The following is a 115095-nucleotide window of genomic DNA, read 5'->3' as shown; positions in this document are numbered from 1 at the left end:
ACTGATACCGATGCTGTGCCCAGCATCGCGGCCCGGGCTAAGAAGGTGTCGCTGGCATCTGCGCAGGTGGAGCCTCAGCCCCCGGCAGAAGAGGACGAGCAGAAGCAGGACGACCGCAGCCTGCGTTCAGCCCTGCGCAAGTTCTTTATCGGAGACTAGGCCACTAAGAGCTTGCTGATAAGGCGCAACAGGCGGCGCACCCCGGTTACGGGTGCACCGCCTGACCTTTTCTGCGAGCCCCAGCGGGCGTAGGCTTGGTAGAGCACACGAATCAACGAACGGAGTAGTAGTGGCACGCTCATCTCGCGATACCCTGGGGAGCACCCCTCTGGAAGTTTTTATCCCCGCTATCGGCGAAAACCCGGACGATCCCGGTGATACCCAGCGCGAGGCCTTCCTTGCTGAAGCCCAGGAGCTGCTTGATGAGGGTCTTGATATTGCCGTCTACTCCACCGACTCCTACCCGTCTGCCTTTACCGACTGTGAGCCGGTGGCTGATCAGCTGGCTATGGCGGGGCAGGAGGTCCTGCCTATCTTGCTGGTAGAGGGCCTGGTCAAGGTGTCCTACATGTACCCCACTGCTGAGCAGCTGCGCCGTTTCTCCCGCTTTGGTGAGGTCAAACAGCCCAAGGTTAACGCAGCTGCAGCCGCCTGCGGTACCGGTGGTGCGGACGACCCCGCCACGGTTCCTGCCGCTGAGCCAGCTGGGTTTGCGGCCGTCCTGGCAGGGGTAACTCCCAAGCCTGCCGGAGGGCCCGACATCGGCAACCGGGTCAACCTGATGGGTGGCCACAATTCTGCACCGGCGTCGCAGAGGGCCTCTACCGAATCAGGGCAATCTGCGAAGCAGGCCTCGTGTGGCTGCGGTTGCGGGTGTGGCAACTAAAATAGAGCCGATACACATTTTTCTAAGGAGTAGTCGATGATTGGTGCGCGCGTAGAGCACAAGGATGAGTTCTTTATTGCGGGCTTCCGCGAGACCGTGAAGCAGGGCGCCGGCATTGGCGAGCTTTGGAAAAAGCTCACCGCCCATGCTGAGGCGCGGGGGGTGACCATGCCTGAGGTCCACTCGATGGGTGTGATTGTGGGGATGAACGCTGCCGGCGAGTTCGACTATATGGCGGGGATTCTGGTGGAGAACCTGGAAACCGCGCAGGCTCTGGGCCTCAATGCCCTTAAGGTGGACGGCGGTGAGTTCGCGGTGACGACCGTTGAGGGCCCGGTGCCCATGAGCACCATGGCCGGGGTGGACCACCTGATGGGTACCTTCCTGCCCGCGTCAGGTTTTAAGCCCAATGGCCCGGTCTTTGAGGCCTATGGGCCGGGCGACCCGTCCGCTGACGATTTTCAGATGCAGGTCTGGGTGCCGGTTAAAGCGGCCTAGACGTACTTTTCTTTTAGTGACTAGAACTGCCCCTCACACATGGTGAGGGGCAATGTGTGTACGTGGTAAGGGAAGGGCGACCTGCTGGCAGGTTAGTGTGCAAAATGTAGTTTCTGCCGCTGACGGTTTTCCCAGGCCTTACCTGCTATCAAACAGATGAACCCTACAAGCAACCAGCCGAAGAGAACTGCGAGGGAGTGGGTGTTTGGAAGCTGAGGAAAATAGGTCAGGTTGCGCATCGTCTCAACAAACCCAGCACCAATCCAGAATTCGTGGAGGAAGCCAAAAAAGGCAGGTTGCACCTCAGGTGAGAAAACACCGCCCGAGCTGGTGAAGTTCATTCCGACAAAGAGGGTGGCCATCAGCAAGGTGCTGTAGTGGGTCACAATGGGACGCAGCCCTATGCCAATCATAAGAACTGCCGCGGAATAAACCAGGGAAAGGCCCCATGCCGCTCCTAAATGCCCCTCAAAGACACCGAAGCCCCAATTTGATGCCAGCACGAAAAGGGTGGGGATTGCTAGGGCAGCGATGAACGCCATCAACAGGCGCTCTTTGAGAGAACTGTGCATGCCAACGGCAGCAATAGCAAGAGAAGTAGCATAGGACCCAACGGATAGGGCTACTAGGTAGAAAAAGGAGTTCTGGCCAATGGGGTCAGCTTCCTCAAGGGGTACCAGGTCTTCGACGGTGAGGGCTACTCCCTGTTTCTGGGCTGCACTCTGGAATATCTTGTTGACGATTTCTGCAGTAGTCCCCGATGCGCCCGAAGCAATAAGGACTATAGCCCTTCCTTCTTCGGGGATGTAAGCCCCCTGGAGCTCCCGGTTCTGTAGCTGAATCCTTGCCTCTTCGGCAGATGCCAGAGGGTAAATATGGGCACCCTCCCCCAGAGCTTCTTGCAGCCCGGCTTGATAGGCAGCTGCTATCTGGGGATTATCGGTCACAATAGCAAGGTTAAGATCTTGAGGTGCCGGTCGGTGGAAGCCACCTAGGTAGAGTAAGAGCATAAGAAAGGCCATCAGTGTACTCAGCAGAGCATGGCCTGCCAGGGCAGGCATCCCGGGGATGGGCGAGTGGGCGTGTTTGTGCTTGGTTGCAGAAGCAGGCATTGCCGGCACAGCCCCGGCAGATGACTTGATGACTGACATAAGATTCCCAAAGATAGTTGTATTATACAACTATTGATACTAAGGAGACCCGATGGAAAAATCAATGGCCGCAGATGAGACGCTTGACCCACTCTTACACCAGCTGCGCGTACTCATTAAGGACTATCGAAACTCCCGGGTAAGGCATGACCCAGGGTTTAGCTATGTTGAATCCCTGCTCATGGGTTTTGTAAGAGAGCATGCAGGGGCAAGCTCAGCTGCTTTAGCTGAGGCTCTTCACTCCGACAAATCAACAATTAGCCGCCAGGTAGCCGCACTTGAAGCTAAAGGATATTTGCAACGCGAAACCGACCCCACTAATCGCAGGGCGCACCGCATCACCCTCACCGATGAGGGGCAGCGGGTCCTTGCCACTTCTGATGAACTCTGGACAAAGCTCATCAGAAAACGCTTGGTAGGCTGGTCAGCGGCTGACCAGAACCTATTCTTAGAACTACTGACTCGATACAACACCGGTGAGCTAGCAGGCCACCCAGCTCCCACCAGCCAGCCCCCGCAATAGGTAAGCGCCGATTCCCCACTTCCTCAGTTCTAACAAAGGGAGCTGAGAGGCTGAGGTAATTATCTAAAACCCACTGATGCGGGGCAAAGACATGCCCCCCGCTTCTCTAGTATCAGTCTGGAATATCTCAGACAGAGAAGCGGGGGCATCAGATTCCCTGGGCTAGCCCTTCTAGCTCACGGCGCCGCGCAGGGTTCGCAGGGCTACCTGCAGGACGGCCAGGCGGGGGCGGCCATCGGCGCCGGGGGCGGCGTCCTGAATCTCAGCCAGCATGGAGTCCACACGGCCCATACGGACGGGGTGGTTCTCTACCCAACGGGCTACCGCGGTGTCGCCGCTCTCGGTTCCGGCGGCCACGCCCTCACCAACTTCCTGGACGACGTTGAGCGCCAGGGAGGCAGCAATCTCGTACAGGTCATCACGCAGGGACGAACGAGCCAGGGTCTCCCAGCGGTCGTTACGAGGCAGCTTAGAGATGGTGGTCAGTAGCAGGTCAACCTGGAAGCGGTCGTAGACCGAGTAGTAGACGCGGGCGACCTGCTCGGTGGAGAGGCCGTTAGCTTCTGCGATGCGCACAACATCCATGAGGGCGAAGGCTTCGAACTCACGAATCCAGTTGACGATGAGTTCCTCGGGTAGGCCCCATTCTTCAGCCTGGTCACGCATGGCTCGAACTCGGGCACGAGTATCTTCTGAGAAGTAATCCTTGAGTGAAGGAATGAGCTCTGCAACGGGCTTGAAGCGCTCAACCATCTCGGCGATGGGCGTGCCCACAACCACCGAACGTTCGGCCGCAAACCAGCGGGCCAGGCGGTCGAGCACACGCTGCCAGTCCTTGATAACAGCCTGCCAGCCTTCCAGAGGAACGGAAGCAGGGAGCCCGCGATGCAACCGTGCAGAGTTGCCAATGCCAAATGTTTCACGTGAAACGTAGAAGGCTCGGGCAAGGGCGTCTACCCCCACACCGGTTTCTTCCACTGCGCGGAAGACGTGGGTGATGCCGCCCAGGTTGACCATCTCATTGGCAACGCGGGTGCAGATAATCTGCTTGCGCAGGGGGTGAGATTCTAGGTGCTCGCCGAAGCGTTCAACCAGGGCGGGCGGGAAGTACTCGGTAAGCACACGGGCCAGGTAGGGGTCGTCTGCCAGGTCAGTCTTCTCGAGCTCTGCGGTGAGGTGAATCTTCACATAGGCTGCGAGAACGGCCAGCTCAGGCCCGTTAAGGGTTTCACCGGTGGCTTCGTAGCGTTCGCGGATTTCCTCGTCGGTGGGCAGGAATTCCACCTCGCGGTTGAGGCCGGCGTTCTCTTCCAAGTCGTGAATCAGGCGGATGTAGGCCTCAACACCGGGCACCACACCGTGGCGCTCAGCCTGCAGCAGCACGTTCTGCTCAACGTTGGTGCGCAGCACCTGGGCGCCGACGTCCTCGCGCTGGGCTTCGATGAAGCCTGCGCGTTCTTCGGCAGAGAGTTCACCGGCGGTGACCAGGCGGTCTACCAGGATCTTGATGTTGACCTCGCGGTCTGAGGTCTCTACACCGGCGGAGTTATCGATGGCGTCGGTATTGATGAGGATGCCGGCGCGGGCAGCTTCGATACGACCCAGCTGGGTGAAGCCCAGGTTGCCGCCCTCACCCACGATGCGAGCGCGCAGGTCGCGGCCGTTGACGCGGATGGCGTCGTTGGCCTTGTCACCTACGGCGGCGTGGGTCTCGGTGAAGCCCTTGACGTAGGTACCGATACCACCGTTGTAGAGCAGGTCGACGGGGGCCTTGAGGATGGCGGAGAGCAGTTCGGGCGGAGCCATCTCAGTTACGTCTTCGTCTAGGCCCAGCACTTCGCGTACCTGGTCAGAGATCGGGATTGACTTAGCGCCGCGCGAGTAGACACCACCACCGGCTGAGATGAGCTCGGGGTTGTAGTCCTGCCAGGAGGAGCGGGGCAGGTTGTAGAGGCGTACGCGCTCGTCGAAGGCGACCTCGGCGTTGGGGTTGGGGTCCAGGAAGATGTCACGGTGGTCGAATGCTGCGACCAGGCGGGTGGCGCGAGAGCGCATGAGGCCGTTACCGAAGACGTCGCCGCTCATATCGCCGATGCCGACGGCGGTGAATTCTTCGGTCTGGCAGTCGATGCCCAGCTCAGCGAAGTGGCGCTTGACTGACTCCCAGGCGCCGCGGGCGGTAATGCCCATGGCCTTGTGGTCGTAGCCGACGGAGCCGCCGGAGGCGAAGGCGTCGCCCAGCCAGAAGCCGTAGTCTGCGCTGATGGCGTTAGCGGTGTCTGAGAAGGATGCAGTGCCCTTGTCAGCGGCTACGACCAGGTAGTAGTCGTCGCCGTCGCGGGCGATAACGCGGGGGTTGTGTACGACGGTTTCGCTGCCGTCAGCCTCGATAGCCAGGTTGTCGGTGACGTCGAGCAGGGAGGCGATGAAGACCTTGTAGGACTCGCGACCTTCGGTAATCCAGGCGTCTCGGTCGAGGGCCGGGTTGGGGAGCTGCTTGGGGTAGAAGCCGCCCTTGGCGCCGGTGGGGATAATGACGGCGTTCTTGACCATCTGTGCCTTGACCAGGCCGAGCACCTCGGTGCGGAAGTCTTCGCGGCGGTCAGACCAGCGTAGGCCACCGCGGGCAACGGAGCCGAAGCGCAGGTGCACACCCTCAACGCGGGGTGAATAAACGAAGATTTCGAAGGTGGGGCGGGGCAGAGGCGCGAAATCGATCTGGCCGGGTGCCACCTTGAGGGCAAGAGCCGGACGGTCCAGGTAGGCGTTGGTGCGCAGGGTCGCCTTCATGACGGTGGCCAGGGAGCGCATGAAGCGGTCCACGTCGAGGGTGGGGATGGCGTCAAGGACGCCGCCCAGCTCACGCCAGACCTGCTCACGGGCGTCCTCGCGCTGCTCGTCGCTTTCGAACTGAGCGTCGGGGTCGAAGCTGGTAGCGAAGTAGTCGGCGAGTAGGCGGGTAGCGGCAGGGTAGGCAAGCAGGGTATCAGACATGAACTCTGCGGTGTAGACCTGCCCCAGCTGCACCAGGTAGTGGGTGTAGGCGCGCAGCACGCGGACCTGCTCCCAGGTCAGCCCCTCTGCCAGAATCAGGCGGTCCAGGCTGTCGGACTCGCGCTTGCCCAACAGGTAGGCGTTCAGGGCGTCCTCGTAGAGGGTGGCGACCTTATCTGCCTCCACGCCCTCGGGCAGTTCAACACCGAAGTCATAGAGGGAGAAGCTGCGGCCGTCTGCCGGGGTGATGTCGTAGGGCTTCTGATCGATAACGACCAGACCCATATTCTGCATCACGGGTAGCAGCTCGGTGAGGGTGTGGGCGCTGGCCAGGTAGGTCTTTACGCGGGTGCGATCCTGGCGCTCCCCCATGCGGATAGCAGCCGGCTGAGCCTCACTCAGGGATTCGAAAATGCTGATATCTTCAACGGCGTTTTCAACCTCGTAATCTGCGCGGTAGGTCATGGGCACAGCCTCAGACCAGGCTGAGGCGGCTGCACGGCCGTCCTCGGCGCTCAAACCTTCGCCGGCAGCTGCTGTCTCAACGGCAGCCGCGGTTGCCTCGCCCCAGGATCGGGTAGCTTCCTGCAGACGGCGCTCAATCGCCTTGGCATCCAGGGCAGGAATGGTGTTAGGGGTGGTCAGGCGTAGACGGAAGAAAATACGAGCCAGGGACGAGGTAGAGAGGTAGACCTCGAAGTCTAGGCTTTCGATGTCGATGAACTCGTGGAAGACAGCTTCCAGGCGCTGACGCACGTGGGTGTTGTAGCGGTCGCGGGGCAGGAAGACTGTGGCGGAGACAAAGCGGCCAAAGGCGTCCGGACGCAGGAAGAGGCGGGTGGTGCGACGCTCTTCCAGGCCCATGATGCCACGGAAGGTATCGGTAAGTTCCTGTAGGTCGGCGTGGAGAAGCTCGAGGCGGGGGTAGTCCTCAATGATGCCGGCCAGGGTCTTATCGGAGTGGGAGCCCGGCTGGTAGCCCAGGTGACGGCGCATAATGGCAACGCGCTCACGCACCAGAGGGGTTTCGACGGCGGGCAGGGAGTAGGCCTGGCGGGAGAAGAGACCCAGAATGACGTATTCGCCCACGATCTTGCCGGTGCGGTCAAAGTCGCGCACACCGATGTAGTCCAGGTACTCGTGGCGGTGCACGGTGGAGCGAGAGTTGGCCTTGGTGATGTAGAGGGGCTTGGGATCACGAGCGTTTTCGAGGCCCAGGCCGGTGAGGACGATGGGGTCACCTTCTCCGGTGTCGGCAAGAATACCCAGGCCAGAGCCGTCACGGTCGGTCAGCAGCAGGTCGCCTGAGCGACCTGAAAGGTCGCGTTCCTTGATGCCCATGAAGAGGAAGTTGCCGCGGGTAAGCCAGCGCAGGAATTCCTGGACCGATTCGATGCGGGTCATGGGGTCGGCATCGGAGTTGATGGAACCGGTGTAGTGGGCAGCGCCGCCCAGGGTTACATCTGCCAGTTCACCCAGTTTTTCTGCGATGTCGAGGGTGCGGGCGGCCATGGCGTCGTTGTCACGGGCGGCGCGGCGCACGTCGATCAGGATGGAGCGAATTTCGTTTTCAAGGCGGGCGATGCTATCGCCCTCAACGCGAGAGGTAAGGCGAACGGCAATCCATGACTCGATGGTGGCGCCGGCTCCAATATTGCCGGTGGCTGCATCGCGCAGAATAGGCATAGAAACGGTGTCACCGCTTGCTACAGGCTGCTTAAAACCGGTGCCGGTGACGCTGGTCAGGTGGCCGTTTGAGTCGCGCTCTACAACGAAGGTGGGGTGGATCAGACCCGAGATACCGCCCCAGTTAGCGGCAATTTGGGCGGTGATAGAAGAGACGAGGAAGCTGGTGTCGTCTACAACGATATAGAGAGTGCTGCCCGCGTCGTCGTTGCTCACCGAAATCAGGGCTTCACCGGCTTCCCGCTGCTCTGCCAGGGCTCGGTGCGCCTGGGCAAGGTTGGTAAGCTGCTGGTCGCTCAAACCTTCAAGCTCATCAGCTGAGCTGTGACGGTAGTATTCGTTAATCCAGTCTTCGTTGCCGGACCAGTGGGCTGAACGATCGTTCGTGAGCAAGGGTTTGCCTTTCGCTGGGGCGGATGTCACTCCGTTGTGATATCTGGGAACGCAGGTGTGTGTTCCACTTACATAGTAGTCGGGAAGCCCGTGGGAGTGAACCTCAACACCCTGGAAGGAGCAAGCGTCCGCTAGCTCTTCACATTCGAGACATACAGTCTCACATTGCAAAAACGGTATCGCCACCTTTCTTCACCCCTCTTATGCTGGAATTTCCACCAGGGCACTAAGGTGCCCTCCCCGACTAGAAGGGCAGATGATGTCAGCCACTACTACTTCAGCTCTCTCATCAAAGGTTCTGCACGCTTATTCCCGCCACCTCCTGCAGCTCGGAGCCAACTTCAGCGAAGACTTCATGGCCCAGGCTCTTGCCGACAACCCCGGCCTCGCCGCAGGTATTGCCGATATCTTCAGCACCGGCTTCGACCCAGCCCTCGAAAAGGACGCGGACGCCCGCCGCGCCTCCCAGCGCGCAGCGGCTGAAGACGTGCGCGCCGATATCGAAAAGCTGGACGACGAAACCCAGGATTTCTTCACCAAGCTGCTTGAGGTCGTCCTCGCGACTGTTCGCACCAACGCCTATCAGGGTAAAGAAACCATCGCCCTAAAAATTTCAACCCGCGACGTTTCTTTTGCCCCCCTTCCCAAGCCGCTCTTTGAAATTTTTGTCGAAGGTGACGCCCTCGAAGGTGTGCACCTGCGCTTTGGCAAGGTTGCTCGCGGTGGTCTGCGCTGGTCTGATCGCCCCGAAGACTTCCGCACCGAGGTGCTCGGCCTGGTGAAGGCTCAGGTCACCAAGAACGCCGTCATTATCCCCACCGGTTCCAAGGGCGGTTTTGTGCCCAAGAACCTGCCCGACCGCGACTCCGAGCAGGAGAAGTACAACGAGATGGGTGTAGCTGCCTACAAGCTCTTCATCTCTTCCCTGCTCGATGTCACCGACAACCTGGTGACCGACAACGGCCAGCAGACCATCGTCCGCCCCGAGGGCGTTGTAGCCCTCGATGAGGACGACCATTACCTGGTAGTCGCTGCCGACAAGGGAACCGCAACCTTCTCAGACATCGCTAACGGCATCTCCCTAGACCGCGGCTTCTGGCTGGGCGATGCTTTTGCCTCCGGCGGCTCGGTAGGCTTCGACCATAAGGAAATGGGTATTACCGCCCGCGGCGCATGGGAGTCGGTCAAGCGCCACTTCGCTGCCCTGGGGCACGATTCTCAGGCTGAAGACTTCACCATGGTGGGCATCGGCGGCATGGCCGGCGATGTGTTCGGCAACGGTGCCCTGCTCTCAGAGCACATCCGCCTGATTGGCGCCTTCGACTCCCGCCACATCTTCGTCGACCCCAACCCCGATGCAGCCGTATCGTTCAAGGAACGTCAGCGTCTCTTCGAGCTACCCCGCGCCTACTGGACCGACTACAACCCCGAGCTCATCTCGGCAGGTGGCGGCGTCTACTCCCGTAAAGACAAGGCAATCGAGCTCTCCCCCGAAGCGAAGGAAGCACTAGGCATCGAGGAATCCGCAGAGACTCTCTCTGCTGACCAGCTCATCACCGCTATACTCAAGGCGCCGGTAGACCTGCTCTACACCGGTGGCACCGGCACCTACGTGCGCTCCACCGAAGAAAGCAACAGCCAGGTAGGGGACTCCACCAACGACAAGCTCCGCATCACCGCACCCGAGCTGCGCGTGCGCGTCATTTCCGAGGGCGGCAACCTGGGCCTGACCCAGCGAGCCCGCATTGAGGCAGCCGCAGGTGGCATCCTCGTTAACACCGACGCGATCGACAACTCCGCCGGCGTTGAAACCTCAGACCGCGAAGTCAACCTCAAGATTCTCATGGGTCGTGCTATCGAAGCAGGCGAGTTTGACGAAAACGAGCGCGCAGCCTTTATCGCTGAGCAGGTGGAAGAAGTAGGCCGCCGGGTACTACGCTCCAACCTCGAGCAGAACGTGTTGCTTCAGGCCGAACGCACCGAAGCCTTCAACACCAATGCCATCGCCGGTGAGTTCATGGACCACCTCACCGAAACCGTCCACCTGGACCGCGAGGTTGAGCTGCTCCCCTCAGATGCCGACCTGGCAGACCGGGCAGAGGCACACGTCCCCCTCACCAGCCCCGAACTCTCGGTACTCACCGCCTACGCAAAGATCGACCTCACCGCAGCCCTTGTTAACAGCGGCTACGCCGATGAGCCCGACCTTGACCTCAGCGACGTCCTGGCTGACTACTTCCCTGCTCCTGCTACCGAGAAGTTTGGCCCATATTTCGACGAGCACCCTCTGCGTAGCGAAATCATCGCAACCCGCGCAGCTAACCGTATGATCAACCACGCGGGTATCACCTTCGTGTACGAGATGAAGAAGAAGCACGGGGCTTCGGTCAACGATATCGCCCGCGCCTTCCGCGCAGCCCGTCTCGAAGCTGGCACCCTGCCCGACATTGAGGGTAACGGCGACTTCGACGCCTGGGTCGAAGGAGCACAGGCCCTCCGTGAAGCCATCGAGGCCAAACTCGCAAGCAAGTAGGGTTACCTCAAACTCCCTTAACAAGGACGTGCCCGCCCCGGCTCACAGAAGCCGGGGCGGGCACGTCCTTACCCTCAGAAAAGCTAACTAAACCTCTCCTAGCGCTACACCAAAACTTGATATACCATAAATTATAAAATTTGTCATATACGCTATATTTATTTTAGTTAGTATCATGTATATGCCCTCGTAAAGGCGGTAATAATGCCGAAATACACTATCCACGGCTTCTTACAAGAGATTGGCAGTGTTCTCCTCGAAGCTTCTGCTTTCCCTCAACAGCCGCTCAACCACACACACCAATACTGGATGCTAGAGCTCCCCAACAGCAAAACTGTCGCCTTCTCCACACATATTTTCGAAACAGTAGGAGCCGCACAGGTACACCAGCTAGCTCCCTACGAGTCCCACAGTCACCGCAGCGTCGGTGGAGATGAAACTTCAGCAATTCTTGTTATCGCATCAACCATTACCCCCAGAGCCTGCGAACACCTCATACAAACGGGCAGCAGTTATATTGCTCTCGACCAGGGCTCTGCTTATCTCGATGGCACTTTCTACGGGAAGAAAAGCATAGCCCAAAATTCCCAGAAGGGGCACCGTCCTAGGTCTTGGAATCTCTACGCACTGGCTCGAATACATATCCTCTCTCCGCAAACTCCAAGCCAACAAGAACTAGCCGATATACTCAACATCTCCCAGCCCACCGTCTCACGCACCTATAACCTGCTTCGTCACACTCTCAAACAATATGACGATTCCGCGTCTACCACTCACAAATCAGACCTATTGCGTTGGCTCGAATTCGCCTACCCGAGCAGACATGACCTCGTCACATCCTGGTTCTCTCCAGCACCCCTTGTTCAACAAATTAAAACTATTCGTCAGGTTCTATCGTCTGCAGATATCTCATCAGCAGTAGCTGGGGTGGTAGCTGGTGACATGTACTCACCGTGGAAGCACCCCCAGACATGTCTAGTGCTCGCTTCAAAAGTCACTGATTTGGAAGAAGAAGGCTTTTTCGAGAGCTCACCAGAAAAAGCAACTATGCAGATATCGATACCAGCTGATCCCACACGTTTTGCCACCGCACGATGGTGGAGCCAGGAGTCTGAGCTCCCTGGAATCTACACTGACCCCGTTGACACATACTTAACTCTGGCCTGTAGCAAGGAATCAGATATCCGCGAAGCTACTCAGATACTTAAAACCAAAATATTAGAAGGGGCAATGAGCTAATGTCTGAGCCCATATTCTCAGTTACGCTAACCCCGTCAAGTAGAGCTGAGTTCCTCGCGCATGAAACTCTACTGCTCGTTGCCCAAGCATACAGCGGAAGAACAGATTATCGAATTGTTGGAGGGCAAATGGTTATGCTTCTCCAAAAGGTTTACCCCTTAGCAGGTCACGCTGAACCCAGATTCACGCTCGATACAGATGCCGCTCTAGGTAATACTGACACACCTCTTGTAAAGAACAGGTCAGTTCTTGAGTTACTGGCAAAGGCTGATCAGCAGCTCGTGCAAGCAGGTTTCACTAGAGCAGGCGGCTCTGCATATACACGAGGGTGGCATGGTACGCGGGAGTACCAGGAAGTAAATTTTCTACAGCCCTTCAACGCCAGCCGAAAAGCGGGGGAGATTCGAGCTGCACCAATTCCTCTTGCTCGTGAAGGTGACTTACGACAGCTTGATTCTCTGTTCGAGCTGGAGCATGTTCTCACTGTTCCTCCTATCTTGCTTGAGGTGTATTTTTCAGCGTTTAGCACTACGGTTACCGTATGCGTTCCTCCCGTTGAACAGGCTGTCATCCTAAAGACTTTTGCTGCCCTAAGCAGAGGCTATCTTGACAGAGACCTCAAGGATCTCAAATCACTCCTGCTGATACGTGATCAATTCCCTACCATTCCTTGGAGCCTTCAACGGGAAAATCTTATTGGTCTGCGCAGGGATACAGCACACCAGTTACATACGATGAGAGCCCATCTGAGACGAAGGAATATTGATGGTTTGAGTGTCCATGATCGTAATAAATTACGACAGCTTATCGGCCAGTATATCGCTGACCCTATGGTCTGAGATTGCCTCAAACTCCCTTAACAAGGACGTGCCCTCAGAAAAACTAGCGCTCCTGCACCCGATCAACCTCGGCCAAGGAGAGCTTCCCGGTCTCTCGAGCAGTTAAAGCGGCCGTAGCTGCCAGGGCAGCCATGCCCAGAGTAAAGGCGGCGGGGCCTACCCAGTTGCCAAAATCGTCCCCGGCAAGAGCCGTTGCGGCTGCAGGAGCAATACCGCCAGAGAGAGCAAAACCGACCTGGGTGCCGAGTGCCAGGCCGGTTACGCGCACCTGTGTGGGGAACATTTCGGCGTAGAAGGACGGCCAGATACCGTTGGCCATGGAGTAGAAAGCCCCGTGCATGAGCACACCGAAGACAAAGACCAGCACCACGTTGCCACTGGTAATAGCGTTCAGGTAGGGGAACATCAGACCGCCAGCAACCAGGGCACCGGTAGCAAAGATGGGTTTGCGGCCGACCCGGTCGGCGACCGTAGCCCAGAGCGGGATAGCGAGCAGGCTCAGGCCGTTAGAGGCGATGGGTACCCAGAGCATCACGCCTGAGTCTAGGCCGTGACCCTTGGTGGCAAAAGAGATTGAGAAGGTTGTGAAGACCATGTTCACGGTATTGACCATGGCACACAGGGCAACCACCGCGACCGCCCGTTTGTGGCGGGTGAAAACAACAGCTAGAGGTGCCTTACGACGGGCCGGATCAATCACCTGCTGCGCCTGGGTTTCAACAAAGGAGGGAGCTTCTTCAAGGCGACGGCGAATCAGCCAGGCAGCCACCAGTACGAAAGCTGAGAGCCAGAAGGGCACGCGCCAGCCCCAGCTGAGCAGGTCTTCTTCGGGTAAGGCGGCAAAGGGCAGGAAGACCGCTGTTGCGAGCAGGGAGCCGAACTGGGTGCCGTGGAGAGTCCAGGAGGTGGTGAAGGCCCGCTGGTGGTCGTGGGCATGTTCCAGCGACATTGAGATAGCGGACGCCTGCTCACCCGACGCCGATAACCCCTGGAAGACCCGGCACAGTACCAGCAGGGCGGGGGCAAGCAGCCCCACCTGGTCGTAGGTGGGCAGGCAGCCGATGGCAAAGGTCGCCCCGCCCATCATGAAGAGAGTCAGCATGAGCACGAAGCGGCGTCCGAACCTATCCCCCAGGGGGCCCATCAGCATAGCGCCAAAGGGGCGGACCACATAGGCGACGCCCAGCACCATCATGGATTTGAGGATTCCAGCGGCATCCGAGTCTTCGGGGAAGAAGATGCGGTTGAGCACCAGGGCCGCGGCTGTACCGAAGACCGCGAAGTCGTAGTATTCCAGCGCTGAACCGATCCAGGAGGCCAGGGCGGCCTTGCGCGGGCGTTTGTGCGGGGTGGCGGGTGCGGTCATAGTTTTCCTGCGGGGTGCGGACGCCCGGCTCGGCTACACCTGCCCGGCGTGTGTGCGTACGTTAGTACCCTGAGCGTATGCGCGGGTGCCCCGGCTGGTCAAAGCCGGGGCACCCGTATTCCGTATGGTGGTTGCTAGCCTGTGGGGTTGACGGCTGAGGGGTCCCAGCCCTGGGTAAGGAGCTGGCTTTCCATCTCTACCGCCATGGTGGAACCATACGCCTTTGAGATGTGGTTGTCGTCAATATAAATGAAGACGTTGCCTTCCAATGGCCGGCAAATACCGTTGGGGCAGATTTGCTCGGTTAGGTCTACGGTGTAGACGCGGGGGTTAAATTCTGCCAGGGCCAGTGACGGGTTAACAGGTGCTAGCTTCTCGCTCACAGGCACAGAGCAGTTGGAAAGATTGCGCAGGTTAACCTGGCCGCACACGTACATGTTGTAGTCGTAACGGGGGTTATCTCGTAAGACGATGACGTTGATGCCGGCATCCGTAAATTTCTCAACAGTATTTTCTAACCCGTTAATAATCGTTTCATTGGTGTCGGTGGCGCTAGCTGCGGTGCCCATGAGGACGACATTGGCGGGCTTAAGGTTAAGAATCTCTTGGGTAACATCGCGGTTGAAGTCTGCGCACTCCACCCAACCTTCGGGCTGAGTGGGGAATTTGCAACCGCCCATGAGGAAGGCCATCATATTTTGTCCGTTGGCCTCAGCGATGGGCCGGTACATCGAAATAGCCTGTTCAGCGTGGGAGTCTCCCACCACGATGGTGAGGGGTGCATCAGAGCTGCCCCAGTGGTCGATTGCGCAGTGCTCTGCCATGGCGGGGTTGATGTTGGCGTTGTAGGTAGCGCATCTTTCGCTTAGGTTATCGAACTGGGTAAGCACGTCTCCCTGGGGAATAGGGAGGTTGCGGTATAGCTGACTGCTGCCCGCAGCAAGCGCGCCCGGGTAGGCGTCGGTTCCAGCCAGCAGGGCAAGTTCTTCTGCTTGTTCCTGTTGCTGGTTTACCCACACCTGGCCTGCAGATATGCCGCCACCGATGAGGGCCAGGCAGGCAGTGATAATAGCTACCGGGCGTTTCCAGCTGCCCCGAGCGTCCTGCTTTTTACGGCTCCACGGAGTCTCGCTACGCTTTGCGTGGCGCAGGGCGTGGCGGCTGGGTTTCTTTTCCCAGGCTCGTAGAGGCTTTTCAACAAGGTTGTGCAGGAGCCACGCTACCGCGATAGAGGAGAGAATAACCAGGGTTCCGTCAAGCCAACCCGCTTTAGGCTCCCCAATAGCGGTGGTGTACAGGATGAGAATGGGCCAGTGCACCAGGTAGAGGCAGTAGGAGATTGCCCCCATCTTCTGTAGAGGTTTAGCTGAGAGAAGGCGGTCTACGCCCAGGCGGGAGCCAGTTTGACCCGCTGCGATGACGAAAGCACCCGATAGCAGGGGCCAGAGGGCCAAGTAACCGGGGAAGGCACGCTCAACAGGCAGGAGCCAACCGCAGGTGACAAGGCCGATAACGCCCACCCAACCCATGGGTACCTTCAACCAGGACGGCACTCGCCAGGCTAGTACGAGCATGGCGAGCAGGGTGCCGGCTGCGAACTCCCAGAGGCGGGTGCGGGTGTCGAAGTAGGCAAAGGACTGGTTGGTAGAGGTCTCGATAATGGAGAAGGTAAGAGAGGTAACGAAGACCGTACCAAAAACAAATAGGGCGGTGGGGAGAACCTTCAGACGCAGATAACCCACAAGAAAGGCCACGAAAGCAAACAGCAGGGGCCAGAGAATAAAGATTTGGCCCTGCATGGAGAGAGACCAGAAATGCTGGAAGGGGGTTTTGAGAGTGGCGTCTTGGGCGTAGTAGTCCACCGAGTTGAAGGCTAGCCGCCAGTTGAGGAAGTAGAAGAGCGCTGCTTTGGCGTCAGCTAAAAGGGATGCCCAGCGTGAGGGAGCAATGACGAAATAGGCGGCGACCAGGGTAGCCAGGATGACGGTTGCAGCCGCCGGCAGTAGGCGCTGGAAGACGTGGAGCCAGTAGCTGACGACCTTGAGGGGCTTGCCGTCCTGAATCTTACGTAAGGACGACAGCGAGAGCAGGAAGGCTGAGATGAAGAGGAAGACATCGACACCGCCAGACACTTTACCGAACCAGACGTGGTACATAACCACGAGAAGGACTGCCAGGGACCGGAGGCCTTGCACTTCTGGCCTGAATTTGGGTTGCTCAATGAAGCTGCCCAAGGGCTTGTGTCTGTGGCGAGTTCGGTTCATCTATGCTGCTTCTCTGTGGTGCGGTTGCTACCCGATGGCTGGGCAACTTGGGCAGTCTACCACAGGCACCGGTTAGGTCTCCGAGAGCTTACAAGGCGGGGCAGGTAAGGTCTGCTTTCACAAGATGACTAGCGGGAAGGCAGTAATCGGCAGGCTCGGGAATAACTACTACCCGGCTAACATCGTCGACTCCGTACCAGGTACTGATTGCATTGATGACCCACTCGATTTGAGGGGCCCCTGCAGGCTGAAGATCTACAGCCTCACTAACGAGTGCAATACGCACGGGGACAAACTCGATAGGTTCATTGGCGCCCTTCTCAGCACGCTGTTGGGCAATAGATTCGCCACGAAGTTCCAGGTGCTCTGCGCGCAGATTGAGGGCCGCAGCGGTGGTGGCAGTGTAGGAAGTAGCAGGCAAGAGCGTAAGAAGCGCGAGGACGCCAGCCCCCAGCAGGGCAGGAACTTTAGCTTTGTGAGGGCTTACGAGGCGCACTAGGGCAAGAAGACCTAGCAGGCTAGTGATAGCCATAGCGAACGCAGGGTTGGTGAAGGTGCGCAGGGCGATGGTGGGGCTACCTGTTTTTGCAATAACGGTGTGGGCAAGGAAGTAGATAGTAAAGATTGCTAAAGCCAGCCCCATGAGCCGTAGGGGGTGCAGGGACGCCCTCCAGGTAGGAGCGCTCAGGGCGTAGAGGGAAAGTGCCGAGATAGCAATGAGCAGATATCCCCAGTCAGAGGAGTGCCCGAAGAAGAGGGAGAGGTCGGAGGGTAGATTTTTGAGGATTCCAGTGAGAGATATTTCTGTCCCATAATATTCCCTGCGAGCCATAGTTCCAGGTGAGAAATAGATGAGGGCAAAGCCCAGAAGGGACCCCAGCCAGAGAGCCCCTCCTACGAGACGTAAAGTTACTTCGCGCCTAAGAAGGCCGGCGACCAGCAGAAGGAAACCAGCGATGCCGGTGCAGATAGTCAGCGGCTCCGTGAACATACCTGCCCAGGTTGCAGCTAGGGCCAGGGCAAGAGCCCCTCGGACTGTGATTTTTCGTTCTGCAAGAAAGAAAGCTAGGCAAAAGGTCAGAGCGGTAAAGGTAAGCCCGCCCAGGTAGACAGTACTCGATGTTAGCCACAGGTAGGAGTCAAACATACTGGGTGAAAGCACAAGTCCACCGGCAACAATAAGGGTAGCTAAGCTGTGCGAAACAACTATGGGCGACTGCTCAAAACTTACCAAACGCCTCATTATGTATGCCACTGCAGCTACGAGGGTAAGGAACATGAGAGCAGGGACGAGTTGTATAGCGCTTTGACCTAGAAGAGCGTAGGTGAAGGCGAAGAGGGAGGCCTGCCCGATACGCCCATTATGGGTGAGGTAGTGGTCTACGACGTAGGTAAAAGGGTTCCCCTGGTGAGCGTAGACGTTGAAGTAGCTAAAATCGTCCGCAATGATACTGGCACGGGCCGCGAAATAAAGGAAAGTACCGGCAACCAGGGCAGCGAGAACGGCAAGAGTCACAATGGGCAGAAAGTTTCGGCGCATAGGCTCGGTCTGCTGAGAAATGAGAGTTTTACGCATTGCCAGTCTTCCTAAAGATAATGAACTTGTAGGCAAAGAAGTTCCACCCGGTGGTAATGACAAGAGCCACCATGCGCGCTAGGTAGACACCCAAGAAGGCCGCCGTGAAGTGTACGAAGACAAGAGTGAAAATGTAATTGACTGCGAGAAGTACACCAAAGGAGACCGTCTGATACCCCACAGACTTGACCCGGACGTCCTTATTTTCAAAAGCAAAGAACTTTTGAAGCAGGAAAGAGAAAGCTACACCTAGCCAGTAGCTGGCAGTAACGGCAGCGGCGTCGCTGGCAGAAAAAACCTTAACTGCCACAAAGATTACGGCAAGTTCAAACAGCACACCGGTTCCGCCCACAAGAATATAGCGGACCAGGGTTTTATTGCGTTGTAGGAAATCTAGCATGGACTAGCCAATAAGGTTTCGTGATGAGGTGCGGTCAATAACGTAAAGGGGGCGCCCCTGGGCTTGGACATAAATGTGAGACAGGTAGATAGCCAATATTCCTTGCGCTACCAAAAGCACACCAACGAGGAAGGCTACGAGTATTCCGACCATGGCGGAACCGGTGATGTCCCAGCCAAGGGGATCCCCCATCAGGAACTGTTGCACAATAATCGTCAGCCCCGCGACAAAAGCTAGCAGGGTTATAAAGAGCCCCAGATAGCCGAAAGCAAAAAGAGGCTTAATACTCATCGTGGTGAAACTGTTGAGGGCAAGCCCCACTAGCTTACGCATGCTGTAGGTAGCTTCACCTGCCAGACGGTCGGGAGCTTCAAACTCTATGTAATCGCGTTTAAAGCCCAGCCAGTCTATGAGGCCTCGAGTTATGCGATTTCGTTCGCTAAAGCGAAGAAACTCGTCTACAACAACTCGATCTAGCAGTCTGAAGTCTGTAGACCGGGGTACCGTCTGACTCTCCGAAATTGAGTTGAGGATTCGGTAAAAGAACCTTGACCCTTGGGTCTTGAAGAAGCCACCAGCATCGTTCGAGCGCACACCCACCACAACCTGGGCGCCAGCTTCCCAACGGGATAGAAAATCACTGATATAGGCAGGTGGGTGTTGGCCGTCCGCGTCCATAATAAGGACGGCCTGCCCGAGGGCAACTTCGATACCTGCCGTTGTAGCGATTTCTTTACCAAAGTTCCGCGACAGATTAACTACTCTTGTCGTAGTGCTCCCCTGGGCAAGCTCCTGAAGCTTTTCAAGGGTATTATCTGTGCTTCCATCGTTCACATAGATAATCTCGTAGGGGTCAGCCCCCATGGAGCGCTCAGCAAGACGCTCCGTAACAGCAGCTAGTGCTGGGAGTAGAAGTGTCTCGTGAAACGTTTGAATTCCCGCGCTTTCGTTATACGCGGGCACGACGATTGAGAGCACAGGGGCAGCGGGTGAATGATGTGAGGAGTGTGGCACAAAACCATCATACGGCATACCCTAGAACGCTTTCTGAAGTGGCAAGACGGATAAGCTAGAGATACTTTCCTTATCGGCATAGAAGATAGAGATTCCGTGAGCGAAGAACATACCGAAGCTGTGATTAGTCGCGGCCAGTCGCTTTTTATTACGGCTTCATCCATTATTAGCGCGGGTACTACTTTCTTGGTGACCTGGCTAGCTGCCCGATCTTTAACGGTCGAAGACAACAAAGATTTTTTGGTTTTTTGGTCTCTTACTTCTTTGGTGTTCGCAACTTTGTTGGGGGTTCAACAAGAGTCAGCGCGCCTCATCGGCTCTCATCATTTAAGCAAGGGCAATTCTGCTTCTGTCCCCCGTCAGAGAACCTACAACCCGCTCGTGGTAGCGACCTGGGTGGGTCTCACCTGTGCTCTCATTTTTGCAGCTCTTACACCGGTGTGGATCGGCACCGTTCTACCAGCAGGGGACTGGAGAACAGTACTTCTGATTACCCTGGTGACGGCTGTATATGCCTGCCACGTCTACTGCATTGGGGCGATGGCTGGCACCCGTTCCTGGACAGAATATGCCCTGTTGATTTCAACCGGCGGTATTTTCTGTTTCCTATGCACCCTGCTTGTATCTGTGGTTGGGGGCGGCCTGCTTGCCTTTCAGCTCTCTTTCTTGGCAACGGCCTTCCTCTGGCTCATTTTTGTGGCTTTCTCACCCCGGGTACGCTCAGCGACTCGTTTGCGTCTGGTAGGACGCCCAGGCGCGGCATACCGGAGCATGCTTTTAGCTGTGGGGACCGCGGTAGCTATGGCTGCTATGTCTACGGGCTTTCCTATCTTCTTGGAAGCAACAAGTTCGAAGGCAGAAACAGAGTCCGATGCACTTCTGGCCGCGATTATTTTGGGCATCTCCATCACTCGCGCGCCCATCATGATGCCCCTGCAAGCTTTTCAGGGTGTCGCGGTGTCTTATTTCCTGGCCCATGCCCAGCGCCCTACCGCTGCCCTGCTTAAACCTGTAGGGGCTTTGCTAGCTCTGGGGGCGGTAGGAGCCGGAGCAGCTTATCTGCTGGGTCCCTGGCTTTTCGATGAAATCTACGAGAAGTATGCCGGGCAGCTCGACGGTGCTTTCCTTGCGGCTCTCACTTTTGCTGCGGCCCTTCTAGCGGTGACAACGCTGTCAGGCACGGCGGCCCTGGCGATGGGCGCCCACCGCATCTACCTTGCAGGCTGGGTAGTTACCGTTGTGGTTGCTTTTGGCTGTCTGCTACTACCGTTAGATCTTGAAACTAAAACCATTGTGGCCTTGATGGCTAGCCCGGTCATCGGTGCGGCAGCGCACCTTGCCGGCATGGAGGTACTGAGCCGAACACAGACGTCCGCACCAGCCATCTAACAGTGCATACAACGTGAGGGGCAGCTGAGCTGCCCCTCGATGTTTTAAGAACGTTTGAAGTAGGTGAAGTACTCGTGCAGGGGGCGGATAAGCCCGGACGCCCGCACAAACTGGACGCTGCGCCACAGCAAGTGCGGGGGTAATGCCAGGACGGCGGGAACGCCAAGAGTCTTCGCGAGCTGGCGGCGGCCACGAGTTACACAATCCACATGAGGCCCTCGAGGTGAAGCACCCTTGCTTAAATTGGAGGTATGGACTCTGTACAACACCAAGAATTCAGGCAACACAGCAACTTTTCCCAAGGTACCGATTCTTAGGGTTAAATCATAGTCTTCACACTGGTCTAGCCCGGGAGTATGCCCCCCAATCTTGTCATATGCGGACTTACGGAACATGACGGATGAATGAGGGATTGGGTTAAACAAGAAGAGGCTCTTACGCACGTCATCCGATACCACAGACTTCAAATCACCGATTTGCTGATCGTTCTCGTCAATCATATGAGCACGCGCTCCCACTAGAACACAATCTGGATGAGACTGGAGGTACTCTAGCTGTTCTGCAAAACGATGGGGCAGAGCAATATCATCACCATCGAGATTAGCGATGTATTCAGTATTGACATATTTAATACCTTCAATGATTGAACCGCTCATCCCCAGATAATGATTAAAGCGCAACACCAAAACTCTGCTATCAGTAAGCCACGGGTACTGTTCTTCCTCAGACTGTATTTGAGTAGCATCAAGGCTGATGTTAGGTCCGTTCAGAACTAGAACAACCTTTAAATCAATACCGTCACTCTGGAGGGCAGACTTCATAGCTTCATCTACCCACCGATTAAGTTCCCCGCTACGAACAATAACGGCAAGGGTTCCCTCTATCTTCTCCACTACAACTCCTCGTGAATCTTATGCCTAAAAGTCTGAATGATTCGCTCATAGGTCTTACCCTGGCTAGCCCAGCCCCACTGCTGGAGGTCTTCTACAGGGTACACCTGGGGGCCCTGCGCGAGCTCAGCACGTACAGCTGCCGCCAACTGAGGTACACCCTGCTGGCCGACAATGTGAACCCGAACCCCGGCGTCCTTAAGCACCCGGGCGCTCGATACATCGTAGGTAACGATTGCTGCCTGTGAAACGTAAGCATCGATGATGGTGGTTTGGAACCCTTCGGCTGCCACAGTGGGGTTAACCAAGGTCGCCCCGCGAAGCTCACGAGCTACAGTTGCGTGATCGACAAAGCCCTTGAAATCTACTGCGTCAGAAATACCCAGCTCAGCGGCATACGCTTTAGCCTTCTCTAAATCAGCTCCAGCACCCAGCACTACACCGGTAATCTCAGCATCTTCTGCATGGAGTTGCTGGACAGTTTCGAGAAAGGCCCGCCAACCCTTCACCTCAACTACACGGGCTAAAAAGACAAGCTTTTTCCGCTGGAAGACAACATCTTCAGGGGCAGCCATAGGCAGGGGAGAAACGTTATAAAAAACCTCAGCATCTACACCTGAAAGCTTTTTAACAAAATCGCAGGAGGGCTGAGAAACACCCAAAACCTTAGAAGCTGCACGGAGTGTCAGCACACCCAATGTACGGTCTACCAGCTGACTTGCTAGGCGAATAACAGCCTTCTCCGAGACCACAAAGCCCGAACCGTGCTCGGTATGGACTACGGGAATCTTCATCATTCGGCCTAAAGCAACCCCAAACCAGCTCATGCTAAAGAAGCGGGTATGAATCGAGATGACATCGATATTCTCGCGCTTCAGCACCTTAGCGAGGCGGGTAAGGCCCACTAGAGATGGGAAACCAAGGATGCCGTCGACGGTGAGGTATTCCTTGAGCCGATAAACCTTGATACCGTTTTCAACGCTCACACCGGGTGTATCTGAGAGGGTTACGATAGTGACCTTATGCCCTAGCCTGTGCAGCTCGGCTGACAGGGCAGAAACATGCTGCTCAAGGCCGCCCACCTTAGGGGGGTAGTTATTGATAACGAAGGCGATATTCATAGTCTCTATTTGCCCTCTTCTTCCGGGCGGCTTTCAGTAGGTACGGGGTGGCGGGGGTGCTCAGCGTTTCCCTGCTCTAGCTGGGCTCTGAGCATCGCCACTTCTTCAGCCAAGGTTCTGGCATCTTCCCCCAGTCGTGAGAGATCTAGAGTCAGGTGCAGGCAAATACCGATAAGCATAATAATTGCCAGCATGAAAAGCAGGTTGACTGGCACAATGACGCCTGTCAGGTCAGCAAGTGTGCTCAGCAGGTGGGGGAAGAGAGCCAGCACAATAATAGCTGCAGACACTAGCAACCACAGGGCAGCGTACTTTTCCTTCATCTTCTGGTTGCGCACCTGGGCGAAGACCATAACGAAGATGAGAACCGACAGGATCAGAAAAAAGACATTTGACGGCATGTTTAGCCCTCCCCGGCTGTTTTCTTACGCGTCATGGAGATACCGAAGGCGAAAAAGGATCGCACCAGGTAGATAGCTGATTTTAGAGGCCCTGATGAGGGAGTGCCGCCCTGCCGTTCCCGCATTTCTACCGGTACCTGAATGACCTTGCAGCCAGAACGAATAGCCATCACGGTTGAGTCGATGGTATCCCCTAGATACTCAGCAGGGAAAAATTCACAGTACTGCTGAATGCCCCGGCGGTTTACCGCACGGAAGCCGCTAGTGACATCGGTAAATTTCTCACCCGAGATACGGGTGAAGAGGAAGGAGAGCAGGCCCATTGCCCATTTACGGGGGCCTCGTACCTTGTAGGTATCAGAGGCTGCAAAGCGGGAGCCGATAACGATATCGGCCCGGTTCAGGCCTTCAATGAGGGTGTCGATAAACTCAGGTGGGTGCTGGCCGTCCGAATCCATTTGCATAGCAATGTCGTAGTCCATACGGCGGGCATACCGGTACCCGGTTCGCATGGCAGCACCAACCCCCATGTTGTAGGGCAGGTCAATGACGAAAGCACCGGCCTTGCGGGCCACTTGGGCCGTACTATCTGTAGAGCCGTCATTAATGACGACCAGGTCAACCCAGGGAGCCTTGGCCCGAAGGTCAGCAATCGTCGCTCCGATAGCCTCTTCCTCATTCCAGGCGGGCATAATCACCAGAACGCGCGGACGCTCCTGCGGTGCAGATTCACTGTTCATCTGTGGGCTGGCTTTCCTGTCTCGTGCATCTATCGGCCGATAGGTAACATGCGTATGGCCCAGTCTATCAGTTTGGGATAGCCCGCCTTAGGGCGCTGAGCAGGCTGTGATCTTGTATAGAACAGCATCACCTTCGCGGTGAACCTCGGTCAGCACTCCAGATTCAGCTAGCCCCTCAAAGCCTGCGTACCAGCTACTGTGGTCATGCCCGCTGACTTCTGCACGACCGAAGTCAAGATAGTAGTCAGCATTGAGGTTATCCAGAGCACGGCAGACCTGAGGGTCTGTGAGAGCCTGATTCAGATGATCCTGGACGTACTTCACATCATCATCTGCGGAATAGATAGTGTGGTAGGCGGTCACGGGACGGTCTGCTATTGCATAGGCCAGAGCAGCGCCAGTGAAAGGCTGCACTACAACGGTCTCACCTTCGGGCACATACTCATCGAGCACCTCAAGCATGTCGAACTCATCGGTGTTCAAGAGGTCAGATTCAGGGTCAGGAGCATACTCGTAGTAGTTCGCCTCAACCTGGTTCTGCAAAGCGGTGCTAGTTTGGCCAAACCCAGCTACAGCAAACAGGGCTACAGCACCGACTACTAGCATGCGTCGGGCGCTCTCCCACTGGGTTCGCTGCCACCACTGGCTAGCAACCAGTTTTTCCGCTACCCAGTGCACAGCCAGGGCCAGCATAGGAACGCTCATAACGGGCAAGAGGGCGGCCAGACGGAAAGAATCGTGGTACCAGAGGCCTACGACTTCATAGCGTCCGTCCTCCCATGCCAAGGAGCGGGCAGCTACATAGAAGTAAACAACCACAGCCCAAGCACCAAGCACCCAGAGGGAGTAAACATTGGCACGGCGGGTGAACGTATACAGGCCAATGACAAAAACAATGGCCAGGAACCACTGGGGCTTAAAGCCCATCGCGGCAAAGGCAAAGGGTTCCCCAAGAGCCTGCCCCTGGGTGAGGACGGGGCCCCACACTTCGCCTGCGGCCTGGGGCGGACGGACCACACCCCACAGAATGTTCATCACGATGAAAATCAGCGCAACGCCCAGGGCTGTGGCTCCCGCCGCACCCCAGTAGGCACGGTGCTTAAAGCTAGTAACGAAGTTAAGAATGACGCGGCCAAGCAGCAGAGGAATAATCATTACCAGGAGCGACATGATTGCGTTGGGGTGGGCAATCGCAATAGCCAAAGCTACCCAGACCCCTAAGACCACCGACTGCAGGGTTGAGATACGGCGAACCGCTACCATGCGGAAGAGCTGCGCTACCAGACCGATACCGGCAGGCATCAGGGCAATACCTAGAAGGTTCGGGTACAGCACACCGAAATCAAGCAACAGAATAGGGTAGGCAGTAAAGGCAGCTGCGAAAGCTCCCACCACCACGACGCCTGCGGTGTTCAGCTTAAAAATTTGGCGCACCATAAAAACTGTGCTGAGAGGCCAGATAATAGCCGAAACCACTACAGCCATAGTGTTAGTTGCCACCGGTATGTCAGCGCCTGAGCCCATCGTAATGAGCGAAACGATAGCGTGCCAAGCTCCGGGGTAAAAGGTAGGTTCCCCTTCAACCGTTGTCATTGCACCCAGGGTGAGGGGCGAGGCGCTACCTGTATCTTCAATGAAACGCACTGCGTTGAGATGGAAGCTGTTATCCCAGGTCTGAGAAATCCATTCAGGCTGGCCAATAGCATTCGTAACGTTGCGCCACAGCAGGAGGGCACCCACAAGGAAGCTGCCCCAGTACACCATCTGATCTTTCGACCACCAGGCACTAGCCACTACAGAACGTTGAGGAGGAAGCCACCTCCCCTGATGTGAACGAGCTGGAGCAGAGCCCAGCCCAGCCCAGCGTCCTACTAGAACCACAAGCAGAATAACGGCAGCCAGCACTACAGCCGAGGCAAACGGAACCCATAAAGCCCAGCGAATACCGAGCATAGGAGTCACGGTTGCACCCAGCATAATAGCTGCCACAGAAAGCGCCGGGGCTAGACCAAAAGCCTCAAACCCGCGTAGCCGGGCAGCCGCCGAAATCAGCAGGCCCGGAACAAAAAGATAGATAAGCCCAACCAGTAGAGGCATTGCAATCTCGAACCAGCTCATCGTTCTCCTTGTTTGTGGCCACAGCGGGGGGGTAAAGCGTCCTCCCCAAGTCTAGTAGTAAAGCCCGGTAAGGAGGTGCTGAAACCTTTAAACAAAGGTCACAGGTGCTAGATACAGTGATTCTGCACGCCAGGCTAAGACTCAGGCGCTCGGCGCCCAATGGTGGGGCGGGCGAAACCCACTACACTGGAAGGTAAATGGCGCAGGTCACACGGCCTGTTTTACCTAGTACAAGGAGTCAATGATGACCTATACCGTGGGTAACTACATTCTCGATCGTCTGGCTGAGCTGGGCGTAGATAAGGTCTTCGGTGTGCCCGGGGACTTTAACCTCTTCTTCCTCGACGATGTGCTGGCGCACGAGAAGCTGGATTGGGTGGGCAACGCGAATGAGCTCAACGCCGGATATGCGGCGGACGGCTACGCCCGCGTCAAGGGCCTGGGCGCCCTGGTGACCACCTACGGTGTGGGTGAGCTGTCAGCTATCAACGCAACTGCCGGCTCCTACGCTGAGAATGTGCCCGTGATTCACATTGTGGGTGCACCCAGCCTGTCGGCCCAGAATTCTCACCTGCGCATGCACCACACCCTGGGCGATGGGGATTTCAAGCATTTTATGCGTATGGCGTCCGAGGTATCTGCCGCCGTTGCGGCCCTGCACCCGGCGACCGCTGCGACCGATATCGACCGCGTCATCCGCACCGCCGTCATCCACCGTAAGCCCGGCTACCTGATGCTGCCGGTTGATGTATCGACCATGCCGGCCACTCCCCCGTCGCGTCCGCTCGATGTGGATAGCCACGTTTCCTCGCCCGATATTGAGGCCCTCTTCAAGGACGCCGTCGCCGACTTCATGCGCGGCAAGAGCGTGACGGTGCTGGCAGATATCATGGCTGAGCGTCTGGGGGCGGTGCAGGACGTCCGCGCCCTGGTGACCGAGACCAAGTTCCCCTTCGCGTCCCTCATGTGGGGCAAGGCCGTACTGAACGAAACCAAGCCTAACTTTGCGGGCATCTACGTGGGTGGACTGTCGGCTGAACATACCCGTGCGGTAGTGGAAGATGCCGAGGTTTTGGTCTGCGCTGGCGTGGAATTTACAGATACCACAACCGGCATATACTCACATCAGATAGACTTTGGGCGGGTTATTAACATCGGTGCTGAAAGCACCAGCATCGCCGGTCGCCACTATGCCCCGCTCACCATGGCCAGCGCCCTGAACATCGTTAAAGAAGTGTCCCTAGAGCTCGGCCTGAAGGGCACCCCCTTTGAGGCACCCACCACCGACGAGCCCCTACCTGAGATCACCGACGAAGCCCTGACCCAGGACGTCCTGTGGCGGGTTCTCTCATCAAACCTGGACGAGAAGAACACCGTTGTGGTCGATATGGGTACCTCTTTCTTCGGCATGGCAACCCGCAAGTTCCCACGCAACTCCCGCTTTATCGGCATGCCCCTGTGGGGTTCTATCGGCTACTCTATTCCGGCCCTGCTGGGTGCGGCCATGGCCGATACCGATTCCCGTGGCGTGCTGATGGTGGGTGACGGCTCAGCCCAGCTGACGATTCAGGAGATTGGCACCATTATCCGCGAGGGTGTGAACCCGGTGGTCTTCTTGATTAATAATGACGGCTACACCATCGAGCGGTCGATTCACGGCGTCGAGGCCCAGTACAACGACATCACCGCCTACGACTGGTCGAAGATTCCGGCAGCCTTTAGCGGTACGGACGCCAACACGCTAACTCTGCGGGCAGCTACAGTTCGCGAGTTTGACGAGGCCTGCCACCTTGCCAAGGAAAACCGTGACAAGCTGGTCTTCATTGAGGTGGTCACCGCCCCCATGGATATGCCCGAACTGCTTGAAAAGTTCGGCGCCCAGGCAGCCCAGCTGAACAAGAAGAAGTAGCACAAGAACCCCCAAGGACGCGCCCGCCCCGCCTTCATCGACGAAGGCGGGGCGGGTGCGTCCGGCTGTACCGGGAGCAGGTAGCGAGCACCTGCCTGCTTAACCTGCTACGGCTTCTACTCTTTGTTACAGCCCGCGCACGTAACAGTGTCACAGTTCTACTCATAGGGGCAATATGTGAGAAAGGCTAGGGTTTGGCGCACCCGAAGTCCTAGGCTGAAGACCAAGCGCTCCCAGCGCTGTAGTCCCCAAGCAGCCGCACAAAGGAAACCGATCATGACCACCCAGGTAAATATCAGCGAAAAGACCGCCACTGAACTGTTCTGCGAGGCTTTCGGCGCGCAGGCGGCGGGCGTTGCCATCATTACCGCTGAAGGTTCCGACGGCCTGCCGGGTGGCCTGACTATTTCATCTCTGTCATCGGTTTCTGCTGAGCCCCCCATTGTCTCTTTCTCTTTCAAGGACCGCACCGGCTCCGCTGCCCGCATCATCAACGCTGATTCCTTCCTGATTCACCTGATCGGTGCCGACAACATCGAGATTGCCAAGCTCTTCTCCATCAGCAAGGCCGATAAGTTCGGTGATACCTCCACCTGGGATCGTCTACCCACCGGCGAACCCCTACTGCACGGGGTAAGCCGGGTGCTGCGCGTCCGCCCCCTGGGTACCCTCGATGCTGGCCCCGCCGTGGTCTTTACCGCCGAGGTCACCGACTTCATCCGCCACGACGCCAACGCCGCCCCCACCGTTTACCACGCCCGCCGCTTCCACGGCCTGGGCGACCACTCCGCCCTGTAATCTAGCGCCCCGGCGGGCCCAGGGTTTTAGACTGGTGCTATGACACTCCCTGCATCTCTTCCCTGGATTGAAAAGCTCATCGCAGCCCAGTCCATCAGCCAGACCAGCAACCGCCCCGTGCTCGACCTGCTGGCGGCTGAGTTTGAGGCTCACGGCCTGACCCCGCACTACACCTACAGCGAGGATGGCGAGCGCGCCAACCTGTTTGTGACCGTGCCCGCCGCTGACGGTGGTACGGACGGCGGCGTGGTGCTGTCGGGGCATACGGACGTGGTGCCGGTTAAGGGCCAGGCTTGGACGGTCACCGACCCTTTCACTCCCCTGGTGAAGGACGGCAAGCTTTACGGGCGCGGGGCCTCCGATATGAAGTCTTTTATTGGGTCAGCTATGTGGCTGCTGCCCCAGTTGCGTGAAGCAGAGCTGGTGAAGCCCGTTCATTTCGCTTTTTCCTACGATGAGGAAATTGGCTGTGTGGGTGCGCCTGCCATGGTCAGAGATTTTAAGGCCCGCGGTATTAACCCTGATTTTGCGGTGATTGGTGAACCGTCCATGATGCAGGTAATTTCTGCCCATAAGGGTGCCCACCGCGGCCGGGTGACTTTCAAGGGTATTGCCAAGCATGCATCCTTGGGCCCGCACGGGGTTAACGCCCTGGCGCAGGCGGCGGAGTTTATTACTTTCTTTGAGCAGCTGGCCGGTACCTGGCGGGCTGAGGGTCCCTTTGATGAGGGGTTTGTGGTGCCCTATTCCACCGGCGGGGTGAACTTTGCCCGCGGTGGTATTCAGTACAACATTGTGGGTGAGCACGTGGTGCTGGAGTATGACTTCCGCACGGTTCCCCAGATGACGACCAGCGAGGTGATTGCCCTGGTTGAGGCGAAGATTGCCGACGACCTGCTGCCTGCCCTCAAGGCGCGGGCGGCGGACGCTGAGGCCCTAGCTGGCGCTGCACCCGGCGAGTTTGTTGACGCCGTGGGTATTACCCATGAGCTGCTGGCTGCCGTCCCTGCCCTGGGAACCGCTGACGGTGCTGAGATTATTGCCCTGGCTAACGAGTGGGCGGGGCGCCCCGGTTCTGTGGAGGCCCAGAAGGTTACCTACGGTACTGAGGCTGGCCAGTTCGCCCTCTACGGCGGGGTGCAGGCGGTGGTGTGCGGCCCCGGCGATATCGCCCAGGCCCACACCCCCAATGAGTGGATTGAGCTGAGCCAGATTGAGACCTGCGACCGCTTCATGCTCAAGGTGCTGGAGTGGGCTAGCCAGGAACAGGAGAATACGATGACACCCCAGGACGCAGGTGCGCGACCCCGTCGGCGTATTCGGGTTTTTCCGGAATGGGGAATTGATTTCCCCCTGTGGGGTGCTCCCAGTGAGCTAGAGCAAGCCGGAGAGTACCCCTACCCTTATGACCCGGAAGATTTACCCCAGGTTCCGTCTGACCTGGTGGAAGAGCTTGCGGCTTGGTCACAGGCGTGGGTGACCCGGGCAGCTGAAGAGATGGGTGAGATTCCTCCCCGTCCCCTCACCCAGCAGGAGCGCCACCAGGAAGAACTGGAGTGGAAGAACCAAGGTAAGGCCCTGGTAGAGAACCTGCGGGCAGTTTTAGGGGATGACTTCGAGATTATCTATAAGGGCTAGCCAGAAATAGGGCCGGGTATCTAAACTGGGCCCTATGAGTGCTTCACATCACTTTATCCCCTACCCGTCGGCGCCGGGCCTACACCCGGCCCTGGCCGGTATTCTGACGGTTCCCGTCAGCCTTGAGCGGGCGGGTGAACCCTCCCTTCTGGTCTATCTTCAGGGAGAGGTGGAACAGCACCTGCCCCAGCCTCCCGGGAGGGGAAAGATTACCGTCACCTACCGCCCCGACACCGCGGCGGGGGTGCAGGTCAGCGCCCTCTATTACGCTGGGCACGGAGAGTGCGCGGACGCCGGCACCTGGCAGATTACCGCCTCGTCGGCTCCCCTACTCGGTGGGGAGGGGCTACCCGTTCTGACCGAAACCAGCCCGGACACCTTTCAACCTGCCGTTACGGGTGATGAACTCACCGAGGAGCTGGAGCTTCTCGCTGGCTTTTGCCGGGGCGTCCGAGCCCTGATTGACCGAGAACTGGGCAACCAGCCCTACCCGGCGACCTGGCCCCGGCTCACGCCCGGGGTAGTGACCCGCTGTAGCAACCTGCCCTATCTCACCTCTGCCACCCAGGCGGTATCCGAGGTCGATCTAACCCTAGCCCTGCCCGCCTCTCCGCTGCGCTGGTGGGGGTTCGTGCCCGTCCGCCCCTCCTGTGACAATGTGCGGGGTCTGGCAGCAACCGCCAGCGGGGCACGGCCTGAGAGCCTGTGGCCCAAAGGGTTCTACAGGGACTACTCCCAGGCACAACAGGGCTACCGGCCCGCCACCTTGCGTCGTGCGGCCAGCACCGATACCGATTGCTGGGTGCTGAAGCTGAGTTGGCTCAACAGCATGACCCTTTATGTTCAGCGCAGCGGCAACTGGGATATTGTCTACGGCTCCCCGCTGGTAGGGGCCCAGGAAAACCTCCCCTTTACCGGGGGCAAGTACGAGGTAGCGGACGTCCGCGCCGCCTCTTCCCTAGAACCTCTGGTGCGGGCGATTCACAGGGATCTCTACGAAGAGCCCGGCCTACCCCCGGTGACCCAGTGGCGTATCGGGCCGCATTCAGAGACCGTGCACCTGGCCCTTGCCAATGACTGGGGAGAGTTCTTCCCCCTCTGGTACGCCGATGGTAAAGGTCTGGCCGAGGATCTTGAGCTGGCCCCGTCCACCCGGCAGTTACTGGGCAATTGGGCGAGCCTCTGGGAAGACCTGGAAATGGGCCCGGAAGACCCCACCAACCCCACAACCCGGGCCTGGCGGCAGCTGGGTGAGAGACTGCGCGAGACCCTCACCAGCGAACTGGGTGCGGGCTACACCGTCAAACTCCATCTGGTGAGCCGCACCCAGCCCTGGAGTGAGCTGCAAGACCGCGCCTAGATAGGGTCGGTGCAGACTTTTTGGGCTGTGTGCAGAGAAAACCCTGCACACAGCCCAAGAAGTCTGCACAGCACCGAGTGGGTTACTCCCAGAAGGCCCTCTTCTGCACGACCGGGATTTTGCCGGTGGGCACGTAGGTGGCGGCGGCGGACGCGGCGGTAGCCTCGGTGTCCTCACTCTGGGGCAGCACCTCAGCCGACTTAGACCGGTACATGTGCTTATTAGCCCACAGGCCAAACCCGAGCACAGCCAGGGCCAGCACGACGCCGACCACCTGGAAGATAGAGAACTGGCCGTCGTAGTAGAGCTTGAAGAAGGACCCACCCATCATGCCGCCTGCGATGGGGGCGCACACCGGCACCCAGGCGTAGTACCAGCGGGAGCTACCCTTACCGTGAATAGGTAGCAGGGCGTGCATGAGGCGGGGGCCGAAGTCGCGGGCCGGGTTGAGGGCAAAGCCGGTCTGACCACCCAAACCAATCACCAGCACAGTGACCAGGAAGCCAAAAGCCAGGGGCTTGAGCACGTGGTTCAGGTTGAGGGCCAGGGCTGAACCTTCGAGTACGGGGGTGAAGTTAACTCCCACGTAGAGGGCTGAGAAGACCAGCAGGAAGGTACCGATAATCTCAGACAGGGCGTTGGTGAAGTAGTTGTGAATGGCCGGCACAGTGGCAAAAACACCGAGCTTGATCTTGCGGTCGGCGGTTGCCTTCCAGTGGGGCAGGTAGTTGAGGAAGACGAAGCCCGCGCCCACCATGGCACCGGCGACCTGGGCGATGATGTAGCCGGGCACCATGGCCCAGTCGAACTCCCCGTAGGCGGCTAGGCCGATGGAAACAGCAGGGTTGAGGTGCCCACCTGAGTAGGCGTGGGAGGCGTAGACACCGAAGGCAACGGCAAAGCCCCAGCCGAAGGCGATGGTGAAGAAGTTGTCGCCGTGGCCCTTGGAGCGGCGCAGTTCGACGGTGGCGATGACCCCGCAGCCGATGGTCACCATAATCATGGTGCCCAGGAATTCAGCGAGGTAGGGGCTGATGGTGTTCACGTGTTTCTCCGCAAGTGTCGGGGGCTAGTACGCCCAGGCAGGTGCCGGATCCTTCAGCCCATAGTTTGCTTCACTTGGCTTTAAGTGTGAATGATTGGGTTTTACCCGGCAAGGCTTAGGGGTAAAAGTGCCCTAACACTTAAGCGGTTTATCGCCCTCTTTCCCGAATGCTGTGACCAAGCACCCACCAGCCCCGCCCACCAGCTAAGACGGCTATGGGCGGGGCGGGCGTCCGCGCGGGGCAAAGAGGCGGACGCACCCGCCCCACTAGCGCCCGAAGAGGCGGCGCAGCTGCCCCGGCAGGGTATGGCGGTGCTGCCAGGAGGCGAGGGCACCCCAGCCCAGTACGGCCCCCAGGGTGTTGTTGAAGATGTCTTCGGCGTCAAAGGTTCGGATAGCGCAGTCGTAGTAACCCCAGATACCGGTCAGCTGGGTCAGCTCAATCGCGAGCGAGGTTCCAAAGGCAGCAAAGAGCACGGTGCGAAAGCTAGCCCCCCAGCGCCAGCGGGCCAGCAGGCCAAAGGGCACGAAGAGCAGTACGTTCAGCAGCATCTGTAGCACGTAGATCGAAAAAAGGGCGCCGAGCAAGCTGTCGTTGGCGACAATGGCAAACTCTATGCTCCAGCCCAAAGAAAAGCGGGGGTAGGTGCTGCCCCAGCCGTCGGGGCAGACAAAGACGTCGTTATCGGGCAGGGGTAGGAAGGTGTAGGCGATGACCCCGGTAGCGTAGAGCACCAGGACGCCCGTGGCAGCTATGCGGCGCAGGAGCCTGCGGGTGGGCAGGTGGCGGCCAAACCACCAGAGGGCGGGCACGATAAACACCATGAGCAGGGCCCAGAGGGAAAGCGCCTGCTGGAGCACGGGAATCGAGAAGTAGAAGTAGTACCGCATAGCCTTATATATCAACAAGAATCTGAGTGATTGAGTGTACCGGGTTTAGCTGGGTCATAACAGAGAAGAATAACGAGAGACTAGATGAGGGCGGTCAGGGCCAGCCCGGCCGCGGCGGCAGCGGTTGCGGCAAATAGTTGGCCGAGGGCAAGGACGACGGTGGCCAGCTTACCGGGGGCTCGTAGGGTTTCGAGCAGGGCGGTGGAGAAGGTGGTGTAGCCACCTAAGAAGCCCACCCCCAGAATGAGGGTGAGGTTTTCTGTAATTACAAAAGTTTCCGCACCGGGAATAGGCTCAATATGGGCAGCAAGAAGGCCGGTGAGGCAGCCCAAAAGAAAAGACCCCGTGACATTAATAAAGAATGTACCTAACGGCATAGATACTTGCCAGAGCTTTGATGCAAGCGCCTTAACCCAGGCATCAACCCACAGGCGCAGGGCGGCGCCTGCGCCACCGGCAATAAAGACCAAAAGATAGACCATGCCCTACTCCCCCGCTCCACGAGCTGACCGACCAGCGTGGGGCGGGCGTCCGCGCCTCCCCCATCTGCCCCCGAGCTGCCAACCGGCCCAGGCCAGCAGGTAACCACCGACCAGCGAGAGCAGGGCATACCCAGCAGCCGTCCACCAGTACCCCACCAAGGTGAGCTGGGCTAGCGCCAGGGCAAAGGTGGAATAGGTGGTAAAACCACCCAAAAAGCCGGTACCCACCAGCACACGGAGCTGCTCAGAACCAGCCGAAAGAACCCCACCGGGGGCGGTAGCAAGCAGGTGCCCAGTCAAGAAAGCCAGCAGAAAAGCACCAGCCCAGTTCACCAGTAGCACCGTCACAGGCACGGGTAATCCAGAGACGGGAAAGGCAGCTAGGAGCAGAGCCCGCACGAGAGCACCGGCCCCTCCACCCACAAAGACAAGCCAGGTAGTACGAAAGGTAGGAGTCACTCTCCCAGCCTACGCCGACGCTAAAGGTAGACGCACCGTGAACTCGGTACGGCCGGGGCGAGAGACCACATCGATCGACCCGCCATGAGCCTCCACTATGGCTTTAGCGATGGGCAACCCCAGACCCGTTGTGCCGTCGGAGCCGGAACGGGCAACGTCCGCCCGCGTGAAGCGGTCAAAAATCTTGCCCTTGAACTCTGGGTCAATGCCGGGGCCGTTATCACTCACGCTCATAATAGCCTCACGTCCGCTGGCAGAAATCGACAGGGAGGCAGTCACTGTGGTGCCCTCATCCGTGTGCTTGCGGGCATTAGACAGCAGGTTCAGCAGCACCTGCTGTAGCTGGGAACGATCACCGCGCACCTCCACCACATCCTCAGGCAGATTGAGCTGCCAGATATGGGAGGGAGCTGCCACCTGCAGGTCCATGACGTTTTCTACCAGCAGTTCGGTCAGATCCACCTGGGTCATCTCGGGTTCACGCCCCCTCATCCAGGCGGGCCAGCAGAAGCAGGTCTTCCACCAGGCGCGACATGCGCTCAGTTTGCGAGTTCACGCGCTCTAGCGAGGTCTTGCCCTGGTCGGTGAGGGTTTCTGTCCAGCGAATCATATCGGCGTACCCCCTGATAGCCGCCAGAGGGGTGCGTAACTCGTGGGAGGCGTCCGCAACGAACACCCGCATCTGCTCCTCGGTGCGCGAGCGCGCCTCAAGAGCCGACTGCACGTTGTCTAGGAGCTGGTTGAGGGCATACCCAACCGCTCCTACCTCGTCGCCGGGGTGGGCGTCCGCGGGTTGCACGCGGGTTGCCTCGGGCAGGGTTTCGAGGGCCAGGTCCATGTGGGCGACGCCCGCTGCGACCTGCGAGACCCGCTCAAGGGGTTGCATGGTGCGGCGGATAATCCAGGAGCCCAGCACACCGGCACCGATCATCACGGCAACCGAGCCTGCAGCGATCACAGCTACCAGCACAGCCAGGGTGCGGTGGGTTTCTGCCAGGGGTACGCCGGTGACGATGACGCCCTCGCTGACCGGGTTATCCTGCATGACAACCAGGTATTCGCCCACCTCAAGGTCTACTTCAACGGTTCCGTCAGAGGTGGAGAGCGCCAGCAGGGTCTGCTGGTCGGTGTCACTGAGGGTCTGGGTGGAGCCAACCGAGTCAAGTAGACCAGCCACCACGGTCTGGCCGTTGGCGGTGCACAGGCTCAGAGTACCGGGCCCTTGGCCGGGGGCGTCGAGGGTGGTGCGGCCGTTGAACTGCTGGCAGCCGTCTACCTCAGCACTACCACCCTGCCCGGCGGGACCGCCGGGTTTGAAAGAAACCGCTCGGTGGGCAGCTTCGTCGAGCTGCCCGTAGGCCCGGTCCATGAGGGAGCTAGAGAGGGCGATGTAGCTTGAAACGCCAATAATCAGGCAGGCGATACCCAGCATGGTCACCAGAATGGCGATGAGCTTGGTGCGCAGGTGGGGGGCGGTGCGCAGCCCGGTGGGGACTGCGTCCTGGGCCTGCTCCTGCCCCGAAGCGGGCGCAGGACTGCCCGCAGACTGTGAAGGTGCTGCCATGGGCCCTACTGGTTGGCGGGTTTAATGACGTAGCCTGCGCCGCGCACGGTATGAATCATGGGCTCACGGCCCGCATCAATCTTTTTGCGCAGGTAGGAGATGTAGAGTTCCACAATGTTGGCCTGGCCGCCGAAGTCGTAGTTCCAGACATTATCGAGAATCTGGGCCTTAGAGACCACGCGCTTAGCGTTTTCCATGAGGTAGCGCAGCAGATCGAATTGGGTTGCGGTGAGCTGGATTTCTTCGCCGCCGCGGGTAACTTCGCGGGTGTCCTGGTTGAGCACCAGGTCGCCGACTACGAGTTCAGCGTCGTTAGCTGCTGCTACGCCGGAGCGCTGCACCAGGCGGTGCAGGCGGATGATGACCTCTTCCATGGAGAAGGGCTTGGTGACGTAGTCGTCGGCGCCGGCTGCCAGGCCGACGATGCGGTCGTCCACGGAGTCTTTGGCGGTGAGGAAGAGGCAGGGCACCTCGGGGTAGAGCTTGCGGATGCGGGAGAGCAGCTCAACACCGTCGAAGCCGGGCATCATGATGTCGAGCACGAGGACGTCGGGGCGCCAGTCGCGAGCGATAGCCAGGGCTGCGGGGCCCTCACCCGCTGGTTTAACCTCCCAGCCAATCATTTTGAGTGCCACACTGACCAGCTCTTCGAGCATGCGCTCATCGTCTACCACGAGGGCGCGAATCGGCGACCCGTCGGGGTGTTCAAGGGCCGGAAGGTTCTTGGCGATATCGGTTGCTGTGCTGCTCATACTTCTAAGGGTAGCCAACCGCGGAAGTTTAGGGGTACCTTAACCGCTATTTGGGGGCTTTGGGGCTGTTTTCACAGGCGATTCTTATGCGAGTGTGAGCGGGAGCAAACTGGAAGCGGGGGTCCTTATAGAAGCAAGTGGGAGGCTGTTTTGTGTCGCATGAATGACACAGAGATGTAATGTTTCACAAAGACCTGCCATTATGAGCACCGCGGGTTTATTTCCTGGACTTCATCGGGTAGAGTTTTGAGCAGGCTGTCAATTGTTTATTTTTGAAGAAACTTTATGACGGGTTGCCTAGAGGCTTTCTAAGTTTGAGTTGAATGAACCACATCGCAACTCGTTAGACGGGCTCGCGTTGATGGTTGTGGTTCCCCTCAGCGCGAGCCTCTCTACAGCAAAGGGTCTTGCCCCGCAGATGCGGGAGCAAGACCCTTTCTTTTTGCCCTCCTAAGGGGCCGGTTCGGCGCCCGGCTTAGCGGGCGGACGCGCGGCGGTGCTGCACCAGGTCGATAGCCGCACCCATCAGGGCGGCAATCAGGGTGGGAACGAACCAGCCCAGGTCGTAGGCGTGGGCGGGGGCCCAGCTGATAAGGGGCTCGATGACGTTTGAGCCAAGCCCCTGGGAGTTGAGGGTCATGAGCAGGGCCCAAATCACCGAGACCAGCAGGGCGAAGCGGTGGGTGAGGTTCATCCAGGGGGCGCGCAGGGCGGCCTCAAGGAGGGTGAGGACGACCAGAGTCAGGGCCGGCGGGTAGAGGGTGGTGATGATGGGGATAGCGAAACTCATCAGCCCTTCAAGGCCGAAGGACGCCAGCACGAAGGCAATCAGGGTGAAGATGATAGCCCAGGTGCGGTAGGAGACCGAGGGGACCAGCTTGTTGAAGAAGGAGCTGGTTGCGCCGATGAGACCCACCGAGGTGGTCAGGCAGGCTAGCAGCACAATGAGGCCGAATACGACGGCACCGGGGCCGCCCATGGTCTGGGCTGCGGCGTCGGTGAGCAGGGCTGCGCCGTCCTTGTATCCCTGGCCGTCCGCGATATGCTCGCCAATATAGCCCAGCCCCAGGTAGACCGCACCCAGCAACACGCCGGCAATACCGCCGGCCAAGGCGACGCTGCGGAGCATCTCGCTGCGTCCGGTCACCCCTTTTTCACGCAGGGAGGCAATCACGATGATGCCGAAGGCAAGAGCTGCCAGGGAATCCATGGTCATGTAGCCGTTGACGAAGCCGGTGGCAAAAGCACCCGTGGCGTAGTCTTCAGTCGGTGCAGCCGAGGGAGTGCGCAGGGTAATAAAGCTCATCACGACCAGCACACCCAGCAGGATCACCAGGGCGGGGGTCAGGTACTTGCCCAGGGTGTCGACGATACCGGTGGGGTTCATAGCCAGCAGGTAGGAGACACCAAAGAAGACGGCAGAGAAGATGAGGGTGGGCACCATGCCGTCCGCCGACATATAGGGGTCCACAGCCATGGCGTAGCTGACGGTGGCAGTACGTGGCAGGGCGTAGAGGGCACCGATGGAAAGGTAGACCAGGGGCGGGAAGATCAGAGCGAAGATTCTGCCGCCGCGAGAGGCCAGGTCTTGCAGGTCGCGGCCGGTGACGGCGAGCGCCACGACTGCCAGAATAGGCATTAGGACGCCGGTGACCAGGAAGCCGGTAATGGCGGGGGTGAAGTTCTCGCCGGCTTCTGCCCCGAGCATGGCGGGGAAGATGAGGTTGCCTGCACCGAAGAACATGGAGAACAGCATGAGAGCTGTGACCACGATACTGGTGAGAGGTCGTGCGGGGGCTGGTGCTGAGTTCATAAGTATGGAGGTAATTCTTTATATGTACGGAAGGGTTCAGTTTACTCCCCTTTGTTGGGAACGGCGCGGGCGCCTAGGGGCCGTAAAGGACCGCGGGTCGGTAGACTGGTAAGGATATTCGCACGTTTGCATGTCTGAGCTGAAAGGGGGTCACGTTGCGCATTTCACGTATTTATAACAACAATGTGGCCCTGGCCCAGGCCTACACGGGCGAGCAGATGGTGGTTATTGGCCGGGGCTTGGCTTTCGGTAAGCGCAAGGGCGATATGGTTGATCCCACCCTGATTGAGCAGACTTTTGTGCCGGAACATGGCACCCCTGATGAGACCCTGGCTGGGTCGCTGGCTAAGATTCCATCGGAGATTCTGGGCCTGGCAACCGAGCTTGAGTTCTTGGTCAAGGCCGAGGGCATTACGATTTCTCATTCCTTTATCGTGCCGGTGGCTGACCATATCAGCTATGCGGTGGTGCGGGCCAGGGAGGGGCTGGCGGTGGATTACCCCCTGGCTCTTGAGGTGTCTCAGCTGTACCCGCAGGAGGTGCGGTTTGGGCGCCGCGCCCTGGAGCTGGTCAAGGAGCGCTTGGGTGTTGAGCTGCCCGAGATTGAGGCAATTCCACTAGCTATGCACCTGGTTAATTCGCAGTTTGCCTCTGAGGATATGGGCGGCACCTACCGCATGACTGAGGTGCTCTCTCAAATTTTTGAGGTGATTGGGGCTGGCTTTGGCGGCCCGGTGGATCGCTCGCTCATGAGCGCTGCCCGTTTCGTGACGCACCTACGCTATCTCTTTGTGCGCGCGGGTGCCGCCCAGACTGCGGACGCGGGCACGAGCGTCCCCCTGCTCCTTGAAAGTTTGAAGGACGCCCACCCCCGCGCCTTTGCTGCGGCGGTGAAGGTGAAGCTGGTGCTTGAGATGCATCTGGAGCAGAACCTGACCGATGATGAGCTGACTTATCTGACGATCCATATCGCCCGCCTGGCCCGGGACCAGTACGGAACCTCCTAGCGGTGAGGGCTGCTTTAGATTTCGGTGGCAGTTTGACCGTCGCGGGCGTAGAGGGAAAGGCCGTCTAGAGGCAGGGATCCAGCACGGTAGCGGACGGCGTCCGCCCCGGATCCTGTTGCGCGGACGGCGGTGGCAGCAAACGCCTTGACCGAGCCGGCTGATTCAATGGCAGGTACATTATCGCCACTGGTGGAGATTTCGCCGCCAACCTCGATGGAGTCGAGCTCGCCCCCGTCCTTGATGGATAGGGCAATAGCCTGCAGGGTGACCTGCACACCCCGTACCAGGCTCAGTCCCTCACCTCCGACGGTGGTGAGGTCGCGCTTAACGGTCAGCGACGGAAGCGGCTTGGAGACCTGAATACCGATGGAGCCGTCACCGGTAGTGGCAATGGAGTCAAAGATAGCCTTCTTAAGGTAGCCGTCGTAGAGGTTGAAACCGCGAGCGCCCTTGCCAGTGGTGAGAATGGGCTGGCGGATGTCGAGGGTGTCGATACCGCCGAAGTTGACGAAGCCAATGCCAGAGGGTCCATGAGAGGTGACGCGGCCTTCAGAGATCCATTCGGTGGCCTTACCCCAGTTATCGAGCACCATATCGTTTTGCCCGTAGGTGGTGGTGGAGCCCAGGTTGATGACCTTGTCGGCGATACCGCCGTAGATGAGGAATACGCCGCCCGAGATGAGGTCAGGGGTACCCGGAGCAATACCACCGTCGGTGTAGATGTCGCCGGTAGTGAGCTTCGAGATAGTGAGGGTGCCACCTGCCGGTGTGCCATCTTCAGTGCCCTGACCGCCAACGAATACGCCGGAGCCGCGGACGGGGGTGTCTTCGGTTCCAGCAGAGATATTCAGTAGTTCTGCGGTGATGACTACGGAATCATCTTTCTGCAGGTTCCAGGCGGTGAAGCCACCTTGCAGGGCATCAACTCCGTAGCCGTGGGGGCGCAGGGTACGTCCGCGCACATCAGCGGCTAGTACATGAACACCGTCAGCTTCAAAGCGGCCTGCTCGGTTAGCACCAGCGGCGGTGAGGAAGACCTGCCCCACGGTGCGGACATCTTCGAGGCGCAGGGTGCCGAAGTCTTCAACATCGTCGGAGTTGAAGATAGCGAGTTCCTGAACTGAGGTTGAGATTTTGAGGTGGGAGACGGTGTTGTTGGCGGTGAGCTGTAGGCCCTTGGCGCCGAAGACCAGTTCGGCGTCGTCAGTGGTGCCGCGCAGGGTAACCCCTTCGGGGAGTTTGAGGGAGGGCATGCCTGTGATGCGGCCGGAGATTTCAAGGACGCTTGTGCCAGCTGAGAGGGCATCGGTAAGTTGCTGGGCGGTTGAGATGGTTGCCATGTCGAAAACCTTTCAGATAATTCATTAATGTATCTCTTACACCCTTCACACTACTCTCTTTTGCATTCAGCGCAAGTCAAAACGACTTAAACAGAAGATCTCCCCACTCCAACACGTGTACCAACATAAATACTTTACAAGGAAAGTTTTTAAGGGTAGATTAAAAACATCAAAACAACAACACCACCTCGAAAGGTCACCACCATGCAGTTCGGTATCTTCTCCGTCGGCGACGTCACCATGGACCCCACCACCGGCAAGACCCCCAGCGAATACGAGCGCCAAAAGGCCATCGTTGAAATTGCCAAGAAGGCAGACGAAGTGGGCCTCGACGTCTTTGCCGTCGGCCAGCACCACAACCCGCCCTTCATCGCGTCCTCACCGACCACCACCCTGGCCTACATCGCAGCCCAGACCAAGAACATCCTGCTGTCGACCTCCACCACCCTGATTACCACCACCGACCCCGTGCGCATCGCCGAAGACTACGGCACCCTGCAGCACCTGACCGACGGCCGCATGGACCTCATGCTGGGCCGCGGCAACACCGGCCCCGTCTACCCCTGGTTCGGCAAAGACATCCGCCAGGGAGTCAACCTGGCCATCGAAAACTACGCCCTGCTGCGTAAGCTCTGGAGCGAACAGGTGGTCAACTGGCAGGGCAACTTCCGCACCCCGCTCAACTCCTTCACCGCAACCCCGCAGCCCCTGGACGGCACCGCCCCCTTCGTCTGGCACGGCTCGATTCGCACCCCCGAGATCGCCGAGCAGGCAGCCTACTACGGTGACGGCTTCTTCCACAACAACATCTTCTGGAACAAGGAGCACACCCAGCAGATGATCAACCTCTACCGCGAGCGCTACGAACACTACGGCCACGGCAGCGCCGAGCAGGCCATTGTGGGCCTGGGCGGGCAGGTCTTCATGAGCAAAAACTCCCAGGACGCTGTCACCAAGTTCCGCCCCTACTTCGACAATGCTCCCGTCTATGGAGGCGGGCCCTCCCTAGAAGATTTTGCCGACCAGACCCCGCTGACTGTGGGCTCCCCCCAGCAGGTCATTGAGAAGACCCTCTCCTTCCGCGACTACGCTGGTGACTACCAGCGTCAGCTCTTCCTGGTAGACCACGCAGGCCTGCCCCTCAAGGAGGTTCTGAACCAGATCGACATGCTGGGTGAGCAGGTTGTGCCCGTCCTGCGCGAAGAGTTCGCCAAGCTGCGTCCCGCCGGCGTGCCCGAGGCCCCCGTCCACCCCCGCTACGCAGCCCACCTGGCTGAGCAGGGCAAGTAGAGAGGAAGAATCGTGAACACCCCGTCAATTGTTATTGTCACAGCGGGTTTGGGCGAGCCATCCACCACCGCCCTGCTGGGTGAGAACCTGAGCGAGGCAACCGGGCAAGCCCTGAGCCAAGCCGGAGTTGAGGCAAACTTCACTCACATCTCCCTGCGCTCTTTAGCCAAGGACATCACTAACCACTACCTCACCGGCTTCCCCCTGGGGGCACTGGCTACCGCCCTGGATCAGGTGCGCGATGCTGATGCGATTATCGCAGTCACCCCGGTCTTCAAGGCCAGCTACTCGGGGCTTTTCAAGAGCTTCTGGGACCTCGTCGAGGACGGCTCCCTGGCGGGTAAGCCCGTGCTGATTGCCGCCACCGGCGGCACCGCCCGCCACTCCCTCATGCTGGAGACGGCCATGCGTCCGCTCTTTAGCTACCTCAAAGCAACCGTAGCCCCCTCGGGCGTCTTTGCCGCAACCGACGACTTCGGCACCGACGCAAACCTGGCTCCGCGCGTCGCCAAGGCAGCTACCGAGTTTGCCCAGCTGGTGCTCTGGACGCTCGGGTCGGCAGCTCCTGCCGGGCAGGTAGCCCAGCAGGCGTCCCAGCAGACCCGCGAAAGCGGGGCAGACGAGGCCAAGCAGCAGGCAGTTCAGGACGCCAACGCCGGCTCCTTCTTCGGGATTCTTGAGGAAGAGCGGGGCGGGAAGGCGCCTGCGCCAGCCTACAAGGCACCGGGCTTAGAGGCTTTAACCGTGACCCCTTTCGAGGAATTACTTAAAAGGAATATGCCGGGATCCTAGGCCTCGTCATAAGCACACCGCATAGGCGGGAGGGTATATGCCCTCCCGCCTGTTCTTTAAGATGTCTAAATCATCACCCTCTTTGCCGCGCAATCAAAAGGGAGTCCTAGCTGGTGAAGGCCCACAGACCCGTTAACCCGTCTTAATATTTCCCACATATATTCCATACAGGTGACACTGCGCGTTAGGCTGGCACCAGATAGAGATTTTCTGAGAAAGTCTCCTGAACCACACCTGCCCACCCGGTAGAGAGGAGAGGAGGTTCTATGGGAACAGCCCCCACACCGGCTCGCTTCACCCAAGAACAGGAAAATCTATGGAAGATTTACACCAACACTTTAGAGACCCTCAACCTGCACCTCGATAGGTGCCTCAAAGAAGAGGTGAAAATCAAACTGGCAGACTACAGGATTCTGGCAGCAATCATAGATTCACCACAGACAGATTCCACCGATGCACACCCCGTGGTGCGTATGCGCGACCTTGCCCGCGCTACCAATGTCTCGGCATCACGCCTGACCTATCAGGTTGACGTATTAGAGAAAAACGGCTGGGTTACTAAGGTCTCTATTCCCAGCGATAAACGGGGTAAGGGAGTGCTCATCACCCAGCAGGGGCGGCAGGTCTTCAGAGAAGCCACCCCGGTCTACACCCGCGAAGTCCAGCGCACGGTCTTTGAGGGGCTAGACCCCGACGTAGCTCGGGCTCTAGCCCACTTTTCCCGCGGTGTACTTGGTAAGGTTGCCTACCCCGAGCGGCAGCGGGTAAGAGCCTAGAAGATACACAGAGGGGCGGACGCTTGTAAGCGTCCGCCCCTCATCTTGTTTCTGCCGCTAGGCAGAGAAAAAAATTTTTAGATTTTACTGCTGGTTGCCCGAGCCTGGCTTCTGGCCCTTCGGAATGACCCCGACCCGCTGTGCCTTATACAGCTGTTCACGGTTAGCCAGTACCACCAGGGCCAGGGCGTTGAGGGCCAGGCCAATAATGAAGATGATCCAGCCAATGACCATCAGGGCTGTGCCGCTGAGGATTGCACCAACAATTAGGGCAGCAACCGACACCAGATAGGCGGGGGAAAGAAGAAAACGGGTATCCATGGGGGCCTCTTCTGTGGTTCTAGCGGACGTGCGGGCGCGGGGTGCGGGAGCGGAAGATACGATCATCGCTAGCGACATCACCGGCACTAGCAGTGGGCGTTGCGGCAGCTACCAGGGGCTGGGACTCGGTAATGGCCTCGGGCTCATAGAGGTAGGTGTCGACGGACGCCTCTTCTTCCTCATACTCTACCTGGGCATCTGTGTCCGCACCGGTAATCATAGCGGGCAGGGGCCCACCCTTGAGGCGCTGCACCATCACCAGGGTGGCAAAGATGTTCAGGCCCAGACCCGCCAGCAGTACGACCCAGCCCAGCACCGAAACCCAGGTGGAACTCGCACCCACCATTAAAGCGCCTGCAAAAAGGGCTGCCAGGGAGGTGAAGTATGCCGGGGAGAGGTCTTTGGTGTCCATTGATCCTGATTCTGTAAGAAAAATTTATATTCTTTATTGAGAATATACTGCCGAGTGTTGCGCCCTTCTTTTTGCCCTCCATCACCAGGGCATTAAGCCAGAGGCCCTATAGGCCTACAGCGGAATAAGCACTTACCCATAGTAGGTGATGATTCTGCAAATTTCTTGAGTATCACCTAGCCGGTGCCCGGAATCACTCCCGCTCACGGGCGTCCGCACCCTCAACGACAGGCAGCTGACGGGTCGCCACCCGCAGGGCCTCATCATCTAGCTCCTTTTGGGCCGAGATAATGCGCATCTCAGTGGTCTTAAAGAGCTGCTCTGCCTTCTCGCGATCCAACTTGTGCTCGCCGTTGATGAAGGACTTAGGCAGTGACATGGTGAGTGCCCCGGAGCCCTGGTCCATGGCGTCCTGGGCCTGCACCTGCACGTCAATCTGGTAGAGCACGTTACTCACTACTTCATAGTCGTACTTGTTGCGCACATTGAGCACCGCAGCCTGGGCGGCCAGCACCGATTTCTGCCGCACCAGGTTCATGAACTCGCGCTGACGCTGGCGTTCAGCCCAGCGCTCCTGGAAGTCACCGGTCTTCTGACCCTCCTCGATACGGTCCATCATGCTGGTGACCACGTGCTTGAGCTGCTCGAAGGACTGCAAATCCCCGCTCTCAGCAACGGTTTGATACATAGATTTCCACATAGCCCTCTGGGCGATCTGCAAGAGCTCCTGTTCCTCGTGGTCGTCCTTTTCAGCCGTGGCGCTCACACCCAGCGCACGCACCAGCCAGGGCAGGGTCAGACCGGGGAAGACCATGGTGAAGAAGAGGACGGTCAGCACGATAAAGACAGCCTCGGTGCGCAGGCCGTCGGCCATCTCGGGTAGGCTCAGCGCCAGGGCGAGGGTGACCAGACCGCGCATACCGGCCCAAGTCATCACCAGCACCTCAGCAAAAGAGCGCGGGGTGGTGCGGCGGGAGCCCCGCCAGCGGCCCCACAGCCACATGCCGGTCAGCCAGGCCAGGCGGGTGCCAATCGCCACCGCGGAAATCAGCACGCCGTGCCACACCATGGTCAGCACATTGCGGTCTGCACTGTAGAGCAGTTCGCCCGCCTGCAGGCCGATGAGACCAAAGGCTAGGCCGGTCGCCAGCATTTCAAGCACGTTCCAGAAGGCGGTGTTAGCCAGGCGCTCTTCGGCGGTGAGATCGGCACTGTAGCTGGCCATCTGAATTGCCGCAATCACCACGGCTACCACACCCGAGGCATGCAGCTCCTCGGCGATAATGTAAACACCGAAGGGAATGACCAGGGTTATCGCACTTCGGGCCACGGTGTCGGAAAGGTTGCGGCGCAGCAGGCTACCGCCCCAGCCCAGGGCTAGCCCCAGAGCCACAGCAACGAGAGCGCTATAGGCGAAGCTGCCGAGGGCAGAGAGGGGCTGGGGGTCGGTACCAGCGGTCAGGGCAGCGAGGGCGATTTGAAAGAGCACCAGAGATACGGCGTCGTTGAAGATACCCTCGGTCTGCAGATTGGAGATGACGCGGCGGGGAATGCCTACCGGCTCAGCCACAGCTTCTACCGCCACGGGGTCTGGCGGGGCGACGGCCGCACCGATAGCCAGTGCCAGGGCGATGCTGATGCCGGGCACAATCATCCAGGTAGCCCACCCCACCACCAGGGCAGAGACAGCGGTCAGGGCAATGGAGTAAATCAGGACGCTGCGCCAGCTTCTGCGCAGCATACCCCACGAGACGCGCTGGCCAATAGCCCACAGCAGGGGCGGCAGGAAGATGGGCAGAATAATCTCGGGCTCAATGTGCAGGCTGGGCATCTGCGGAATCACAATGACCACGGCAGTTACCAGCGTCAGCAGCACGGGCCAGGGCAGGTTTAACCTGTCTCCCACGCTCACCAGCACCACCGTTGCCAGCAGCAGCACCACAATCACAATGAGGACTTCCACGCCCACTCCTTCGTCACCGACCTGATGTACCAGCCTTTAACTCTAGTACCTCAATCTAGGGGGACCCTGTGCCTCATATGTGGTTTTGAGATGCCCTTTCCTCGGGGCTAGAAATTGGGGGCGACGTCCGTCCCTACTCCGCGGCGGCGGATCTCGGGTACCAGGACCTCGGGAGCCCGCTGCCCACCAGCGGGGCGGACGCCGGCGTCCGCCTCCCCCGCGGATGGGTGGGTCCCGCAGGCCCCGGAGCTGCACCCACCGCAGCCACCGGACGCCCCGCAGGGCGCGGGCGCAACAGCAGTTTCCTGGGCGAGGTCTACGCCGTGGGCGCGCAGGTAGTCTTCGTGTTCGGCGACCAGGTCGCGGTCTTCGGCGCCGAGCACCACGAACCCGCCGTCCCGAATCATTTTCAGGTCGTCGAGGGCTGACTGGCCGGTTGAGGTGAGATAGTCGCCCAGGAAGAGGGAGTTGACCACGTGCAGGGCTAGGGGTTGCAGGGTGCGCAGGTGCATCTCGCGTCCGCCCGCCATGCGGAGCTCCTTATCAGGGGCTACCAGGCGCACGGTAGCGAGAATACGCAGGCAGCGCATGGGGGTAAGCTCCCAGGTGCCAGCCAGCGGAGTGCCCTCAAAGGGCATGAGGAAGTTGACGGGGATGGAGTCGCCGCCCAGGTCACGCAGGGCAAAAATCGCATCGACCAGCTGCTCATCGGTTTCCTTCATGCCCACGATCAAGCCGGAGCAGGCCGAGAGCCCGGCGCTCTGGGCCTTGTCGACGGTGGCGAGGCGGTCGGCGTAGGTGTGGGTGGTGCAGATATCGGCGTAGTGGTCTTCGCTGGTGTTGAGGTTGTGGTTGTAGGCGTCCACCCCGGCCTGCTTGAGGCGGTCGGCCTGGCCTTCCTTGAGAATGCCCAGGCAGGCGCAGACTTCCACCTGGGGGTGTTCTTCTTTGAGGTCTTCGACCATGGTGGCAACGCGCTCGACGTCGCGATCGGTAGGCCCTTTACCCGAAGCGACCATGCAGACACGGGAGGCTCCACCCGCGATGCCGTAGCCGGCCTGCTTGACGGCTTCGTCGGTTTTGATCCAGGAGTATTTGAGCACTTCAGCTTCGGAACCAAGGCGCTGGGAGCAGTAGGTGCAGTCTTCGGGGCAGAGGCCAGATTTGAGGTTGACCAGGTAGTTTACTTTGACGGCGTTTCCGAAGTAGTGGCGGCGCAGGCGGGAGGCAGCGTCGACGAGGGCGAAGGTTTCGGCGTCGCTGGCGGTCAGGGCGGCAAGCGCTTCATCGCGGTTTGCGGGCTGACCGGCCAGGGCGCGGTCGGCGATGGCAGAGAAGTCAATCATGGAACCAGTCAACACCGATTTTGAACAGTGTTCAAATTATTACTTTTCTCTACATAGCCCCCACCAACCAAGGGGACCGCAAAACTTAAAAGGGACCTCGTGTTTTGCGGTCCCTTTCAAGTTTTGCGGTCCCCTTGCGGAAAGCGCTAGGCGCCACAGCCTCCGGAGCCGCAGGCACAGTTGCCGCCGCAGCCGCCGCCGGACGCCGCGCCCTCCAGCGCGACCTGGGCGTAGGCGTCCGCGTCCTCTACCCCGGCAGCACGCAGGTGCTCTACATACTCAGCTACCAGGTCGCGGTCGCCCGCATCGGCAATGGTGAGGCCAGCACCCACGATGAGCTTGAGGTCCTCGAAAATCAGGCGGGGCTGGGCGGGGTCTACGGTCAGCACCAGCGAATCCAGGGCACCGACCGCCAAAGGTTGCAGGGAGCGCAGGGTCATTTCGCGACTCTCCCCCAGGTGCAGACTCTTGGCCGGTGCGGCCAGACGGGCAGCAGCTAGCACGCGCAGGGCCTCCATGGGGGCGAGCGCCGGGTTGCCCACATAGTCCACGTCAATGCGCTCAATAGCAGGGTCAGCCGCCAGGTCTGCCAGGTTGGCAGCCAGGGCGTCGGCATCGAGCGGGGCTGCAACCTCTACGAGGGAGGACGCCACCTGCCGCGCGGGTGCCCCCAGCAGGTTGGTGGCGGTAATGGTTGAACCGAAGTGGGTGGCGCGTAGTTCTGCAGCCAGGTCCATGAGAGCGAAGGTGGCGGCAGGGCTGGCGGTCAGTACGTCGTAAAGGTCGGCAGGTGAGGCAGTTTCGCCTGCGCGCAGGCGGGCGGCAAGATCTGAAAAGTTGAGGGTCATGGGTTCAAATCTACTCCTCTTCGAGGGAACAGCGCCCACTGCCAGCTGTTGTCGGGAGCGAAAGTAGGTCACAATGAGGGGGTGGCTTTATCCCGTGAGAAGATTCTTGACACCGCTTTTGATGTGCTGCGCCAGTTTGGCTTAGCCGACCTTTCGATGCGTCGGCTGGCTACCGAGCTGGGCGTGGCCCCCGGTGCGCTCTACTATCACGTCAAGAATAAGCAGGAGCTTCTAGCCTCACTGGCCTCCCGCATGCTGGCAACGGTAGAAAGGCCCAGCACTCCAGCAAGCCCCGATACCCTGCTCATCACCGGGGAAAACACCTACCGTCAACTTATTCCGGTTAAGGAATGTTCCGAAGTCATCCGCCTAGCCCTGGCCCTTCACCCCGCAACGCTAACCCCCGATAGGCTAACCCTGCTCGACACCCTTGAAACTGACTTTGAAGCCGCCACCGGCACCCCGCAACCAGCCCAGGCCGCCGAAATTTTCATGCACACCTGCCTGAGCCTCATCGAGCAGGAGCAGACCCGGGCCCTACTCACCGGCGGCACCCCGCCCACTGAACCACCGGCGTCCTACACCTCCGCCCTCACCGCCATCATCAAGGGCTTCACCGCCTAACCAACCCCACTCAGCCAAGCCCCGTAGAACGAAAAGATAAGACCGTGACCCTCCGTGTTGAGCCCGCCTGGGCTACCCTGCCAGACCACCGCGCCGAAGTTGAGGCAGCCCGCGCTGCTTTTGTTGAAAAGTACGGGGTGGAGCCCGACGGGGTGTGGTCAGCGCCCGGGCGTCTCAATCTGCTGGGTGAGTACATCGACTTCCTTGGCGGCTCCTGCATGCCCATGCCCCTGCCCTACCGCACCTATGTGGCGGGTAGGTTGCGCACCGACGGGGTGCTGCGGGCGGCGTCCTTGCAGATGCCGGGGGACGACCGAACGGTCGTGATTCGCGAAATCACCCCGGGTACCTTTAAGGGCTGGTTCACCTATGTAGCGGGCGTAGCCTGGGCCATGAACCGGGAGGGTGGCAAAGATATCGCCCTGCCCCATAATTTTGGGGCTGACCTGCTGATTACCTCCCAGGTGCCGGTGGGCGGGGGCCTGTCGTCCTCTGCCGCCCTGGAGTGCTCCACAGCACTGGCCCTGCTGGATCTTTCCTGCCCCCTACGCCAGGGGTGCGACTGCACTGAGGCTCTACCCTCTGACCTCTCCCCCACCAACGACGCCCTGCGTGCCCGCCTGGCCCAGGTCTGCATTCGCGCCGAGAACGAGGTGGCGGGGGCCCGCACCGGCGGCCTTGACCAGACCGCTTCGCTACGTTCGGCACAGGGCAAGGCCCTGGTGGTGGACTTCCGCGATTTCTCCATCAACCCGCTGACCGTTGATGTGGCGAGCGCCGACCTAGGCTGGCTGGTCATCAACACCAACACTCCCCACGAGCTGGCGGGGGGCGAGTTTGCTGCCCGACGCGAGGCGAACGAGGCGGTCACCGAAGCGATGGGGCTGGACTATCTGCGCAATGCCCTGCCTGAGGATCTTACCTGTGCCGGTATGAGTGAGCGCGAGGCTAAACAGTGCCGCCTGGATCTAGTGGACCAGACCGTCAACCGCGCCTTAAGCGCCCTGGAGGAAAGCGGTCAGCCTCGCACCTTTCCGCGTGGCTGGGTGCGCCATACCCTGCACGATATGACCCTGGTGGAGCGGGCTGCCTATCTTCTGGGCCGTAAGGACGCCGGTGGGCAGGTTGACTGGGATGAGCTGGGCAGGCTCTTTACCGAGAGCTTCGTGTCGATGCGCGATGAGCTGCGTGTTTCCCGCCCCGAAATTGATGTGGCGGTTGATACCTGCCTGGCAGCTGGCGCTTTGGGAGCCCGTATCGTGGGTGGCGGTTTTGGTGGGGCTGTGATGGCCCTGCTGCCGCTGCACCTGGTGGAGTCGGCGGCCGAGCAGGTGGCCCTGGCCTATGCCCAGCACGGTTATGCCGATCCCGAGTTCCTGCCGATGGTAGCGGGCTTCCCAGCAGATCGGGATATCTAGACTTATCTTTCCCTTCTGGCTAGTTCAGGGCTCGTCATCAGAATTTTCTCAGCTTACTGGGTTCCCTTTTCTAGGGCTAGTGCGTAAACTTATCAATAAGGGAAGCCTACGAACTATCCCTGTATTCCAGGCTCGCACAAGCGAGAGATGAAAGGAGCCACCATGGCTGCAGAAGACAAGATTGAAAACGGCCTCGACAACCTGGCTGGCAAGGCCAAGGAAGCCGGCGGCAAGCTGACCGGCGACGACCGCCTCGAATCTGAGGGCAAGGCCGACCAGGTTCAGGCCCAGGCTAAGGACAAGGTCGATGAAGCCAAGCAGACCATCTCAGACGGTGTCGATAAGGCTAAGGACGCCATCAGCGGCATCAAGGATTCCCTGAAGAAGGACTAGTCTCACCCCATTGAGGCACTACATCGCCGGGTTCTCACGATAATCGTGGGGCCCGGCGATACTTGTATCTAGGCCCGGGCGTGAGTGTTCCGCCCAAGTAGCCGCAGCGGGAATATCTGCCCTCGTAGTGCGTTATATCGGGCACTAGGCCATATTTTTCACAAAAGGAGCATTGCATGCCGAGCACATCTTCCACCCACGCTGCCGCCGAAACCGGCTCTGTTGCAAAGATTGGCGGCAGTCAGAGGTAGGCTGTCGCTCTGCGCCGATCAGGCGGCTGCTGCGAAATGGTGGTTGAGCATGCCCATGGCCTCCGTCAGCGCCGAGGGCCCAATGCCAAAAGCTCTCTCCACAAGGCGCACCTCGCCCCTGATGCCGGGCTGCAGGCACCAGGGGCGAGCCTGTCCTTTGCGCAGGGCTCGCATGACTTCGAATCCCTTGATCGTGGCATAGGCCGTGGGGATCGATTTGAAACCGCGCACCGGCTTGATCAGTATCTTGAGCTTTCCGTGATCGGCCTCGATCACGTTATTGAGATACTTCACCTGCCGGTGGGCCGTCTCCCGGTCCAGCTTTCCTTCGCGCTTCAATTCGGTGATCGCTGCACCATAGCTCGGCGCTTTGTCGGTATTGAGCGTGGCAGGCTTTTCCCAGTGCTTCAGGCCTCGCAGGGCCTTGCCCAGGAACCGCTTCGCTGCCTTGGCGCTGCGGGTCGGCGACAGGTAGAAATCGATCGTGTCGCCCCGCTTGTCGACTGCCCGGTACAGGTAGGTCCACTTGCCCCGCACCTTGACGTAGGTTTCATCCAGGCGCCAGCTCGGATCAAAGCCACGCCGCCAGAACCAGCGCAGCCGCTTCTCCATCTCCGGGGCGTAGCACTGGACCCAGCGATAGATCGTCGTATGGTCGACCGAAATGCCGCGTTCCGCCAGCATTTCCTCAAGGTCGCGATAGCTGATCGGATAGCGACAATACCAGCGCACCGCCCACAGGATCACATCACCCTGGAAATGGCGCCACTTGAAATCCGTCATCGTTCCGTCCGTCCAATCTCCGCCAAGCATGCTCAAGCTTCACGATTTTTGCAACAGAGCCCCGAAACCTTTGTCGCCGAGGGTGGCGTCGCAATCTATTGGCGCCCGGGGTGCCCTTTCTGCCAGCGCCTGGACGCCGGCCTGGGCGAGATGGGTGAGCGAGCCCTCTGGGTGAATATCTGGGAGGACGCGGACGCCGAGGCCTACGTTAAGAGCGTCAATGACGGTAATGCCGTGGTGCCGACCGTCCGCACCGCTGAGCAGTCTTTTGTTGCCTCAGCTGCAAGCGCCCCGCAGACCGTAGCTGAGCTGATTGAAGCTTCAGGCAAGTAGCGGTTTAAGCCTCGTTTAATCCTGGTTTCATGTTGGCTTGAAAGAATGAGCGCATGATGTTTTCTATGAAAAAGACTGTTTTCACTTCTTCAGCGGCAGTAGCGGCGCTGGTACTTGCAGCGTGTGGTTCAGGGAGCGCCGAGACCAGCGCCCCTCAAACCTCTGCAGCAACCACCAGTGCAGCTGCTACCAGCGCATCTGCCACAAGCAGCCAGGCAACTACATCTGCCAGCCCCTCCCCTACCCTTGAGGGCCCTGCCGAAACGGGAGCCCTGCTTACTGCGCTTGAGCAGGGTTTGGCTGCCCGCCCCGGTGGCATCGTGGTGCAGGTGGATGAAGAGGATGAAACCCAAGATAGTTTCGACCTTGCCATAGTGGTTGACGGAATCAAGCATGAGTTCACCCTCTTTGCAGATGGGTCTGTTGCTGATGAGAAAACCAGCGAGGATGCCGAGGATGTAGCGCGTGCTGCTACTGCCCAGGTTCTGGCGGCGGACGCCGTCCGCACCGCCGCTGAGGGTCGCGGCGGGCAGGTTGCCACCGACCTTGATCTTGATGACCAGAACGGTGCCCTGGTGTGGGAGGTTGATTTTGAGGACGCCCGCGGCAACGACCTGGGGTCGGTCAAGGTTGATGCCCTCACGGGTGACGTAGTACCTGCCGAGTAATTTTTTGGAATTACAGGTTTTCTACACCCTGCGGATAGGAGTTATCCACAGGTGGGGATAAAACTGGGGAAATCTCTTACACCGGTGTAATTACAGGCGGCAGTTAAAGCTTTTTGGTGCTGTGCACAGGTTTTTAACATCTGTGGAATTACACCCCTGTAGTTATTAACAGCTGTGGATAAGTCCTGTGGACAAAGAGTGAGGGCCCACCGTAATGGTGGACCCTCACTCTTTTTGTGCTGTTTTTACGGCCTACGCGGGCGACTCGGCAGCCGGTCAAGAACAGCAGCGACCAGGGCACCGGTCACCAAGCCACCGAGGTGAGCCTCCCAAGAGATACCCGGCATGAGGAAGCCGAAAGCGAAGTTGATCGCCACCAGGATCACGATACTACTGGTGCTCTGCTGGCGGGCCCGAGAGAGGGCGAAGAAGGCTCCAAAGAGGCCAAAGACGCCGCCAGATGCCCCCAGGGTGCTCACGTCCATACCGCCCAGCACCGAGGCCAGCAGGTGCACAGCCGCTGACCCACCAATGATTGAGAGCAGGTAGGTTGCGAGGAACTTCCCCTTCCCCATCAAGGGTTCTAGGGCCTGGCCGAAGAGGTAGAGGGTAAACATATTGAGCAGCAGGTGGCTGATGTTATCGGGAGAATGCAAGAAGCCCGAGGTCAGCAGACGGTACCACTGCCCCGTGTATTCCACGTAGAGGGGGTTATAGATACCGAAAGTGGTGATGCTAGCGAAGAAGAACTGCAAAATCCACACCACACTATTTATACCGATAAGAGCATATGTAATAGTGGGGCGGGCCTTAGCGTAACGGATACGCGGTGCCGAGCGTTGCGCTTCTGCCAGGCAGTCCACGCACATCATGCCCACCTCAAGCGGCACCTGGCACTGCCCGCAGGCTAGCCGCCCGCAGCGTCCGCACCGCACATAGGTCACCTGATCAGGGTGGCGGGGGCATACCGGAGTCTCATCACTGGAATAGCCGTACCTACCGACCTGCTCGCTCACGGGCTCGTCCTTTCACCTGCGGCGTCAGCCGCTCACGAAAATTTTTTCTAGGGGTAGCGCAAAGGCCCACCCAGGGCGGGCGGGCCTTTACCTCAGCAGCTTCTAGAGCTTAGAGCTGCTCAATGTCGATGGATGAGATAACGACATCCTCGACGGGGCGGTCCATAGCGCCGGTTGCTACACCTTCAATGGCGTCAACGACCTTCTTGGAGTCCTCATCTACAACCTCACCGAAGATGGTGTGGCGGCCGTTGAGCCAGGGGGTCTCAACGGTGGTGATGAAGAACTGGGAGCCGTTGGTGCCGGGGCCTGCGTTGGCCATAGCCAGCAGGTAGGGCTTGTTGAAGCTCAGTTCGGGGTGGATTTCGTCCTTGAACTGGTAGCCGGGGCCGCCGATACCCTGACCGAGGGGGTCGCCGCCCTGGATCATGAAGTCGCGGATGATGCGGTGGAAGATGACGTCCTTGTAGAGGGGGCCTTCCTGTACTTCACCGGTGCGGGGGTGGCGCCATTCCTGGGTGCCGTCGGACAGGCCGATGAAGTTCTTGACGGTCAGCGGTGCGTGGTTACCGAAGAGGTTAACGACGATGTCACCGTGGTTGGTGTGAATAGTTGCTTTTGCAGTTGCAGTCATGCCCCTATTCTCGCACGGGCAGGTGGGCAGCCGCTAGATATGACCTGAGCTTTTGCGGTGAGTGAAAGGGGCGGACGCCGGCGGGCGGCCTATACCTGCCCCGCCTGTCTCAGCACGAAGTCCTGCATTCCCGGCACTGTAAAGGCCAGCTGGCCTACACCCGGCGAGTACACCAGCCCTTTTTCGATGAGGGATTTACGCACCACGCTGGTTCCGTTAGCTGTCTTATCCAGGGTCTCTGCGATTTCTCCGGTGCGGGCGACCTGACCTTTCATCACGCGGGCCATAGCAACCAGGTAGTCCTGTTCTGCACCGGTAGTCCGCTGCCAGCGGGTGAGGTAAAAACCGCTATCTAGTTCGCTTCGCCCTACGGCAAGGCCAGCAAGCACATCGTCGTCGGTGATGGTCTGTTGGGCGGCAGAGTTCCAGATAGCCTGCCCGTACTGCTGAATGAAGTAGGGGTAGCCCTGCGAGGCTACGGTTGCTTTTTCGAGGGCGCTTGCTACGATGTGACCGCCGGGCCTGCGGATAGGTTCGATGAAAGCCCGCCGGGTCGCATCCGGGGTAAGAGCACCTATTTCGCGGTAGCTGAAGAGGCGTTCAGCGTAGGTTTTGATTTCCCCTAGACGGGTGGGCATTGAGGGTAGACCAGTCCCGATGATGTAAAAAGGTAGTTCCCGTTGTCCCGCCTCATGCTGGGTTGTCAGGAGCATATCGAGCAGTTCGCTGTCGAGGTCTTGGATTTCGTCAATGAAAAAACCGATAGCTTTAGGCTGGGGAAGTTCTTTGAGGGCTTCTGCCAGGTTCAAGATTGCTTCGGGGAAGTCTATGTCGAGGACGCCGGTGGTGAAGGCAGGTTCGTCAGTCTTAGGTTTGAGCACTAGGCGGGCTTGGGCAAAGCCCAGCGTCAGTGATAGTTCGGCAATAGAGGCGATTGCTCGCTGTATTGCATTTCCAGTGTGCCCTTGGGTGACTACCCTGGTCTGCTGGGCAAGATCTCGTGCGAGTTTGATACGAAGCTGTTTTTGGGCAGAGGAAGTAAGGCTCCCTTCGAGTCTGAGGGTGAGCCAGCCGGAGCGTTCTGCATGGGTTTCTAGTCTGCGAAGCAGGACGGTTTTACCGACTCCGCGTAAACCGTAGAGCATAAGCCCTCTATCGGTCAGGCGCATTTTACTGCGGGCTACGAGCCTGTCGAAGTCGATGATTTCTTGGTCTCGACCTGTGAGTTCAGGCGGTGTGAGCCCTGCTCCGGGGGTGAAGGGATTGAGGTCTTGATTCATCGTTCGCTGCTTTCTAAATCTTTCTAAGGCGTTCTAAAAAATATTTTAGAACGCCTTAGAAAGATTTAGAACAGGGTAGCCCTACAGCCATAGCCTTCTAGCTAGGTCGGCCGCGAAACAGCGCTTATCCCACATTCAGCTCACGTAATATCTTGTATGCCATATTTCCGCTGGCTACTATCAAAACATGCTTTCCTCCGACGAAAACCATTGGACTAAGTACAATCAGGCGCAAGCAGGCCGTCCTGTCCGCCCTCTCCTTATACAGGCGCTGAGCTACTGCCATTCACCAGGCAAGGGTAGGGCTCTAGACCTGGGCGCTGGCGCTGGAGTAGAAACTGCCAAACTTCTCTCTCACGGATTTGAGGTTCATTCTGTAGAGCCTGACGCGCACAGTGAGAACCTCATTCAGAGCACCATCATGCAGGCAGACCCCGACTATCTAAAACGCTGGTCGCATTCTGTAGCAACTGCCCAAGATTTTGTCTTTGATAAGCACAGCTTTGATCTCATTTACTCCGGTTTCGCACTTCCCTTTTGCCCACCAGAGCATTTTCCTGCTGCGTGGTCACGCATACTCAATGCTGTAGCTCCCGGCGGTATCCTCGCAGTCGACCTTCTTGGTCCGCGTGATTCGTGGGCCGAACAACCGCTTATCTCCACGGTAGAGCGTAGCTGGGTTGAGGACTCATTAGAAGATTTCACCGTGTTGCATTTCGATGAAAAAGCCCACCATGGAAAAACTTTCACTGGTGAGAAGTTTTGGCATATCTTTACTCTTATCGCACAACGTTAGCCCTAAAGACGAAGCCCGCTCGGGAATTCACGTCGCATTCGAGCGGGTGCGCACCAGCGTCCGCCAACCCTTCAGGAGCCCTTAACTTTAGCGGGCAGAGAAACACGAGGGTTTTTGTGCCGTCTCAAAGCACTTTTACGGTTTTAGAAAGTAAGCTGATACTAAATGTAAGTTGCTTGCCACCGCACTCTACTCAAACTCACGAGTTAGATTAGGGGGCAGCCCCACACATGGAGGAAACAACCATGGCACTGTGCAAGAAGAGCAAGGCTAAGAAAGCTCAGAAGCAGGCAGAGAAGTTCTTCTCAAAGGCCGCTAAGAACACCGGCAAGAAGGCTGACAAGCTGACCGCCCTGGCCGAGAAGAAGGCTGCTCGCGCCGAGAAGCTGACCGGCAAGAAGGTTTCAGCGCTGCAGAAGGCTGCTGAGAAGCAGGGTAAGAGCATCTCCAAGGCAACCCAGTCTGTTGCTAAGGACAGCTCCAAGAAGCTGGAGAAGGTCCAGTCCACCCTGGCCGACAAGATTCAGCACACCATCGACGACGTCACCCCCGCCGTTGAAAACGCTGTAGCAACCGCCCGCGTTAAGGCTGCTGACGTTGTCACCACCGTTGCAGATAAGCTCTCCGACGCTGAGGTCCCCACCCAGGTTGAGACTGTTGCTGCTAAGGTCACCGGCGACAAGAAGGCCCTGAAGAAGGCTCAGAAGGCTGCTGTTAAGGCCGCTAAGGGTTACGCCAAGGAGCAGAAGAAGGCTTCTAAGAGCGGCAACAAGGGCCTGCTGGTCTTTGGTCTGCTGGTTGCTGGCGCTGTCGCTGGCGCAGCCGCTTTCAAGGCTTCTCGCCCCGTTGAGGACCCCTGGAAGACCCCCGCTGCCTAGTCCTCACAAACCACCAGCCCGCGTCCTTAGCTCGCTCACCGCGAGCGCGGACGCCCGGCCCCGGCTCCCGCTCAGGGAGGCCGGGGCCTTTGCTGTAGGGGGGCTTATTCTGAGGTTTCTGATGCGTAGACGTCCCACCGGCCCTCGAAGTAGTAGGCCGAGGTGGTGGCATCCATCAGGTCAAGGTCAAAAGCGCCACCGATTGCTGTGCCCTGTACACCCTCGACCATGGCCTGGCGGGCGGCATCCGTATCGCCTGCGTAGCTATCAAAGCGAGCGGTCACGAAGTAGTTGGTAGAGTCCCGGTATTTGTTGATGCTCACGACCTCTAGCCCCTCGGTGTGCGCCGCGAATGCCTGGGCAATCGGGGCGGCAGAACTCGACCAGGCCTGCACCTCGCTCAGCGGCCCAAAGGCGAAAACCTGCACCGTATCAGTATCAAGCTTTATCTCGTCCATGTACGAGACGCTTTCCATATCTACCCCGTCCAGGGGCTCCCAGCTGGCCATATCTGCAAGGAGAGCCTGCTGGTCTGAGCCCTTATCCCCGTAGAGGTAGTATGTGACCTCAACCCAGGGCGCCTCGGTTTCGTATTCGTCAGCCCCGCGTGCGGAAACGCGCACCGACCCCATGCGCTCGTCGGACGCCCGCGTGAGGATTTCCTGCCAGGTCTCGGCTGAGAGGGTGATGGGGATTTCCTCGTGGCTGTCGATGCTGATGGAGCCACCGCTCGGCAGGTGAATATAGGTGGAGTGGGTGGATTCCCGCTGGAAGATTCCGCTGGTACCGCCGAGCTGCGGCACCGCTTGGGCTAGGTGCTCGGCGAGCGCCCCCGACTCTATGCTGCCGGTATCGGCAACGCTGAGCCAGGTAGCGTCTGAGTTTGATGAGCCGTCATCGGCCAGCAGCGACGAATCCCAAATGCTCCCACCTCCCAGCGTCATGTGGCTGTGGGATCCCGCGAAATAAGCCACGAGCGCCAGAACCAGCACCGTAGGAACAGCCAGCACACCCAGCAGAATCAGAATATTACGCCGGGTGTAGGACTTATTCTCAACGTCAGGGGCGGCGGCAGCAGGCGTCTGGGGAGGCACACTGGCGGGCGCGGCTTCGGCCGGCACAGGCGGAGCTGGCACGGTTTGCCCGGGCGGGGTCTGAACGGACGCAGTTTCCCCAGGTGGGGTGCTCAAAGGCTGTTCTGGGTATGGGTGGGTCATGGTGTTTTCAGCCTAGCAGAGCCCCTCCCGCGCCCGGGGCACCCGGTCCGCGCCTAAGCGTCCTTAGCCTTAACCTGCTGCATCTGCTGGGTGTGGCGCTCGCGATCCTTCATCTCCTTGGGGCGCAGGAAAATCAGGCCCACCGCAATAGAGATAATGAAGATAGCGAGCATGACGAAGAAGAGGGGCCAGATGCCGGTCAGGTAAATGACGGGTACCGCCAGGGCCGTCACCAGACCACCGCCGAAGAAGGGCTCAAAAACCAGCTGTTTGTAGCCAAATGCCTCAAAGGCGGGAGACTCGCCCTTGGGATCCACCACGCGCATCAGAATCAGACCGGTGGCGGTCACCCCCATAGACTGGCCGAAATCGCCGATGCCGCGCTCGAACCAGTAGCGGCCGATCAGTCGTGGAGCCAGCCAGAGGAACATGGCCACGTTGAAGCCGATACCGGCTACCGCCAGAATGGCGAAGACGGCGATGTTCTCACCCACAGCCTGCAGGGAGAGGTTAGCGATAGCGGCAACGATGAGGAAGTCCAAGGCCCAGCCCTGAATACGCAGCATCATCTGGTGGTCAATGATAGAGTCAGCGCCAACCGCCTTAGCAACCATCTGCACGATAACGCCGCCGAGCAGGGCCATGGGGAAGAGCGGCACATAGGCAAAAATTTCAAGCGGGGTATTCTCATCCAGCATGACGGAGGCGTAGGTCTGCTGCTCAATCCAACGCAGGGCCTCCAAGATCAGCCAGCCAATCAGCACGGCCAGAGCCATAATCGCCATATGTAGGGAGAGCGGTTCAACGGACGCCGGGCGGGAAGTCATCGTGCCAGCCGAGTAGTGCTCGTCCTCGCGGAAGAGACCCTTCTGCTCGGCAATCGACATCTTGGCATCGCCCTTGAGAATTTCGGTCTTGCCGGTGCGCACACCCCAGTTGATGAGGGCGATACCGATGACGATGCCTCCCACAATACCGACGGTTGCCAGACCGACAGCCAGGTCGGCGCCTTCACCGAAGCCGAGATCTTCCATCACTCCGCGCATACCGGCAGCGGTACCGTGCCCGCCTTCAAAGGCGATTTCGATCAGGGCACCGGTCATGGGGGATGCTGCGAACATCGGCACGAGCACCAGGGACGCAAGCAGCAGACCCACCACGTACTGGCCAGAGCCCAGCGCTACGCCCAGGGAGAGCTGGGGCCCGGCCAGTTGCACTGCTCGCTTGGGGGTGGGGAGTTCTTGGCCCAGGAACATGGTGGCAAAAATGACGCTAATCAGCAGCCCGGGGAGGGCGCCCCAGGTGGTGAGCATAGCGTCGGTGAAGAGGCCGTTTTCACCCCAGGGGCCGGAGAAGCGGCCAAGAACCTGCGGGCCGAGCAGGAGTAGCAGGACGCCCGCCACGATGGAGCTGGGCAAAAAGAGGGTTTGTACCCAGCCCACTTTGACTCGAATAATCTTGCCGATGAGAAGGGCTACGCCGAGGATAAGGAGGGCGAAGCCAACTGCTTGTGGTGACATGGTTTTGCCTTTGTTCTCGCTGGTGCGTCCTTGCACCTGCAATCACAGAGATTGCAATACTACTTACTTTTGAAGTGTTTAGTTTACCTACACAGGGTTGCCTCTGGCTATTTATGACAGAGACGGGCGGACGCGAGCGGTGGGCGGACGCGAGCGTGCGCCATATCGCTGAGCGTGCACCCGCCCTGCGCACGCTCAGCGATATCATGCACGCTCGCCAAAAGAACTGCGCATACAAAAAGGAACCCCAGTCTTTCGACTGGGGTTCCTTACCAAATTTAATTCGGCGATGACCTACTCTCCCACACCGTCGCCAGTGCAGTACCATCGGCGCTAAGAGCCTTAACTTCCGGGTTCGGGATGGGACCGGGTGTTTCCCTCTTGCTATAATCACCGAAGAGTGGAGGCGAGGGGACTCGAACCCCTAACCCCCTGCTTGCAAAGCAGGTGCGCTACCAATTGCGCCACGCCCCCGTGGTGTTATGCTTCTACCTTACTACAGGTTTTTTGCACGCGCAAACCAATTCTACCAAATGCACGGTTAGATCCGCCACAGATTTTAGATAAAAACCTGAAAAACAGACCCTCCACCCCGGTTTATCCAAGGTGGTGCAGGTACATGTCGGGGTCATCGAGCATATTGCGCCAGTGGGTGGTCATATCGAGCTCAGCCCAGGCCAGTTTCTGGATCCCCCACTCCCCTATTTCCCACACCAGTTCATTGCGGCGTGCAGCGAGCGCAGCAAGGAGCGGGCTGTGGGTGCAGAGCACTACTTGCCCGCCTCGCTCAAGAAAGGCAAGGACGCGGGCGCACAGTTCAAGCTGCCCCGAGAAAGATAGGCCTGATTCGGGTTCGTCAAGGATCCAGAGGCCGTAATCATCGAAGGATTCTTTAAGTAAACGCTGGGTACCCTCCCCATGGGAGAGGCGCAGAATATCGACTGCCTGTGTTGAGCCGAAGCTGGCCATGTGTTCCAGATGAGCCAGCATTCCCTCAGCTCGCAGGAAGAGCCCTGCCCGGCGTCCGGCGACCCCGCGTATAACCTGTAGGTCAGCGCCGAAGGCGGAGGCTTGCTCATAGGTAGGCCGGGCAACCCGGTTATCCCCGCCCCCGAGAGGCAGGCCGTAGGCTTCTGCGATGGATTCCACGAGGGAGGATTTACCGGCCCCGTTTTCTCCCACAATGATGGTGAGTTGCCCAAAGGTGAGCCCTGCGAGCGCCGCCCGGGTGACCGCAAGATTATAGGGCCAGGTATGGGCGCGGACGCCGGTGAGCGGCTCGAAATCGCTACGGGCGGTGATACTGCGTAAGGGAAGGTCGTTGAGCACCATACTTCGCACCCTACCTGCGCCTCCCCTCACAAAACAAGACACCAGCCCACCGGCGTCCGCCCCTTAAAACCGGCGGGGGCTGGTGGTTACAAACCACCAGCCCCCGCCGTCTATATACAGAACCCTTTTATTTAGCCTACAGCTCCCAGGAAGTTGAAGCCGGTGTAGGCGTAGATGAAGTCCTTGGCAATCCAGAGAATACCGCTCACAACAGCCAAAGCCAGTACCGCAAACAGCACGTAGGCGGCAGCGCGGGCCGCAGGGGCAGGCTCAGTGTAGACAGTACCCTCGGGGGTCTCTACAGCGGTGCCGCTCATCAGGCGTACACCCAGGGCGTAGAGAATCGGCAGGCCAGCACCAAAGCCCAGACCGGCCAGGAAGACGGGATAAATCTTGTGGAAGATATCAACAATCAACATTTAGGAACCAGCCTTCACGGTGGGAATCGACTCGGTGTGCACCTCGCGGGCGGTGACAGCCTCACCCGAGTGCATATCGATGTGGCTGACGGCGCTCTTGCGGGAGTGAGCCCACATCCAGAAGCAGAAGCCAACCAGAATGAGGAAGACGGTTGCCTCGCCCATCCAGGCGCTACCGGTCATGGAGTTGATGCCGTTACCCACGAACCAGGTCAGCGCACCGACGGAGCCAGCGGCGGGCAGGGTGATAATCCAGGCGATGACCATACGGCGGGCGGTTGACCAGCTCACCTTGGCGCGACGGCCGACACCGGAGCCGATGATGGATCCGGTGGCCACGTGAGTGGTAGACAGGGCCATGCCAAAGTGGGAGGAGGTCAGGATGATAGCTGCCGATGAGCCGTCCGCAGCAAAGCCCTGAGGGCCTTCAATATCGACAATGCCCTTACCCATAGTCTTGATGATGCGCCAGCCACCCAGGTAGGTACCCAGGGCGATAGCCAGGGCGCAGACTAGGCGTACCCAGAAGGGAATATCCGCTTCGGGGTTGATTTCGTTGGCGGCCACCAGGGCTAGGAAGATAACACCCATGGTCTTCTGGGCGTCGTTGGTGCCGTGAGCCAGAGACATCAGGAAAGCGGCAGAGATCTGACCGAAGCGGAAGTTCTTCTTCTTTTGGTCGCCGGGCACGCTCTTGGTCAGCGCGTAGATGATGGCAGCGCCGATGCCGGCAACAACGCCAGCGATGAGCGGGGCCATCAGGGCGGGGACGATAATCTTCATCAGCACGCCGTTCCAGAGCACGCCGCTTGCACCCAGCGATGCCAGGGTTGCGCCAATCAGGCCACCGAAGAGGGCGTGAGAGGAGCTGGAGGGCAGGCCCAGCAGCCAGGTGAAGACGTTCCAGAGGATTGCGCCCACCAGGCCGGTAAAGACGATCAGCATGAGGCTGGGGCCGCCGCCGGCAGTTTCAAGGTCGATGAGGCCGGAGCCGACGGTCTTAGCTACCTCAATGGAGAGGAAGGCGCCGATGAGGTTAAGGACGGCTGAGAGAGCGACAGCCGCCTTGGGCTTGAGGGCGCCGGTGGCGATAGATGAGGCCATGGCGTTGGCTGTGTCGTGGAAGCCGTTGGTGAAGTCGAAGGCTAGTGCGGTGAGCACTACGATCACCAGAATGATGAGTTCTGTAGTCACGGTTTCTATTCTTATGCTTCTCTGCTTATTTCAGGGCCATAACAGACTAGAGTCGCTTGTGCTGTTAGTCATTGCAGGCAGCCCCGAGCCTCACCGGCGACTCTGCCGACGACAGCTCTATACCTATCCTAGAGAACTATCGGAATAAATTTTTAGTGTTTATAGAAAAAGGAACCCCCAGTCTTTCGACTGGGGGTTCCTTACCAAATTTAATTCGGCGATGACCTACTCTCCCACACCGTCGCCAGTGCAGTACCATCGGCGCTAAGAGCCTTAACTTCCGGGTTCGGGATGGGGCCGGGTGTTTCCCTCTTGCTATAATCACCGAAGAGTGGAGGCGAGGGGACTCGAACCCCTAACCCCCTGCTTGCAAAGCAGGTGCGCTACCAATTGCGCCACGCCCCCATCGGGTGCTACCTATGAAATTTTATCTGTAGCTTCTTCCCAAGTTTTTTTATTCTCCTGAGAATCCTTAGCTTTCTTTGCTGCTACCGCTGTTGCCAGCGCAGCGAGCGTGATTGCCATAAATTTCTTCATGTCAACCTTTCAACCAAGGTGAGTGGGCGTACCAGGAATTGAACCTGGGACCTCTACATTATCAGTGTAGCGCTCTAACCGTCTGAGCTATACGCCCTTGGTGTTCATCAGAACGAGATATAACTTTACACAGGTTTTGACACCTTGCCAAATCGAAATGGCGTGTTCTGAGACACACACCCTGAAGGGGTGTTTAAAAGCTTCGTGGCACCCTGAGTTTGCAGGGCGCCACGAAGCTGAACAGGGGTTTTGGTTTATTCGTCGGTGAGGGTTACGCCCACGCCGCCAACCAGCTTGGCTGCCACGTTGTAGAGCATGGCTGCCAGGGTGCCGAGCAGGGTGAAGAGCACGACGTTCACCACGGAGATGATGGTGCTGTAGAGAGCCACCTGCCCCAGTGAGAGGTACTGGGAGATGTCTACGGCGTCACCGGTGGTACCGAGTAGGGTCAGCAGGTCGTTGAGGCTCTGGAAGGCGCCGGTGGCCTGCATGACGAGCCAGAGAATGACGGCTGCAACCACGGTAGCGATACCGATGGCGACCGAGAGCAGGAAGACGAGCTTGGCGACCGAGAAGGTATCTACCTTGGCAACGACCAGGCGAGCGCGACGAATCTTGGAGCGGGGGGCGGGGCGCACCAGCGGCTTGCGCTGGGCACCTGCGGACGCCGCACTCTGGGGGCGTGCCTTACCTTGGGCAGCGCGCGGGGTGCCGGCTCGCGGCGCTGGCCGCGGTGCGGTTCCGGTGCTTTTAGTGCTCACTCTTACCTCCAAGTGCGTCTGCGGTGTCGGCTACTGCCGGGGTGGTGTTGTTTTCTAAAGGTACTTCATCTGCCGGCTTTTCGGGGCTTTCAGCGCCGTTTTCGTCGGTGTCGTCTGCCTCATCGATGTTGCGCTCGTAGTTGCGGGCGACTTCGAGGATCTCGTCGTTCTTGCCGGGCTTGGCGAAAATGACACCCATAGTGTCGCGACCCTTGGCCGGTACTTCTGAGACCGAGGTACGCACGACCTTGCCCGACTGCATGACGACCATGACCTCGTCCTCTTCGCCCACAATCAGGCCACCGACGAGCTCGCCGCGGTCTTCTGCCAGCTTGGCGACCTTGATGCCGAGACCGCCTCGACCCTGTACGCGGTACTGGTCGACCTGGGTGCGCTTGGCGTAGCCGCCAGCGGTGACCACGAAGACGAAGGAGTCGTCGGTGACGACGTTGGCCGAGAGCAGCTCGTCACCGTCGCGGAACTTCATGCCGGTCACACCGGAGGTTGCGCGACCCATGGGTCGCAGAGCCTCGTCAGAGGCGGTGAAGCGCAGGGACTGGCCCTGGCGGGAGATCAGCAGCAGGTCGTCCTCGGCGCTGGCCAGCTGGGCTGAGACCAGCTCGTCGCCGTCGCGAAGGTTGATGGCGATGACGCCGGCGGCACGGTTGGTGTCGTAGTCCGACAGGGCGGTTTTCTTCACCAGGCCGTTCTTGGTGGCCAGAATCAGGTAGGGGGCGTCCTCGTAGGACTTGAGCTCCATAACCTTGGCGATGGTCTCATCGGGCTGGAAGGCCAGCAGGTTAGCCACGTGCTGGCCCTTGGCGTCGCGGCCGGCTTCCATGAGCTCGTAGGCCTTGGTGCGGTAGACGCGGCCCAGGTTGGTGAAGAAGAGAATCCAGGAGTGGGTGGAGGTGACGAAGAAGTGCTGAACCACGTCGTCCCCGCGTAGGGAGGCACCCTTGATGCCCTTGCCACCGCGGTGCTGGGAGCGGTACTGGTCGCTGCGGGTGCGCTTGACGTAGCCGCCGCGGGTGATGGTGACGACCATTTCTTCCTCGGGGATGAGGTCTTCCATGGACATGTCACCGTCGTAGCCCATGAGAATCTTGGTGCGGCGCTCATCGCCGAAACGGGCAACGATTTCAGCCAGCTCTTCAGAGATGATGGAGCGCTGGCGGTCTTCTGAGGCGATGATCGCGTTGTATTCGTCGATCATGCGCATGAGCTCGTCGTGGCGATCCTGAATCTTCTGGCGTTCCAGGGCGGCAAGGCGGCGCAGCTGCATGTTCAGAATGGCCTGGGCCTGGGCCTCGTCGATGTCGAGGAAGTCCATGAGGCCGGTGCGGGCGTCATCTGCGGTGGGGGAGCGGCGAATCAGCGCGATGACCTCATCGAGGGCGTCGAGGGCCTTGAGCAGGCCGCGCAGGATATGCGCTTCTTCTTCGGCCTGACGCAGACGGTAGCGGGTGCGGCGGACGATAACTTCGAGCTGGTGGTTGACCCAGTGGCGGATGAAGGCGTCCAAGGAAAGGGTGCGGGGCACGCCGTCCACAATCGCCAGCATGTTGGCGGAGAAGTTTTCCTGCAGCTGGGTGTGCTTGTAGAGGTTGTTCAGCACCACCTTGGGCACGGCGTCGCGCTTGAGGACGATGACCAGGCGCTGGCCGGTGCGGCCGGAGGTTTCGTCGCGCAGGTCGGCGATACCGGTGATTTTGCCGTCCTTGACCAGTTCAGCAATCTTGATGGCCAGGTTATCGGGGTTGGCCTGGTAGGGCAGCTCGGTGACAACCAGGCAGGTGCGGCCCTGAATCTCTTCAACATTGACCACAGCGCGCATGGTGATGGAGCCGCGGCCGGTGCGGTAGGCCTGCTCGATGCCCTTGTGGCCCAGGATGGTGGCGCCGGTGGGGAAGTCGGGGCCCTTAATGCGGGCAATGAGGGCTTCCAGCAGCTCTTCATTGGAGGCTTCGGGGTTCTGCAAGAACCACTGCACACCGTCAGCTACCTCGCGCAGGTTGTGCGGAGGGATGTTGGTGGCCATACCAACCGCAATACCTGATGAGCCGTTGACCAGCAGGTTGGGAATGCGGGAGGGTAGGACGACCGGTTCCTGGTTCTTGCCGTCGTAGTTGGGCTGGAAGTCCACGGCGTCCTCGGTGATATCTCGTACCATTTCGAGGGCCAGGGGGGCCATCTTGGTTTCGGTGTAACGGGGAGCTGCTGCACCGTCGTTACCGGGGGAGCCGAAGTTACCCTGACCGAGCGCCAGGGGGTAGCGCATGACCCAGTCCTGAATCAGGCGCACCAGGGTGTCGTAGATAGCGGCGTCGCCGTGGGGGTGGTACTGCCCCATGACTTCACCAACCACGCGGGCGCACTTGTTGAAGGAGCGCTCGGGGCGGTAGCCGCCGTCGTACATGGCGTAGATGACGCGGCGGTGCACGGGCTTGAGTCCGTCACGCACATCGGGCAGGGCACGGCCGATAATGACGGCCATAGCGTAGTCCAGGTAGGAGCGCTCCATCTCGGAGCGCAGGTCTACAACCTCAACGTTGCCGGCGGCAGGTGCCGGGGTTGCGTCGGTTGCAACGATATCGCCCTCGACGGGCTGGGGTGAGCTGGTGGTGTTCTCGTCGCTCATAAGTTCCTCGTTTTTCGTCCTTGATTTTTATATTCCATATTGGCTATATAGCGCTTAATTCACACTAAAAAGCCCTAGATATCAAGGAAGCGGATATCCTTTGCATTCTGCTGGATGAATTCTCGGCGGGCCTCGACATCCTCACCCATCAGCACGGAGAAGATCTGGTCAGCCGCTGCGGCGTCTTCCATCTTGACCTGTAGCAGGGTGCGGCGTTCGGGGTCCATGGTGGTGTCCCAGAGCTCGGTGTAGTCCATCTCGCCCAGACCCTTGTAGCGCTGGATGCCGTTGTCCTTGGGGATGCGCTGGTTCTTGGCGTAGCCGGCTTCCAGGGCAGCGTCGCGCTCGGCGTCAGAGAAGACGTAGTCGTGCGGGGCGTTGGACCACTTGATGCGGTACAGCGGGGGCTGAGCCAGGTAGACGTAGCCGGCTTCGATGAGCGGACGCATGTAGCGGAAGAGCAGGGTCAGCAGCAGGGTGGTGATGTGCTGGCCGTCCACGTCGGCATCGGCCATCAGGACGACCTTGTGGTAGCGGGCCTTCTCAATATCGAAGTCCTCACCGATGCCGGTACCGAAGGCGGTAATCAGTGACTGAATTTCAGCGTTAGACAGGGCGCGGTCGAGGCGAGCGCGCTCGACGTTCAGCACCTTACCGCGCAGGGGCAGAATAGCCTGGGTTTCGGGGTTGCGGCCGCGCACGGCTGAACCGCCCGCGGAGTCACCCTCCACCAGGTAAATCTCTGAAATTGAGGGGTCCTTGGATGAGCAGTCCTTGAGCTTGCCCGGCATGGAGCCGGTTTCAAGCAGACCCTTGCGGCGGGTGGTTTCGCGGGCCTTGCGGGCAGCCAGGCGGGCCTGGGCTGCGGTGATAGCGCGGCGGACGATTTCCTTACCGGTACCGGGGTTACGTTCCAGCCAGTCGCCCAGCTGGTCCATGGTCTCGCGCTGAACGAAAGCCTTGGCTTCGGAGTTACCCAGCTTGGTCTTGGTCTGACCCTCGAACTGGGGCTCAGAGATCTTGACAGAGACCACGGCGGTCAGACCTTCGCGGACATCCTCACCGGTGAGGTTGTCGTCCTTCTCGCGCAGCAGCTTGTTGTCGCGGGCGAAGCGGTTGATCAGGGTGGTTAGAGCAGTACGGAAGCCCTCTTCGTGGGTGCCGCCCTCGTGGGTGTTGATGGTGTTGGCGTAGGTATGCACCGATTCCTTGTAGGCGGTGGTCCACTGCATGGCCACTTCCAGGCTCATCATGCGGTCGGTATCTTCGCTTTCGAAGGCGATGATGTCATCGTGCACGGTGGTGAGCTTCTTGGAGGTATTCAGGAAGTTCACGTAGTCGAAGAGGCCGTCCTTGTACATGTAGGTGACGGTCTTGTAGCCGTTGGCATCGGCACCCACCTGGTTGAGGGGCAGCTTCTCGGGCTTCTCTTCGCCGGTGACTTCATCCCCCTCGTGCAGCTCGCGTTCGTCGGTGAGCTGGATGGTCAGGCCCTTGTTCAGGAAGGCCATCTGCTGGAAACGGGCGCGCAGGGTCTCGAAATCGAATTCGACGGTTTCGAAGATTTCGGGGTCGGGGTAGAAGGTCTGGGTGGTGCCGGTTTCGTCGGTGGCCTCCCCGCGGGTGAGGGGCTTGACGGTATGGCCGCCGTTGGCGTAGCTGATGTGCCACTTGTAGCCCTGGCGGCGCACCTCGGTTTCGACCTTAGTCGAAAGCGCGTTAACAACGGAGATACCCACACCGTGCAGGCCGCCGGAGACCGCGTAGCCGCCGCCGCCGAACTTACCACCGGCGTGCAGGATGGTCATGACGACCTCGACGGTGGGCTTCTTTTCGGTGGGGTGCTCATCGACGGGAATGCCTCGCCCGTTGTCGGCAACTCGCACTGCGCCGTCCTTCTGAATGACGACCTCGATCAGGTCGGCGTGCCCTGCCAGGGCCTCATCGACGGAGTTATCAACGACTTCGTAGACCAGGTGGTGCAGGCCGCGTTCGCCGGTTGAACCGATGTACATACCGGGGCGCTTGCGCACGGCTTCAAGGCCTTCGAGGACCGTGATGTCGGCGGCGCCGTATTCGTGGGAGGTTTCTTCAGTTGCCACAGGTAGTTAGGCTCCTTGCATGGTCGGTCTCGCACCGGCGGCCGTTCAGCGCGGACGCCCGCGCTCAAGGCGGCGGGGTGGGGCTACTGTACGGGCGGGCAGGCGCGCGTATTCTGCTCTCAATTCTACCGCACAGGGCTATTTTTGAACCTGTTTTGTGATGTTTTAGAGGGGTACTTAGGGCCAGAAGAGCCCTAGCTCGCTGCTAGAGCGACCGGAACCCCGATGCTGTGGGTTCTCACAGGGTCAGGGGGTCAGGGGCGCAGAAACGATTTTTGTAATTTGCGCTCTTGGGTTTTCTACCCGTAGGTGTCGCGGGGGCCGCGCCCGCCGGGGGCAACCCGCCGTCCTTTTTTCCAGGAGGGGGCTGCTGGCCCAAAGGCGCGCACGTCTTTGACAACATCGTCCCCCAGCTCCCCGTTGAAGCGGCGCATGATGTCGTATTTCATCTGGCGAATCTGCACGGCCCAGGCGGTTGATTCGCAGCGGACGGTCATCACCCCGTCCTCAAAGCTCTCGGGGGTGGCTTTCGAGGCGATTTGGGGGCCGACCAGTTTGTCCCAGCGGGCCATGACCGAGGAAACCGCCAGGGGAGTGGTCCAGCCCCGCTCCATAATGACGCGGTCGAGCAGGCCGCCGAGGCTCTGCGGGTCGCGGGCGCTAGGGCCGGCTCCGGTATAGCCCCCCAGCTGGCCGGTTGATTCTGTTGAGGCATAGCGGCGCACTTTGGTGCCGGGCTCAGCGTTCATGACGCGGCCGAAGTCCTTGATAATTTTCCGACCGGCAGCACCCTGCACCCGGTGTTCACCGCGGGCTTCTTTGGCAGCCCGAATGCGGCTGAGCAGGGCGTGGGGGGCATCTACAGCCTCCGCACCATATTCCGTTTGAGCTATATTATCCCGCACAGCAATCTATTCCTTTTCTGGAATATTACCTAGTGGTGAAGGTTCTACCCAAGCTCGGCCGGGTTCCACCCGTACCAGGGTGATACGACCCAGTTCCTCCGGAATATCGCTAGCGACAGCGCAGGTCACCAGCACCTGTTCAGCACCGGCAACAATAGCACCCAGCTTATGGCGGCGGGCGGTATCGAGCTCAGCAAAGACGTCATCAAGAATCAAGATGGGGGAAGCACCGGGAGCATCGTTATCTGCCAGGTGCACATACCAGGAGGCCAGCTTCAGAGCCAGGGCATACGACCAGCTTTCCCCGTGGGAGGCAAAGCCCTTGACCGGGATGCCACCGAGTTCCAGGGCAAGATCATCGCGGTGGGGTCCCACCAGGGTCACGCCGCGCTCCAGCTCTTCCCGCTGCTTATCGGCAAAACCGCGCAGCATAGCCTCCCGCAGATCATCTACCCCCATCAGGGCGGCGGACGGCAGAAGGTTAGATGAAATCGGCGGGAAAACAGTGGAGTCGTACACCAGGCTCACACTCTTGGAGCCGTCCGTGAGCTCGGCATAGGCCCTCTGTAGTTGCGGTAGGAGCAGGGCCAGGGTGCGCAACCGGGCCTGCAGAAGGTGGGCGCCTGCGTCCGCCAGCTGCTTGTCCCAGACCTCCAGGGTGTAGGTGTCCTCAGCCCCGGTGCTGCGCCGCGAGCGCATGGATTTGAGCAGGGAATTCCGCTGGCGCAAAACCCGCTCGTAGTCCGCCCGGTAGGCGGCAACAGAGGGGCGCAGGGATACCGCCAGATCATCAAGAAAACGGCGCCGCCCGGCGGGGTCCCCCTTCACCAATTGCAAATCCTCGGGTGAGAAAAGCACGGTGCGGGTGACGCCTAAGGCTTCACGGGCGCGGACGGGCGCCGCCCGGTTGATGCGTACCCGGTTGCTTTTGCCGGGGGCTAGTTCAAACTCAAGGACGGTCTGCTGGTTGCCGCGGACCGTGCGGGTGCGGATGTAGGCGCGGTCAGCGCCCACACGTACCAGCGGGGCGTCCTGACTAACCCGGTGAGAAGCCAGCTGCGCGGTGTAGTCGATGGCTTCAACGATATTGGTTTTGCCCACCCCGTTTGACCCGAGAAAGACGGTGACGCCGGGGGTGAGGGGGAGAGTCAGGAGCTGGTAGGTGCGGTAGTCCATCAACGAAAGGTGGTCGATGTACAGCGCGCCCTCCTTGAGATAGCGGTTTGACCTGCGGTTTTACTGGTTCTGCAGGCGGATAGGCATGAGCAGGTAGCGGTAGTTCTTCTCGTCCTCAGCCTGCCAGTCCTCCTGCTCAGAAAGCACAACGGGCTTACGGGGGTCGGTGAAGGAGAAGCGCACAAACTTGTTGGCTGCGAAGGTGTGCAGACCTTCGGAGAGGTAGCTGGGGTTGAAGGCTACGGTGATGTCGTCGCCGTGCAGGTGGGCCTGCAGCACCTCGGTTGCCTGGGCGTCCTCGCCGGTGCCGGCGTCCAGGGTGACCTGGCCCTGGCTGAAGGCCAGGCGGACGGGGGTGTTGCGCTCAGCGACCAGGGAGACACGGCGGACGGCTTCCATCAGGTCTGAGGTGCGGACGATAGCGTGCACCGGGGTGACCTCGGGGAAGAGGGAGCGAATCTTGGGGTACTCGCCATCGACCAGCAGGCTGGTGGTACGGCGGGAGTCAGATTCAAAGCCGATGAGCTCATGGGCATCTGACAGGGCGATGGACAGTTCCCCTGCACCACCCAGGGTCTTGGCGACCTCAGAAAGAGTCTTAGCCTTGACCAGCGCAGCGGTTGAGATAGAAGCGTCTGCGGGGTTCCAGGTCAGCTCGCGCATGGCCAGACGGTAGCGGTCGGTTGCGAGCAGGGTGATCTGGTCACCCTCGATTTCCATGCGTACACCGGTCAGAATCGGCAGGGTGTCGTCCTTCGACGCTGCTACCGACACCTGGGTAACAGCCTTGGCGAACTCAGAGCCCTCAACGGTACCTGATACCGCGGGGAGGGCAGGTAGCTCGGGGTAGTCAGCTACAGGCATGGACGACAGGTTGAAGTTAGAAGAACCGCAGGAGAGGTGAACCTTGCCCTCACGCAGTTCAAAGAGCACGTCAGACTTGGGCAGCGAACGGCAGATATCGGCAAGCAGACGGCCAGATACCAGGGCTTCGCCTTCTTCAGCGATATCGGCTGCGATGTTGAGTTTGGCTGAGGTCTCGTAGTCGAAGCTGGCGATAGACACTTCACCGGCTGCTGCCTTGATGAGCAGGCCAGAGAGTACCGGTACAGGCGGACGGGGGGAGAGGGAGCGGGCAGTCCAGCTGACGGCCTCGGCCAAAGTATCGCGTTCGACAGTAAATTTCACTGGAGCACCTTCCAAAGCTTTAAACATGAGAAGCCCTTAAACGGGCACAGTTCAGGTGTCCAGTCTACCGGACTACCGTGGCACTAAAGCTGTTTTTCTGTAATTACAAGCCGTGACCCTGAACCAAAGAGCCCTCACGAAAATCTGTAATTACAAGAGCCCAACCCCGCCCGGCAGCACGAGCACAGATTTTTTGTTATTTGACGTTTTTTCTTTAAGAATCGTAGTGTTAATAACCCTTGTGAAAACTGTGGAAAACCCCGTTTGAGCCCGGAATACCGGCAAAATGCTTGTGGGGGATCTGTGCAGAAAACCCAGCCCCACTGTGAATGAATAGTGGATGGATATTTATGCAGATAATGAACTGCACAGGCTTTGCATATTCATGCACTTAACATCCACAGTAAAACCCCTTAAGTCTCAAAGTTATCCACAGCCCTCTGACGAGGTGTTTTACACTTAGGAGGCGTCGCGGGAACCCTGCTTAATACGGTTGGTAAGCTCTGTGACCTGGTTAAAGATAGGTCGACGCTCCGCCATGAGGTTACGAATCTTGCGATCTGCGTACATCACGGTGGTATGGTCACGGTCGCCCAGCTCTTGGCCAATACGGGGCAGCGACATATCGGTAAGCTCTCGCAGCAGATACATGGCAATCTGACGAGCGTTCACCAGAGTCCGGCTACGGGACTTGGACCGCAGATCCTCAATCGTCACATCGAAGTACTCTGCCGTCGCCTGGAGCACCTGCGAGGCCGTAATCTCCTGGGCACCGTCGTCCAGCAACAGGTCCTTGAGCACCTGCTCCGCCAGCTGCATATCCACCGGCTGCCCCTGCAAAGAGGCAAAAGCGGTCACACGAATCAGTGCGCCCTCCAGCTCACGAATATTGGTGGAGATGTGCGAGGCAATGTACTCCATCACGTCATCGGGCACATCAAGACCCTCGTTCTGAGCCTTCTTACTCAGAATCGCGATACGGGTTTCGAGCTCCGGCGGCTGCACATCGGTAATCAGACCCCACTCAAAACGCGAGCGCATACGCTCAGCAAAACCGGTCAGCTGCTTGGGCGGCAGGTCAGAGGTAATGACCACCTGCTTCTGGTGATTATGCAGGGCGTTGAAAGTATGGAAGAACTCCTCCTGGGTGCTGTCTTTCCCAGCCAGGAACTGAATATCGTCGATCAGGAGCATATCGACATTGCGGTAAATCTGCTTGAAAGTAATGCCGTTGTTATCGCGAATAGAGTTGATGAAGTCGTTGGTGAACTCTTCAGAATTCACGTAGCGCACCCGCAAACCGGGGTAGAGGCTCTTAGCGTAGTGGCCGATGGCGTGCAGCAGGTGGGTCTTACCCAGACCCGAGCCGCCGTAGATAAAGAGGGGGTTGTAAGCAGACGCCGGGGTTTCGGACACCGCGAAGGCGGCCGCATGGGCGAACCTGTTGGACTGGCCAATCACAAAGCTATCGAAGGTGTACTTGGGGTTCAGACGCGCGGTGGAGTCCCAGGTCTTTGCCTCCCCTGTCTCCGCGGGGGCCTCGACCAGCTCGCCTGCCTCAACAGGCTCTTCAAGAGGCTCTACCTCGTGGTTGACCTGGGCAAACTCGGTAGCCACCGGTGCCTGCCCAAAGGCAGGAGCGGCGTCCGGACGCTGGTGGGCAGCGTCGTCGAAACCGGCACGGGAAGCCTGCTCCCGCTCAGCGGGCGCAGGGAAAGACGGAGCAACAGGACGTTCCGCTGCGGGCAGCGCCACCTTCTCAGGAGAATTCTCGAGGCTGGTATCAATAATGAAAGCCTCGGTCACCCCCTGGCCAAAGGTCGCGGTAATAGCCTCCTGCAGGGTCTCCTTCAGCTCGTGCTGAAAAATATCGCGGGTAAACTCGCTCGGCACCGCAATCAGCAGCACATTACCCATAAAAGCGTGAGGCTGAGCCAGGCCAATATGCGCACGGTGACGCTGAGCCACCGAAGTATCTGCCCGCAACAGGGTTACCAGGTGCATCCACTTCTTCTGAAGCTCCGGGTCCATATAATCGCCCACTGGCTCTCCTTTAATCTCAGGTCACGCAAAAAACTTACCCACAGCTTAGCCGCAGGGCCCACCGATTTATCACCATGTTATCCACAGGGTGGAAAACTTGTGATTTAACGAGGGGAGTACCTGTTTACAGTATGTGATTAAACCGCGCACCGCTAGCTCAAAACCGCAGTTTTTGTAACTTACAACTTTCCCCGGTGCGCCTGTGGATAACTCTCGCTAGGGCGAGCGCGCTCGCAAGCTATCCACAGGTGTGGGCAAACTCTCCCACCTACCTGTGATTAAAGACCTACCCCTAGCGGGCTTGACCTTATATCGCAACCTCTTCTAGAGTTGTTTAGTCAAAGTGTGCTAGGACTATGCCTATATCTAAGGCCTGATATCCGCCCCTTACGCGGCGGAGCTAACACACGAGCAAGAAGCGTCAACCTGTTCGAAGAACTGTTGAAAGGTTGGCCCCCGTACCAACCATTTTTGGAGTAACCAAATGAGCAAGCGGACTTTCCAGCCGAATAACCGCCGCCGCGCCAAGAAGCACGGCTTCCGTCTTCGCATGCGCACCCGTGCAGGCCGCGCCATCCTCGCGAACCGTCGTTCAAAGGGCCGCGCAAGCCTCTCAGCATAAGGCTTCACATCTCCTCGCCTCGGCCTAGCCCCTTGTGCAGGCCAGCGTGATCACGCAGCCCGCCGAGAGACGACCGAAAAGACAAAGGAGACTACGTGCTGGCACAACAGCACCGGATGCGAGCTTCGGCTCAATTCTCAGCAACTACACGTTCCGGCGCCCGCTCAGGGCGTCGGAACTTAGTTCTATATACAGCCAAAACAGGCGAAGAACCAACCATCATCGGTTTCATCGTCTCCAAGGCCGTCGGTAACGCCGTTACCCGCAATAAAACCAAGCGGCGCCTCCGTGAGATCATCGCCCCCTTCGTCGCCGAAAACCCCATCGGCTACCGGGTGGTTGTGCGCGCCCTGCCGCCGGCAGCGTCCGCCACCTACACCGACCTCGAAACAGACCTGACCAGCGCGCTGGCCACCACCCTTAAAAAACTCGGTGCCACCGCCCGAGAGGAGCTCTAACCCATGGGCACCTCCCACCAGCACCCCAGCGGGGCCCCCGCGGACGAAGACGTCCTACTCGATAAGGCCCCCCACGAATTCGTCGTGCCCACCACCATCGTTCAGGCAGCTATCACCCTGCCCCAGAACGTCCTCATCGCTTTCATCAAGGTCTACCGCGCCATCGTCTCGCCGCTCTACGGCAACGTCTGCCGGTACTATCCGAGCTGCTCAGCCTACGGGCTCGAAGCTCTCACCACCCACGGCGCCACACGCGGACTCTCACTGACCGTCCGCCGTCTACTGCGCTGCCACCCCTGGGCCACCGGAGGCCTCGACCCGGTTCCACCCGGACGGCGCACCTTCGCCCCCGGCAGCGAACCCAAAATAATACTTCTAAACCACCCGCACCAGCACCTGAACCACTAACAGGCACTGGCTGCAGTCCACCACAACCGGCTCACACACCCGAGCCAGGGAGAGAACTATGATCGACATCATTCTCTGGCCCTTCAAATGGATCGTCTCGGCGATTCTCTGGGCATTCCACGAACTCTTCACCGCCATCGGCATGGACCCCGCGTCCGGCGTCACCTGGGTGCTGGCCATCATCGGCCTGACCCTGGTCATGCGAACCCTCACCATCCCGCTCTTCATGAAGCAGATCAAGGCCATGCGCGGTATGCAGGAGCTACAGCCTGAACTGGCCAAGCTTCAGGCCAAGTACAAGGGCAAGACCGACCAGCTCTCCCGCCAGGCCATGGCCCAGGAGCAGATGGAACTCTACCGCAAGACCGGCTCCAACCCCCTGGCCTCCTGCATGCCCATCCTGGTGCAGATGCCCATCTTCTTCGGCCTCTTCCAGGTACTCAACGGCGTACCCACCGCAGCGGCTAACAACACCGGTATTCTGGTGCTCGACAACGCCAAGATTGAGCAGTTCAACGACGCCTACATCTTTGGCGCCCCCCTCTTCTCCACCATGATGCGCCCCGGCGACGGTAACCACACCGCCACCATCATCATCGCCGCCATCATGGTTGTGCTCATGAGCGCCACCCAGTTCTACATCACCAAGCAGCTCTCTGTGAAGAACATGTCGGACGCCGCCAAGCAGTCCTCCATATACCGCCAGCAGCAGGTCATGCTCTACGTGCTGCCCCTGGTCTTCGCTATCTCGGGTATCAACTTCCCCCTGGGCGTGCTCGTCTACTGGACCGTCTCCAACTTCTGGTCACTGGGCCAGCAGTACTGGGTTATCAAGAACAACCCCACCCCCGGTTCTCAGGCTGAGCGCGAGCTCAACGAGCGCCGCGCCGCCAAGGGCCTGCCTCCCGTTGGTAAGACCAAGGAGCAGCACGAAGCTGAGCTCGAAGCCCAGCGTGAGCGCGCTAACCGCGGCCAGCGTCAGCAGCCTATGAGCAAGAAGCGCCAAAAGCAGCAGAACAAGAAGAAATAGCGGCAGCTACAGGAGGAACCCATGACTGAAGCCTACGAAGAAACCGCCGCAGACGACGTCCTAGATATCGACTCCGAGCAGGGCTTTGAGGACGAAGGCGACATCGCCGCTGACTACCTCGAAGAACTCCTTGACATCGCAGACATCGACGGCGACATCGACATCGAGGTGCGCAACGGCCGCACCTACCTCTCGGTTGTAACCGAGGACGGCAATAACACCGAGCTCTCTGCCCTCGTGGGTGAGGACGGCGAAGTGCTGGACGCCCTGCAGGAGCTCGTGCGCCTCTCGGTGCTGGCTGCCACCGGTCAGCGCACCCGCCTGATTCTGGACATCGCTGAGCATCGTGCCGGCCGCCAGAAGGCTCTCGTGGACATGGCCGAAACCGCCATTGCCCGCGTCAAAGAAACCGGTGACGACGTGCACCTGGAGCCCCTGGGCTCCTACGAGCGCAAGCTGGTACACGACATCGTGGCAGCCCACGGCCTCCACTCCGAGTCCGAAGGCGCTGGCCCCGACCGCCATATCGTCATCATGCCGGCGGAGGACTAAACCGTGACTGAAGAAAACACCGCCCTGCCCGAGCTGGCAGGCCCCACCCTGGTGGCTGCCGACCAGATCTTCGGCGACCGCCTGCCTCTGGCTGAGCGCTACGTCGAGCACCTGGCTACCAGCGGTATCGAACGCGGCCTCATTGGCCCCCGCGAGGTACCCCGTCTCTGGGAGCGCCACGTACTCAACTGCGCCGTCGTTGAAGAATTCATCGAGGACGGTGCCCGTGTGGCCGACGTGGGCTCCGGTGCGGGCCTGCCCGGCCTCTGCCTGGCTATTGCCCGCCCCGACCTGCAGCTGACCCTCATTGAGCCCCTGGAGCGCCGAGTTATCTGGCTGACCGAGGTCGTGGACGATCTCGGGCTCGATAACGTCGATATTCTGCGCTCGCGCGCTGAGCAGGCCGTAGGTCAGGTTGATGCTGATTATGTGACCGCCCGTGCCGTCTCAGCCCTCGTTGGCCTGCTGGATATCACCCTGCCGATTCTGCGCGGTACTGGCCAGCTGCTAGCCCTCAAGGGGCGCAGCGCGGCAGACGAGATTACCAAGGCTCAGAAGAAGCTCAACAAGTACGGCGCTCGCGAGACCGAAATTTTGGTTGCCGGTGATTCCCTGCTCGAAGAGCCCACCACTGTAGTGCGAGTTAGCCTCTAACCTTTACCCGAGGACGGCACAGCCCGGCTCCCCTGACAAGGGGAGCCGGGCTTTTTTCTTAGGGGCCTAGCGGGGGTCCCTTCTGAAAATGAACTCAAAGTCTCGGGTACTGCCCACCTCGAAGTAGTAGTCACCCACCCGTTTAAAGCCGTAGCGGCTATAGAGGCGCTGAGCCCCATAGTTTTCAGACCAGACGCCCAGCCACAGGGTGCGCTGTGGCTTGTCCTTGAGAAGCCACTGGAGGGCCTTTTCAAGGAGCTGGGAGCCTAGACTCTGCCCCTGGTGCTCAGAACGCACGTAGAGCCGCCTAATCTCTCCATCAGTGCTTTTGAGCTCGGGGTGGGGGAGATGGGCGGAGGACGCTACTACGTAGCCGATGAGGTTGCCGCCCTGCTCCGCTACCCAGATGCCGTAGTCGGGGCTGGCGATATCACGCGCATATCCCGCTTCCGTGTAGGCCTCGGCCAGGTAGGTGGCTAGGTCTTCTGGTGGGTAGTAGGTAAAGGTTTCAGAGAAGGTTTCTGCTGAAAGGACGGCCAGGTTGGCGGCGTCTTCTGGACGGGCTGGTCGAATGATAGTCATGGTTTGTGATTATAGAACTGGCGGGATGTTTCACGTGAAACGTGGGGAAATATTTATTTAAACAACCTATAAATAGTGTTTACTATTTAGTGATTCAGACGGTCGGGCGTAAGCAGGTAACCTTAGATGAGCGAGACCATCACACCTACCGAGGGAGCACAGCCGGTGTCTACTATCTCCAATATTCCCGATTTTGGGTTACCACCTGAACCTCAGGACGCCTCCGCAAAGCCCGACCGCGGCTCACATGTTTCACGTGAAACACGTGAAAAGCTGGAGCGCACTGATGCCGCGGCCGCCCAGAATAACCCCATCAGCCAACAGGCCCGCTCTGCCAAGCAACAGTTTGAAGCGCTGGCAAGTGAGACTCTCAGCCGCCCCCATGAGACTCGTATCTTTACTATCTCCAACCAGAAGGGTGGGGTCGGTAAGACCTCAACCGCTGTCAATCTAGCTGCCGCTCTCGCCCTCAAGGGCATGAACGTGCTGGTCATTGACAATGACCCCCAGGGTAATGCCTCGACCGCATTGGGCATAGAACACGGGGTGGAGGTTCCCTCTACCTACGATGTACTGATTGACGACAAGCCCCTGGCAGATATTGTGCAGCCCTGCCCCGATATCGAAAACCTCTGGTGCGCTCCAGCCAATATCGATCTTGCGGGAGCCGAGATTGAGCTGGTTTCTATGGTGGCTCGAGAAACCCGTTTGAAGACCGCTGTCTCTGATTATGCTGCCGCGCGAGAAGCTGCCGGACTGCCGCGTCTGGACTATATCTTTATCGACTGCCCGCCCTCCCTGGGGCTGCTCACCATCAATGCCTTCTGCGCTGCCCGGGAGGTGCTCATTCCCATTCAGTGTGAGTACTATGCCCTGGAAGGTCTGAGCCAGCTGCTCAAAAATATTGGCATGATTCAAAAGCACCTCAACTCTGAGCTGCACATCAGCACTATCTTGCTTACCATGTACGACGGCCGCACCAACCTCTCATCTCAGGTGGCTGACGAAGTGCGTGAACACTTCCCTGAGCAGGTGCTTGAAACCGCTATCCCCCGCTCTGTGCGTATCTCTGAAGCTCCCAGCTACCAGCAAACTGTGATGAGCTATGACCCCGCATCACCCGGTGCTGTGGCCTACCTGAAGGCTGCTATGGAGATGGCAAAAAGAGTGTAAACACCTTCTTTGCGATGTTTTAGTAAATATCTAAAGAAAGGCAAGGCAGGGTCGGCAGCGAGCGTGAGCCTGCGTAGCCTTTCGAACAAGCTCAGTAAGAATGACGGCGCCTTGTGTTTGAACAGGGCGCCGTTGGTCTATGCGGGGGAGCTGACTCCACTAGACTTGGGTGAGGAAAACTTTTGAGTACGGAGGTCAACGTGGCAGAGAAGAAACGCGGTCTAGGTCGTGGCTTAGGAGCTCTCATTCCAGAGAGTGCTAAGCCCCCGGTGGAGCAGAAAAGCACCGAGTCGGTAGAGAGTGAACAGCTAGATTTGGGTCTAGGTGTAGAGGCTCCTGCCCCCGCCCAGAAGAGCGTTTCACGTGAAACATCAAAGAAGAAGCGGGCAGACATGGGAGCTGCCCTGCGCACCGCAACCGGTTCCCGGCGTCCTGTCGATTTCTTCTTTGGCGATGAGACTGCCGCCGCAGGCGATGGTTTGGTCCCTGTGCCCGGTGCTGATTTTGCTACCCTCAACGTCACCGATATTCACCCTAACCGTAAGCAGCCCCGTACCGACTTTGACGAGCACGATATGCAGGAGCTGGTGCATTCCATCAAGGAAATCGGCGTACTGCAGCCGATTGTCGTGCGCCCCAGCCGGGAAAAGGGTGCTGAAAAATATGAGCTCATCATGGGTGAGCGCCGCTGGCGCGCTACCCAGCGCGCGGGCCTAACCACCATTCCTGCAATTATTCGTGAGACCCAGGACGAAGACCTGCTGCGGGACGCCCTGCTGGAGAACCTCCACCGTTCACAGCTCAACCCCATAGAAGAAGCTGCCGCCTACCAGCAGCTTCTGGAAGAGTTTGGAACCACCCAGGAACAGTTGGCCCAGCGTATCGGTCGTTCTCGCCCGCAGATTTCAAATACTATCCGCCTGCTGAAACTGCCTGCCCTGGTGCAGCGCCGGGTTGCTGCCGGTACTATTTCTTCGGGGCACGCACGTGCTCTACTCGGGCTGAAAAAGGCCGCTGATATTGAGACTCTGGCTCAGAAGATTGTGAACGAGGGCCTGTCTGTGCGAGCTGTTGAAGAGCTCGTGTCAGCTGGTAGCTCTGCTACCCCTGAGCGTGCTCAGAAGGCCGCTAAAGTGCAGGACCACTCAGAACGTCTGGATTATCTGGCCGATGCTTTGGCCGACAAACTGGATACCAACGTCAAAATTAATCTGGGAGCTCGCAAGGGCAAGATGACCATCGAGTTCGCCTCGGTGGACGACCTCAATCGAATCCTTGATGTTATTGATCCTAAGCTCAAGAAAAAGTAGGGGAGCGGGCAGTCCACGCCGCTTTACTCCTCCTCGATAGCTGGGAGCGGCACCTGCGTGAAACGTAGGTGCCGCTTCTTTATGTTTCACGTGAAACGGGGCGCATGAGGGGGTTTCCACAACGAAAATCAGGGTTTTTAGGGCTGGTAGAGAGGTGAAAAGCGCTGTGAGGCTCTGTGCGGGCTTTAAAAGACGTGAGGCTTACTTGGATATGGGGAGGGGAGAGTTAGGCCGGGAGAGGGGCTTCTGGGGCTTCAATTTTTTGCAGCTAGAGCGCAAACCGTATGAATTCATTGTTGCGTTGCATGCAGCAGATCTTTGCCCGGCCCCTGCTGACAGGGGGGGGCTTATCTTCTGATTCCCAGTACATTGTCCATGAGGATGTGAAATGTGGGCGTAGAGAGGTGGTGATGTGAATACCGCATGTTTTACACTGGGTGTATCACAAGGAGGTGGTGATTGTGAATTTTTTCTATGAATTTATTTCCTGGTTTGGTGTTTTTATTATTTATGGTTTGATGTTTCTCGCCTTTGTTGCCGTTGTGCGCCGTGTGGTTATTAAAGAAAAACCTAAAGTGGGAAATTCTAAAAATAAATCTGTCGCTAGTAAGGGTGATATATCTTCTGATAATAAATCGACGTTGGGTGATGCTTTAGCCCAGCCCATGGAATTATACGGTTCTTCTTTTGCTCCCAGCCGATCTGCTGGATATGAAGCATCCCAGAAAAGCGGACGCGAGAGCTCATCGATCCATGATCCCGGCAAAGACCCTCTAGAGTTATAAAAACAACCTTGATGAATTAAGTTTATTTAAATTGAAAGGTTATTCCTCCGTTTCACGTGAAACAGAACCTGGTTGGTACATTCAGCCATCGCTACTTTTAACTGAAAATAGAGATTGGAATATGTCGAATAAATTATTTTTTGCAGCTCTTCTTATATGGGTATGTGTTGTAGGTGCTGAATTGTTTATTTTCTCGCAAACGTTTACCTCATGCCCAACTAATCTTGATTCCATTTATGGTGAAGCGGGTTTTTCATTTATTCCTTTAGGGTACACCTGCACATGGGAGAATCTCCCTGAGGGTGCGGTAGTAAAAAGTTATCCATCTCTATCAACCCTGCTGGCACCGCTGGTGCTTTTATTGTGGGGATTTAGTCTTCTTGGAAAGAAAATAAAATAAGATTCTTGTGAAACGAATGGAGTGATATTTCAAAATATGTGTTGCGTGCATGCACCGTCTGTTGCATGTATGCAACAGATATTTTAGGGTGGGGCATGTGGATATATCTGAACTCATTAGTGAAGCAGCCAAACAGCCTACCCAAACAGCTCGAAAAGCCGGTATAGCTCGCTCAACCTTGCTCCGCATAACCCAAGAAAAAACGGAGCCCACACCCGCGACCTTGCGTGAAATAGCACTAGCTCATGGGTATGATCTCAGCTGCTCCATCAGGCCAGCCTCAGACCCCTGGGCTGTTACTGCAGCTCGTTATCTTCTCGACCCTACCCTGCCAGAAAACCTGCCTCAAACTCGTCCTGAAGTAGCCCAATGGTTAACTCGCTATGAGCGGTGGGAAATTATCCCCACCACCCCAGAAGCTCCCCTCGACCCTGAAAAAATTGCTGAAAAAATCGCTCCTTACGGAAACCTGGCCCAGCGGCAGGGAGTGCGTTTCTATGCGCCAGCTCCTTCGATGTCACCAGCCGAACTTGCCTTGCGTGTAGCTTCAGCAGGAGATCAAAGCAAAGCCTCCTGGGCTCTTTCTGGTGCCCCCCTTGCCTCGCACCTTTTGGGGAAGCAAGCTGTTTTGGCTCCCATTGTTCTCTGGGTAGCAGAAAACCTTGAGCTAGTAGCTCAGAACCTTTCTCTGAACCTGGCCGAAGTCACAAATTTTCAACCTGCAGGAATTGTTCTAGCGCAGGCTGAAACCTATGAGCTCGAAGGAGCCACTCATGAAGGAGGCATAAACCTAGTTTCCCCCGTCCAAGGCATACTTGACCTGCACTCTCTTAGCTTTGGAGCATTAGCCCGCCAGATAACAAGCCAGTGGGGTGAAAACTAACCATGAGTCTCCCTCCTCGCCGCATACATTGGGGCAACGGTAACCCTTCGGGCAGCTCTTTACAGCCGTCCCAACCTGAAGAATTTATAGCTCCCCAAGATGAGCGGCACACAACAGGACGCATTTTTTGGAACGGCCCTATAGATACTTCCTCTATCTTGCCTAGTGAGCCTGGGCGAGCTGTGGCACGTTTTAAACACAATTTGAACGAGCTGATTTGGAATACTGCAGCCTTAGAAGGAAATGCTTTCACTCTGCCAGAAGTCATTACCCTGCTCGATGGAGTAACGGTGGGCGGGAAAAGCATTGAAGATGAGGAGCAAATTTTTGCCTTGAGTGAGGGCTACAACTTCGTTGCAGAGCATGTTGAGTCCGGAACATTTGAACTAACCAGGGAGTTCTCCAATCAGGTTCATGCCCTTGTTGCCCGGCATGAAGCTATCGAGAGCGGGCTTTTTCGAGGTCAGGGAATTGTGACCGGCGGAGGAAGTGTGCGCCTCTCTCAAGGTGGCGTCATTGACGGCGATGATCACGGTGAGAAGGGGGAAAAACTTCTATCAGACTACGCAAACCTCCTGGCTGCCTTGAGCCAGATAGAAGACCCTCGGGAGCGGTCCCTTGCCTACTTTTGCTCCGCAGTGCGATCTCAGTTCTATTTTGATGGAAACAAACGTACCGCCCGATTGATGATGGCAGGAGAGCTAATGTCGCACGGCTTTGACGCCATCAATATTCCCTTTGCTCGACGGCTAGAATTCAACCAGGCGCTTGACACCCTCTTCACTCGCGATAATGCAACACAGCTCATGCGTTTTCTCGTATCCTGCGCGCTTCGCCCCTAGTTATCAGGCGGTCAATCTGCTGAGTTTCACGTGAAACACTCCGACCCTCTTCTGATGTCTCTGGCAGTCATCTGTGGCCACAAACAAGCCCCTCAGCGGGAAGCTGAGGGGCTTGTCAGGGGTGTCTAGAGAAGCAGCAGGGCCTACTTGAGGAACTCCGCAAACTCCTGCTCCAGGGCAGCCTTGGGCTTAGCGCCGACGGTCTGCTTGGCAACCTCGCCGTCCTTGAAGACGTAGATGGCGGGAATAGAAGTGATGCCGTACTTCATTGCGGTGGCGGGGTTGTTCTCAACGTCGAGCTTGAGCACCTTGACCTTGTCGCCGTACTCTTCACCGAGCTGGTCGATGATGGGGCCGACCATGCGGCAGGGGCCGCACCATTCAGCCCAGAAATCGACGATGACGGGCTTGTCTGACTTCAGAACCTCGTCAGCAAAAGTAGCGTCAGTAACCTGCTGTGCCATGATAAATAACCTTTCGTAGAGGGGCTAGGGGAGGCTTAGAGGGCCTCAAGATAGTGCTGGGCATCCAGGGCGGCAACGCAGCCTGAACCGGCTGCGGTGATGGCCTGGCGGTAGGTGGGGTCGATGACGTCGCCTGCGGCAAAGACGCCGGGAATAGAGGTGCGTGAAGAGCGGCCCTCTACGGCGATGGTGCCGGCGTCGGTCAGCTCCAGCTGGCCCTGCACCAGGGAAGTGCGGGGGTCCGAACCGATAGCAACGAAGACACCCTCAACATCCAGGGTGGTTTCCTCACCGGTCTTTACGTTCGACAGGGTCAGGCCAGAAACCTTCTCGTCGCCGTCAATGGTCTTGACAACCGAATCCCAGATAACCTCAATCTTCTCGTGGGCCAGGGCGCGCTGGGCCATGATTTCCGAGGCACGGAAGGAATCGCGGCGGTGGACCAGGTAGACCTTAGACGCAAAAGCGGTCAGGAACAGGGCTTCTTCGAGGGCGGAGTCGCCACCGCCGATAACAGCCAGGGCCTTCTCCTTGAAGAAGAAACCGTCGCAGGTAGCGCACCAGGAGACGCCATGGCCGGAGAGACGGGATTCGCCGTCCACACCCAGCTTGCGGTACTCAGAACCGGTAGAAATAATGACGGTCTTCGCCAGGTGAACTGACCCGTCGGTCAGAATAACCTTCTTAACGTCACCCTCGAGCTCAACCTCGGCGACGTCCTCATAGCGAATATCTGCGCCGAAACGCTCTGCCTGGGCGCCGATGTTGGTCATCAGCTCGGGGCCCTGAATACCGTTGATGAAGCCGGGGAAGTTCTCAACCTCGGTGGTGGTCATCAGGTCGCCACCGGGAGAGATCGATGAGGCAAAGAGGACGGGCTTGAGATTGGCCCGTGCGGTGTAAATAGCGGCGGTGTAGCCCGAGGGGCCTGAGCCCACGATGATGACGTTGTGGACGGGCTGGTCGCCGCTCTCGGCGGTGGCGTCGGGGGCAGTGGTAGTGGCCGCTCCTGCCAGGTTGAGGCCGGCAGCAGCGCCGCCGAAGAGGCCTCCGAGTGCGTTGTCGGTCATTGTTCTCCTTGGTGTTGGTAGTGCGCTATAGAAAGGAACGGCGGGTGGGTGGGGTTTATTCCCAACCCACCCGCCGGCGGTGTAGCTTGTGTATTACTTGACGGAAATTTCTGCCAGTCGCAGGCCGTAGACGTAGCCCGGTACGATGGGCTGACTCAGCTGCGGGGCGCTGGTGAACTGAACGATGATGTATTCGGTCTTGCCGTCCTGGGCGTCCTTGTCGAGCTGGACGGTGGTCTCACCGGTGGCTGCAAAGCTACCGGAGCCGATTTCGGTGGCCCCGTCGATGGAGGCTGAGCCGTTGGCGTAGATGGTGAATGCGCCGCCTACACCTGACACCTGGTTGATGGTGATGCTGTTGACGGTGGTTGCCTCATCGAGCTTGGCTGAGAGATAGAAGGAATCGGTCAGCCCACCGAAGTTCGCTGAGCCAAAGGCCAGGGAGAGCCAGGTGGTGGAGGCATTGCCGTCGGTCAGGTTGCCCAGCAGGGAGTCACTTTCTGCCATGAGGGTGGGGGCGGACGGCACCGTGCGGGTGAAGGTGCCCTCAATCTTGGGGGTGGGCAGGGAGGTTTCGCTGGGGGTTGCCGAGGCGGACGCGCTCGCTGAGGCGCTTGCCGAGGCGCTGGCTGACGCGGTGGCTACGGCGGTGCCGTTGGCGTCGAGTACCTGCTTTGAGGCGTCAGAATCGACCATGCCGCCGAGGCTGGCAAAGACGGCTCCGGCGCCGATAACGAGCAACAGGACGGCCGCGATACCAACGACCCACATGCCACCGTTGCGTTCGGTGGGTTCATCGCCCTCGTAGTAGCCCTCTTCTTCGGCATCGTATTCTTCGAACTCGTCGGCGGGCTCTTCCTCTGCGGTGGAGAGGTTGCGGGTGGCAGAGATGGAGGTTGCACCCGCTACCGCTGCGGCACCTGCTGCCGCGCCGGCGTCCTGGCCCTGGCCAGCGGGCTTTTCTTTAGCCACCACGTAGGTATTGGGGGCGGTCATGGAACCGGTATCACCAAAGATTTCCTCACCGAATTCTTCAGCGGAGTTGCTGCCGCCCTCGGTCAGGAGCACGTCAAGTAGGGTGTCGGGGCGGGAATGGGAGGTAATCAGGTAGGTGCGCTCGCTGTGGTTGCCCAGGTCGAGCACCTGCACAGCGGAACGGGAAAGCGCGCTGGAGTTGCGGGCGTTGGTGACCAGCAGACGGTTGTGGTCGGGGGCAGCTACAAGGATGGAGACCTTGCGGCCGAGTACCGTATCAAGGCCGTCGAGCACGGCGTCGCCGCTGGCTGTGTCGAGCAGGTGCGCGGTGACTTTGTAGCGATCTCCCAGCAGGGTGTTGAGGGGAATCTGCTGTGTCAAGTGGGGCCTCCCGTTGCGAATGGGTGAGTGATTGGTTAGGTTACTGAGTTTACCCTCTGTGGCGGGCAGCGGGGCGGCGCATACCGATTTTCGCCATAATCGGGTTCATGAGGGTGTCGAGTTCGCGCACGCGGAAGAGCATGAGCATGGCGTAGTAGGCAATGGCCATGACGATGCCGCCTGTAAGGACGGTGATGAAGGCGCTCCCTCGTGAGGCCCATGCGAAGCCGTCGAAGGTGTAGCCGCCCAGCAGGTAGAGGGCGGCGGCACCGGCTAGACCTGCGCCGATAGAGGCGAAGGAGACGCGGGCGTGGGTTGAGACGAGTTCGCGCACCCCGTAGTCGCCGAGACGGCGGGCAAGGACGCGGTGGCTCAGGTAGACCGCCAGGACGTTCTGCAGGGCGTAGGTGAGGGCTAGGCCGTAGATGATGTGCTGGGGTGCTAGGCGGGAGGCGATGAAGCCCATGGCCACGATAACCACAGCCGAGAAGAGCTGGATGTAGAAGGGGGTTTTGGCGTCTTCTTGGGAGTAGAAGACGCGGCCCATCATAAAGGCGATGGTGAGGAAGGGCCCGCCCAGAGCGATGACGGCGATGGTTTGGCCGATGACCGCGCCCGCTTGCTGGGAGCCGCCGCCGAAGATCATGCCGATGGGGCCTGCGAAGACAATGAGGGCTACGGCGCAGAAGATGGTGGCGATGGAGGCGGTGCGTAGGCCGGACGAGAGTGCGGCGGCTACCGAGGTTTTGTCGTCGTCTTGGGAGGCGGCTGACATGCGGTTGAAGAGTACCGTGGCGATGGAGAGGCCGATGACGCCGTGGGGCAGGGAGTAGAGCATGGATGAGTAGTTCAGGGCCTGCACACCGGGAATTTGCACGCCCATGGCGAGGAAGTCCTCGCGGGCGCCGATTACACCGGCTGCGACCTTGGTGAGGTACATGAAAGCCAGGTTAGAGATTGCACCGGTAGCTAGCGTCCATCCTGCTAGGTTTGCTGCTGTGCCCAGGCCGATGCCGCGCCAGCCAAACTTGGGGCGCAGCTTCAGACCCACCTTGCGCAGGGGGATAAAGAGGATCAGGGCCTGTAGTGCCACACCCAGCGTTGCTGAACCGGCAAGCACCAGGGTCTGGGCGGACGTCCAGCTCTCCAGGTTGTGGAAGGGTGGGTTGGTGGTGACGTCCTGGGGGCCAAAGGCCATGATGAAAATGACCAGGGCGGCGATAGCCACCACGTTGTTGAGGACGGGGGCCCACATGTACCAGCCGAAGGCCCCTCGGGCGTTCAGCACCTGGCCCAGCACCGTGTAGAGGCCGTAGAAGAAAATCTGGGGCAGGCACCAGAGCGCAAAAATCCAGCCGAAGTGTTGCTGCTCGGGCGTCCACTTACTACCCATGACCGCAATGATGGGCCACGAGAAGAGCAGGACCACAGCAGTCACCGCGGCGATACCGCTGACCGCCAGCGTCACCAGGCGCGAGACGTAGTCGGAGCCGCCGTCATCGTGTTTGGCAGCCTTAATGATTTGAGGCACCAGGACGGCGTTAAAAATACCGCCAGCTACCAGCACATAAATCAGGTTGGGCAGGGTGTTAGCGGTTTCAAAAATATCGCCCACGGTAGTGGTGGCACCGAGAGCAACAGTAATCAGGAAGGTTTTGACGAAGCCCAGAACCCTCGAAACGAGCGTACCAGCGGCCATAATTGCGCTGGATAAAGCACCGGAACGTGCCACGGGAATCCTTATCTACTCAGTCAGCTAGGAGAGCTGGTGAATGATGTACTCACGGGCAATCTCAGCGATGCGCCGCTCATTGGGGAAGGAGAGTTTACGCCCCAAATCATCAATATTGACCCAGGCGACGTCAACCGCCTCGTGGTCAGGGTCGTTCTCGGTGGTGAGCTCGCCACCGGTTGCGGAGAACAAGAAGTGGTGAACCGTCTTATGCACTCGGTGCCCCGAAACGTTGAACCAGTAGTCGATGGACCCCAGCGAAGTAATCACGTCGCCAGAAATACCGGTTTCTTCTTCAATTTCACGGGCAGCCGCTGCCGCCTTGGACTCGTCCCCCTCGGGGTGGCCCTTGGGTAGGCACCATTCCAGACGCCCGCCGCGGTTGATGCGGGCGATGATAGCAACGGGCAGGTTGCGGTCGTCAAAGTTGACGATGACGCCGCCTGCAGAGACCTCCTCAACCGTGGGCATGGCAGCAACGGGCGTGAAAGCCCGCCTCTTCGGTGCCCGGGGAATAGGAAAAGTCATGTCTCTACCTTAACCGATATATCGGGGCTATGTTTTAAAAGTTGAGGGTGTAAGTGGTAACTTGTGCGGTTTGCTGGCACGATTGAAGGGTTATGGCGCATGTTTTTGATACCTCCCTCATCCACCCGGTAGCACTTGAAGCGGGCGAGCTCTTTGCCCGCGCGGGCTTTGAATTAGCCCTGGTGGGCGGGCCCGTCCGCGACCTGTTTTTGGGGGAAACCTCGGTAGATTTGGACTTCACTACCAACGCCACTCCCGATCAAACCCTGGCGGTGGTGGACGGCTGGGCCGACGCTACCTGGGAGATCGGCAAGGAGTACGGCACCATCGGCATCCGCAAGGGCAATGAGATGGTTGAAATCACCACCTACCGTGCTGAAAAGTACGACCCTGATTCCCGCAAGCCGGTGGTCGCTTTCGGTACAGATTTGAAGGAAGACCTCTTCCGCCGCGACTTCACCATCAACTCTATGGCTCTGCGCCTGCCCTCCCTCGGACTGGTTGACCCCTTTGGGGGCCAGGAGGATCTGCGGAAGGGCATTATCCGCACCCCCGGCACTCCGCAGGCGTCCTTCTCGGACGACCCGCTGCGCATGATGCGCGCTGCCCGCTTCGCCTCCCGCCTGGATATTGATCTGGCCCCCGAGGTCTTTGAGGCCATGGTCGATATGGCTGACCGTATTCAGATTATTTCGGCTGAGCGCGTGCGCGATGAGCTGGTTAAGCTCATTTGTGGTCTTGCTCCCCGCCGCGGTGTTGACCTGCTCGTGGAGTCGGGGCTGGCGTCCTTTGTTCTGCCCGAAATCCCGGCGCTCAAGCTGGAGGTCGATGAGCACCACCGCCACAAGGACGTCTACCAGCACTCCCTGACCGTCATGGAGCAGGCTGCTGCCCTCGAAACCGACGCGGACGGCGCCGTTCCCGGCCCCGACTTCATCCTGCGCTTTGCCGCCCTCATGCACGATATTGGCAAGCCCGCCACCCGCAAGTTCGAGAGCAACGGGGCTGTGAGCTTCCTGCACCACGACGTGGTGGGAGCCAAGCTCACCAAGAAGCGCATGCGCGAGTTACGCTTCGATAACGACACCATCAAGGCTGTCGCCCGACTGGTAGAGCTTCACATGCGCTTTTACGGCTACGGGGACGCTGGTTGGTCAGACTCGGCGGTACGCCGCTACGTGCGTGATGCCGGGGACCTGCTGGAACGCCTGCACCGGCTGACCCGGGCGGACGTCACCACCCGCAACAAGCGCAAGGCCAACCGCATCGCGTCCGCCTACGACGACCTGGAGCGCCGCATCGCAGAACTGGCCGAGCAGGAGGAACTGGACGCTATCCGCCCCGACCTGGACGGCGAAGAAATCATGGCCATTCTGGGTATCAAACCCGGCCCCCAGGTGGGCCAGGCCTACAAGTTCCTGCTCAACCTGCGCCTGGACGAAGGCGCCCTGGGCAAGGAAGAAGCAACGGCCCGCCTGCTGGAGTGGAGCAAAAAGTAAGGCCAGAAACTTGGATATAAGCATATAGCCTTATATATGGATATGTAAGGCTATATGCTTATCTTATGTTTGTTCTGACTGTTGATCAGGTGGGCTCATCCGGTGATAAGGATCGAATCCCCGACCTCTTTACCCTTGTCGAAGGGCTAGAGAGCGGTGGCGCCCCAGTCCGTCCGTTCCAGCGCACCGCAGGTGACGAAGCCCAAGCGGTGTTCGACGACCCAGCTGCTGCGCTTGTAACCGCTCTTGCCCTGGTGCGTACCGGTCACTGGTACGTGGGCATAGGGGAGGGCTCGGTAAATGTCCCGCTACCTGCGGAAACTCGGGCAGGGGCCGGGCCTGCCTTTGAGTACGCCCGCAGAGCGGTTGAGCGGGCTAAAAAAACAAAAGGACGCTGCTGCTTCGCTGGGTCTGTAGCGGTAGCTCAGCTGGTTGATAGAGCCCTGAGTCTGCTCGCCCGTCTTGAAATAGACCGGCAAGAAACCCGCCAGCAGGCAGGAGAAATGGCTCGTCAGGGGTTGTCTCAGAAGCAGATAGCTGAAAAACTTGGGATAAGTCAGTCTGCCGTGAGCCAGCGGCTCAGTGAGGGCTACTGGTCTGAAACACGAGCCCTGATAGACGAACTGGTAGAGATCCTGCGGTAGTCCATGCATCTGCTCCATTCCTAAGGTGCATGAAGAACTCACCCTGCAGACTGATGTTTTCTTCAGCCTGACCCCCTAGTGTTAAAAGTGATACCGTCACGCACAACAAGGGGAGACCCATGCTCGAGGTCAGAAACCTCACCAAAACCTACGGCCCTAAAACGGCCGTCAACGACATCAGCTTCACCGTGCCCAACGGCCGAGTCACCGGCTTTCTCGGCCCCAACGGCGCCGGCAAATCCACCACCATGCGCATGCTGGTAGGGCTAGAAAAGCCCTCCAAGGGCAGCGCCCTGGTCGACGGCCAGCCTTACCGCTCCCTCAAAAGCCCGCTCACCTCTGTCGGCGCCCTCCTCGATGCCAAGGCCATGCACCCCGGTCGTAACGGGGCAGCCCACCTGCGCTCGCTGGCGCTAACGCACGGCATCCCGAAATCCCGTGTCGACGAGGTTATTGAGATGACCGGCCTGGCCGCTGTCTCAAAGAAGAAGGTCAAGGGCTTCTCCCTGGGTATGGGCCAGCGCATGGGTATCGCCGCCGCCCTGCTGGGTGACCCCCAGAACGTCATCCTCGATGAACCCGTCAACGGCCTCGACCCCGAAGGCGTCATCTGGGTGCGTAACCTTGCCCGCCACCTGGCTTCTGAAGGCCGGGCCGTGCTGATTTCTTCCCACTTGATGAGTGAGATGTCCCAGACTGCCGACGACCTCATCGTGATTGGCCGCGGCCGCCTGCTGGCCAACTGCTCCATGGAAGACTTCCTGAAGATTGGTGACGAAAATAAGGTTCTTGTGCGCACCGACGCCCGCGACACCTTCGCTACCGCCCTGAATGAAGCCGGCCACACCTTCACCGCCCTCGAAACGGACGGCCTGATGGTGGAGCAGGCGGACGCCCGCGACCTGGCCCGCCTGGCCCAGGGGGCTGGCGTGCTGCTGCACGAGCTCACCCCGCAGAAGTCCACCCTGGAGCAGGTCTACATGAATATGACCCGCGACGATGTGGAATACACCTCGGCTAGCTTCGCTACCTCTCAGCCCGACGGCGGGGCGGACGCACCCGGCAGCTCCCAGCCCCCGGCGGGATCCTCCGTCCCGGCAACCCCCTGGTCCTCAACCTCAGCACAGGAGAACTAACCATGACCACCGCATCTGTTTCTCCCGCGTCCGCGCAGGTAAACCACTCCCGTTTTGCCGACCGCAAGCTGACCTTCTGGGGCGTGCTGCGCTCTGAGGTGCTGAAGTTCCGCACCCTCACCACCAACTGGGTGATGACCCTAATTCTGGCTGTGGTGATGGTGGGTATGGCCCCGCTGTACTCCCTCATGCTGAACTCCATGGCAGAGAACGCTGAGATGATGGCTCAGGCCTCTGAGGGCATGGCTCAAACCAACGCCGGCATCGAATCTATAACCAATATGGCATATGCCCTGGGTGCTTCGGGCGTTGATTTAGCTAATATGCTCATTGCTGCTGTTGCGGCTGTATTTATCGGCGCTGAATATGCCACTCGGTCTATACATACTAGTCTGACTGTTGTTCCTCGCCGCTCATCGCTCTACATTGCCAAGCTACTGGTTCTGAGCGTCTACGGCTTCGTTCTGGGCTTTGTGCTGGCTGCTCTGGCTTATGCTGCTGGCTACCCCGTGCTTGATTCAGCTATCCGAGACACTCTGGAATTCACCGACGGGCTGGTGCTCAACTGGGTCGCAGTGGGCATTTACTTCATGTTCATGACCTGGATGGGCTACGGCTTCGGCGCCCTCTTCCGCAATAACGCCGGCGGTATCGTCATGGTGGTCTTCCTACTCTTTGTACTGCCCATCATTGCCGCTATCTTCATGGGCCAGTTCGAGTGGGTGGCGGACGCCTACAACTACCTGCCCTCGGGCCTGGGCCGCGTCATTCTCACCTACGACCTGAGCTCAGACGCCGACATCAGCTACCTGGAAGGCGGCGCCTGGTTTGCCCTCTGGGCCGCCGTGCCCGCCCTGCTGGGCTACCTGCGGTTTACTCTCACCGATACCCGCGGCTAAAACTAGCTAGTTCTTGACTGGCATGGGTGGTGACTTCTCCTCAAGGGGAAAGAAGTCACCACCCTTATTGTTTGGCTTTACAATAGAGTCATGGTTGAGCGCAAGAAAAAGGACGGCGAACAGTGGCTGGCCCGTGCCGTCTCCCACGCCCGCCCCGAGGCTGTGCGCGACACCTTCACCACCTCTTTTCAGCGAGTAAGCCGAATTCCCAGCCAGGTTGGGGAGTTCTCCGGGCGCGCCGCCGGCGTCCTTACCCGCAAGGACGCCCGCACCGTCCGCGTCCGCCTCATCCTCACCACCGTCTTCGTCACCCTACTCGCTGTGCTAGTAGCTGCAGTAGGCAACTACCTCTCCCTCACCCACACCCCCGAAGATAGCGTCGACCGCTACATGAGCGCCCTCGAACGCGGCGACTACATCGCCGGCATCGACCGCGGTGCCTACAGCGACTTCACCTACACCTACCTCACCAACTCCATCTACCGCGCCGCCCAGGGGCGCGTAGAAAACTACACCATCACCGGCACCAGCAAGGACGCCACCGGGCAGGTCACAGCCAGCGTCCTCGCCACCGTCGCGGGGCAAGACCACCAGCTCACTCTGCCACTCACCCAGATACCCCGCACCGGGCCCTTCAACGACAGCTGGCAGCTTGCCACCCCCGCCCAGTCCTACCTCACCCTCACCGCGCCGGTAGCGCTCGCCGGGGTGCAGGTCAACGGCCACCCCCTCGACCTTCCCGTTACGCGCCGTACAGAAACAGAAGCCGGGTACCAGTGGGTAATCCCAACCCTGCCTGGCACCTACGATTTCACCCTGCCCAGCAGCTCCTACTACACCCTCAGGCATGCCGACCATACCGTTACCGCTCCTCTACCGGGCGACGGAACAAGTGCTCAGGAGCTCACCCTCGACGTGCGCCCATCCCCGCGCATGTGGAATGAAACCAACAACCTCATCACCTCCTGGCTAGAGCGTTGCGAAAGCGCTCGACGGTTGGACGCTCCTGGCTGCCCCGCCTCGATTCTCCACGGGGAGGACTCCACAGCTACTATCAGCGATGTCTCCTGGGAACTCACCGACCGCCCCGCCTTCTACCTGGTGCCAGACCGCACTGACCCCCGCGTCTGGAGGGCCTCACGCTACCGCCAGGCGACCTTCGAGGTTACCTACCTCGCTGACGGTAAAGCCCAACGAGAAATCATCCCCTTTTACATCAATGCTGAGGTAGTCTCAGATGGAGCCCAAGCAAGTATTAGCGTGGGCCTTGGTGGCAGTGAAGAAAGCGAAGCCCAGCTACGCCAAGCCATCGTGGAGGAAGAAGCCTCCAAATCCACCCTCCAAAAATTTGTGGCCTCACTCTAGGCCCACCCTCTAAAGGCAGGAGACCATGCCCGAACAGCCCCAGCACTACCAGCCCACCTACATCAACAACCCCGGCCGCGCCCGCTCCTTTGCCCAGGGTCAGCCGGTCTACATCGTGCAGGCCAAGTCCACCCTGGTGGCCTACCTGCTTTTCTTCTTCCTCTGGTGGCTCGGGGCCCACAAGTTCTACCTGCGCCAGCCCATCATGGGCATCTTCTACATCGTAGGTAACCTCATTGCGGGCGGTATCACCGCGGCAGTGCCCTTCATCGGCTGGATCTTCTACATTCCCCTGGTCATCGTCATGATCTGGGACCTCTTCACCATCCCCGTACGCGTGGGCTACCTCAACGCTCTGGCTAACCGCCGCATCTACTAATGGTGCTGTGAACAACACCGCTTTAACCGCGCCACCCCTGCCCAAACCGGGCGTCCTACGGTAAAGTTGGTCAAGTCTGTGCTGGCGCTCGGCCAACACCTGAGACCGGCCAGACCGTACGTAATCTCCTGCTATGGAAATCCCATAGCCGCTTAGCCCAAAGGAGGGGTTTAATCATGCGTGCATACGAACTGATGGTTATCCTCAACCCCGAGGTGGAGGACAAGGCTGTAGAGCCCACCCTCACCAAGTTCCTCGAAGTTGTCACCAAGGACAACGGCACCGTTGACAACATGGACATCTGGGGCCGCCGTAAGCTCGCTTACGAGATCCAGAAGAAGTCCGAAGGCATCTACGCCGTCGTTAACTTCACCTCAACCCCCGAGACTGCAGCTGAACTGGACCGCGTTCTGAACCTGAACGAATCCGTCATGCGCACCAAGATCATCCGCCCGGAAGATCAGCAGATCTCCTCCAAGTAAATGTTTGAGACGGGGCCCTGTTCACTAAAATGTCAGACCCCCGTGCAAAACTTCAAATACTTACTCTTATTACGACTGGAGGCATCACATGGCTGGCGATACCGTCATTACCGTCATCGGTAACCTGACCGGCGATCCTGAGCTTCGCTTCACCCCCAACGGTGCGGCGGTAGCTAACTTCACGATCGCTTCGACTCCCCGCAACTTCGACCGCGCATCGGGCGAATGGAAAGAAGGCGAGACCCTCTTCCTGCGCGCCAGCGTCTGGCGTGAAGCTGCCGAGAACGTCGCCGAGACCCTGAAGAAGGGCATGCGCGTCATCGCGCAGGGCCGTCTGAAGTCTCGCTCGTATGAAACCAAAGAAGGCGAACGCCGCACCAGCATGGAGCTAGAGATCGAAGAAATCGGTCCCTCACTCCGCTTCGCCTCCGCTAACGTATCCCGCAACCAGCGCTCAGGTGGCAACTTCGGTGGCGACCAGGGCTTCGGCGGCGGCTACGGCAACCAGCAGGGCAACGGCTTCAACGCCGGTGGCCAGGGTGGTTACGGCGGCGGCGCAGGCTACGGCAACCAGGGCGGCTTCGGTGGCAACACCGGCGGCGCACAGCAGGGCAACTTCAACGCTGCCCCTGCCGCACCCGCAGCAGCCCCCCAAGCCGCACCTGCCCAGCAGGCACCCGCTGCTGACCCCTGGGGCCAGCAGTCCGGTGGCAACTACGACTGGGGATCCGGCGCAGACGACGAACCCCCCTTCTAAACCCCGGGCAGGCACCGCCTGCACGGCAGAAGGGAATGGGCGCCCGGCGTCCTTCTTTGAACCAAGACAAAATATTCATCCATCCCGCGGTTTATCCCGCGGGCTCCCACCAGAAAAAGGAGCACCACGATGGCTAAGGCTGAAATCCGCAAGCCCAAACCCAAGCAGAACCCCCTGAAGGCTGCTGACGTCACCGTAATCGACTACAAGGACGTCGCACTTCTGCGTAAGTTCATCTCCGACCGCGGCAAGATCCGTGCACGTCGCGTCACCGGCGTGACCGTTCAGGAACAGCGCAAGATCGCTCAGGCAATCAAGAACGCCCGCGAAGTTGCACTGCTGCCCTACTCAGGCGCTGGCCGCTAAATCGATAGGAGAGTAGAAGAACATGGCTAAGATCATTCTTACTCAGGAAGTCACCGGCCTCGGCGCCGCTGGCGATGTTGTAACCGTCAAGGACGGCTACGCACGTAACTACCTGCTGCCCCGCGGCTTCGCAGTCACCTGGACTGTAGGCGGCGAAAAGCAGGTTGAGTCCATCCGCGCAGCACGCGCTGCTCGCGCTAAGGCTAACCTCGAAGAAGCAAAGGCAACCGCAGCTGCTCTGGCATCAAAGCCCGTTGTTGTTGCTCACAAGGCTGGCGCTGACGGCCGCCTCTTCGGCACCGTCAAGGCTGAGCACGTTGCTGACGCCATTGAGGCTTCAGGCGCAGGCTCCGTCGACAAGCGTGCGATCAACCTCGGTTCCGCTATCAAGCGCACCGGCGTTTACACCGTTTCCGTGCGTCTGCACGAAGACGTTGTAGCCAACGTTGAGCTGGACGTTGTAGCTGAGTAATTCCCTTGAGGATTATTCGCTAGGCTTCTAGCAGCATCAGGACGCCCCGTTCCCCCTTGGTGGGGAGCGGGGCGTTCTTGCGTGGGGCAGGGTAGCGGGTGCGGTTTCACAGGGGAGTCTGGCATGCTAGAGGGTATGGCTTTACGATCAACACCTTCTTCTACCCGCACCCGCCGCCCCCAGAGCACCCAGATGCTGTTTGCAGCTGCGGTGACCGAGGGCCTGGCGGTGCTGACGCTGGTGTTGGCTTTTGTGGTGAATGTGGGGTCCCCCTCAACGGTTCTAGCGACCTTTTTGGGGTTCATGGCGATTTCTGTTGTGGCAGCTACCCTGGCCTTTGTGTTGGCTCTGGTGGGTCTGTTGCGCTTTGCCAGGCACACGCTCTGGTTCATCGTGATTCTGGTGGTGTCTGTGCTGGCTAACCCGGTGCTCTGGTTCTTCTTGATTGGCTACTTCTCCTAGAAGTTCCCCGGGCTGGCCGGTGCCTGCCCGTGCCCGGGAGGTGCCCGCGGGCGTCCGCAAAAATACCCAGCTTGCTCCCAGGCAACTCAAAACCCAGTTCAAGCCTAGTGCGGTTATATGGATATAACAGCTCGAAAGGCTACAAGAAGCGAATGTGTGTGCTTCGAAAACCGGGTAATGCTGAACCCGGCTTTCACTCACCGATGGCGAGACCAGTATGGGGGTCTCGCCATCGGTGTTTAAAGCGTTTTTCACCCGCCCGGCGGATGTGCCCTAGCTCCGTTTTCTTTAGGGTAGAAGCAGAAGACCCACACACGAAAGGTAGCAATGGAGCGCCCACACCAGACCCTTCAGCCCCAGCCCCCTCAGACTCTTCCTGCACCTCGCATGCTTGTGCCCGATGTTGCCCGCGGGCTGATGCTCTGGGGTATTGCGGTGGCTAACGTGACCACCGCCTGGGTTCTCTTTGCCGGTGGCCCGGCGTCTATGACCGGGCGGGTGGTCGACGGGAGCTTCTGGGACAAGCTGACTATCATGTTCACCACCTCCTTTGTGCATGCCCGCGGCTTCCCCATGTTCTCGACCCTGCTGGGCTTTGGGGTGGGGCTGATTGCCGCCAGCCTCTACCGGCGCGGTTACCCCCTACCGAAGGCCCGCGGAGTGATCGCCCGCCGCTACGGCATGCTGGCGATCTTTGGCGGCCTGCACATGGTCTTTCTTTTCTGGGGCGACATTATGCTGGCCTACGGCCTGATTGGCCTGTTCATGGCCTGCCTGATTGCGGTGCGCACCAAGGTCCTGCTCTGGGTGGCCGGTACGCTTTTTGCCGTGACCAACCTGGTGGCTCTGGCCGGGGTGCTCCTGCTTCAGGCGGTGCTGGGCTCTGGCCAGCTCCAAGAGTTACTGAACGGCGGCAGTGGTGATTTGTTGCAGGTCACAAGCTACTGGTCGGTGCTTCTCAACGGCCTGATTGTGCTGCTGGGCAGCCTCCTCGGTGTGCCCATGCAGGCTTTCATGCTGCTCCCCCTGATGCTGCTGGGGTTTGTGCTGGCGCGAGAGGGCGTGCTGGCTGAGCCCGCGCGTCATCGCCGGGTACTGGTCTGGCTGGCCGGGGTGGGTCTGGCGGCTGCCCTGGGCACTGGCATCCCCGCCGGGCTTGAGGCCTTGGGTGTGCTGCATACCGGCGTTTTCGGGGTGCTCACGATGACCCTGGGCGTTCTGGGTGGCCCGGGCTTTATTGCCCTGCTGGCGCTGGCACTTGCCGGGGTTCAGGAGCGTGTGGACGCCGGTGCCCCCGTCCCTGCCCCGCTTCGGCCCCTGATTGCCCTGGGTAAGCGGTCTATGACCGGTTACGTGCTGCAGTCGGTGATTTTCTTAGTGGTCTTCGGTGGCTTTGCCCTGGGGCTCTTTGCGGACGCCGGTGCCTCCGTGCTCCTGCTGGTCGGCACAGGCGGGTGGCTGGTGACGGTTCTCGTAGCGGTGATCCTTGAAGCGGCGGGCAAGCCCGGCCCGCTAGAGGCCCTACACCGCAGGATGTCTTACGGTAAGGGCGGGCTAGCTGGCCAATATTCCCAGCTGGCACACAGGAACGGTATATAAGAGCTTAAGAAGGCTCCGCCATACTAGAGGTACAAGGTTCGAAAGAGCAGCCGCCCGCAGGGTAGCCCTGGAGAATCTCAAGAAAGCAGTAGTGTGTGTTTCTTGCACGGGGCCTAGCCCTGATGTGTAAATGTGTGTGTATTGATGAGGCCGGGTCGGGGGACCCGGCCTCATCGTTTTAAACTGTGCGAGTGCGCCCCTAGAATGGGTGCTTATGCACTGGCTTATTCTGATTATTTCTGGTCTCTTTGAAGCTGTCTGGGCAACGGCCCTGGGTAAGTCCGAGGGGCTGACCCGCTTGACCCCCACCCTGGTCTTTATTGGGGGTCTGGTGCTGAGCATGGTGGGCCTGGCCTATGCCATGCGGGAGCTGCCTACTGGCACCGCTTATGCTGTGTGGGTGGGCGTCGGCGCAACCGTCACCGTCCTCTACGCCATGGCGACCGGCACCGAGCCGGTTTCCCTGCTTAAGGTGCTCTTCCTGCTCATGATTGTGGCAGGTATTGTGGGGCTGAAAGTCACCTCTTAGAGAGATAGGCGCATAATAGACCCATGAAGGTTTTACTCGCTGTCGATAAGTTCAAGGGCACGCTCACCGGTGCCCAGCTCACTGAGGCGCTCGATGCCGGGCTGGAGGGGGCTAGCGGGTGCGAGATTATCACCTGCCCCATAGCGGACGGCGGTGACGGCACCGTAGATGCCGCCCTGGCCGCCGGCTACAGCGAGGTCATCTGCACCGTCACGGGCCCCTTTGCCGGCCAGCCGGTGACCGCCCGCTACGCCTACTCACCAGCTGAACGCACGGCCGTCCTCGAAATTGCTGAAGCGGGCGGCATTGCCCGCCTGCGCGAAGACCAGCTGGATACCTGGCGGGCCACTTCCTTTGGTGCCGGTGAGCTGATTCTGCACGCGGTGGGCGCGGGTGCGCGGACGCTCATTATCGGCCTGGGCGGGTCGGCCAGCACCGACGGGGGAGCGGGGCTTATGCAGGCGCTCGGTGTGATACTTCAGGACGCCGCAGGGCGCGACCTTGCCCCCGGTGGCGGGGCGCTGGGGCAGCTAGCTTCTGTTGATGTGACCGGGCTTGATGAGCGCCTAGCCGGGGTAGAGATCATTATGGCGAGCGACGTAACCAACCCGCTGTGTGGCCCGTCCGGTGCTGCTGCGGTCTATGGGCCCCAGAAGGGGGCTACCGAAGAGCAGGTGCCCCAGCTTGATCAGAACCTGCAAAAACTAGCCGATGCGGTAGAAGAAACCCTCAATGTTTCACGTGGAACATTTGCTACCGCGCCCGGTGCCGGTGCCGCCGGTGGCCTGGGGTTTACCTGCCTGTCGGTGCTCGGGGCCACCATGCGCCCCGGCGTGGAGGTCTGTTTCGAGCTCACCGGCTTCCACCGGGCGCTTGAGCAGGCAGATATCGTCATCACTGGCGAGGGAAAGTTCGACGAACAGACCCTGCAGGGCAAGGGCCCGGCAGGGGTCGCGGCAGAAGCCTCCGCCCGCAACCTGCCAGTCATTGCCGTCTGCGGAATCAGCGAACTATCCTCCGACCAGGCCCGTGCCGCCGGGTTCACCGCCATCTACTCGGTCGTGGGCGACACCCAAGCTACCCTGGAAGAATCCCTGGCCAACCCGCGTCCTTACCTCCACGAACTAGCGGCCACCATCGCCAGCACCCACCTGCGCTAGACCCTTCCCCTACTACGGCGCGAGGACTACTTCTTCTTCCAATACCCCTTAGCGTAGCCGTGCCCCTTGGGTACGCCCAGCTGTCGCCGCGCCCAGATACGCACGGGGTGGATAGACCCGGACTCGCCCGCCAGCCAGGTGCACACCGACCCCTCCGGCAGGGGGTAGCCCATCACGGCCTCAGCCAGAGCCCCGCGCCGGGCAGAATCCACCCAGACCACCTCAAAATGCTCAGGAGCAGCAATCACCTGCTGCGAGGCCTCCCCGGGCACCTCAATAAAGGCCGCGCCCCGGGCGCTCGCGGGCAGACTCTCAATCCAGCGAGCCATACCGGGTAGGCCACTCTCGTCCCCGGCCAGCAGGTAAAAGTCGTAGTCGTCGCTGATGGAATAGCCCGACTTCGCACCCAGAAAATGCGCGCTATCGCCCACGGCAACGGTGCGGGCCCAGGTGGTTCCAGCCCCGTGCTCGTGCAGCATGATGTTAATTTCCAGGGCCCCGGTGTGCTCATCAAAGCGCCTGACCGTGTACTTGGCGGTGGTGGTCGGCTGGCTCCATCGCGCCTTGCCCTTCTCGAAGGTCGGCGCGGGCAGCACCTCCCCCTTCTTGCCGGTCACCAGGTAGATGTACTCACCCACCAGCCCCTGGGCCTCAACCCGCTTGCCGTCAGCAGGCTCAGCAACCACCAGCATGACGGTGGGGGTCAGGTTCCCCACCTCGGTGACCCGGTAGTGGGAGTAGCCGCCCCGGTACTTGCCCGATTTCATGGGCTGGGGGTAGGACGCCCCCGCCCCGCCCCGGCTGCCCCCGGCATCTGAGGCGCGGGTTGGGTTCTGCACAGGGGAGGCCGCGAGCGCCGAACCCTGCCCGGCGGTGAGCGCCTTTTCCAGCTTCTCCACCCGCTTGAGCAGCTGCTTATGCCCCTTCTTCAGGTACTTCACTTCGGCCTTGAGGCTCTTGAGCTGCTCCTTGGCGTCCTTGCCCTTGCTCTTTGTGCTGCCCACCGGCGTCCTTTCTCTGGCTACGACCAGCCCCTCTTGGTGCTGGCCAGCTCAATCTCTAGTACTTAAGTACTCTAGCTAGAACCCATGCTACCGAGATAAAGTTAAGCCCATCACATCACCGTCGCTGTGGACACCAAAGGAAGTAGCTATGACTCTTTCCCCTACCCCCGGCACCCCCGCCCTCAACCGAGCAGCAGGACTACTGATCTGGGGCGGAATTGGGCTTCCCCTTGCTGCCTTTATCGCTGGGCTGACCTACTCCGACCCCTCCTGGGTTTTATTCAACCTTCTCCCTGCTGCTTTTGGCGGCGGCATCATTGTTTTCAACCTGGGACTTATCCTCGGTTTGGTCGCAGTCTACAGAGGCCAAGCCGGGCAGGTGCTGCGCACCGCCCTATGGCTGCCCATCTCACTGGTAGTTAGCGCTCTTCTTATTTTCTGGGTAGGGGCACTCATCGCCCAGAGCCCCACCTTCTAACCCCAGGAGAACACAATGTCAGACAGCACCCAACCCCACGTCACCGGTTTTCACACCACCGACCCCCGATCCACAGGAGCGGCTACTACCCTTACTATCATCGGTGTCGTCCTCCTCCTGACCCCCGTAGCGCACCTGCTCGCTGTTCCCCTGGGCCTCTTAGGAGTGCCTGTCGCCAAAGACTGGGTAGAACTCAGCTACGACCCTTTCGGTGCCAATATCCTTCTTGCCATCGTGGCCTTGGCTCCCGGCTACTTCTGCCTCCTCGCAGCCCTACGCCGCGCCCCCTCCATACCCCGCCTTATCGCAGCAGCCACAGCCCCCACCCTGGTACTGCTCTATGCCCTCTTTGCCGTCTACTACTACCTCACCAGCATCTAGTCTCACAGCGAAGCGGTGGTCTCCGGGCGCTCGCAGGTGAGATGATAGAAGCTCACCATATTCTTCACCACCGAGGGGGCCGCCTTGTCTGAGAGCCAGTCTGAGTTCGTCCGCACACCACCGCACGACGACACCGCCGAGCAGTCGGTACTGGGCGGCATGATGCTCTCCAAGGACGCCATCGCCGACGTCGTTGAGGTCATTGGCGGCGGCGCTGATTTCTACAAGCCCGCCCACGAGATGATCTATGAGGCTATCATCCACCTCTACGGGCACGGCGAGCCGGCGGACGCCATCACCGTAGCCGACGAGCTGACCAAGCGCGGTGAACTGAACCGCGTGGGCGGGGCAGCCTACCTGCATTCCCTGATTGCGGGCGTCCCCACCGCTGCTAACGCCGGGTTCTACGCCGAAATCGTGGCTGAACGCGCCATGCTGCGCCGCCTGGTTGAGGCTGGCACCAAAATTGTGCAGCTGGGCTACTCCGGCGACGGCGAAGCTGAGGCTCTGGTCAACGCCGCCCAGGCCGAGATTTACGGCGTCTCTGCCAACAACACCAAGGAAGACTACGTCCCCCTCTCTGAGGCCATGAACAGCACGGTCGAAGAGATTGAGGCCAACGGTTCCCGCGACGGCGGTATCCACGGCGTGCCCACCGGCTTCATCGAGTTCGACGAGCTCACCGCCGGCCTGCAAGCTGGCCAGATGATTGTAATCGCGGCGCGTCCGGCAATGGGTAAGGCGCTCGCCCTTGATACCCCCATCCCCACCCCCACAGGCTGGACCACCATGGGCGATATCCGCGTGGGCGACACCGTTCTGGGCGCAGACGGGCACCCCACGACCGTCACGAACGCTACCAACGTGATGACCGGGCGTCCCTGCTTCAAGGTCATTTTTGATGACGGAACCGAGATTATCGCGGACGCCGAGCATCAGTGGCTCACCGAAACCCGCGCGTCCCGTCGGGCCCGCTCATCAGCTCTGGTGGGTTCAGGCGGGGGGCGTGTGCGGACGTCCGTGGGCGCGCAGGTGCGCACCACTGCTGAGATTCGTGAGACGGTTCGCTGCGCGACGGCTGACCGTCGAGCCAACCACTCCATTGCTAACACCCGCCCACTCCAACTGCCCGAAGCTGACCTACTAGTCGCCCCCTACACCCTGGGAATTTGGTTGGGTGATGACTCAACAGCCTTGGCTCCGAGTGCTGAGAGCCTACGTACTCTGGGCGTTCTGAATAATAAGCACATTCCTATGCAGTACCTACGGGCCTCTGAAGCGCAGCGCCGAGCTTTGCTGGCAGGGCTGCTCGATAGCGACGGCACCGTTACAAACGCCGGGTGTATTCAGTTCACGGTTACGAACCGCCAGCTGGCATACGATACCCAGGAGCTGGCACTTTCTTTGGGGTACCGCACGGGTATGGCAACGAAAAAGGTCAAGGGCAGTAGCGAGGCTACGTCGACGGCCTACAAGCTGACCTTCTCTTCCTCTGATTCTGTTTTTGCTCTGTCTCGCAAGAATCAGATGCACCGTGACCGCGATGCCCGTCCGACCGCTAAGCGAAGCTCTCGCTACATTGTTGCTGTGGAGCCTGTTGATTCTGTGCCGGTGCGCTGTATTGAGGTAGATAACGAGCAGCATCTTTTCTTGGCTTCTCGCGCTTTTGTACCCACCCATAATTCTACGTTTGCCCTAGACATCGCCCGGTCTGCTGCCATTAAGCACGGTATGACCACGGTGTTCTTCTCCCTGGAAATGGGCCGCAACGAAATCGCTATGAAGATTCTGTCGGCTGAGGCTGGTATCAATCTGTCTGATTTGCGTAAGGGCAAGCTGGACGATGACCAGTGGGCCAAGATTGCTACCGCCATGGGCAAGATGGACTCTGCTCCGCTCTTTATCGACGATTCACCCAACATGACCCTGATGGAGATTCGCGCTAAGGCCCGCCGCCTGAAGCAGAAGAATAACCTCAAGCTGATTGTTCTGGACTACCTGCAGCTGATGAGCTCGGGTAAGAAGGTTGAGTCGCGCCAGCAGGAAGTTTCGGAGTTCTCGCGTGCCCTCAAGCTGATGGCTAAGGAGCTTGAGGTGCCCCTGATTGCCCTCTCGCAGCTGAACCGTGGCTCTGAGCAGCGTACCGATAAGAAGCCGCAGGTGTCGGACCTTCGCGAGTCGGGCTGTCTGACTGCCGATACTCGTGTGCTTCGCTCTGATACGGGAGCTGAAACAACGATGGGTGAGCTTTTTGAGCAGGGTGCTCAGGACGTCCCGGTATGGTCCCTGGGGGACGACATGCGTTTCGTGGAGAGGCACCTGACCCACGTCTTTTCTACGGGCGTGAAACCTGTGTATCGTCTAACGCTAGCTTCGGGTAAGACCCTGCGCGCTACCGCCAATCACCCCTTCTTTACCTACACAGGCTGGAAGGGGCTGGGTGAGCTTGCAGTGGGCGATCGTTTGGGCGTACCCCGCCACGTCAACGGGCCGTCTGCCCGGACGCACTGGAGCGACGAGCAGGTCATTTTGCTGGCTCACATGATTGGTGACGGATCTGCTTTAGCTCGACAGCCAATTCGTTATGCATCTATTGATGAAGAGAACCTCTCTATAGTTGCTAAATCTGCATACAAGCAGTTCGGAATTGAAAGCGTCAGGGATACTCACGAAGCAGCGCGTTGTACTTCTTTGCGACTGCGCTCGCCGGAGAAGCTAACCCACGGTAAGCGGAATCCGCTCGCTGCATGGCTCGATGATTTAGGTCTTTTCGATAAGCGGTCGTGGGAAAAATTTATTCCAGATCAGGTTTTTGCCCTGCCTAAACAGCAGATTGCCCTCTTTATTAGACATCTATGGGCAACTGACGGCTCTGTTACCGTAAATAAGAACGGGCGTTCAGGACGTATCTACTACGCCTCAACTTCTCGTGTCATGCTGGACCAGCTGTCTCTTCTGCTTCTGCGGTTTGGTATTAACACTCGTGTTCGCGGTACCACCATTAAGGGCGAGTACCGTCAGGGGTACAGTCTCGATATCTCCGGACGCGATGAACAGCTCCGCTTCTTGCGTGAAATCTCTGTTTACGGGGAACGCGCTAAGAGTTGCGAGAAACTGCTTGCGGCAATTACTGCTGAAGGCGTTCGCTCTAACACCAACGTTGATACTGCTCCGGTGCAGGTGTGGGACGATGTTAAGAAAATCCTGTCTGAGAAGGGAATGACGCATCGTGAATTCCAAGCTGCCATGGGTTCAAAGTATTGTGGTTCGGCCTACTATAAAAGCGCACCCTCCCGCTCTCGTTTGGCAAAGGTAGCTAGCGTCCTTGATGCCGCTGAGCTCGACATGCTTGCGGTCAATGACCTTTTCTGGGACACCGTCACTTCTATCGAGTACGAGGGGGAAGAAGAGGTTTTTGACGCCACTGTGCTAGGGAACCACAACTTCATCGCCAACGGCATCACCGTTCATAACTCTATTGAACAGGACGCTGACATGGTCATTCTCTTGCACCGCGAGGATTACTACGAGAAGGAATCAACCCGCGCAGGCGAGGCGGACGTCATCGTCGCTAAGCACCGTAACGGCCCCACCAAGACTATCGCGGTCGCCTTCCAGGGGCACTACTCGCGCTTTGCCAACATGGTGCACGACTCTTACACTGGCACCGAGACCTTCTAACCCCAGCCTGACAGAAGCCCCCAGGAGTCGGCCCTCTCCTTAGAAGAGGCCGTCAAACAGCGACAGCTGCTCCTGGGGGTTCTTCTTTTTCGGCGCGGGCCGGGTCTTACGGGAGAGAGAATTCCCCTCAAGATAGCTCTGGACTGCCGGTGCGGCGCGTTCAGCCAGTTCATCGGTGCTGAGTGCGACAAGGTGGGGGAGTCCCAGAAGGTAGCGTCCTACCGCTACCCCTAGCAGGTGGGCGCTTAGGAGCTCCGCGGACGCCTCATCCAGGCTAAGCTTCAGCGGGTCGGCACAGCTTTGGGTAAGGTGCTGCGCCAGAGCTTCCTTGATGGCGGGTGCCCCCGTGGCTGACGCAAGAGCCGAACGAACTAGACCTATAAGCAGCGGCCCTGTCTCGGGTGATTCCCACAGGTGCAGGTAGGTCGCGACAAGATCGGTAGCCCGGTCGCCGCTGCTGAGTGTTGTGGCCTGACTGGTTGAAAGTTCCATCACCTCATTGAGCAGGGTTGTAAAGAGTGCTTCTTTTGACCCAAAGAAATGTCGAATGAGGGCGGGGTCAACCTTGGCCTGCGCAGCGATAGCCCGTACAGAAGTACCCTCGAACCCGTGTTCAGCAAAGAGATTGGTTGCTGCCCGCAAAATGTCGTCGCGGGAGCGGGTGCCGCCGCTGCGTCGTCCGCGGGGCGAGCCGGAAGTAGTAGAGTGCTGAGCTGCCATATGCCCAGTCTACCCAGAATTCCCCACTCGTAGATAAAATTCATCAAGCGTAGAATAATATCCCCACCTGTTGAATTATGTAGGGTGGACTAAAAGACCCGTTCGCAAACCCCGATAACTCATCACCTGAAAGAGCCCCATGAACTTCTCTACCCTGCATGAAACCTTGGTTGCGGCGTCCAATCCCGCCAATGCCGCCCCCATGGCTGCCTACATGCGCAATCAATTCCCCTTCCTGGGAATTAAAACCCCACAGCGCCGGGAACTCATCAAACCCCTGCTGGCAGAGGCCCGGGTAGAAGCTAAGACTCAGGGTATAGATCGCAGCTTCGTTGAGGCCTGCTGGCAGGCTCCGGAACGGGAGTTCCAGTACGCCGCGCTCGATTATCTACACGCCCTGCGCCGCTACCTCGAACCTGAAGACATCGACTGGTTGCGGGATCTCATCGAAGAGAAAAGCTGGTGGGACACCGTTGACCGCCTCGACACCATGGTCGGCGAGATCCTCTGGCGTAACCCCAACGACGACCTCATTCTTGCCTGGGCGCAGGACGCCAACATGTGGGTCCGGCGCGTCGCCATTGACCATCAGCGCCCCCGCAAGGCCGCTACCGATACCGTCCTGCTCGAAAAAATCATCACCCTCAACTTTGGCTCTAGGGAGTTCTTTATTAATAAGGCCATTGGCTGGTCCTTGCGTGAGTACTCCAAGACCGACCCCGCCTGGGTCGCAGACTTCATCGCCCGCCACGGTACCCGCATGGCCCCTTTGAGTGTGCGTGAAGGTTCTAAGCGACTCTAGATAAGTAGATAACTAGCTGATATTCTGGAGCGTAGAAGCCCCGGTGGAGCGCTACTTCAAACTCATGTTGGAGTATTCTCGCCGGGGCATTGTCATATCACAAAGGAGTGATGTCTAGGATGCAGGAAACTCATTGGGTAGAGCAGTGGCTTTCAGCGGAAAGATGGGAAACCTATAAGCGTGCAGCTCATGAAGATTCTAATTTAGCCCTGCGTCTATACGAGTGGAATACTCAGCTGGCAGGGGCAATCATGCACGATGTGGCTCATATCGAAGTAGCCCTTCGCAATACTTACAACCGTGTCATTTCTGACTCGTGGCCTGGTTCAAATCACTGGCTACTAGATTCTGTATCACCTGTAAGAGCGCCTTTGATACGAGTACGGAATGGGCAGAAAAGAGACTTGAACGCCCGTAACCGTTTAAGTATTGATGAAGCGGCGAAACGTACTCGCTTATCGAACCCCCTACCTGGGCAAATTATTGCTGAGTTATCTTTTGGGTTCTGGCGTCACCTTACATCGGCGGCGTTAGAGAAAACTTTATGGGTGCCGTATCTGCACGAAGCCTTTCCTTCTAAAACAGATCGAAAGAAAATAGACCGGGCTCTTGCTCTTGTGAATGGTGTGCGTAACCGTGCAGCGCACCACGAGCCTTTATTTACCGGCCGAAGACTACAAGAGGTTACGGAGGCACACCAGGCTATCGGTATGCTCGCTTTCATGTTTCTCCCGGAGCTCGGTGAGCATCTTCGCCAAACAAGTTCTGTGAACTTGTATTTAGAAAATCGTCCCTCGGAGTAGGGATTCTTCTGTCATTTCCACCCCGGCGGTACCCTGGTGTTATGACTTCCTCAGCTTCCTCACCCCGCGCGTCCGCCGCTCCCGATGCCGGCCTGCTGGCCGGTAAGACCATTGCCGTGACGGCCTCCCGTCGTACTCAGGAGCAGGTTGCTGCTTTCGAGCGGCAGGGTGCGCGCGTGCTGGTGGCCCCCACCGTCTGTATCGTGCCGGTAGCAGATGACACCGAGCTGCACGCGGCCACCGACCACATCATTGCCCACCACCCCGACGTCCTGCTGGTCACTACCGGTTACGGCCTGAACGGCTGGTTTGATTCTGCCCGCGAGCGCGGTCTTGAGGAGCAGCTGCGGCAGGCTCTTGCGGGGGCTACGATTTTGGTGCGTGGCGCTAAGGGCCGGGGTGCGGTGCGTGGTTTGGGGTTTGAGGACGCTGGTATGGCGGCGCAGGAGCGTACGTCGGCTTTGGTGGATTTGGCGCTTGAGCGTGGTGTGGCTGGGTTGCATGTGGTGGTTCAGCAGCACGGGTCGCCGGATGCCGCCGAGGAGCGGCGTTTGGTGGATGCGGGGGCGCGGGTGACGGCTGTGGTGCCGCATAGGTGGGAGGCTCCTGAGCATCCTGAGCTGGTGGATGAGTTGATTGATGCCCTGGTGAGCGATGAGCTGGATGCGGTGACGTTTACTGCTGCTCCTGCGGTGTCTGCCCTGTTTGAGGCGGCGTCGGCTCGCGGGGTGTTGCCGCAGGTGATTGAGGCTTTTAAAGCGGGGACTATTGCTGCTGCTGTGGGGCCGGTGACGGCTGAGCCTCTTGAAGAGGTGGGTATTGTGCCTGTGGCTCCTGAGCGTTTCCGTCTGGGGGCGCTGGTGAAGGAGCTGACCGCGGCCCTTGCCGCTAGCAGGTAGACGACGAGAGGGGCTGGTGACTGTGTTTGAGCCGCCGCAGGGGTGGGGCCCTGCTCTGATTGAGTATTTGGGTATTGAGCCCTGGCGTATTCCGATTGTGATGCTCTCTGCCCTGGGCATTTACCTGACTTTTTTGGTGCTGGTGCGTATCTTTGGGGTGCGGGTGCTGAGCGGCTGGAACGGTTTTGATGCGGTCATCATCATTATGTTTGGTGCGGTGGCTGGCCGCGTGATTATTGGGCACCCGCCGACGCTGGCGTCTGGCATGGTGGGGCTGGGCACGCTCATGCTGCTGGAGAGTATTTTTGGTGCGGTGCAGTCGGTGACCGGCATCAGGCACATCAATCACAAGCCCCGGGTAATTATGGCTCATGGCAAGTTCGTGGTGCGCCATTTGAAGCGCTCGCATTTGGCGCCGGCTGAGGTGTATGCAGCCCTGCGGAAGGCCGGGGTGTCGCAGCTGAGTCAGGTGCAGTGCGTGGTGCTGGAGGCTACCGGCCAGCTGTCGATTGTGCGTGAGGGCGTGGAGATCGATCCGCAGCTGCTGCGTGGAGTGGTGGGTGCCGATAAGGTGTTGAAGAAGCGGCCAGGACGCCCGAGGTAGAGCTAGCTCTACCCGACAGCTGGGGTGCGGGTGGAGTAAGAGTAGAGACCGCCCCACTGTGCGCGGGCGGTAGCCGCGAAAGAATAGAAGCATGACAAGCACCGATTACACCCTGCATGACGCCGCACCTGCCGCCCCTGCGGCAGGGAGCCAAGCACCGGCGTCCTTTGACATTGACTCTGCCAAGCAGCCCAAACCCGTCAAGAGCCTGTGGCGCCGTATGGCCAACCCCTTCTATATCTTTACTGCCGGCCCCTGGATTGCCTTTGCTGTGCTAGTGGCTCAGGGCATTGTTGCCTCCCTGGTATCTGGCCTGGCTGCCTCACTGATTGGGCTCCTGGTTCTGCCCTTCGTGGCGATCGGCTTCGGCGTGTATGAGCGCTGGCGTCTGGCTAAGACCGGTCACGGTGTCGTCGCCAACGGCCACGTGGACTACCCCAAGGCTGGTTTCTTTGAAGGTGCCCTTTTCCGCCTCAAAGAGATTGCCACCTGGCGCGAGGTCGGCTCCCTGGCTCTGACCACCGTCTGGGGCTGGCTCGCCGGTGTCGTCCTTTTCCTTCAGATCATGATGATCGGTGCCGCGGTTGCTGTTGCCTCCTACCTGTATACGGGCAGTAGGCTCTACCTCGACTGGCAGCACCTATCCCTTTACTCCCAGGGGGAACTGGACTACTACATCAACCGAGGTCTTCTCCCCTCAACCGGTCAGATTTTTGAGGTAGGCCCCCAGTACTGGTGGGTCTTCCTGGCAGCTATCCCCGTTCTGCTCATCATCTTTGCCTACGTCAACGGTCTGCTGGCTGCCACCGGTGGAAGCCTCTCCAAGCTCATTCTTTCTCCTCGCCCCGAGGAGCAGGAACGTCAGCTGGCCCGTCTGACCGCTTCTCGCGCCACCATCGTCGACGCCTTCGAGGGTGAACGCCGCCGTATCGAACGCAACCTGCACGACGGCGTCCAGCAGGAACTGGTCAACCTCAACCTGCGCCTTGGCCTAGCCGAGATGGAAGCGAAGAACCTGGCTGCCGACACCCAGGACGCCCGCGCCGCAGCCCTGCTCAACCACGTCACCGAGGCCCGCACCCAGCTCTCCCACGCCCAGCAGACCCTGCGCGACACCGTCCGCGGTATCTACCCGGCAGTGCTCGAAGACCACGGCCTCAAAGCCGCCCTGGAAGAACTGGTGCGCCACAGCGTCCTGCCGGTCCACCTGACCTACGACGCCCCCACCCGCCTGCCGCGCGATATCGAGCGCACCGCCTACTACACCGCCAACGAGGCTCTGACCAACACCCTCAAGCACGCCCAGGCCCAGTTCGTCTCACTGTCAGCGTTTGTTGCCGGTGAGTCCCTGGTGGTCACGGTTGAGGACAACGGCATCGGCGGCGCTGACCCCGCCCGCGGCACCGGCCTCGCCGGCCTGGTAGAACGCGCAGCCGCCCTGGGTGGCACGGTGCAGGTGGATTCCCCTGCCGGTGGCCCCACCCGCCTGACCCTCGCCCTGCCCCTACCCAAGGGCTCAACAACCCTGTAGCGTTTCACGTGAAACGTTGTCACGAAAGGTGCCCCATGCGCATTATCCTCGCCGAAGATTCCGCCCTGCTCCGCCAGGGGCTGACGATGGTGCTAGGAGCGCTGGGGCACTCCGTGCTTGCAGAAGCCGAGGACGCCCCCACCCTGCTCACCGCCGTCGAGGCGGCTATGGCGGGGGAGGGGGTCGATGCTGTCATTACCGATGTGCGCATGCCACCTACCCACACGTCCGACGGTCTGAAGGCTGCCCTGCAACTGCGCGAAACCTACCCGGGGCTGCCGATCGTGGTGCTCTCCCAGTACATCACCACTGCCTACGCCCGCGAGCTTTTTGCCCGCTCCGCGGCCGGGCTGGGCTACCTGCTCAAAGACCGGGTGGGGGACGTCGAAGAATTCGCCCGTGCCCTCGACACCGTGGTGGCAGGTGGCACCGTGATCGACCCGGACGTCGTCCAGCACCTGCTCGGCGGCACATCCTCTAGCGGGCAGACCGCCGGGCAGGTACACGGGGCACTGCCGGGCACCGCTGCCGATACTTCCAGTGCGGACGCCCCCGCCCCCTCTTCCTCCCCCGGGGCAGGTACTGCCGGGGGAGCGTCCGCTCCTTACACCGCCCATGCGGCAGCCCACCCCACCGAGGGCAAGCTGGCCAGGCTTTCCCCGCGCGAGCTAGAAATCCTGCGGCTCATGGCGCAGGGGCGATCCAACGCAGAAATCGAAGCTGAGCTCTTTATATCCCCGGCCACTGTTGCCAAGCACGTGGGCAATATCTTCGACAAGCTCGACCTGCCCGCCGATACTGGTAACCGCCGCGTCCGCGCGGTCTTGGCTTTTCTAGAGGGGTAGTTGCCCATACTAAGGGTGTAGCAGGCTCGCAGCGAAGCTGCTGGCTCGGCGGCTGGCGTGAATCGCTTGTGAGCGTCAGCGAACCAGCGAGAGGGTCGGCAGCGAGTGCGAGCCTGCTACACCTTTCTTTGTTCTACTTCTGAATCATGGCCTGCGCCAGAACCTCAAGGCCGCGGTGGGCCTGTTCCGTGCTGGGGGAGAGATTAGAAATCATTAGCTCGTCGGCCTGTACCGAATCAGCGAAGCGGGTGAGGTAGTCACCTACCTGCTCCGAGGTGCCTACCGCGGTGTAGCGCAGCATGTCCAGGATTTGCTGGCCCTGGGGTGAAGCGACCAGCATATCCAGCTCGTCGTCGCTCAGGTCGCGGTCATCTAGGCGCATCATGGACTTCACCCGCTGCCGGTGCGCAATCACCTGCTGGGCGCGGGCGTCCTCTTCTGTATCGGCGGCAATCACGTTAGCCGCAGCGATCACGTAGGGCTGCTCTAGCTGCTCTGAGGGGGTGAAGCGCTCGCGGTAGACCGCTATGGCCTGTTCCAGGTGAGTGGGGGCGAAGTGGGAGGCAAAGGCATAGGGCAGGCCCAGGGCGCCAGCGAGGGAAGCGCCGAAGAGGGAGGAGCCCAGAATGTAGAGGGGCACATTGGTCCCTGCCCCCGGGGTAGCGTGGACGCCGGGCACGCGGGTGTCCCCGCTCAGATAGCCTGCGAGTTCCTGGACGTCCTGGGGGAAGTTCTCTGCGTCCTGCGGGTTCCGGCGCAGGGCGGCGAGGGTGCGCATGTCGGTGCCGGGCGCCCGGCCTAGGCCCAGGTCGATGCGGTCGGGGTACATTTCGGCCAGGGTGCCGAACTGTTCTGCCACGGTAAGAGGGGAGTGGTTGGGCAGCATGACGCCGCCAGCTCCCAGTCGAATGGTTGAGGTCTGTGCACCAACGTGGGCAATAAGCACTGCCGGGGCGGCTGAGGCAATGCGCTGCATGTTGTGGTGTTCTGCGTACCAGATGCGTTCGTAGCCGAGCTTCTCTGCGTGCTGGGCTAGAGCTACAGAGCGTTTGAAGCTGTCTGCGGGGCGTTCACCCGGGAAAATCAGGGCAAAGTCGAGCAGGGATAGGGCTGGCATGGTGAATGTCCTTCTCTATATAGGGGTTGTGTACGCCTGGCATAACGGCCAGGAGGGGGTGCGATATTCCTTGATAGGGGGTGAAAATGGGCCTTACGGTGGCCTGAGGAAGATTTTTGAGGGATTTTTTGGTGTAGTAGGTCATAGATTTAAGCCATAGACCTGCCTCACTAAATTCTTCTGACGAGGGAAAACATTCTTGATGAGTGTGGTTTTTGGGGTCAAAAAGGGGTGCAAGGACGCCTGTGGCTGGTTTTTGGGGGAATTTTCGACTTGCGAAGTGTTTTGAACCTGCGTAGAGTATTACGAGTCGCCACGGCACAGGGGAAACCCACCAAGCGACAAAACACCTAGTCACATAGCGAATTCAGGCCCAAGCAGGCAGCTGACCACCAGGACTCATACGAGTCAGGTTGTGAAGTAACAAACCAGCCAAAAGCCACTGTGAAACACAACACGGAACACCGAGTTGACACACAGAAAAGAAACGCGATAGACTAGACGAGTTGCCCAAACGGGTAACACAAAAACTGAGAATGACCGATACGAAACACCGGCCAGTTTTACTGGCTAGGGTTGAGAATGCGGTTTGTTGCTTGAAAACTCAATAGCGTACCAATGTTATAAATAACATTCTTATCGTCCACACTACACACTAGTGTTCACACATGAACACCAGGTAGTGCGGAAATTGAA

At 59.1% G+C, this 115095-nt stretch carries 110 protein-coding genes, 3 tRNA genes and 2 rRNA genes (1 of these 115 only partly in view); 58 read left to right on the top strand and 57 right to left on the bottom strand.

Features of this window, described 5'->3' with window-relative positions; translation table 11 throughout:
- From L7A20_RS00570 to L7A20_RS00560, 3 genes are all read left to right on the top strand, one after another.
- Window positions 1–159: the final stretch of a hypothetical protein gene (locus L7A20_RS00570; RefSeq protein ID WP_237222021.1), read on the top strand. 1572 nt of this gene lie to the left of the window's left edge; only the last 159 of its 1731 coding nucleotides appear in the window; its start codon lies off the left edge, out of view; it ends in the stop codon at window positions 157–159.
- Between the two features lie 130 nt (window positions 160–289).
- Window positions 290–886: an arsenic metallochaperone ArsD family protein gene (locus L7A20_RS00565; RefSeq protein ID WP_237222020.1), complete on the top strand. Its 597-nt coding sequence runs from the start codon at window positions 290–292 to the stop codon at window positions 884–886.
- Window positions 887–922: 36 nt separating this feature from the next.
- Complete coding sequence (locus L7A20_RS00560) at window positions 923–1384, top strand: GyrI-like domain-containing protein (RefSeq protein ID WP_135013458.1); 462 nt, start codon at window positions 923–925, stop codon at window positions 1382–1384.
- A 92-nt stretch (window positions 1385–1476) separates the two neighbouring features.
- On the opposite strand, the gene L7A20_RS00555 is transcribed toward L7A20_RS00560, so the two are convergent.
- Window positions 1477–2535 carry a hypothetical protein gene (locus L7A20_RS00555; RefSeq protein ID WP_237222019.1) on the bottom strand — a complete coding sequence of 353 codons (1059 nt, stop codon included), beginning with the start codon at window positions 2533–2535 and terminating at the stop codon, window positions 1477–1479.
- Between the two features lie 52 nt (window positions 2536–2587).
- Here L7A20_RS00555 and L7A20_RS00550 point away from each other — a divergent pair, with 52 nt between their 5' ends.
- A complete protein-coding gene (locus tag L7A20_RS00550) occupies window positions 2588–3058 on the top strand; it encodes a MarR family winged helix-turn-helix transcriptional regulator (RefSeq protein WP_237198268.1) in 471 nt (156 codons plus the stop codon).
- Between the two features lie 171 nt (window positions 3059–3229).
- Here the strand turns inward: L7A20_RS00550 and L7A20_RS00545 are convergent, their stop codons facing one another.
- Window positions 3230–8131, bottom strand: a complete 4902-nt coding sequence (locus L7A20_RS00545; RefSeq protein ID WP_237222018.1) for an NAD-glutamate dehydrogenase — start codon at window positions 8129–8131, stop codon at window positions 3230–3232.
- Between the two features lie 256 nt (window positions 8132–8387).
- On the opposite strand from L7A20_RS00545, the gene L7A20_RS00540 reads away from it, so the two are divergent.
- The 3 genes from L7A20_RS00540 (at window position 8388) to L7A20_RS00530 (ending at window position 12742) form a co-directional block, all read left to right on the top strand.
- Window positions 8388–10664, top strand: coding sequence for an NAD-glutamate dehydrogenase domain-containing protein (locus L7A20_RS00540; protein WP_237222017.1), 2277 nt, complete (start codon window positions 8388–8390; stop codon window positions 10662–10664).
- A gap of 204 nt (window positions 10665–10868) precedes the next feature.
- Complete coding sequence (locus L7A20_RS00535) at window positions 10869–11903, top strand: helix-turn-helix domain-containing protein (RefSeq protein ID WP_237198265.1); 1035 nt, start codon at window positions 10869–10871, stop codon at window positions 11901–11903.
- The gene (locus L7A20_RS00530) at window positions 11903–12742 is read left to right on the top strand and encodes a hypothetical protein (protein ID WP_237198264.1); all 840 of its coding nucleotides are present in this window, start codon (window positions 11903–11905) and stop codon (window positions 12740–12742) included. Before L7A20_RS00535 ends, L7A20_RS00530 begins: the two co-directional genes overlap by 1 nt.
- A gap of 43 nt (window positions 12743–12785) precedes the next feature.
- Here the strand turns inward: L7A20_RS00530 and L7A20_RS00525 are convergent, their stop codons facing one another.
- The 5 genes from L7A20_RS00525 to L7A20_RS00505 all read right to left on the bottom strand — a co-directional run bounded on the left by L7A20_RS00525 (window position 12786) and on the right by L7A20_RS00505 (window position 19380).
- Window positions 12786–14108 carry an MFS transporter gene (locus L7A20_RS00525; RefSeq protein WP_237222016.1) on the bottom strand — a complete coding sequence of 441 codons (1323 nt, stop codon included), beginning with the start codon at window positions 14106–14108 and terminating at the stop codon, window positions 12786–12788.
- Between the two features lie 134 nt (window positions 14109–14242).
- Window positions 14243–16372: an acyltransferase family protein gene (locus tag L7A20_RS00520; RefSeq protein WP_272879195.1), complete on the bottom strand. Its 2130-nt coding sequence runs from the start codon at window positions 16370–16372 to the stop codon at window positions 14243–14245.
- A gap of 88 nt (window positions 16373–16460) precedes the next feature.
- The gene (locus L7A20_RS00515) at window positions 16461–17948 is read right to left on the bottom strand and encodes a DUF6056 family protein (RefSeq protein ID WP_237187419.1); all 1488 of its coding nucleotides are present in this window, start codon (window positions 17946–17948) and stop codon (window positions 16461–16463) included.
- Entirely contained in the window at window positions 17941–18348 is a 408-nt protein-coding gene (locus L7A20_RS00510; protein WP_237187420.1) for a GtrA family protein, read from the bottom strand. Before L7A20_RS00510 ends, L7A20_RS00515 begins: the two co-directional genes overlap by 8 nt.
- 3 nt (window positions 18349–18351) lie before the next feature.
- Window positions 18352–19380 (bottom strand): glycosyltransferase family 2 protein, encoded by a 1029-nt coding sequence (locus L7A20_RS00505; protein WP_237222015.1) that lies wholly within the window; start codon window positions 19378–19380, stop codon window positions 18352–18354.
- 78 nt (window positions 19381–19458) lie between these two features.
- Between L7A20_RS00505 and L7A20_RS00500 the strand changes: the two genes are divergently transcribed.
- Window positions 19459–20751, top strand: a complete 1293-nt coding sequence (locus L7A20_RS00500; protein ID WP_237198260.1) for a hypothetical protein — start codon at window positions 19459–19461, stop codon at window positions 20749–20751.
- Between the two features lie 44 nt (window positions 20752–20795).
- On the opposite strand, the gene L7A20_RS00495 is transcribed toward L7A20_RS00500, so the two are convergent.
- The 5 genes from L7A20_RS00495 to L7A20_RS00475 all read right to left on the bottom strand — a co-directional run bounded on the left by L7A20_RS00495 (window position 20796) and on the right by L7A20_RS00475 (window position 26021).
- A complete protein-coding gene (locus L7A20_RS00495) occupies window positions 20796–21644 on the bottom strand; it encodes a glycosyltransferase (RefSeq protein WP_237222014.1) in 849 nt (282 codons plus the stop codon).
- Complete coding sequence (locus tag L7A20_RS00490; RefSeq protein ID WP_237222013.1) at window positions 21644–22762, bottom strand: glycosyltransferase family 4 protein; 1119 nt, start codon at window positions 22760–22762, stop codon at window positions 21644–21646. The genes L7A20_RS00495 and L7A20_RS00490 overlap by 1 nt, the downstream gene beginning before the upstream one ends.
- 5 nt (window positions 22763–22767) lie before the next feature.
- The gene (locus L7A20_RS00485) at window positions 22768–23163 is read right to left on the bottom strand and encodes a DUF2304 domain-containing protein (RefSeq protein WP_237222012.1); all 396 of its coding nucleotides are present in this window, start codon (window positions 23161–23163) and stop codon (window positions 22768–22770) included.
- Window positions 23164–23165: 2 nt separating this feature from the next.
- On the bottom strand, window positions 23166–23903 hold the full coding sequence (locus L7A20_RS00480; RefSeq protein WP_237222011.1) for a glycosyltransferase family 2 protein: 738 nt from the start codon (window positions 23901–23903) through the stop codon (window positions 23166–23168).
- A gap of 87 nt (window positions 23904–23990) precedes the next feature.
- Window positions 23991–26021: a DUF6541 family protein gene (locus L7A20_RS00475; RefSeq protein WP_237222010.1), complete on the bottom strand. Its 2031-nt coding sequence runs from the start codon at window positions 26019–26021 to the stop codon at window positions 23991–23993.
- A gap of 241 nt (window positions 26022–26262) precedes the next feature.
- Between L7A20_RS00475 and L7A20_RS00470 the strand changes: the two genes are divergently transcribed.
- The 4 genes from L7A20_RS00470 to L7A20_RS00455 all read left to right on the top strand — a co-directional run bounded on the left by L7A20_RS00470 (window position 26263) and on the right by L7A20_RS00455 (window position 31726).
- Window positions 26263–27930 (top strand): alpha-keto acid decarboxylase family protein, encoded by a 1668-nt coding sequence (locus L7A20_RS00470; protein ID WP_237222009.1) that lies wholly within the window; start codon window positions 26263–26265, stop codon window positions 27928–27930.
- A gap of 276 nt (window positions 27931–28206) precedes the next feature.
- Window positions 28207–28728 (top strand): flavin reductase family protein, encoded by a 522-nt coding sequence (locus L7A20_RS00465; protein WP_237222008.1) that lies wholly within the window; start codon window positions 28207–28209, stop codon window positions 28726–28728.
- A 39-nt stretch (window positions 28729–28767) separates the two neighbouring features.
- Window positions 28768–30366, top strand: a complete 1599-nt coding sequence (locus tag L7A20_RS00460) for an acetylornithine deacetylase (protein ID WP_237222007.1) — start codon at window positions 28768–28770, stop codon at window positions 30364–30366.
- Between the two features lie 34 nt (window positions 30367–30400).
- Window positions 30401–31726, top strand: coding sequence for a hypothetical protein (locus L7A20_RS00455; protein WP_237222006.1), 1326 nt, complete (start codon window positions 30401–30403; stop codon window positions 31724–31726).
- Window positions 31727–31808: 82 nt separating this feature from the next.
- Here the strand turns inward: L7A20_RS00455 and L7A20_RS00450 are convergent, their stop codons facing one another.
- The 8 genes from L7A20_RS00450 to brnQ form a co-directional block, all read right to left on the bottom strand.
- Entirely contained in the window at window positions 31809–32771 is a 963-nt protein-coding gene (locus tag L7A20_RS00450; RefSeq protein ID WP_272878704.1) for an MIP/aquaporin family protein, read from the bottom strand.
- Between the two features lie 267 nt (window positions 32772–33038).
- Complete coding sequence (locus L7A20_RS00445; RefSeq protein WP_237222005.1) at window positions 33039–33662, bottom strand: VanZ family protein; 624 nt, start codon at window positions 33660–33662, stop codon at window positions 33039–33041.
- An 80-nt stretch (window positions 33663–33742) separates the two neighbouring features.
- Window positions 33743–34144 (bottom strand): fluoride efflux transporter FluC, encoded by a 402-nt coding sequence (locus tag L7A20_RS00440; RefSeq protein WP_237222004.1) that lies wholly within the window; start codon window positions 34142–34144, stop codon window positions 33743–33745.
- A 3-nt stretch (window positions 34145–34147) separates the two neighbouring features.
- On the bottom strand, window positions 34148–34603 hold the full coding sequence (locus L7A20_RS00435; RefSeq protein WP_237222003.1) for a fluoride efflux transporter FluC: 456 nt from the start codon (window positions 34601–34603) through the stop codon (window positions 34148–34150).
- Between the two features lie 9 nt (window positions 34604–34612).
- Entirely contained in the window at window positions 34613–35074 is a 462-nt protein-coding gene (locus tag L7A20_RS12030; protein ID WP_336603559.1) for an ATP-binding protein, read from the bottom strand.
- 7 nt (window positions 35075–35081) lie between these two features.
- Window positions 35082–36167 carry a histidine kinase dimerization/phospho-acceptor domain-containing protein gene (locus tag L7A20_RS12025; RefSeq protein WP_336603558.1) on the bottom strand — a complete coding sequence of 362 codons (1086 nt, stop codon included), beginning with the start codon at window positions 36165–36167 and terminating at the stop codon, window positions 35082–35084.
- 5 nt (window positions 36168–36172) lie between these two features.
- Complete coding sequence (locus L7A20_RS00425) at window positions 36173–36919, bottom strand: response regulator transcription factor (protein ID WP_237222002.1); 747 nt, start codon at window positions 36917–36919, stop codon at window positions 36173–36175.
- A gap of 475 nt (window positions 36920–37394) precedes the next feature.
- Complete coding sequence (gene brnQ / locus L7A20_RS00420; RefSeq protein WP_237222001.1) at window positions 37395–38732, bottom strand: branched-chain amino acid transport system II carrier protein; 1338 nt, start codon at window positions 38730–38732, stop codon at window positions 37395–37397.
- Between the two features lie 155 nt (window positions 38733–38887).
- On the opposite strand from brnQ, the gene L7A20_RS00415 reads away from it, so the two are divergent.
- Window positions 38888–39739 carry a PRD domain-containing protein gene (locus tag L7A20_RS00415; protein ID WP_237222000.1) on the top strand — a complete coding sequence of 284 codons (852 nt, stop codon included), beginning with the start codon at window positions 38888–38890 and terminating at the stop codon, window positions 39737–39739.
- Between the two features lie 14 nt (window positions 39740–39753).
- Here the strand turns inward: L7A20_RS00415 and L7A20_RS00410 are convergent, their stop codons facing one another.
- A complete protein-coding gene (locus tag L7A20_RS00410; protein ID WP_237221999.1) occupies window positions 39754–41079 on the bottom strand; it encodes a hypothetical protein in 1326 nt (441 codons plus the stop codon).
- A 204-nt stretch (window positions 41080–41283) separates the two neighbouring features.
- Here L7A20_RS00410 and L7A20_RS00405 point away from each other — a divergent pair, with 204 nt between their 5' ends.
- From L7A20_RS00405 to L7A20_RS00395, 3 genes are all read left to right on the top strand, one after another.
- Window positions 41284–42369: an LLM class flavin-dependent oxidoreductase gene (locus L7A20_RS00405; RefSeq protein WP_237221998.1), complete on the top strand. Its 1086-nt coding sequence runs from the start codon at window positions 41284–41286 to the stop codon at window positions 42367–42369.
- A gap of 12 nt (window positions 42370–42381) precedes the next feature.
- Window positions 42382–43161 (top strand): CE1759 family FMN reductase, encoded by a 780-nt coding sequence (locus L7A20_RS00400; protein ID WP_237221997.1) that lies wholly within the window; start codon window positions 42382–42384, stop codon window positions 43159–43161.
- A gap of 266 nt (window positions 43162–43427) precedes the next feature.
- Complete coding sequence (locus L7A20_RS00395) at window positions 43428–43937, top strand: MarR family winged helix-turn-helix transcriptional regulator (RefSeq protein WP_237221996.1); 510 nt, start codon at window positions 43428–43430, stop codon at window positions 43935–43937.
- 84 nt (window positions 43938–44021) lie between these two features.
- Here L7A20_RS00395 and L7A20_RS00390 read toward each other — a convergent pair whose 3' ends face one another.
- The 5 genes from L7A20_RS00390 to L7A20_RS00370 form a co-directional block, all read right to left on the bottom strand.
- Window positions 44022–44258, bottom strand: a complete 237-nt coding sequence (locus L7A20_RS00390) for a hypothetical protein (protein WP_237198239.1) — start codon at window positions 44256–44258, stop codon at window positions 44022–44024.
- 19 nt (window positions 44259–44277) lie between these two features.
- On the bottom strand, window positions 44278–44670 hold the full coding sequence (locus tag L7A20_RS00385; RefSeq protein ID WP_237195998.1) for a hypothetical protein: 393 nt from the start codon (window positions 44668–44670) through the stop codon (window positions 44278–44280).
- 193 nt (window positions 44671–44863) lie between these two features.
- Complete coding sequence (locus L7A20_RS00380; protein WP_237221995.1) at window positions 44864–46633, bottom strand: cation:proton antiporter; 1770 nt, start codon at window positions 46631–46633, stop codon at window positions 44864–44866.
- 107 nt (window positions 46634–46740) lie between these two features.
- Complete coding sequence (gene bioB, locus L7A20_RS00375) at window positions 46741–47979, bottom strand: biotin synthase BioB (RefSeq protein ID WP_237221994.1); 1239 nt, start codon at window positions 47977–47979, stop codon at window positions 46741–46743.
- A gap of 146 nt (window positions 47980–48125) precedes the next feature.
- Window positions 48126–48827, bottom strand: a complete 702-nt coding sequence (locus L7A20_RS00370; protein ID WP_237221993.1) for a hypothetical protein — start codon at window positions 48825–48827, stop codon at window positions 48126–48128.
- A gap of 81 nt (window positions 48828–48908) precedes the next feature.
- On the opposite strand from L7A20_RS00370, the gene L7A20_RS11950 reads away from it, so the two are divergent.
- The 3 genes from L7A20_RS11950 (at window position 48909) to L7A20_RS00355 (ending at window position 51262) form a co-directional block, all read left to right on the top strand.
- Window positions 48909–49451: a TetR/AcrR family transcriptional regulator gene (locus L7A20_RS11950; protein WP_272879194.1), complete on the top strand. Its 543-nt coding sequence runs from the start codon at window positions 48909–48911 to the stop codon at window positions 49449–49451.
- Window positions 49452–49495: 44 nt separating this feature from the next.
- On the top strand, window positions 49496–50869 hold the full coding sequence (locus tag L7A20_RS00360) for a galactokinase (RefSeq protein ID WP_237221992.1): 1374 nt from the start codon (window positions 49496–49498) through the stop codon (window positions 50867–50869).
- 162 nt (window positions 50870–51031) lie between these two features.
- The gene (locus L7A20_RS00355) at window positions 51032–51262 is read left to right on the top strand and encodes a CsbD family protein (protein ID WP_237198233.1); all 231 of its coding nucleotides are present in this window, start codon (window positions 51032–51034) and stop codon (window positions 51260–51262) included.
- Window positions 51263–51531: 269 nt separating this feature from the next.
- On the opposite strand, the gene L7A20_RS00350 is transcribed toward L7A20_RS00355, so the two are convergent.
- Window positions 51532–52296: an IS6-like element IS6100 family transposase gene (locus L7A20_RS00350; RefSeq protein WP_001389365.1), complete on the bottom strand. Its 765-nt coding sequence runs from the start codon at window positions 52294–52296 to the stop codon at window positions 51532–51534.
- Between the two features lie 48 nt (window positions 52297–52344).
- On the opposite strand from L7A20_RS00350, the gene L7A20_RS00345 reads away from it, so the two are divergent.
- The gene (locus L7A20_RS00345; RefSeq protein ID WP_237187048.1) at window positions 52345–52629 is read left to right on the top strand and encodes a glutaredoxin domain-containing protein; all 285 of its coding nucleotides are present in this window, start codon (window positions 52345–52347) and stop codon (window positions 52627–52629) included.
- A 53-nt stretch (window positions 52630–52682) separates the two neighbouring features.
- A complete protein-coding gene (locus tag L7A20_RS00340) occupies window positions 52683–53297 on the top strand; it encodes a PepSY domain-containing protein (RefSeq protein ID WP_237221991.1) in 615 nt (204 codons plus the stop codon).
- Window positions 53298–53542: 245 nt separating this feature from the next.
- Here L7A20_RS00340 and L7A20_RS00335 read toward each other — a convergent pair whose 3' ends face one another.
- The 3 genes from L7A20_RS00335 to L7A20_RS00325 form a co-directional block, all read right to left on the bottom strand.
- Window positions 53543–54313 carry a rhomboid family intramembrane serine protease gene (locus L7A20_RS00335; protein WP_237221990.1) on the bottom strand — a complete coding sequence of 257 codons (771 nt, stop codon included), beginning with the start codon at window positions 54311–54313 and terminating at the stop codon, window positions 53543–53545.
- A gap of 109 nt (window positions 54314–54422) precedes the next feature.
- On the bottom strand, window positions 54423–54947 hold the full coding sequence (locus L7A20_RS00330) for a peptidylprolyl isomerase (protein ID WP_237197756.1): 525 nt from the start codon (window positions 54945–54947) through the stop codon (window positions 54423–54425).
- Between the two features lie 89 nt (window positions 54948–55036).
- Window positions 55037–56227: an ATP-binding protein gene (locus tag L7A20_RS00325; RefSeq protein WP_237221989.1), complete on the bottom strand. Its 1191-nt coding sequence runs from the start codon at window positions 56225–56227 to the stop codon at window positions 55037–55039.
- A 187-nt stretch (window positions 56228–56414) separates the two neighbouring features.
- On the opposite strand from L7A20_RS00325, the gene L7A20_RS00320 reads away from it, so the two are divergent.
- Complete coding sequence (locus tag L7A20_RS00320) at window positions 56415–57023, top strand: class I SAM-dependent methyltransferase (protein WP_237221988.1); 609 nt, start codon at window positions 56415–56417, stop codon at window positions 57021–57023.
- A 245-nt stretch (window positions 57024–57268) separates the two neighbouring features.
- Window positions 57269–57901, top strand: coding sequence for a hypothetical protein (locus L7A20_RS00315; RefSeq protein WP_237221987.1), 633 nt, complete (start codon window positions 57269–57271; stop codon window positions 57899–57901).
- A 104-nt stretch (window positions 57902–58005) separates the two neighbouring features.
- On the opposite strand, the gene L7A20_RS00310 is transcribed toward L7A20_RS00315, so the two are convergent.
- The 18 genes from L7A20_RS00310 to dnaA all read right to left on the bottom strand — a co-directional run bounded on the left by L7A20_RS00310 (window position 58006) and on the right by dnaA (window position 74924).
- The gene (locus L7A20_RS00310) at window positions 58006–59091 is read right to left on the bottom strand and encodes a hypothetical protein (RefSeq protein ID WP_237221986.1); all 1086 of its coding nucleotides are present in this window, start codon (window positions 59089–59091) and stop codon (window positions 58006–58008) included.
- A gap of 80 nt (window positions 59092–59171) precedes the next feature.
- On the bottom strand, window positions 59172–60638 hold the full coding sequence (locus L7A20_RS00305) for a sodium/glutamate symporter (protein WP_237221985.1): 1467 nt from the start codon (window positions 60636–60638) through the stop codon (window positions 59172–59174).
- A 281-nt stretch (window positions 60639–60919) separates the two neighbouring features.
- Window positions 60920–61036, bottom strand: a 5S ribosomal RNA gene (gene rrf / locus L7A20_RS00300).
- Window positions 61037–61039: 3 nt separating this feature from the next.
- Window positions 61040–61112: transfer RNA gene (locus L7A20_RS00295), tRNA-Ala, on the bottom strand.
- Window positions 61113–61235: 123 nt separating this feature from the next.
- Window positions 61236–61970, bottom strand: a complete 735-nt coding sequence (locus L7A20_RS00290) for an AAA family ATPase (RefSeq protein ID WP_237221984.1) — start codon at window positions 61968–61970, stop codon at window positions 61236–61238.
- 131 nt (window positions 61971–62101) lie between these two features.
- Window positions 62102–62389 carry a hypothetical protein gene (locus L7A20_RS00285; RefSeq protein ID WP_237221983.1) on the bottom strand — a complete coding sequence of 96 codons (288 nt, stop codon included), beginning with the start codon at window positions 62387–62389 and terminating at the stop codon, window positions 62102–62104.
- The gene (locus L7A20_RS00280; RefSeq protein WP_237221982.1) at window positions 62390–63583 is read right to left on the bottom strand and encodes an inorganic phosphate transporter; all 1194 of its coding nucleotides are present in this window, start codon (window positions 63581–63583) and stop codon (window positions 62390–62392) included. It abuts the gene before it with no gap.
- A gap of 212 nt (window positions 63584–63795) precedes the next feature.
- Window positions 63796–63912, bottom strand: a 5S ribosomal RNA gene (gene rrf, locus L7A20_RS00275).
- Window positions 63913–63915: 3 nt separating this feature from the next.
- Window positions 63916–63988 (bottom strand) — tRNA-Ala (locus L7A20_RS00270).
- Between the two features lie 12 nt (window positions 63989–64000).
- A complete protein-coding gene (locus tag L7A20_RS00265) occupies window positions 64001–64120 on the bottom strand; it encodes a DLW-39 family protein (RefSeq protein ID WP_221625849.1) in 120 nt (39 codons plus the stop codon).
- A gap of 23 nt (window positions 64121–64143) precedes the next feature.
- Window positions 64144–64217 (bottom strand) — tRNA-Ile (locus tag L7A20_RS00260).
- Window positions 64218–64374: 157 nt separating this feature from the next.
- Window positions 64375–64881, bottom strand: a complete 507-nt coding sequence (locus L7A20_RS00255) for a DUF3566 domain-containing protein (RefSeq protein ID WP_237187036.1) — start codon at window positions 64879–64881, stop codon at window positions 64375–64377.
- Window positions 64871–67522 (bottom strand): DNA gyrase subunit A, encoded by a 2652-nt coding sequence (gene gyrA, locus L7A20_RS00250; protein WP_237221981.1) that lies wholly within the window; start codon window positions 67520–67522, stop codon window positions 64871–64873. The genes L7A20_RS00255 and gyrA overlap by 11 nt, the downstream gene beginning before the upstream one ends.
- 74 nt (window positions 67523–67596) lie before the next feature.
- Window positions 67597–69624: a DNA topoisomerase (ATP-hydrolyzing) subunit B gene (gene gyrB, locus L7A20_RS00245; RefSeq protein WP_237187034.1), complete on the bottom strand. Its 2028-nt coding sequence runs from the start codon at window positions 69622–69624 to the stop codon at window positions 67597–67599.
- Window positions 69625–69923: 299 nt separating this feature from the next.
- A complete protein-coding gene (locus tag L7A20_RS00240; RefSeq protein WP_237221980.1) occupies window positions 69924–70529 on the bottom strand; it encodes a DUF721 domain-containing protein in 606 nt (201 codons plus the stop codon).
- A 6-nt stretch (window positions 70530–70535) separates the two neighbouring features.
- On the bottom strand, window positions 70536–71729 hold the full coding sequence (gene recF, locus L7A20_RS00235; RefSeq protein WP_237222202.1) for a DNA replication/repair protein RecF: 1194 nt from the start codon (window positions 71727–71729) through the stop codon (window positions 70536–70538).
- Between the two features lie 36 nt (window positions 71730–71765).
- Window positions 71766–72893, bottom strand: a complete 1128-nt coding sequence (gene dnaN / locus L7A20_RS00230) for a DNA polymerase III subunit beta (protein ID WP_237221979.1) — start codon at window positions 72891–72893, stop codon at window positions 71766–71768.
- Window positions 72894–73352: 459 nt separating this feature from the next.
- Window positions 73353–74924 (bottom strand): chromosomal replication initiator protein DnaA, encoded by a 1572-nt coding sequence (gene dnaA / locus L7A20_RS00225; protein ID WP_423817414.1) that lies wholly within the window; start codon window positions 74922–74924, stop codon window positions 73353–73355.
- Window positions 74925–75420: 496 nt separating this feature from the next.
- Here dnaA and rpmH point away from each other — a divergent pair, with 496 nt between their 5' ends.
- The 6 genes from rpmH to rsmG all read left to right on the top strand — a co-directional run bounded on the left by rpmH (window position 75421) and on the right by rsmG (window position 78660).
- Entirely contained in the window at window positions 75421–75558 is a 138-nt protein-coding gene (rpmH, locus tag L7A20_RS00220; RefSeq protein ID WP_083091541.1) for a 50S ribosomal protein L34, read from the top strand.
- Window positions 75559–75653: 95 nt separating this feature from the next.
- A complete protein-coding gene (gene rnpA / locus L7A20_RS00215) occupies window positions 75654–76016 on the top strand; it encodes a ribonuclease P protein component (RefSeq protein WP_237197736.1) in 363 nt (120 codons plus the stop codon).
- 3 nt (window positions 76017–76019) lie between these two features.
- Entirely contained in the window at window positions 76020–76424 is a 405-nt protein-coding gene (gene yidD / locus L7A20_RS00210; RefSeq protein WP_237221978.1) for a membrane protein insertion efficiency factor YidD, read from the top strand.
- A 58-nt stretch (window positions 76425–76482) separates the two neighbouring features.
- Window positions 76483–77454: a membrane protein insertase YidC gene (gene yidC / locus L7A20_RS00205; RefSeq protein ID WP_237221977.1), complete on the top strand. Its 972-nt coding sequence runs from the start codon at window positions 76483–76485 to the stop codon at window positions 77452–77454.
- 21 nt (window positions 77455–77475) lie between these two features.
- Complete coding sequence (locus L7A20_RS00200; RefSeq protein ID WP_237221976.1) at window positions 77476–78006, top strand: protein jag; 531 nt, start codon at window positions 77476–77478, stop codon at window positions 78004–78006.
- Between the two features lie 24 nt (window positions 78007–78030).
- Entirely contained in the window at window positions 78031–78660 is a 630-nt protein-coding gene (gene rsmG, locus L7A20_RS00195) for a 16S rRNA (guanine(527)-N(7))-methyltransferase RsmG (protein ID WP_423817413.1), read from the top strand.
- 66 nt (window positions 78661–78726) lie between these two features.
- On the opposite strand, the gene L7A20_RS00190 is transcribed toward rsmG, so the two are convergent.
- The gene (locus tag L7A20_RS00190) at window positions 78727–79242 is read right to left on the bottom strand and encodes a GNAT family N-acetyltransferase (RefSeq protein WP_237221974.1); all 516 of its coding nucleotides are present in this window, start codon (window positions 79240–79242) and stop codon (window positions 78727–78729) included.
- A gap of 126 nt (window positions 79243–79368) precedes the next feature.
- Here L7A20_RS00190 and L7A20_RS00185 point away from each other — a divergent pair, with 126 nt between their 5' ends.
- The 6 genes from L7A20_RS00185 to L7A20_RS00160 all read left to right on the top strand — a co-directional run bounded on the left by L7A20_RS00185 (window position 79369) and on the right by L7A20_RS00160 (window position 84635).
- Complete coding sequence (locus L7A20_RS00185; RefSeq protein ID WP_272879193.1) at window positions 79369–80415, top strand: ParA family protein; 1047 nt, start codon at window positions 79369–79371, stop codon at window positions 80413–80415.
- A 200-nt stretch (window positions 80416–80615) separates the two neighbouring features.
- Entirely contained in the window at window positions 80616–81725 is a 1110-nt protein-coding gene (locus L7A20_RS00180) for a ParB/RepB/Spo0J family partition protein (protein ID WP_237221973.1), read from the top strand.
- 461 nt (window positions 81726–82186) lie between these two features.
- The gene (locus L7A20_RS00175; protein ID WP_237221972.1) at window positions 82187–82510 is read left to right on the top strand and encodes a hypothetical protein; all 324 of its coding nucleotides are present in this window, start codon (window positions 82187–82189) and stop codon (window positions 82508–82510) included.
- Between the two features lie 121 nt (window positions 82511–82631).
- A complete protein-coding gene (locus L7A20_RS00170) occupies window positions 82632–82910 on the top strand; it encodes a hypothetical protein (protein ID WP_237221971.1) in 279 nt (92 codons plus the stop codon).
- A gap of 97 nt (window positions 82911–83007) precedes the next feature.
- Window positions 83008–83793 carry a helix-turn-helix domain-containing protein gene (locus L7A20_RS00165; RefSeq protein WP_237221970.1) on the top strand — a complete coding sequence of 262 codons (786 nt, stop codon included), beginning with the start codon at window positions 83008–83010 and terminating at the stop codon, window positions 83791–83793.
- 182 nt (window positions 83794–83975) lie between these two features.
- Window positions 83976–84635 carry a hypothetical protein gene (locus L7A20_RS00160; protein WP_237221969.1) on the top strand — a complete coding sequence of 220 codons (660 nt, stop codon included), beginning with the start codon at window positions 83976–83978 and terminating at the stop codon, window positions 84633–84635.
- A 143-nt stretch (window positions 84636–84778) separates the two neighbouring features.
- Here the strand turns inward: L7A20_RS00160 and trxA are convergent, their stop codons facing one another.
- From trxA to L7A20_RS00135, 5 genes are all read right to left on the bottom strand, one after another.
- Window positions 84779–85099: a thioredoxin gene (gene trxA, locus L7A20_RS00155; RefSeq protein ID WP_185173759.1), complete on the bottom strand. Its 321-nt coding sequence runs from the start codon at window positions 85097–85099 to the stop codon at window positions 84779–84781.
- A 35-nt stretch (window positions 85100–85134) separates the two neighbouring features.
- Window positions 85135–86169, bottom strand: a complete 1035-nt coding sequence (gene trxB / locus L7A20_RS00150) for a thioredoxin-disulfide reductase (protein WP_237221968.1) — start codon at window positions 86167–86169, stop codon at window positions 85135–85137.
- A 93-nt stretch (window positions 86170–86262) separates the two neighbouring features.
- Window positions 86263–87525, bottom strand: coding sequence for a serine/threonine protein kinase (locus L7A20_RS00145; protein ID WP_237221967.1), 1263 nt, complete (start codon window positions 87523–87525; stop codon window positions 86263–86265).
- Between the two features lie 49 nt (window positions 87526–87574).
- Window positions 87575–89257, bottom strand: a complete 1683-nt coding sequence (murJ, locus tag L7A20_RS00140) for a murein biosynthesis integral membrane protein MurJ (RefSeq protein ID WP_237221966.1) — start codon at window positions 89255–89257, stop codon at window positions 87575–87577.
- A gap of 24 nt (window positions 89258–89281) precedes the next feature.
- On the bottom strand, window positions 89282–89785 hold the full coding sequence (locus L7A20_RS00135) for an NUDIX domain-containing protein (RefSeq protein WP_237197713.1): 504 nt from the start codon (window positions 89783–89785) through the stop codon (window positions 89282–89284).
- Window positions 89786–89877: 92 nt separating this feature from the next.
- Between L7A20_RS00135 and L7A20_RS00130 the strand changes: the two genes are divergently transcribed.
- The 14 genes from L7A20_RS00130 to L7A20_RS00065 all read left to right on the top strand — a co-directional run bounded on the left by L7A20_RS00130 (window position 89878) and on the right by L7A20_RS00065 (window position 101534).
- Complete coding sequence (locus tag L7A20_RS00130) at window positions 89878–91284, top strand: CCA tRNA nucleotidyltransferase (RefSeq protein WP_237221965.1); 1407 nt, start codon at window positions 89878–89880, stop codon at window positions 91282–91284.
- A gap of 65 nt (window positions 91285–91349) precedes the next feature.
- Window positions 91350–91928 carry a helix-turn-helix domain-containing protein gene (locus tag L7A20_RS00125; protein ID WP_237221964.1) on the top strand — a complete coding sequence of 193 codons (579 nt, stop codon included), beginning with the start codon at window positions 91350–91352 and terminating at the stop codon, window positions 91926–91928.
- Between the two features lie 119 nt (window positions 91929–92047).
- Window positions 92048–93064: an ABC transporter ATP-binding protein gene (locus L7A20_RS00120; RefSeq protein ID WP_237221963.1), complete on the top strand. Its 1017-nt coding sequence runs from the start codon at window positions 92048–92050 to the stop codon at window positions 93062–93064.
- Window positions 93065–93066: 2 nt separating this feature from the next.
- On the top strand, window positions 93067–93963 hold the full coding sequence (locus L7A20_RS00115) for an ABC transporter permease subunit (protein ID WP_237221962.1): 897 nt from the start codon (window positions 93067–93069) through the stop codon (window positions 93961–93963).
- A gap of 90 nt (window positions 93964–94053) precedes the next feature.
- Window positions 94054–95328 carry a hypothetical protein gene (locus L7A20_RS00110; protein ID WP_237221961.1) on the top strand — a complete coding sequence of 425 codons (1275 nt, stop codon included), beginning with the start codon at window positions 94054–94056 and terminating at the stop codon, window positions 95326–95328.
- Between the two features lie 25 nt (window positions 95329–95353).
- The gene (locus L7A20_RS00105) at window positions 95354–95707 is read left to right on the top strand and encodes a TM2 domain-containing protein (RefSeq protein WP_237187013.1); all 354 of its coding nucleotides are present in this window, start codon (window positions 95354–95356) and stop codon (window positions 95705–95707) included.
- Between the two features lie 176 nt (window positions 95708–95883).
- Window positions 95884–96189, top strand: a complete 306-nt coding sequence (rpsF, locus tag L7A20_RS00100) for a 30S ribosomal protein S6 (RefSeq protein ID WP_135011322.1) — start codon at window positions 95884–95886, stop codon at window positions 96187–96189.
- Window positions 96190–96277: 88 nt separating this feature from the next.
- A complete protein-coding gene (locus L7A20_RS00095) occupies window positions 96278–96946 on the top strand; it encodes a single-stranded DNA-binding protein (RefSeq protein ID WP_237187012.1) in 669 nt (222 codons plus the stop codon).
- Between the two features lie 129 nt (window positions 96947–97075).
- The gene (gene rpsR / locus L7A20_RS00090) at window positions 97076–97312 is read left to right on the top strand and encodes a 30S ribosomal protein S18 (RefSeq protein ID WP_004005948.1); all 237 of its coding nucleotides are present in this window, start codon (window positions 97076–97078) and stop codon (window positions 97310–97312) included.
- 22 nt (window positions 97313–97334) lie between these two features.
- On the top strand, window positions 97335–97784 hold the full coding sequence (rplI, locus tag L7A20_RS00085; protein ID WP_237199864.1) for a 50S ribosomal protein L9: 450 nt from the start codon (window positions 97335–97337) through the stop codon (window positions 97782–97784).
- A 135-nt stretch (window positions 97785–97919) separates the two neighbouring features.
- A complete protein-coding gene (locus tag L7A20_RS00080; protein ID WP_237221960.1) occupies window positions 97920–98246 on the top strand; it encodes a hypothetical protein in 327 nt (108 codons plus the stop codon).
- Window positions 98247–98573: 327 nt separating this feature from the next.
- A complete protein-coding gene (locus L7A20_RS00075) occupies window positions 98574–99845 on the top strand; it encodes a DUF418 domain-containing protein (protein ID WP_237221959.1) in 1272 nt (423 codons plus the stop codon).
- Between the two features lie 214 nt (window positions 99846–100059).
- Complete coding sequence (locus L7A20_RS00070) at window positions 100060–100374, top strand: DMT family transporter (protein ID WP_237187008.1); 315 nt, start codon at window positions 100060–100062, stop codon at window positions 100372–100374.
- A 23-nt stretch (window positions 100375–100397) separates the two neighbouring features.
- Window positions 100398–101534 (top strand): glycerate kinase, encoded by a 1137-nt coding sequence (locus L7A20_RS00065; RefSeq protein WP_237221958.1) that lies wholly within the window; start codon window positions 100398–100400, stop codon window positions 101532–101534.
- Between the two features lie 26 nt (window positions 101535–101560).
- Here L7A20_RS00065 and L7A20_RS00060 read toward each other — a convergent pair whose 3' ends face one another.
- Complete coding sequence (locus L7A20_RS00060) at window positions 101561–102538, bottom strand: siderophore-interacting protein (protein ID WP_237221957.1); 978 nt, start codon at window positions 102536–102538, stop codon at window positions 101561–101563.
- A gap of 148 nt (window positions 102539–102686) precedes the next feature.
- Between L7A20_RS00060 and L7A20_RS00055 the strand changes: the two genes are divergently transcribed.
- The 3 genes from L7A20_RS00055 (at window position 102687) to L7A20_RS00045 (ending at window position 107078) form a co-directional block, all read left to right on the top strand.
- Window positions 102687–103016 (top strand): hypothetical protein, encoded by a 330-nt coding sequence (locus L7A20_RS00055; protein WP_237221956.1) that lies wholly within the window; start codon window positions 102687–102689, stop codon window positions 103014–103016.
- Between the two features lie 15 nt (window positions 103017–103031).
- Window positions 103032–103397 (top strand): hypothetical protein, encoded by a 366-nt coding sequence (locus L7A20_RS00050; RefSeq protein ID WP_237221955.1) that lies wholly within the window; start codon window positions 103032–103034, stop codon window positions 103395–103397.
- Window positions 103398–103481: 84 nt separating this feature from the next.
- Window positions 103482–107078 (top strand): replicative DNA helicase, encoded by a 3597-nt coding sequence (locus L7A20_RS00045; protein WP_237221954.1) that lies wholly within the window; start codon window positions 103482–103484, stop codon window positions 107076–107078.
- Between the two features lie 39 nt (window positions 107079–107117).
- Here L7A20_RS00045 and L7A20_RS00040 read toward each other — a convergent pair whose 3' ends face one another.
- On the bottom strand, window positions 107118–107798 hold the full coding sequence (locus tag L7A20_RS00040) for a TetR/AcrR family transcriptional regulator (protein WP_237221953.1): 681 nt from the start codon (window positions 107796–107798) through the stop codon (window positions 107118–107120).
- A 139-nt stretch (window positions 107799–107937) separates the two neighbouring features.
- Between L7A20_RS00040 and L7A20_RS00035 the strand changes: the two genes are divergently transcribed.
- From L7A20_RS00035 to L7A20_RS00010, 6 genes are all read left to right on the top strand, one after another.
- Window positions 107938–108600, top strand: coding sequence for a DNA alkylation repair protein (locus L7A20_RS00035; protein WP_237221952.1), 663 nt, complete (start codon window positions 107938–107940; stop codon window positions 108598–108600).
- Between the two features lie 110 nt (window positions 108601–108710).
- Window positions 108711–109403, top strand: coding sequence for an Abi family protein (locus tag L7A20_RS00030; RefSeq protein WP_237221951.1), 693 nt, complete (start codon window positions 108711–108713; stop codon window positions 109401–109403).
- A gap of 41 nt (window positions 109404–109444) precedes the next feature.
- The gene (locus tag L7A20_RS00025) at window positions 109445–110302 is read left to right on the top strand and encodes a uroporphyrinogen-III synthase (RefSeq protein ID WP_237221950.1); all 858 of its coding nucleotides are present in this window, start codon (window positions 109445–109447) and stop codon (window positions 110300–110302) included.
- 16 nt (window positions 110303–110318) lie between these two features.
- Window positions 110319–110906, top strand: a complete 588-nt coding sequence (locus L7A20_RS00020; RefSeq protein WP_237221949.1) for a DUF421 domain-containing protein — start codon at window positions 110319–110321, stop codon at window positions 110904–110906.
- Window positions 110907–110997: 91 nt separating this feature from the next.
- Complete coding sequence (locus L7A20_RS00015; RefSeq protein ID WP_237221948.1) at window positions 110998–112437, top strand: sensor histidine kinase; 1440 nt, start codon at window positions 110998–111000, stop codon at window positions 112435–112437.
- Window positions 112438–112472: 35 nt separating this feature from the next.
- Complete coding sequence (locus L7A20_RS00010) at window positions 112473–113282, top strand: response regulator transcription factor (protein WP_237221947.1); 810 nt, start codon at window positions 112473–112475, stop codon at window positions 113280–113282.
- Window positions 113283–113415: 133 nt separating this feature from the next.
- Here L7A20_RS00010 and L7A20_RS00005 read toward each other — a convergent pair whose 3' ends face one another.
- The gene (locus L7A20_RS00005; RefSeq protein WP_237221946.1) at window positions 113416–114399 is read right to left on the bottom strand and encodes an LLM class flavin-dependent oxidoreductase; all 984 of its coding nucleotides are present in this window, start codon (window positions 114397–114399) and stop codon (window positions 113416–113418) included.
- Window positions 114400–115095 lie beyond the last annotated feature (696 nt).

Origin of the sequence: Rothia nasimurium (assembly GCF_928381415.1) — a bacterium.
GTDB classification, from domain to species: domain Bacteria; phylum Actinomycetota; class Actinomycetes; order Actinomycetales; family Micrococcaceae; genus Rothia; species Rothia nasimurium_H.
Note: the sequence above shows the minus strand (reverse complement) of the source record. Positions and strands in the feature narration are given on the sequence as shown.

Coding starts and splice junctions, on each gene's coding strand:
- L7A20_RS00190 (WP_237221974.1), bottom strand. CDS start 79,242: ATGACTATCATTCGACCAGCCCGTCCAGAAGACGCCGCCAACCTGGCC.
- L7A20_RS00285 (WP_237221983.1), bottom strand. CDS start 62,389: ATGTTGATTGTTGATATCTTCCACAAGATTTATCCCGTCTTCCTGGCC.
- L7A20_RS00505 (WP_237222015.1), bottom strand. CDS start 19,380: ATGCCGTATGATGGTTTTGTGCCACACTCCTCACATCATTCACCCGCT.
- L7A20_RS00425 (WP_237222002.1), bottom strand. CDS start 36,919: ATGAGCAGCACAGCAACCGATATCGCCAAGAACCTTCCGGCCCTTGAA.
- L7A20_RS00510 (WP_237187420.1), bottom strand. CDS start 18,348: ATGCTAGATTTCCTACAACGCAATAAAACCCTGGTCCGCTATATTCTT.
- L7A20_RS00135 (WP_237197713.1), bottom strand. CDS start 89,785: ATGACTTTTCCTATTCCCCGGGCACCGAAGAGGCGGGCTTTCACGCCC.
- L7A20_RS00530 (WP_237198264.1), top strand. CDS start 11,903: ATGTCTGAGCCCATATTCTCAGTTACGCTAACCCCGTCAAGTAGAGCT.
- L7A20_RS00115 (WP_237221962.1), top strand. CDS start 93,067: ATGACCACCGCATCTGTTTCTCCCGCGTCCGCGCAGGTAAACCACTCC.
- L7A20_RS00305 (WP_237221985.1), bottom strand. CDS start 60,638: ATGTCACCACAAGCAGTTGGCTTCGCCCTCCTTATCCTCGGCGTAGCC.
- L7A20_RS00390 (WP_237198239.1), bottom strand. CDS start 44,258: ATGGATACCCGTTTTCTTCTTTCCCCCGCCTATCTGGTGTCGGTTGCT.
- L7A20_RS00410 (WP_237221999.1), bottom strand. CDS start 41,079: ATGGCAACCATCTCAACCGCCCAGCAACTTACCGATGCCCTCTCAGCT.
- L7A20_RS00560 (WP_135013458.1), top strand. CDS start 923: ATGATTGGTGCGCGCGTAGAGCACAAGGATGAGTTCTTTATTGCGGGC.
- L7A20_RS00110 (WP_237221961.1), top strand. CDS start 94,054: ATGGTTGAGCGCAAGAAAAAGGACGGCGAACAGTGGCTGGCCCGTGCC.
- L7A20_RS00485 (WP_237222012.1), bottom strand. CDS start 23,163: ATGCCGTCAAATGTCTTTTTTCTGATCCTGTCGGTTCTCATCTTCGTT.
- L7A20_RS00470 (WP_237222009.1), top strand. CDS start 26,263: ATGATGACCTATACCGTGGGTAACTACATTCTCGATCGTCTGGCTGAG.
- bioB (WP_237221994.1), bottom strand. CDS start 47,979: ATGATTGACTTCTCTGCCATCGCCGACCGCGCCCTGGCCGGTCAGCCC.
- L7A20_RS00320 (WP_237221988.1), top strand. CDS start 56,415: ATGCTTTCCTCCGACGAAAACCATTGGACTAAGTACAATCAGGCGCAA.
- L7A20_RS00070 (WP_237187008.1), top strand. CDS start 100,060: ATGCACTGGCTTATTCTGATTATTTCTGGTCTCTTTGAAGCTGTCTGG.
- L7A20_RS00290 (WP_237221984.1), bottom strand. CDS start 61,970: ATGGTGCTCAACGACCTTCCCTTACGCAGTATCACCGCCCGTAGCGAT.
- L7A20_RS00025 (WP_237221950.1), top strand. CDS start 109,445: ATGACTTCCTCAGCTTCCTCACCCCGCGCGTCCGCCGCTCCCGATGCC.
- L7A20_RS00040 (WP_237221953.1), bottom strand. CDS start 107,798: ATGGCAGCTCAGCACTCTACTACTTCCGGCTCGCCCCGCGGACGACGC.
- L7A20_RS00005 (WP_237221946.1), bottom strand. CDS start 114,399: ATGCCAGCCCTATCCCTGCTCGACTTTGCCCTGATTTTCCCGGGTGAA.
- brnQ (WP_237222001.1), bottom strand. CDS start 38,732: ATGAACTCAGCACCAGCCCCCGCACGACCTCTCACCAGTATCGTGGTC.
- L7A20_RS00080 (WP_237221960.1), top strand. CDS start 97,920: ATGGCTTTACGATCAACACCTTCTTCTACCCGCACCCGCCGCCCCCAG.
- L7A20_RS00095 (WP_237187012.1), top strand. CDS start 96,278: ATGGCTGGCGATACCGTCATTACCGTCATCGGTAACCTGACCGGCGAT.
- L7A20_RS00200 (WP_237221976.1), top strand. CDS start 77,476: ATGACTGAAGCCTACGAAGAAACCGCCGCAGACGACGTCCTAGATATC.
- L7A20_RS00515 (WP_237187419.1), bottom strand. CDS start 17,948: ATGCGTAAAACTCTCATTTCTCAGCAGACCGAGCCTATGCGCCGAAAC.
- L7A20_RS00555 (WP_237222019.1), bottom strand. CDS start 2,535: ATGTCAGTCATCAAGTCATCTGCCGGGGCTGTGCCGGCAATGCCTGCT.
- L7A20_RS00035 (WP_237221952.1), top strand. CDS start 107,938: ATGAACTTCTCTACCCTGCATGAAACCTTGGTTGCGGCGTCCAATCCC.
- rpmH (WP_083091541.1), top strand. CDS start 75,421: ATGAGCAAGCGGACTTTCCAGCCGAATAACCGCCGCCGCGCCAAGAAG.
- L7A20_RS00465 (WP_237222008.1), top strand. CDS start 28,207: ATGACCACCCAGGTAAATATCAGCGAAAAGACCGCCACTGAACTGTTC.
- L7A20_RS00265 (WP_221625849.1), bottom strand. CDS start 64,120: ATGAAGAAATTTATGGCAATCACGCTCGCTGCGCTGGCAACAGCGGTA.
- L7A20_RS00350 (WP_001389365.1), bottom strand. CDS start 52,296: ATGACGGATTTCAAGTGGCGCCATTTCCAGGGTGATGTGATCCTGTGG.
- L7A20_RS00055 (WP_237221956.1), top strand. CDS start 102,687: ATGACTCTTTCCCCTACCCCCGGCACCCCCGCCCTCAACCGAGCAGCA.
- L7A20_RS00440 (WP_237222004.1), bottom strand. CDS start 34,144: ATGGTCTATCTTTTGGTCTTTATTGCCGGTGGCGCAGGCGCCGCCCTG.
- L7A20_RS00065 (WP_237221958.1), top strand. CDS start 100,398: ATGAAGGTTTTACTCGCTGTCGATAAGTTCAAGGGCACGCTCACCGGT.
- L7A20_RS12030 (WP_336603559.1), bottom strand. CDS start 35,074: ATGACCCAGGTGGATCTGACCGAACTGCTGGTAGAAAACGTCATGGAC.
- L7A20_RS00370 (WP_237221993.1), bottom strand. CDS start 48,827: ATGACCCTCAACTTTTCAGATCTTGCCGCCCGCCTGCGCGCAGGCGAA.
- trxA (WP_185173759.1), bottom strand. CDS start 85,099: ATGGCACAGCAGGTTACTGACGCTACTTTTGCTGACGAGGTTCTGAAG.
- rpsF (WP_135011322.1), top strand. CDS start 95,884: ATGCGTGCATACGAACTGATGGTTATCCTCAACCCCGAGGTGGAGGAC.
- L7A20_RS00385 (WP_237195998.1), bottom strand. CDS start 44,670: ATGGACACCAAAGACCTCTCCCCGGCATACTTCACCTCCCTGGCAGCC.
- rpsR (WP_004005948.1), top strand. CDS start 97,076: ATGGCTAAGGCTGAAATCCGCAAGCCCAAACCCAAGCAGAACCCCCTG.
- L7A20_RS00520 (WP_272879195.1), bottom strand. CDS start 16,372: ATGAACCGAACTCGCCACAGACACAAGCCCTTGGGCAGCTTCATTGAG.
- L7A20_RS00120 (WP_237221963.1), top strand. CDS start 92,048: ATGCTCGAGGTCAGAAACCTCACCAAAACCTACGGCCCTAAAACGGCC.
- L7A20_RS00340 (WP_237221991.1), top strand. CDS start 52,683: ATGATGTTTTCTATGAAAAAGACTGTTTTCACTTCTTCAGCGGCAGTA.
- L7A20_RS00030 (WP_237221951.1), top strand. CDS start 108,711: ATGTCTAGGATGCAGGAAACTCATTGGGTAGAGCAGTGGCTTTCAGCG.
- L7A20_RS00325 (WP_237221989.1), bottom strand. CDS start 56,227: ATGAATCAAGACCTCAATCCCTTCACCCCCGGAGCAGGGCTCACACCG.
- L7A20_RS00125 (WP_237221964.1), top strand. CDS start 91,350: ATGTTTGTTCTGACTGTTGATCAGGTGGGCTCATCCGGTGATAAGGAT.
- L7A20_RS00475 (WP_237222010.1), bottom strand. CDS start 26,021: ATGAGCTGGTTCGAGATTGCAATGCCTCTACTGGTTGGGCTTATCTAT.
- trxB (WP_237221968.1), bottom strand. CDS start 86,169: ATGACCGACAACGCACTCGGAGGCCTCTTCGGCGGCGCTGCTGCCGGC.
- L7A20_RS00130 (WP_237221965.1), top strand. CDS start 89,878: ATGGCGCATGTTTTTGATACCTCCCTCATCCACCCGGTAGCACTTGAA.
- L7A20_RS00540 (WP_237222017.1), top strand. CDS start 8,388: ATGATGTCAGCCACTACTACTTCAGCTCTCTCATCAAAGGTTCTGCAC.
- L7A20_RS00460 (WP_237222007.1), top strand. CDS start 28,768: ATGACACTCCCTGCATCTCTTCCCTGGATTGAAAAGCTCATCGCAGCC.
- L7A20_RS00355 (WP_237198233.1), top strand. CDS start 51,032: ATGGCTGCAGAAGACAAGATTGAAAACGGCCTCGACAACCTGGCTGGC.
- L7A20_RS00525 (WP_237222016.1), bottom strand. CDS start 14,108: ATGACCGCACCCGCCACCCCGCACAAACGCCCGCGCAAGGCCGCCCTG.
- yidC (WP_237221977.1), top strand. CDS start 76,483: ATGATCGACATCATTCTCTGGCCCTTCAAATGGATCGTCTCGGCGATT.
- gyrA (WP_237221981.1), bottom strand. CDS start 67,522: ATGAGCGACGAGAACACCACCAGCTCACCCCAGCCCGTCGAGGGCGAT.
- yidD (WP_237221978.1), top strand. CDS start 76,020: ATGGGCACCTCCCACCAGCACCCCAGCGGGGCCCCCGCGGACGAAGAC.
- L7A20_RS00075 (WP_237221959.1), top strand. CDS start 98,574: ATGGAGCGCCCACACCAGACCCTTCAGCCCCAGCCCCCTCAGACTCTT.
- L7A20_RS00330 (WP_237197756.1), bottom strand. CDS start 54,947: ATGACTGCAACTGCAAAAGCAACTATTCACACCAACCACGGTGACATC.
- L7A20_RS00405 (WP_237221998.1), top strand. CDS start 41,284: ATGCAGTTCGGTATCTTCTCCGTCGGCGACGTCACCATGGACCCCACC.
- L7A20_RS00480 (WP_237222011.1), bottom strand. CDS start 23,903: ATGAACAGTGAATCTGCACCGCAGGAGCGTCCGCGCGTTCTGGTGATT.
- L7A20_RS00455 (WP_237222006.1), top strand. CDS start 30,401: ATGAGTGCTTCACATCACTTTATCCCCTACCCGTCGGCGCCGGGCCTA.
- L7A20_RS00550 (WP_237198268.1), top strand. CDS start 2,588: ATGGAAAAATCAATGGCCGCAGATGAGACGCTTGACCCACTCTTACAC.
- L7A20_RS00445 (WP_237222005.1), bottom strand. CDS start 33,662: ATGCGGTACTACTTCTACTTCTCGATTCCCGTGCTCCAGCAGGCGCTT.
- L7A20_RS00105 (WP_237187013.1), top strand. CDS start 95,354: ATGCCCGAACAGCCCCAGCACTACCAGCCCACCTACATCAACAACCCC.
- L7A20_RS00050 (WP_237221955.1), top strand. CDS start 103,032: ATGTCAGACAGCACCCAACCCCACGTCACCGGTTTTCACACCACCGAC.
- L7A20_RS00170 (WP_237221971.1), top strand. CDS start 82,632: ATGTCGAATAAATTATTTTTTGCAGCTCTTCTTATATGGGTATGTGTT.
- L7A20_RS00535 (WP_237198265.1), top strand. CDS start 10,869: ATGCCGAAATACACTATCCACGGCTTCTTACAAGAGATTGGCAGTGTT.
- L7A20_RS00315 (WP_237221987.1), top strand. CDS start 57,269: ATGGCACTGTGCAAGAAGAGCAAGGCTAAGAAAGCTCAGAAGCAGGCA.
- L7A20_RS00490 (WP_237222013.1), bottom strand. CDS start 22,762: ATGAATATCGCCTTCGTTATCAATAACTACCCCCCTAAGGTGGGCGGC.
- L7A20_RS00015 (WP_237221948.1), top strand. CDS start 110,998: ATGACAAGCACCGATTACACCCTGCATGACGCCGCACCTGCCGCCCCT.
- dnaA (WP_423817414.1), bottom strand. CDS start 74,924: ATGGACCCGGAGCTTCAGAAGAAGTGGATGCACCTGGTAACCCTGTTG.
- rplI (WP_237199864.1), top strand. CDS start 97,335: ATGGCTAAGATCATTCTTACTCAGGAAGTCACCGGCCTCGGCGCCGCT.
- L7A20_RS00010 (WP_237221947.1), top strand. CDS start 112,473: ATGCGCATTATCCTCGCCGAAGATTCCGCCCTGCTCCGCCAGGGGCTG.
- L7A20_RS12025 (WP_336603558.1), bottom strand. CDS start 36,167: ATGGCAGCACCTTCACAGTCTGCGGGCAGTCCTGCGCCCGCTTCGGGG.
- L7A20_RS00185 (WP_272879193.1), top strand. CDS start 79,369: ATGAGCGAGACCATCACACCTACCGAGGGAGCACAGCCGGTGTCTACT.
- L7A20_RS00395 (WP_237221996.1), top strand. CDS start 43,428: ATGGGAACAGCCCCCACACCGGCTCGCTTCACCCAAGAACAGGAAAAT.